This is a genomic window from Bacillus sp. LBG-1-113 (genome assembly GCF_020708615.1).
GTDB lineage: Bacteria > Bacillota > Bacilli > Bacillales > Bacillaceae > Bacillus > Bacillus mojavensis.
Map to the genome: position 1 here is coordinate 115,344 of NZ_JAJFDG010000006.1, position 106,197 is coordinate 221,540.

The following is a 106,197-nucleotide window of genomic DNA, read 5'->3' on the forward strand; positions in this document are numbered from 1 at the left end:
AGATGCGGCCGCTTTCAGGCAGCGAATCATAAAGTTTTCATTTTGCAGATTCTTCATCGAACTACCCCTTTGTTCCGCCGGCTGTCAGCCCGGACACAAAGTTCTTTTGGAGAAAAAAGAACAAGACGCATATCGGCAGTGCGGCAAGTATCGCTCCGGCCGCAAACAGGGCGACTTTTTGCTGTTGCGGGTTTGAAATGAATGATTGCAGCCCCACAGCGATGGTCAGCCTTTCCGGTGCGCGAAGCAAAAACTTCGCCAGCAAATAGTCGCCAAACGGGGCCATAAAAGCCCAAAGCGCTTGTACCGCAAGCATCGGCTTAACAAGCGGCAAAACAATTGATGCGAAAATCCTCAGATGTCCCGCACCATCAATTCGCGCTGCTTCATCAATTTCTCTCGGCACAGTATCAAAATAACCTTTCATCAGCCATGTGTTCATCGGAATTCCGCCGCCGATATAAATCGCTGTCAAAAACCAGTATTGATCGAGGGCGCCTATCAGCATGGCCAGGACGTAAAAAGCAGTCAGCGCTGCCATCGTCGGCACCATTTGAATGATTAAAAAGAATACCAGGCTCTTTTTTCTGCCTGAGAACCGATAGCGGCTGTACGTATACCCGGCGAGTGTCACAATCGTAACCTGCAATACCATGACCGATAGCGCAATGACAATTGTATTGCTGTACCAATGAAGATAAAGCGTCTCGTCAAATAGCCGCTTAAAATGGTCCAAAGTCCAAGAACCCGAAAAATCAAGCTGAAAAGCCGCCACATTCCCCACACGGAAAGCGGATGTTGCCGTAATCAGCAGCGGATATAGAATGACGATACTTAAAAGCGTCAAAAATAAATAGGTACAGATTATATTGAGCATTCTGGCAGTTCTCGCCTTCACCTACATAACCTCCTCATTGCCAAAGGCATTCGATTTTTTAAAAGCAATCAGAGAAATTCCTATGACAATGAAAGAAATTAACAATGTAACAGCCGCCGCAACAGAATATTGCGGTGATGTGCCTGTTGTCAGTTTATAAATCCAAGAGATTAAAATATCGGTCGACCCGGCGCCTGCTCCCGCGCTGCCCGGTCCTCCCTCATTAAATAAGTAGATGATCGAGAAATTATTAAAATTAAATGTATACTGGGTAATCATCACAGGCGCTGTCGCAAATAAAATCATCGGGAATGTAATATGTTGAAAACGTTGAAAAAAAGTGGCCCCGTCAATCTTTGCCGCTTCATACAGTTCACCTGGAATCGCTTGAAGCACGCCCGTTACCATAACATAAATATAAGGAAAACCGAGCCAGGTCTGAATCATAATGAGAGCCGTCTTCGTCCAGAAAGGATCGGTCTTCCACGCGATCGCCGGCAGCTCTACAAACGGCAGGTGATTTAATAATGGAATCACCTGTGCATTCATCGCCCCTACGCTGTCGTTAAACATGTTGGAAAAACTCATGATTGTAATAAAAGCCGGAACAGCCCACGGAAATAAGAAGATCATTCGATATATCCGCTTGCCTTTTATAAAATCCTGATTGACGAAAAGAGCCGTCACAATACCCAAAATGATTTGCAGCGTTGTCGCACAGATTGTCCAGATGATTGTCCAGCCCAGTACATTCACAAATGTTTCACGATAGGAGCCAAGGAGAAAAATATTCAAGAAATTCTTAAAACCGACCCAGTCAATCAGACTATTAGGCGGAATATGATAAAAATCATAGTTTGTTAATGCAACAAACAGAGTCACCAAAACCGGAAAAATAATCACAAACACCATCATGATATATGCCGGCAGTGTAAATAAATATGGAAACCCTTTATCTCCTGCATGACAGATCATGTCCCTGGCTGTTGTATTGACCTTCAAACCCGCCGCTTTCATAGCGGCGGTCTTACGCGAATCATAAATATTAAAGATATAGAACATGAGGAACATCAGCGTCACGATCAATTGCAGTGTGCCTTCAATCAGCATAAACAGTGAGTGGTCTTTACCGGGAACACTCCCCAATGTAATCAATCCGGTTAGCGCCTGAATACCGAAAACGCATAATTCAAAAACAAACAAACCTGTGATGACCAGAAACAAGATCCCCTTTGAAAACTGATGATTCGCAAATTGCCCAAGCCCTGGAATGATCGATAAAAGCCCTGCCTTTCGTTTTTGCTTTGCATGTGTGTGGTGTTGATTCATTTTTTTCGCCCTCTATTCTTCCGGACGCTACCCCGCCGTTTTATTTCACATACTTTTCTTTTATATTTTCCTTCATGACGTTTACAGCATCATCCGCTGATTGTTGTGCTGCTTTTTTTCCTGTAGCTGCATCAAAAATCAAACTTTCCGCTCCTGTCCATACCTCAGCCATTTCCGGAATATTTGGAGTTGGTGTCGCTGTTTCATATTGTGTAATCACAGCTGACGTCAGCTCATTTTTTTGCTCATCCGCTTTCTTCCTTGCAGCTGTGTTGGCCGGAACTTCGTTTGTATCGTCATAAAAAACGTAGGCATTGGCATCATTTGTAGCATACTCAAGCCACTTTTCAGCCAGTTCGGGTTCTTTTGTATATTTTGAAGCAACCCAGCCCTTGCCGCCGGCAAAAGGGGCGTATTCTTCTCCGTTTGGCAATGTCGGAATAGGAGCCGCTCCGTAGTTCAATTTAGCCTCTTTATAGTTGGCAGCTGACCAAGGTCCGCCGATGATAGCAGCCGCTTTGCCATCTAAAAACATCTGCTGAATAAAATCATCTGCGCTTGAATTGTCTTGCATGCCTTTTGGCCAATAGGTTTTAAACCATCTCTCCGCATATTTCACAGCTTCTACTGCCCCTTTATTGTTCAGGCCGATATCCCCGGAATCTGTGCCGTTTTTCCCAAACACGTATCCGCCGTAACCCGCCAATAAACCGTATGACATATAAAAGTCAGTCCATTTCGCTAAAAATCCGGTTGATTTTCCTTTTTCTGAAGCAAACGCAAAGCGGGAATCCTTTGCTAATTTTTCAAGGTCTTTAAATGTTTTTGGTGCTGTTTTTAAAAGATCCTTGTTGTAGTATAAAACAAGTGTTTCAATGACCAGCGGCATTCCATACACCTTACCGTCAACCGTCACCTGCTGCATTTCTTTATCGCCGAAACTTTTTGTATGAGATGGCTTAATGTCTAGCAAATGTCCCTGCTGGCCCAAACCGCCGATCCGGTCGTACGCTGCAAGCATCACATCAGGTGCATTCCCCGCCGGACCATCGAGAGGAAGCGCTTCCAATTGATCGAACATTTGCTTTTCAACAATTTTTATTGTGACATCATTCTCTTTTTCAAACTTTGCTTTGATGCTTTCAATGTATTTTTTATAGGTTTCTTCAACAGACACAGTCAGTACCTTTTTGCCGTCAGAGCTTGCCGGATCTTTTGAACTTGAGCAGGCGGCAAGGCCGAATGTCAGGACTGATGCTGCCAATAAGGCGAAGGCCTTTTTAAAAACTACCATCTCTTTTCCCCCTTCTATTTATGAATCTATAACAATTGTATGGCTCTTCAGAAAGCGGTTACAACATCTTTCGATTTGTTACCGATAACAGAATTTAAACAGGGGCGGCAGCACCCAAAATAAAAAATTCTCCCGGCTGAATGGCAATCACATCGCTATGATGAAGCGGCTGCTCTGTCCATGCATCGTAGATTTTCTTATTTCTTTCAATATTCAAGTCTTGCAAACTGACATGTCGAGCCGCGTCCCCTTGATTAAAGAAATAAATCAGTTTTTTTTCATCAAGAGTCCGTGAAAAACGAATAAAATTGTTTTGGTCATCCAGCAGATTCCACTCAAGAGTTCCTTCAGTTAATACAGTGTTTTCCTGTTTGCGTAAAGCAATTAACCGTTTCATAAATGTGTGCATCTCTTGGTTTTGCTTCTCTTTGTCCCAAACCATACATTTCCGGCATAACGGATCATTTTCGCCGTCCAGCCCGATTTCCGTTCCGTAATAGATGCATGGTGAACCTGTCTGGGCAAACATAAAGGCCAGCAAAGCGCGTGCTTTTTTCTCGTCATTTCGGCATCTGGTCAAAAGGCGTTTTGTGTCATGGCTGTCCAGTAAATTAAACATCACCTCATTGACCTGCTTCATCCCATTCATCAAATGTGCATTTAACCGGTGGGCCATACGCGAGGCGGGAATCGCCCGGTCAGCAAAATATTCAATCATAGGCTCTGTAAAAGGATAGTTCATCACCGCATGAAATTCATCTCCTCTTAGCCAAGGTTCGGAAGAATGCCAGATTTCTCCCAGAATATAAATATCAGGCTTTTCTGCTGATACGGCTTGCTTGAATGTCTTCCAAAAGGCGTGATCCACTTCATTTGCCACGTCCAAACGCCAGCCGTCAATGTCAAATTCGCGAATCCAATACAAAGCAATATCAAGCAAATATCTTTGTACCTCGGGATTAGCCGTATGTAACTTCGGCATATCGGGAGTAAACGCAAATGTATCATAATTGCCTTCTGTGACAGGAAAAGAGTGAATATGGAACCAGTCTTTATAGCGGGATTGAGCTCCGTTTTTCACGACATCCTGCCACTGCGGAGAAGCACTGCCTATATGATTAAAAACAGCATCAAGCATAATTCTCATCCCCCGCTGATGAATCTGGCTGACCAATGTGCGAAAAAGCTCCGGATCTCCAAAATGCGGATCAATGGAATAGTAATCCAGCGTGTCGTATTTATGATTAGAAGGCGCGGAAAAAATCGGAGTTAAATAAATTCCGTTCACCCCTAAATCCTCTACATAATCAAGCTTGTCAACAATTCCTTGCAAATCTCCTCCAAAAAAATCATTGACGTCCGGATCTTTGCTCCCCCACGGCAATACATTCTCCGGCGATAAGTCTTCTCTTCCATTAGCAAAACGCTCCGGAAAAATTTGATACCAAACCGTTGATTTGGCCCACTCAGGCGCTTGGAATGTATCGGTCTCATGAACAAATGGAAGTTTAAAATAATAATGGATCGTCTCCAGCGTTTTTTCGTTATAAGGGCATACACCTGAGCTTCCGAAAAAGATGTCTTCATGATGGTCTGTTACAACAAACGCATATTGCAAACGCCTGAATGGCGGCACCACTTCAGCAAACCAATAATCATGCATGTCCGTTGCGGCGATTTTCCTCATCGGATGCTCGTTTGCCGCCCACCTGCCATCGTTGTACTCATAAGGATCGCCCCAAATTAATCGAATGTGATCGGCATCACCTTTTTTCGTCCGAATCTTGATATGCACTGTCCGCCCGTCATAAGAATAAGCATCAGAACTGAATGGCTGATGATGAATCGCTGCATATTCCATCATGTCTCCCCCTTTGATTTCCGTTTTAATCCGGTTCAATTTTGAAAGTATCATGATGAAATCGCAGGAACAATCCTTTTTGCCTTGTTATCGATAACAGAATAAGGCTCTTACAGAGTCGATTCACGCACGATTAACTCCGGCTCAAAAAATAGATGTCCTTGGGGAGCACCGCCTTCATTCATTTTTTTCAGCAGCATTCTCGCACAGGCCTCACCCATTTCAACTACTGGCTGTCTGACTGTAGTCAACCGGGGCGAGGAGATGCGATCAAGAAAAACACCGTCATTCCCGGTAACCGCAACGTCTTCCGGAATTCGTTTTCCAAGCGATTGCGCCGCACGAATGACGCCGAGCGCGATTCGATCGGATGCGCAGACAAACGCTGCCTGTTTGTCCATGGATTTCAGTACTTCTCTTGCAAGGCATTCACTTTTCTTAGAACTGTTATCGATCCGAAACATATTCGTTTTGTTAAAGCTTTCATTCATCGCACGAATATACCCCTGTTCTCTTGAACGTTCGAAAGGCTCATCTAAATCAATGCCAAAAAAGACCACTTCCCGCTCGCCCAGTCCCATGACATGGCGTGTTGCCATAAAAGTGCCTTTTTCGTTATTCACATCGATAAAGTCAAAGCCCATTTCATTTTGCCCAAATACGACTAGCGGTTTTTCAAAAGCTTTGATCACACCTTCAAAATCGGACTTTCTCAAGCCAGTGGCAATAATACCGTCGCATTGCCCAATATTAAGAGAATTTCTTGTCACAAGCTGCAAAGCATAATGGCGGCGATCCAGCTCCCGGCTGATTCCGGTCAACAAGTTCATGTAATACGGCTCTGTCGTATCCATTTCCTCGAGAATCAACAGTTTGACAACCTGTGTTCTGTTTTGCACGAGCGCTCTTGCCGCATAATTAGGGATGTAATTCAGTTCTTTCATCGCGGAATGAACAAGCTTTTTTAATTCGTCTGTCACCGTCTCAGGGTGATTGATCACTCGTGATACCGTCATTTTCGAAACATTTGCTTTTTTCGCTACATCTGACAATGTTGCCATTTTCATCCCCTCCTCACCTGTGCTTATTACGCCTATCCAAACTAGTGAAAAAGTCCTTTATTATAGTAAATTATACTATGTAACCATAAAGAAACTAAAAAAGAGATTTCCTACAGGAAACCTCACATTGTCGAAATCAGCTTTGATTGCTCACTAAATTTCTGTCCACTTTTTCTCTAAAATTGGATATGAGTAGTTCTTCATTTGCTCAATTAACTCATCGGACCGTGAAGAGCTATGGATCAGTTTAAGATGAGAGTCGTTAGAAAATCCTTCTTGAATGCTGTATTTGATCATTTTCATCATCGGTTCAAAATATCCGTTGACATTATACAGTCCGATCGGTTTTTGATGAATGCCGATCTGCGCCCAGCAAAGCACTTCAAATAATTCTTCATATGTACCGAAACCGCCAGGCATGGCGATATAGCCGTCAGCCAGTTCGCTCATTTTTGCCTTTCGTTCATGCATGCCGTTGACTTCAATCAGCTCTGTCAGATTTTGATGGACAACCTCTCCGCTGAACAGGCCGCTCGGCATCACTCCAATTGCAGTGCCGCCGTTTTCCATTAATGCATCGGCAATCGCGCCCATCAAACCTACACGAGAGCCCCCGTATACCAGGCCGATTCCCTGCTCTGCCATATACACGCCAAGCTCCGTCGCTTTTCTTTTATACGCTTCATTTCCCCCCGGGTTTGAGCCCGCAAATACACAAATTGTTTTCATCTTGTCATCTCCGCATCTATATATCGTGTTAACATTCAAAAAAACACACTATATATTGTCCCACCTTCATGTGATAATATCAATATGAAATACATAAAGAATGCAGGAGTGATGATGTTGCAGCTGGCTGATGCTGAAAAATGGATGAAAGAGTTTTACGAAAAAAGGGGCTGGACGGAATACGGACCGTTTATTCGAGTCGGGTTTTTAATGGAGGAAGCCGGAGAGCTGGCACGGGCTGTCCGGGCGTATGAAATCGGCAGAGACCGGCCGGATGAGAAAGAATCGACACGAGCTGAGCAAAAACAAGAATTGATTGAAGAAATGGGAGACGTCATCGGGAATATCGCCATCCTTGCTGATATGTACGGCGTTTCATTAGGTGACGTGATGAAAGCCCACCAAGAAAAACTGACAAAACGATTTGAGCATGCATAAAAAAAACGGCCGCAGTCGGCCGTTTTTTTTTCACCCTGTGATTTCATCATGATGATCAAAGAAATGCTGCTTCCCTATTTTGTGAAATAGGCCTGTTTTATGCAGCAGCTCCCTAGGCTGAGACTGCAGTCCTACAATCATCAGCTTTCCGTTGTGGCGTTTAATTCGGTTCATAACGTTCCCAAGCACTGCTTCTGCGGATGTATCCATGTAATGCACTTTATTCATGAGCAAAATGAGGGTCTTCGGCTTTTTCTGTACATGCTCTAACAGTGACGATTCAAGTGAATCAATCGATCCGAAAAACAGCGGTCCTTCTATGGAGTACATGCTGACTGAAGGATCTGTCCCCTGCTCCCTCTTAGCCGCTTTCGCAAGAGCTGGATGAGACTCCTGATTGTGAATACGGGTCGCTTCGCTCATTCTTCTGATGAAGAACACAAATGCGAGCAACAATCCGGTCGCCACACCGACGATTAAATCGAACAGAACCGTCAGGACAAAGGTAGCGGCTAAAATGAAGGAATCGGCGTTTTTCAGTCTCAGCATGTTTGCGACTTCCTTCCGCTCACTCATATTCCATGCGACAACCATCAAAATCGGCGCCATACTTGCAAGCGGAACGTGGGAAGCATAAGGCGCGAATACAAGCAGTACGAGAAGAACCACGACGCCGTGAACGACACCTGAGACAGGTGAAACCGCTCCATTTTTAATATTGGTTGCCGTCCGCGCAATCGCTCCGGTAGCCGGGATTCCGCCAAACAGCGGCGCGGCCATATTCGCAATCCCCTGGCCGACAAGCTCTTTGTTGCTGTCGTGCTTTGACCCTTTCATATTATCGGCAACCATCGCGGATAATATGGACTCGAGGCCGCCAAGAAGCGCGATGACAAGCGCTGCCGGAAACAGCATGACCATTTTATCTATTGTCAGCTCCGGAAACTGAAATTCCGGCAAATGGCGAGGAATTTCTCCATAGGTTGAGCCAATCGTTGCCATGCGGTCAGGGAAAAACACAACCGCAACAAGCGTGGAAATGAGAAGAGCCAATAAAGCTCCGGGTATCTTTGGCATCACTTTGGCGGATACAAGCAAAATGACAAGTCCGATGACCGCTGTCAAAATGGCATATCCGTTAAAGGTGCCGAGCTTCTGTGCAATTTCAAACATGTTGTGATGAAAGTTCTCATGTTTTTCTACATTTTTCAAACCGAGAAAATTAGCGATTTGTTCAGTGAAGATTAACACGGCGATTCCAGCCGTAAATCCGACGATAACTGGCTTCGGCACGTACTTCATAATTTTGCCGAGCTTAAACAATCCGAACAGCACCAGCATGACGCCTGCCATAAACCCCGCTATCAGCAGATTTTCCAGCCCATACTGCATCACGATACCGAATAAAATCGGGACAAACGCGCCTGTCGGACCGCCTATTTGATATTTAGATCCCCCGAACAAAGAAATACAGATCCCCGCCACAACAACAGTATACAGCCCATATTCAGGCTCGACTCCCGAGGCAATGGCAAACGCCATACCTAAAGGAATTGCCACGACTCCTACTACGATACCTGCAATCAGGTCTTTCTGAAATTTCTGTAAATTGTATCCCTTGAATCTCCCAGAGAATCGCATATTTTGTTAAAACCTCCCTTATGAATTAGTCTTTATGAACTCAGTTTCATAACCGTTAATCACGACGTCAAGTTTGCCTGTCTCCGGGTGTATCACAAGCCCGTGAACCGGCAGCTTTTTTGGCAGCAGCGGATGATTCTTGATCAGATTGACACTGTGGGAAACGCTTTCTTCCACACTGTGAAAGCCGGTCAGCCAGGTTTTCAAATCTAATCCGGCGCTATCAAGTAAACTCAGGCAGCTTGCTTCTACCCCGCGTTCCTTTGCTTTTTCTAGAATTGAGGTAGCATTCAGGCCTGACATCCCGCATTCATGGTGGCCGATGATGCAAACCTCTTCCGCCTGCAATTCATAAACGGCGACCAATATGCTGCGCATGACACTTCCAAATGGGTGAGAAACGATGGCTCCCGCGTTTTTTACAATCTTAGCATCGCCGTTTTTAAGCCCCATTGCTTGCGGAAGAAGTTCTGTGAGTCTTGTATCCATACAGGTAACAATAACGAGCTTTTTTGAAGGGAATTTTGTCGTTTTGTAGGGTTCGTACTTCTTCTCTCTGACAAACTGCTGATTGTGTTCCAAAATTGATGTTAAAGAAACCATTCTAAATTCATCTCCCATCCATATGATTTTGCAAGCCTTCTTGCCTAGCTTACAGTAAGGAATTATAGCATAGGAACAGGCCGCGAAAAGGCTTTCATTAAAAGACGATCTAATTGGACTGTAAAATAAAAACATAAACATTTATATCTTTCAAAGATAATAAAATTTATATTTATTGAATCCTATAATCCAGGTTTTGCTGATATTTTGGTGATTTGTCTGACAAAAAATATAGGCGAATTCAGATAATTAAAAAACTTATTTAAGCAGAGGCTGCTTTTTTTTCATTCATCGCAATCATTTTAAGTTCAAAAGAACCAGAAATTTAACAAACGCAGCAATATTTCTAACTTTTATCTCTTTCCGATATAATAAAATAGACAACAGCCATAAAGGGGGAGCCTTGTTGAAACCATTTGTATTTATCACCAAACCCATTCCTAAAGAGATTGAACACATGATCAGTGAGCATTGCCGTTTTGAGATATGGCAGGAGGATTCACTTCCACAAGAAGTGCTATTCGAGAAAATGAAAGATGCTGAAGGGCTTTTAACGACTGGAACATCAGGGCCGTCCATCAACAGCGAGCTGCTTGAACATGCTCCTAAGCTGAAGGTCGTCAGCAATCAATCCGTCGGATACGATAATTTTGATATAGAAGCGATGAAAGAAAGAAGCGTCGTCGGCACTCATACGCCTTATACACTGGATGATACAGTGGCCGATCTGGCCTTTTCTTTAATTCTTTCATCGGCCAGACGTGTTGCTGAGCTTGACCGTTTCGTCCGGGCCGGTAAATGGGGTACGGTTGAAGAAGAAGACCTTTTCGGCATTGACGTCCATCATCAAACATTAGGCATTATCGGTATGGGCAGAATCGGCGAGCAAGCGGCCAGACGCGCCAAATTCGGTTTCGATATGGACGTGCTTTATCATAACCGCCACCGCAAACAAGAAACTGAAGAAAGCATCGGCGTCAAATACGCTGAGCTTGACACACTCCTGGAACAATCAGATTTTGTTCTGCTGATTACTCCGCTGACTGACGAAACGTATCACATGATCGGGGAACGCGAATTTAAACTGATGAAGGATTCCGCAATTTTCGTCAATATTTCCCGGGGAAAGACAGTTGATGAAAAAGCCCTCATCCGCGCTCTTCAAGAAGGCTGGATTCGTGGTGCCGGTTTAGACGTGTACGAAGAAGAACCTGTCGCAAAAGACAATCCGCTCTTGCAGCTTGACAACGTCACCTTACTGCCGCATATCGGCTCAGCAACAGCGAAAGTGCGCTTCAATATGTGTAAACAGGCCGCTGAAAACATGATCGCTGCTATCAAAGGGGAAACACCGAAAAATCTGACAAGAGAATTTCAGTAAATAAAAAAATCCGGTCTGATGAAGACCGGATTTCATATTACATATGCTGGAGAACAGCACGCTTATAAATATGACGTGTGACGATATAATAAACAGCCTGGAATACAAAATAAATAAAGATGACGATCACGGCCTCAAGAAATAAGTTAGCATTCAGCATGTTGCTTAACGCCACATACGCAAAACCGGCGTGAATCGTACCCGCGATAAACGGGATGAAGAACAAAAATCCAATTTGTCTTCCAAGGATAGAGTGAATCTCTTTGTCCGTAACTCCCATTCTCTTTAATGCTAACACTTGCACTCTCGTATCTTCTATTTCAGTAAACATCCGCAAATACAGCATGCTGCCTTGAACAATAAAAAACAGTACGCTGACAAACAGACCGATAAACAGCATGAGTGCGACTCCCTGCTTCACAACTTGAAAACTCGGAGCACGCGTTTGAAAATCAGATGTATGTTCTTTCGGCACCATGTTTTCAAGCTTCTCAGAGACCTCCACCGTCTCCTGCCAATGCTCAAGCTCATAGCCTACCACTCTTGTCTGATCCTTTAGCCGCACCTCCTGTGTCAGGCTGTCAAAGCTTTTTTCGCTGACAACCAATAAACGGCTGACTCCTCCGACTGACATCAATATCCCTTTGTTTTGCTGCTTTTTCATGACATAGGAAAGTGATTTTCCTGACTTCATATGAAACGCTGCTTTTTCCCCTTCCCCGAACGTATCTTTCACCATCATTTGAAACGGAACATTGATAAACGCTTCATTTTCTTGTACATGAATAACAGGAAAACCTTTTTCCTTTGCGACTTGATTATAGATTTTCTCTGAAATCAGCAAGGCCTCTGCTTCCGCTTTCCTGTTCCCATAAGGCAAGTCTGATTGAAATGTAACAGGAATACCTGTGGCATTCACCTTATATTTAATCTCAGTATCTGCTCTTTTCAATGTATTCTCAGCCGTCTCAGGCTTCATAACCTGAAAGCGGGAAGCGTCTTTTTCCACCCAGGCAACAGATTGAGGAATGCTTTGCTCCTCCTGCCTTTCTAAATCAGCATAAAACATATAGATCACACCTGTAGCGGTTAAAATGACTGCTGTAATCACAGAGGTTAAAAACAGCATGCGTGCGTGATCTTTCAGCCTGAATATCATGTTGGAACGCACAATGATATTGGTTCCTTTGTAAAAGCTGTGTTTCTTTCTGTACAGCATGCGAAAAAACGCGACACTGCTTTGTGTAAAAAAGAAATACGTGCCGATTAACACTAAAATCAAAATCGGAAAGACACGAAACATCATGTCGATCGCATTGGCTGTGGCAGACAGATAATAACCGCCAGCCAGACAAAGCAAAGACAGCACAGTGAGCCATTTTGAATAGACCGGTAGATTTTTAGGTTTTTGAGCGGATTTAATCAAATCTATGATTTCGAGCTTGCGAATCTGCCCCAGCGATAATATAAGCAGGACTTGAAACAATATGAGAAAACCGACCGCCGTCAGCACAAATGCTTTCGGTACAATCGCAAACGAGATCGGCACCTTCACACTGAGCATCCATGTCATGACCATAAAAAACAGTTTTGAAAATAACAGCCCCGTGCCGATACCGGCTGCAATCGCCGCAAGAGAAATCAGCGACTGCTCATAATAAATCATCTTTCGGAGCTGCTGCTTTGATGTCCCGAACAGGGTAAACAAGCCAAACTCTTTCTTTCTCGCTTGTAAAAATGCTGAATTTGAATAGGAAATAAAGAATATACAAAACACGATAATGACGATAAGAGCCGCGCTCAAACACGTTTTCACAAGGCTTCCGCCATACACATTGTCTTCCGTCACATCCGGGTGAAAAATAAAAGATGTGAAGACGAAAAAGACCGAGACGGCAAACACACAGCTTAAAAAGTAAGCGACATATCTTTGCAGATTCCCAATGATGTTCTTACGGGCGATGGTTCTCAAATTCATGAAAATCGCCTCCCAACACACTCAGGGTATCCAGGATACTTTGATAAAACACCTGCTGATTCGTCCCCCTGCGGATCTCTGAAAAAAATCTTCCGTCTTTAATAAAGACGATTCGTTTACAGAAGCTTGCCGCTGTGGCATCATGCGTAACCAATAGTATCGTTGCTTCCTTTTCTTCATTCAGCTGAGCCAGCGTGTTCATCACCTGTTTTGCAGATTTTGAATCAAGGTTGCCTGTCGGTTCATCCGCCAGTATCAGAGCCGGATTATGAATAATGGCTCTTGCACAGGCCGCACGCTGCTGCTGGCCTCCCGACACTTCGTACGTACGGTGGTCGAGAATATGTTTGATTTGCAATGTATCTGCCAGTTCATCTAAGCGGTTTTCCATTTCACTCAGCTTTACCTTGTCCAACGCGAGCGGAAGCAGGATGTTTTCCCGAATCGTCAGCGTATCAAGCAGATTAAAGTCCTGAAAGACGAAGCCCAGCTCTCTTCTGCGAAACAGAGCCAGGTCTTGATCCTTTAACGTTTTCGGCTGAATGCCGTTGATCATCATCTCGCCCTGGGTCGGCTTATCAATGGTGGCCAGCAAATTCAGGAGCGTCGTTTTTCCGCTTCCTGACGGCCCCATGATGCCGACAAATTCTCCTTTATTTACACTGAGATCAAAATCGCTAAGCGCCTGATATGACATCGTTCCTTTATTTGAATAATATGTTTTTGACAGCTTCGTTGTTTGCAGCACGTTCATGCCTCTGATCCTCCTTTTTCTTTATTATAAAAAGGAAGTCAGCAGCCTCCCATCGAACTTTCTTTCAATCTCGCTTTCGAACCTTACAATGCTGTCATATTCGCCAGAGTGTCACTTGAAAAGACAATTGTCATCACAGTGCCCGCTCCCTCTTTTGATTGCATGTCCAGTTTATGGCCCAGCTGGCTGCACACCTCTTTCGCCAAATAGAGGCCCATTCCTGTCGCCTGTGTCATGCTTCTCCCGTTTTCACCAGTAAAAAACGGATCAAAAATCCGGGGAAGATCCTGCGCCGGGATGCCGATACCGTCATCTGCAACTGATAAACGCGTCTCATGTCCTTGCGTTTCAATCCGGATGGTAATATGGTCACCAACGCCTTGCTTTGAATATTTCAGGGCATTGAAAAGGATTTGCTCCACAACAAAGGAAAGCCACTTTTGATCACTGGAAACCTGGACGGCGTTTGGCGGCACATGTAATTTCGGGAAAAGCCGCCGTTTAATAAACTGCCGTTTTTCCTGATTGATCAATGAGCGGACAAGCTCTGTCAAATCAAAGGTTTCAGGTTTTACATCAAAAGCGAATTCCTCCAGCCGGGCTGTTTGCAGCATCATATCCAGCCCGTGGCGAAACCGTTCATTTTCATCCTCCAGTTCCTCTAAAAATGTCTGAAAGGAAGAAGCGGTCCCGTTCTTTCCTTCTTGAATCATTAAGGAGATGACGGATACGGGTGTTTTCATATGGTGAATCCATTGATTCGTAAAAGTATAATGCTGTTTTTGTTTATTAATATATTGTGAGAGCTTTCCCGCGTATTGATCACCAAGCGCGTTAATCATTTTTGTCCAGAGGGCTTGTTCTCTAGTTCTTGGCTTGCGGGCTTCAAGTGACCGCCCTATGTCATTCGAAGCGGGTGCCTGATCGGCCAGTTTTTTCAAAAATGCCAGAAAAGAAACTTGCCGGATGTAGTCGGCAGTAAAACCAGCGGCCAAAAGGACACCAGGCAGGACCCATATGTATATCATATTTTCTGAAGCAGGCTCGGCACCGCTCTCTATAATGCTTAAATATGCGATAAACATGGCGGCACCTATGCTTAATAAGGAAAAAAGAATAATAGCTAATCGGTCGATGATATAAGTCTTTAACACTCCCGCTCATCCTTCCGATTGACTTCAAATACATAGCCCTGTCCCCTGATCGTTGCAATGGCATCTTTCAATCCGGCATTCTCCAGCTTTCTCCGCAGCCGATTGACATTGACCGTTAATGTATTATCATCAACAAAATCAACGTCGTCCCATAATGCCTCCAGCAATTCATCACGCGAGACAATTTTTTTGTGCTCTCTTATGAAAATCGAAAGCAGCTGAAATTCTTTTTGTGAAAACGAGATGCGGCTGTTCTTCCACTCCGCTTCATATTGATCTGGATATATCGTTAGACCGCCAAGCTCCACCAGTCTTGATTCATGGGACAAAGAAGGAGAATACTCACCATAGGTCCTGCGCAGCACGCTTTTGATTTTAGCCATGACGACTTCTAAGTGAAACGGCTTTGTGATATAGTCATCGCCCCCGTTCTCAATCGCCATCACCTGATTCAGCTCATCAGTCCGCGCCGAGATAAAAATAATCGGGGCATTGGAAACCGTTCGAATTTGCCTGCACCAATAAAACCCGTCAAAAAAAGGAAGATTAATATCTAGCAGCACAAGATCCGGTTTCATTTCCGCAAATTCTTCCTTTATGTCATTCAGCTTTTCAGCTATTTTTATATGATATCCGTATTTCTGAAGATGGCCGCCCAGCAATGAAGCAATCCGTTCATCATCTTCCACGAGTAAGATCCGATACACGTTTATCCCCCTTATATGTCTAGTACGGTGATTTTTCTAGAAGATTCCAAAATTCATTATAGCATGTGGGGGATAGTAAATCGGTCTTTTTCTATTCGTTATGGTAGAATGAAAAAAGGGAAAAATTTCTTAATAAGTAGGTGTCATTATGAAGATAATCATGCTACTTGTAACCATTACGTCAACTCTTTCAGCATGCCAGCCGAACTATACCGGGGAATACATAGAAATTGGAGATTCACTGACTGAATACGAAAAAGAGTGCTTTAAAGAGAATCACATTCCTTATCAATATGAAAAAGGGAAACTGTATATCCCGGAAGATGCATTTGATATAGTAATCAATACTTGTTCATAAGAAAAAGCTTGCAGTATGTCTGCAAGCTTTTCACATTACAAAAAATAAGTGTTTAATTTCTCTTCAAACTCTGAAGGGGCGATGTCACTTTTTTGGCCTTCTCCGCCGTTTTCATGAATCGTAAAATGGCGGTCTGACATGACCATCCGCCCGTTCGGTGTCAACTTTGAGGCGAGCAGTGATTTGTTAAAAGGAGATTTTTCATGAGAATGAATCAGGTCCTTCATGTCATCTAAATCACCGGGATCCCTCTCTTCAAGGGTAAAGGCATAACCGATTTGCCAGCCTTCTCCTTTGTCCATCAACAGAAGATGGGTGCCCATTTCCGTCGCTTTTTCCTTGATTCGGAATGCTCCCACAGGAGATTGTACCGTTTCTCCAGAAAGCGGTATCGGCTCCAGCGCCAGGTTGATGCCAAAACCAATATCAACAATGTAATCTCCCTTTTCTGCCGACAGCCATACAGCAGCATGGGTTCCTTCTAATGCCCACTCTTCTTGTTTTCCTGCATAAACTGTTCCGCGAATGAGCTTCACATGAAAACCGGCATCACGTAAGACATAGTAAAGAAAACCATTCAAGTCGTAGCATAGCCCCCCATGCTGTTCTTTGATCAGACGGCGCCAAAGCTCTTCTTTGGTTACCTTATAATTCTCTTTTGCAAGAACTGCCCGGTTTTCAAAAGGGTATCGGTACGCCATTGCTTTTAGAAAAAGGGGAAAATCCTCGAAGCTGACATGATCCTTCTCCCAGCCGATTTTCTTAAAACAGTCTTTCAGAAAATCACTCATTTTGTATCACCTAAACTTCCTCTTGAACATACGCCGAAAGCTTTTCCAGCGCCTCTTGTTCATCTTCTCCCTCGGCAATCAATGTGACTTCTGTGCCTGTGCTTACCGCAAGGCTCATCAGCCCCATGATGCTTTTCGCATTTACTTTTTTCCCATCCTTCTCAAGAAACACATCTGACGTAAACCGGTTTGCTTCTTGTACAAACAAAGCAGCAGGACGCGCCTGCAGTCCTGTCTTTAATCGAACTTCCACTTTCTGCTGAACCATAAGATCTCCCCTTTTCTTTACGGTTATTTTAAAGTGACGGTTTGCCCTGTCCGCAGCTGTTCTGCGATTTCGTCAAGTTTTCTCAGCCTGTGATTGATCCCTGATTTGCTGATTTTCCCGCTCGCTACCATTTCCCCCAGCTCTTTCAGCGTCACTTCCTGGTAATCAATCCGCAGCTGCGCGATTTCCCGAAGTTTTTCAGGAAGCGCCTCCAAGCCGATTCTTTCATCGATGTATTTAATATTTTCCACCTGTCTGAGCGAAGCCCCGATGGTTTTGTTTAAGTTGGCTGTTTCACAATTGACAAGGCGATTAACCGAATTTCTCATGTCTCTGACGATTCTGACATCCTCAAAACGCAGCAATGAATTATGTGCGCCGATCACGTTCAGAAATTCAGTAATCTTTTCAGCCTCTTTTAAGTAAGTGATATAGCCTTTTTTCCGCTCGAGCGTTTTGCTGTTTAATTGGAACTCATTTAACAGTTCGCATAATGAATCGTTATGCTCTTTATAGAGAGAAAAAATTTCTAAATGGTACGAGGAGGTTTCCGGGTTATTGACTGAACCTCCCGCCAAAAATGCCCCTCTCATATAAGAACGCTTGCAGCATCTCTTTTTGACAAGCTCTTTTGAAATATTTCGTTCAAACACAAAATTCTCGCCGAGTATTTTTAAATCCTCTAAGATGAACTTTGCATTCTCTGAAAAACGCACAATGTAGACGTTATTCTTTTTCAGCCGCATTTTCTTTCTGACCAGCAGATCAACCGACACATCATATTGTCTTTTCAGCAATGTATAGATGCGGCGGGCAATCGCTGCATTTTCAGTTTGAACATCAAGTACGAGATGGCGGTTAGCAAATGATAAAGATCCATTCATTCGGATAAGTGCTGACAACTCTGCCTTAATGCAGCAATCCTTCACTTCCAGGTTCGTTAATTCTTTTTTTGTTTCCGATGCAAATGACATATAGCCACCTCATTTCAAGGCTTCATTCTTTCAATAAATCGACAAGAAGAGAGGCCACTTTATGTGTATCGTGACGAATTACGCCATTTTTATGTGTTACGATTTGATCTCTGATAACTTCAAGCCCCATTGCTTTCAGCTCTTCGATATCAAAATCAACAGGACGCGCCGATTCTACTGCGTACTTACGTTTTATTTCGTCAGGAATGTCTTCACTGTTAACCAGTATGGTATCGATAAAACCGCAGCCCATATGCTGATTGAGCGCTTTCACATGATCAGCAGCGGTATAATGCAGCGTTTCTCCGGGCTGTGTCATCACGTTGCAGATATATACTTTTCTCGCCGGCGCCTTGATCACTTCTTCTCCAATTTTTGGAACGAGCAAATTGGGAAGAATACTGGTATATAGGCTTCCCGGTCCGATAATAATCAGATCCGCTTCCCTGATCACATCTATTGTTTCCGGCAGCGGATCAATGTTTTCAGGCGTCAGAAAAACGCGCTTAATACGCTGGCCGTACTCCGGAATAGTGGACTCGCCTGTGACCACGCGGCCGTCTTCCATTTCGGCATGCAGAACAACACTGGCATTGGCTGCCGGCAACACCTTTCCTCTTACATTCAGCACCTTGCTCATTTCTGTGACAGCGTGAAAAAAATCACCGGTTATATTCGTCATCGCTGCCAAAATTAAATTTCCGAGTGAATGGCCCGTTAAATCGTTCCCCTTATTAAAGCGGTGCTGAAAGAGATCCTCAACTAGCGGCTCCACATCGGATAAAGCGGCAAGCACATTTCTGATGTCTCCGGGTGGCGGGATTTTCAGTTCGTTCCGCAGCCGCCCCGAGCTTCCTCCGTCATCAGCAACTGTGACAATCGCCGTAATATCAACGGGTTTATGCTTTAAGCCCCGAAGCAATACAGAAAGGCCCGTGCCACCGCCAAAGATGGCAATTTTCGATTTTTGTTCCATCTTATTTCCGGCTTCTCTTTTCGATGTCCCGGTGAGTAACATGAGTATAGTAATCCTTTTTGAAATAGTCAGCTAAATACTCGGCAAGCGTCACAGAGCGGTGCTGGCCCCCTGTGCAGCCGATCGCAATGACGAGCTGGCTCTTTCCTTCTCTTTTGTAGGACGGCAGCATAAAGCTGAGTAAATCGATTAATTTTTCATTGAACTTTTGTGTTTCGTTCCACTTCATGACGTAAGACGATACCTCTTCATCTTTTCCGGTCAGCGGCCTCATGCTTTCGATATAATATGGGTTCGGCAGAAATCTGACATCAAACACGAGATCGGCATCAATGGGGATACCGTATTTAAAACCAAATGACATGACATTTACCGTAAATGTCTCGCCTTGGTTTGTCGCAAAATGCTTTACGATTTTCTCGCGCAGATCGCGCGGCTTCATGTCTGATGTATCATAAATCATTTGAGAGCGGCCTTTTAATTCCTCAAGCAGCTCACGTTCCAGCGCGATGCCTTCGAGCGGAAGACCAGTCGCTGCCATCGGATGCGAACGTCTCGTTTCTTTATATCTTGTCACGAGGATCGAATCCTTCGCGTCCAGGAATAAAATTCGCGGTGTAATCCACGGATTTTCCGCCATTTCATCCAGCGCCTCAATCAGCCGGTCAAAAAATTCACGGCCGCGCAAATCCATAACAAGCGCGACCTTGCTCATTTTCGAATTTGATTCCTTCATCAGCTCTAAAAATTTCGGAAGCAATGAAGGCGGCAGATTATCGACGCAGAAGTACCCGAGATCCTCAAAGCTTTGAATCGCAACGGTTTTCCCCGCGCCCGACATACCGGTTATAATGACAAGCTGAATATCATGTGATTCACTAACACTCATCTTTCTCCCCCCTGACTTGTCTTTCTATTTGATATGCTGCGGATCTAAACGATAACTGAGCAGCTCAAACTCCGGTGTATACGTAAATGTGCCGTGCAGCAGCCCTTGTCCCTTCATCATAAAGTCCAGGATATGGCCGTCTCCCGGGGCCATAGGCAGGTTTTGAATATCCTTCACATTGTGCCACTGCAAAATGCCTTCCTCTGATTCAGACACGTTCTCTCCCGTATAGGAATCAGCGACAAACGTAAACATCATCCACTCGGACACAATATGGTCACCGTCTTTAATGATAAAGGTAAAAACGCCTTTTAGCTGAGGATTTATAATATAGATACCTGTCTCTTCTCTAAATTCTCTGATGACGGAATCCCTGACTGATTCTCCGCTCTCCATCTTGCCTCCCGGCGCGACCCACCAGCCGCGTCTTGGCTTTTGGAGAAGAAGAACTTTGTCATCCGCCTTGAGAACACAATTTGTCACTCTTTGCAAGTACGTCACCTAACCTTCTCGTCCTGTCATCGTCTCTTTATTATACCGTTTCAAGATGCCTCTCACAATGAAGAGACATTGACAATCTTTCCTTCTATTTTACAGCATATTCTTCCCAGCGTTCAGATGATTTTATTGTGAAAGGAAATTGTCTTTTATTTTTGGACAAAAAAAGGACACGGATAACTGGAGAATCCGTGCCAAAAGTGTATTCATTATAAAAAGGGGGTCAATTACTTTATTAATCATAACCGATAAGTTTTACACAACTGTTACAGCGTAATTAAAACCCAGTAACGTTATGTGAAACTCGTATGACAGCCCTTTTTTATTTTAAGGTTTTCAGCGTTTCCTGGAGCTCTTCGACATAATGCTGTACGCTTTGTGCCGCAATACTTCCATCTCCTGTAGCCGTTACGATTTGGCGCAATGATTTTTCACGAATGTCTCCGGCTGCGAAAATCCCTTCAACCTTTGTTTCCATTCGGTCGTTGGTTTCGATGTAGCCTTCTTCATTCGTGATGCCAAGGTTTTCAAACGGTTTAGACAGAGGAAGCATACCGATATAAATGAATACGCCGTCTGTTGTGAATTCACTTTCTTCACCGGTTACCGTATCCACAAGCATCACTTTGCCGACTTTGCCGTTTTCCTCATGAATTTCCTTCACGGTTTTATTCCATAAGAAATCTACTTTTTCATTATCAAACGCTCTCGCTTGGAGAATGCTTTGCGCACGGAGTTTGTCACGTCTGTGAACGATCGTTACTTTTGAAGCGAAACGTGTTAAGTACACGCCTTCTTCAACCGCTGAGTCCCCTCCGCCGACAACAACCAGCTCTTTGCCTTTAAAGAAAGCGCCGTCACATACTGCACAATACGAAACACCGCGGCCGCCCAATTCTTTTTCGCCAGGCACGCCGATTTTTTTATACTCTGCACCTGCGGCAATGATAACAGCACGTGCTTTATATTCTTTTGAACCGGCTTTCACAACTTTGTACTCTTTGCCGTCCACAATTTCTTTAATATCGCCATAAGCGTATTCCGCGCCGAATTTCTTCGCGTGTTCAAACATTTTGTTGGAAAGCTCAGGTCCGAGGATGCTTTCGAAACCAGGATAGTTCTCCACATCTTCCGTGTTTGCCATTTGGCCGCCCGGAATTCCTCTTTCAATCATTAATGTCGATAAGTTTGCTCTAGATGTGTATACAGCGGCCGTCATCCCAGCAGGACCCGCGCCGATAATAATCACGTCATATATTTTTTCTTCTGACACACTCACTCACTCCTTAAAACGTCTTTTCGAGTTGGGCTCTTCCTTATAAGATAAGAATCCCCATCAAACGTATTCCTTACCCATATCCTATAAAATCTCATGGTGATACGCCATTTTTTTGCTCATTTTTTTCGAAACGCGATTAAATGTATTTCAAAAGGGTATGTATATTAATAAAGAAAGAGCCTTCTGTCCATAGAAGGCCCTTGTCTTATTTATTATTGAACAACACGTCTTACAACGCCTTTGAATGCTTTTTTCCAGTACACGTTGTTCATAGAGTCGACAGAGACACCATGAGATGTATTGTCGTTCAGGAACGTACCGTTTCCTAAGTAGATTCCAACGTGACCATTTGTTTTGTATGTGTCAAAGAAAACTAAGTCTCCACGTTTCATGTCTGACGCGCTAACAGCTTGTCCTCTTCCAACTAAAGTATCAGTCGTTGTTCCGCCGACAGGTCCAAGGTTGACACCTGCAGAAGCGTAAGCCCAGCGAACGAATGATGAGCAGTCAAAAATACGGTTGTTGATATCAGACTGAGTGCGTCCGCCGCCAAACTTGTACGGAGATTGTCCGACAATGCTTGAACCAACGCTGATCGCACCTTCAATGCCGCCTGAGTTGCTGATGACAGTGCCGCCTGAATTGCTGTTTGAGCTGCTGTGCTTCTTAGAAGACGACCCGTTAGACGAACTGTTTGATGAACCGCTAGAAGAGTTGTCTGAAGAATCATCATCAGATGAGCTAGCTTTTGCTGTTTCAGTTGTAGCTGTTTGGCCATCTGTTTGTGTTTCATCAGATGCTTTTTGAGCTTCTTCCTGCTTTTTGATCAAAGCAGCCGCAGCTTCTTGTTGTTTTTTGATGCGTGCTTGTTCTGCTTCAGTATCTGCTTTTTGATTTGCAAGTTCAGACGCTTCTGATTTTAATTCAGAAATCGCCGCAGCCGTTTTCTTCTGGCTGTCTTTTGCTTCGTCGAAAAGCTTGTCTTTTTCATCTAGCTGTTTATCAAGGTCCTTTTGCATTGTTTCTAACTTAGCCAATGCAGCTTGTACTTCTTTCAGCTTATCATTCAGATCTGCTTCAGAGTCTTCAAGCTTCGCTTTATCCTGCTCTTGCTGCTTGATTAAATCTTTGTCTGCATCAACAATAGATGAAACCGCAGTAGCGCGTGAGATAAAATCACCAAAGCTTGTTGATCCTAAAAGTACATCTATGTATCCTTGAGATCCGCCGCTTTCCTGTAAAGAACGAACGCGTTTTTTCAGGATTTCGTTACGCTTTTCGATGCGTGCTTCTGTTTCTTTAATCTCTTTTTTCAGTTCTTTGATTTCTTTCTTCGTTTTATCGTTTTCTTCTTTTTTATCTTCGATTTTATTGCTTGTATCGAGCGCCTTAGCGTTAATGTCTTTCAGTTCTTTTTCAATCTTTGATTGGTTTTCCTGAAGCTCAGTTAATTCTTTTTCCTTCGCTTCAATGCTGGAAGCAACCTCAGATTGCTTGCTTTCGATTTTCTGTTTCTTTTCATCTAATGTTTCCGCCGATGCAGTTTTACTTGTAAATGGGATCAAAAAACTGCTTGTCCCGATGACGGAAGCCAAACCAAGTGTCAATAAACTCTTTCTCACTTTTTATATCCTCCCTTTTACTGTGAACCTGATCTCATTTGGAATTGTATTTTGAACATCAAGTTTCGTTCCTCATATTCTACGAGGAATGATGATTGTTTATGGTTAATTATTCTGTGCATCTCTTATTCTGGGTGTATAGCGTTTATTTCACATCATATGTAAAAAACACTAATTCCTTATGTACGAGAATCATTATACCATCAAGTTTCGACAAATTAGCGATAAATTTTATTACATTTGTGTTTCAAACAGATGTCAGGTTGCACATCATTTGTCATCTTTCTTAAATTGATAAAAAACCTGTCGATATTATTTTTAAAATATAATTTATAGAATAAAAAAAGAGTTGATTCTGCGAATCAACTCTCCATAAATATACTATTCTAAAATATCATCAATATATTTCATATATTTCGTCAAAGTGGCCGGAGAGATGCCAAATTGGGCTGCCGTTTCTTTTTTGGTGTCATGTTTGCCATGAGCTTCTTTCCAAATATAGTAGATAGCAGCAGCCCATCCGCTTACATTTTTCAGCGGCCCCGCTGCGCGGATTTGCTGTATCACATGGAATACCCAGCAGCTCATGACTTCTGTTTTCATCTCATTCTGTTCTGCTTCTTCCAGCAATTTAACCGTCTGATAAGCAAAAAGCGCATCCTCTGACACATCTGCTGCTGCGGAATCTCCGTGCAAGAGCAGCTTAACGAAATGGTTTTCAAACGGAGCGGTGATGCGCTTCGAGCGTATCACCGCTTCAAGATGCTCCGTTTCACCCTTGGTGCTGCTGATGTAATAGGCAGCCAATCGCTGTTCCACTGACGAAGGAAGTACTTCCCGCCGCTCAACCCATGGAGCCGGACGGTCCGCTCCGGGATATTGCGATTCGACTTTTCTCCATACCGTTTCGGCAAATTCTGTATGGCCCGTAAAGTAAGCAGAGCACGAGAGCCAGTAATAGAATGTATCGTCTCCTTCAAAACCGCTTTTATATAGTGATCTGAGCCATTTGTACCCGATATCATAGCGGCCGACAAGCGACAGGGTGGCACCCAGTTTATAGCGCTGTTCAAATAACATCGGATATACATTTGAAAGCTGATCACTCAGCTCTGCCACCTTTTCATCTTCTCTTTCATAATAGTAGAAAACGAGAAGATTACATAAAGCGTGAAGATTTCCTTCATTATTATTCAGCACTTGATAAGCCGTTTGTTTCGCTTTCACAACATTGCCGGAATAAAAGTGGGCAAGGGCGAGATTATTATAAGCGGACCAAAGCTCAGGATATTCATTTGTGATTTCCTCAAGAGCCGCAACAGCTTCAGCAAGCTGACCGCTTTCAAGCAATGACTTCGCCCGGTCTTGTTTGATAAGCAATTCATCCTGATCATATAGAGAATCCTCAGGCCCGCCGTCTCCTAAATCAAGCAGATCAAGCAGACTATCATTCTCTTCGGAAAATTCACCGTCCGGATCAGCATCTGAATAAGCTGCAGCTTCTTTATAAGCTTCCTGAAAGAGTCCCAGATGGGCAAAGTTATTTGCTTTAAAATAATGACATTCCGGCATTTCCGTCTCCAGATTCGCCAAAATATAATCAAGCAGATCGTTTGATTCCTGGTATTGCCCCATTTCTGAATAAATGACCGCAAGCTGCGAAAGCATCTCTGAATCCTTCGGCTCCAAATGAACCGCGCGCTGGATCAGTTTGCTTGCCCGCTTCAAATTGCGTTCTTTATACGCCTTCAAACCTTTATGAAAAAAATAATGTCCATCTTGAAGCAGCTGGACAATTTGTGCGTGATTTTTATGTTCAGAAGTGTGTTTTCCCACAACTACCCTCCGTTTTATACAATATTACCGTCAGTAGTATACCATAAATCGTAAGCTCCTCAATAGTTCAAAAGGAAGGATTGGGAAAATCCCTCCTCTTTTTTTTACTGGCTGAATCAACCAGAATTTACCCGGCTTTGTTTTCTAAATCCGCATTCATTTTCAGCTGCTGTTCAGCAAAATCTCTGTAAAGGTCATGGGAAGCCATTAATTCATGGTGCGTGCCCCGTCCCGTAATTTCCCCTTTTTCAACAAATAATAGCTGATCTGCATCTACAACAGTCGATAAGCGGTGAGCGATGACAATTGTTGTCCGGCCTTCCATCAGCACCTCAAGTGCCTGCTGCACTGATTTTTCAGATTGACTGTCGAGGCTGGAAGTCGCTTCATCAAGCATCAGGATGCTCGGGTCCCGGAGAAGCGCCCTGGCAATCGCAATTCTTTGTCTCTGTCCGCCCGACAGCATGATGCCGCGTTCACCCACTTCAGTATCAAGCTGATTCGGCAGCTCCTTAATAAAATTAAGAGCGTATGCCATCTCCGCTGCTTTTTCGATGTCGGCATCCGTTACCTCGCGTTCTAGCCCATAACAAATATTGTCTCTGATCGTTCCCGACATTAACGGACTTTCCTGTGACACATAGCCGATATGCTGACGCCACGATTCGAGCGAATACGTATCCACCGGCTTATCTCCCAGCCGAATGGTCCCTTCAGTCGGAGAATAGAAACGCTCAAGCAGCTTAAACAGCGTGGTTTTTCCGCCGCCGCTCGGTCCAACAATTGCTGTTACTTTTCCCGCTTCAATAACAGCGCTGATATCCTTCAAGATCAGCTGCTCAGCATTATAGCCAAAGGACACATGATCGAGCCGGATAGGCAGATGCGCGTTGTCAATTTGGTTTCCTGTGACGGTATCTTCCTCTTCCTCTGCCAAAATCTCAATCATCCGTTCTGTTGCACCGATTGATTTTTGCAGCTGTGTGAAGAACGTTGTAATCTGGCCCATCGGCATAATGATTTGAAACAAATATAAAATAAAAGCCACGAGTGCCCCGGCAGTCAATTCGCCTGATGACACCTGCATACCGCCGTACCCAATAACAGCCACGAGCGCAGCCATTAATACGAGAGAAATAAGCGGTCCGACAAGCGATTGCACCTTCGCCTCACGAACCCCAAGCTGGAATAATGAAGAAATCCCCAGTTTCCCGCGTCTGTATTCGACTTCCTCTGCATTTGAAGCCTTCACAAGCCTGATTTCCGGAAGGATTTGATTCAGCAATCCCGTAAAACGTGCGGTTTCATCTTGGGTTTCCCGAGAAATGGAAAACATCTTCTGCCCGATCGGCACTAGGATCAAAGCTGCTAATGGAACAACAACTAAAACAAGCAGCGTCAGCTTCCAGTTCATAATGAATAAGATGGTGAGTGATCCAATGACCGAAATGATGCCTGTTATAAATCCGCTGATATGGCTGGTAATCAGCTCTTTTACCACCATCGTATCATTCGTGACCCGGCTGACAGTTTCACCGGAAGCGTTAGTATCGAAATAAGATACAGGAAGCTTAATTAATTTCTTCCATAATAAATCCCTTAGCCCAGAGATGATTTTTTGCCCGCTATAGTTTAGTGCGTATGTAGCGTAGGCGCTTAAAGCGGCTTGGATAAGAAAAACGAGCGCAATCAGCCCGATTTGCGTGCCGGACAGCGCTGACATGGAAAAACCGTCGACAAGCTGTTTCGTTAATAGAGGAATCAGCAGGCTGACCAGTGTTGTGACAATACTGAGAATCAGCGCAAAGGCGAGCTTTCCATAGGATGGGTTTGTCTGTTTCACTAATGCAAAAAAAGCTTTGAATTTTCTTTTAGGTTGCTGTGTTGGCATAGTATTTTTCCTCCTGTTTCAATCCCTTTACGCGGTCAGCAAGGTTGAACGGAATATAATAGGATTATTTTTACTCTTTCTAAATCATATCAATGGAGAGAGACTTTTTCAGTATATTTTTCTTGTTCAATGAAAATAAAAATCCCCTATTCATGACTTGAATAGGAGACGTTTCATATTATAGATCCTTTTCAGGCTTCTTTTTTCGGTACGTTAAGGTAACATCTTGCTGTCTCAGGTCCTCAATGATCATTTTGAACCGGTCAACCTTTGCAGTATGCTCTTCTTTTATCGTTTGAAGTGCAGTCTTCTGCTTTTCGCTTTTCGATTCAAGCTCTTCTTTTATTTTTTTGACAATCATTCCTTTTTGCCCTTTGATTTCTTCTTTTAATGCAGACTCAAATTTTTTAGTCAGGCTGAGAATGTCGTTGATGGGTTTATTGAGACTGCCTGCTTTCCCCTTCATTTCGTCATGGGTTAGAAACATATAGGTGGTTGATACAACTTCTGTTTCACTTTCTGAAAATAAGGAAGTCACTCTGTCTATTCCTCCTAAGGCTGAAAATCGAATAACTGTGAGATCATTTCTTCTTTTTCAAATAGCTTTTCGATGCTCTCGCGGATATTTTTGATAAAATTCTTTTTTTCCGTTGTCTGTTTTTTGAGTTCTGCAACAATTCCGTCATTAGCAGGGAGTGCACCTGTATGGAACGATTCATGAACTGATATTTTCTCTAATTTATCGAATGTGTGACTGAAACCGGCCGCAAGCCGGAATTGAAGATCGAATGCATATTGCGAAGGGTTTTCTTCCATATGTTGAATCGCCGTGATGATTGCCTGTTTTTTGTCTATAAACTCTTCATCGATTTCCTGCCGGAATACCTTTTGGTACGCAGAAATCGCATCTTCCATATCTTCAACGATCTTCATGCCGTTTTGATAGATTCTGACAGCTGACGAGATATTGACTTTAATTGTTTCTCCCGAGCCGCTCTTCCCTGTAAAGTAAATATCGGAGCCTTTATAGCTGAAGCCTTTTTCCTTTGATAATGCGTTCAACATTTGAACGATGCTGTGGCCGTCGACGATGAGTTTTAATGCGTCTTTTGTTTCTGCGTCGAGTGTTTCAAAAGAAGAAATCATTGATTTTACATACTCCACAATTTTACCAACATCATTTAGAGCTTGCGTGAATTGGCCATGCTTTAGATGATCAATGAAATCATCGTATTGTAATTCTATACCTTTCATACTCGCATTAAGATTAGATAACTCTTTTTTTATGACTTTTTTCTGTGTATCATCAATATAATCATTTTCAGCAAGCTGATCTACAATAGGCCCGCTGTTCCCCAACAGGGTGTGAAGAAAACCTAAAAAGGCTGGCAGCTGCTCTTTAATTCGGCCATACATTTGCTTAACATCATCAAAATTTTCATAAATAACACTTGCTTTCGCTAAAACGCCGTCTGTATGCTTTACTTTTTCTATCAATTCTATGTCTATCCCGCTGGCTGCTTTTATAAAACCGTTTAAGCCGTCTTTTTCATAGTCACCCTTATATTTTTGAAGGTATTCCTGCATCGACCTTACGTCTTCATCAGGAATCCCATCCATAATGTTTCGGATGCCTTTCACACTTGTGTTCGTATCCGCCATCTTCACATCGCCGAATGTAATGAAATCCGCCTTGCCGCTGACTCCGTACAGCGGGTCATCTTTTGATATGCGTTGGGTGATGTTTGCTGTGACGCCTTTGTCTTCATAATATTTTTGGATTTCTTTTTTTAACTTCTCTGGTGGTATAGAATCAATATCTTCATATTTATAACTAAATTTTCTAATAACATATCTATATAAACTTTCATCAGTTTCAAGTAATTGATCGATATTGACTTGAGCCCCATTTACACCATAAACTTCATCATATTCTCCATTAATCAATTGCACCATTACTTGGTTATTATTAGCAAGTGAATGTCCTAAGGCGAATGTTTTTAAATCCTCAGAGTCACCTGCTGCTTTCTTTGCTTTTTTAGCAAACTCCTTTGTAGCCTCATACTGACTATGATCGATTCCTAAAAAAAGACCAAAAAAGTTATACGACCAATCCTTATTATCAGCACTGCCTTCTGAAATAATATGAAGCTGATCGATATGTTTTTTCGTATCTATTATATGGATTGCCGTCCCATCGTAACCTGATTCTCTGGTCGAACTTTCTATACTTGTATTCTGGTTTACAAGTTCACTGGAGGTGTATATTTCAATTTTTGTATTCTCTGGAAGATCACGGTGTGTTTCTTCTTTATAAATTCTGCGTACATCTGCTTCGAAATCCGATTTGGCTTCCTTAACTTCACTTGCATTGATTGAGGCAAACTTTTGTTTATAGTCATATTCTAAATCAATTAGTCGTAACTTTACGTTCTCATTCTCAAATACATTTTTATTTTCCATCTTATTTCTCCTTTTTATCTATTAAAAAGGTGATAGAATTAATTAATTTCTCTACTTTATTTTTAGCCTTTTCTTCATTTAAGGAGCATGGTTGATTTTCATTTTTGCATCCGAAAGTAAAGGCGTATTCTACTCCTAAGTTATCTTCTTCTGTAGATTTCACATATCCGAAGTAACTGTATGAATAATTATATTTTCTATCAATATCGTCAAAGATGTCTTTTTTCTTAGCAAAGTAGATGTCCGTTTTCTTTTTGCTACTTTTTTTGTATTCACCTTTATAATCATTTTTTCCACTAACAATATCTAACATTGTCTCAGGTTCATTCACAAAACTTTCTTCTTTGTAATATGTTACATGGCCATCAAACATTACATTGGTGTCTTTATCATAACTATTAAATCCAATACTTTCTTTGTTTCTCCCAGTTAAAGATGATCTTCTTGATAGATACTCCGCGTCCTCCGGAAATAACATCCTAAATCCTTTCAACTTAGATTCAAGCAAATAGTACCCAGGCTCTTCTTCCTTCGTTGACACCATGTACTCTCTCGTTCTCTCGTCCTGAAACGCGGGAACTTGCGGCAAGTCTTTTGGGTCCATGTCTTTTGGTTTTACGGCTTCTGTTTTATTTTCATTGTTTTTGCTGTTTTTTTCGTTGTCGTTCATACTGCATCCTCCTGTCAGGGCAAGTAATAAGCTGAAGCAAATAAAGATAATCTTTTTCATTACGAACCTCCAAGGGTTTTGTGAGATGATTCTATTTTTCAAAAGTACTACTATTGACCCGGTTACGGGGTGATTATATTATCCTTTTCCATGTTACATCATGGCGGAATTTGGATAAATAGGAAATCAGACATGGTTTTGACCTTCTTTTATCCATTCGGAATGTGAAACACCTGTGTCATTACAAAATACCCATTACATTTTACTTATAACAAAAAAGAGCCTTTATCCATAGGCTCTTTCCATTTACTATTCAGAATGGCGTTTTCTCAGCACTTCAAGCACATCATCCAGCGGCAATGCTTGTTCTCTGAGCAGAACAAGGAGATGATACAGCAGGTCTGCCGCTTCCCATTTCAGTTCCTCGTGGTCACGGTTTTTGGCGGCGATGATGACTTCTGATGCTTCTTCGCCGACTTTTTTCAAAATCTTATCTACGCCTTCTTGGAAGAGGTAAGTGGTGTAAGCTCCTTCAGGCATTTCAGCTTGGCGTTCTGCAATGACGCGCTCCAGCTCACTTATGATGTCAAATCGGCCGGAGGTTTGTTCTTCTGTCTGTTCCTTTGTGAAACAGCTGTAGCTGCCGGTGTGGCATGCCGGACCGGACGGTTCTACAAGCACGACCAGTGCATCTTGGTCGCAGTCATATCGGATGCCTTTGACGGCTTGCGTATTCCCCGATGTTTCTCCCTTGTGCCATAGCTCCTGCCGCGAGCGGCTGTAAAACCATGTTTCTTTTGTTTCCATTGTTTTTTCGTATGATTCCCTGTTCATATATGCAAGTGTCAGCACTTCTTTGCTTGCCGCGTCCTGCACGATGGCGGGGATTAATCCGTCTTCGTTAAAACGCAGTTCATCTGCCTGTTTCATCTCACATTCACCCCGTACTCTTTCAAATATGATTTCACTTCTTTAATTGATGTTTCTTTATAGTGGAAAATGGAGGCAGCCAGCGCGGCGTCCGCTTCTCCTTTTGTAAAAGCCTCGAGCATATGCTGCGCGTTTCCTGCTCCCCCTGAGGCGATGACAGGAACCGGAACAGCTTCTGACACGAGCTTTGTCAGCCTGTGGTCAAAGCCTTTTTTCTCCCCATCTGAGTCCATGCTGGTCAGCAGGATTTCTCCGGCTCCGCGTTTGACGGCTTCCTTCGCCCACGCTGTAACTTCCCAATCCGTTTTCTTTCTGCCGCCGTGCGTGTAGACCTTGTATGAGTCAGATGTTTCGTCGTACTTGGCGTCTATGGCGAGTACGATACATTGAGATCCGAAAAACGCCGCGCCTTCGGTAATCAGCTCGGGACGGAGAAGAGCTGCCGTGTTTACAGAAACTTTGTCCGCGCCGGCACGCAGAATCGTTTTCATATCGCTAAGCTGATTGATGCCGCCTCCGACTGTAAACGGAATCGCAAGCTTTGCAGCAACCTGCCCTACGACGTCAACCATCGTTTTACGGCCTTCATGCGAAGCGGAAATATCAAGAAACACCAGTTCATCCGCGCCTTCCTGGTCGTATACTTCCGCCAGCTCGACAGGGTCGCCGGCATCCTTCAGCTCAAGAAATTGAATCCCTTTGACAACGCGCCCTTCTTTCACATCAAGACATGGGATAATCCGTTTTGTTATCATTTCCCCTTCATCCTTTCAAGCGCCTCGCCAAGTGTAAACTGGTTGGTATACAGCGCTTTTCCGATAATGGCTCCAGAAACCCCATTCGCATGATAACGGGCAAGAGCTTCAAGATCCGCCACAGAGCTGACTCCGCCAGAGGCGATGACAGATTTTCCGGTTTCCTTCGCGAGTTCCACTGTACTTTCGATATTGGGGCCTGACAGCATCCCGTCTGTGGCGATATCAGTAAAAATAAAAACTTCTGCGCCTTCGTTGGCGAGCTCTTTGCCGAGTTCAGCCGCCTTAAGACTTGAGGTTTCCAGCCACCCCTCTGTTGAAACAAATCCGTTTCTTGCGTCCAGCCCGATGGCTATCCTTTCACCATACTCTTTCAGCATTTTTTTCACAAACGGCGGATCAGAAACAGCGGAGCTTCCCAGGATCACGCGATCGACTCCTGCCGATAAGTAATCGTAGACGTCGCTTTCCGAACGAATGCCGCCGCCGATTTCGACTTTCAGATTGAGCTTTTGTACAATTTCGATGACATGGCGGTCATTTACTTTTTTTCCTTCCTTCGCGCCGTCAAGATCAACTAGATGAATCCATTCAGCCCCCTCACTTGCAAATAACGAGGCCATGTCGAACGGCGAATCGCCGTATACGGTTTCCTTGCTGTAATCACCTTGAACGAGACGCACGCATTTGCCGTTTCTCATATCAATGGCCGGATATAATGTAAAAGCACTCATTTTTTCACCTTCTGTTCTGCTGCCATTTTTGTGAATTGGATTAAGATAGACATTCCGACCGCACTGCTTTTTTCCGGGTGAAACTGAGCGCCGAAGATGTTCTCTTTTCCGACAACCGCAGGCACCTGCACACCGTACTCGGCACTTGCCAGTAGCGCGTCGTCATCCATTCCGTCAATATAATAGGAATGGACAAAATAAGCGTAGCCTTCTTCCACTCCGGCCAGCAGCGGAGATTCGTTATGAAAGGAGAGGCGGTTCCATCCCATGTGCGGAACCTTCAGCTTGTTTCCCTGCTGATCTTCCGGCTTCAGCCTGACTGCTTTTCCCTTTAACAAACCGAGACCTGCAGCGGTTCCATGCTCTTCGCTCTCATGAAACAAAAGCTGCATGCCGAGGCAGATCCCAAGAAGCAATCTTCCCTCTGACACCATCTTATGAATGAATTGATCGAGATTGGCGTTGCGCAAATTGTCCATCGCGTCCCCAAACGACCCGACTCCCGGCAAAATGAAAGCATCGGCTATACTCAGCTCCTCCGGAATGCCTGAAACAAAGTACGGTACGCCGACACGCTCCAGCGCCTTTGAGACGCTGTATAAATTGCCCATTCCGTAATCTATCACACCGATCATTTACAGCATCCCTTTCGTTGACGGAATCCCTTTGACACGCGGGTCTATCATTGTCGCTTCATTAAGCGCGCGTCCTAAGGCTTTAAAAACAGCTTCTATCATATGGTGTGTATTTGTGCCGTAATGAACGATCACGTGCAAGTTCATCCGTGCTTCAAGCGCCAGCTTCCATAAAAATTCATGTACAAGCTCAGTATCGAAAGTTCCGACTTTCGCTGCAGGAAAGTCAGCACGCATTTCCAAGTGCGGCCGATTGCTTAAATCAACCACTACCTGAGCAAGCGCCTCATCCATCGGCACAAACGCCGAGCCGTAGCGTTTGATGCCTTTTTTATCGCCTAGTGCTTCAAGCAAAGCCTGCCCTAAGCAAATGCCGATATCTTCAGTTGTGTGGTGATCATCAATATCGACATCACCTTTTGCATGAATGGAAAGATCAAATTGCCCGTGTTTTGTGAACAGGTCCAGCATATGCGTCATAAACGGCACATCTGTTTTGATTTCTGCTTGTCCTTCACCGTCTATTGCGAATGACAGTTCTATATCCGTTTCATTTGTTGTTCTGGCGCGTTCCGCTTTTCTCATTTCGAATTCCTCCGTTCTCTCGCTTCGATTGACCTGGCATGCGCTTCTAATCCTTCCAGTCTGGCAAAAGCTGCAATGCTTTCCGCATGTTCTTCAAAGGCTGATTGGCTGTAAGAAATAATGCTCGATTTCTTTTGAAAATCCGTGACGTTTAATGGGCTTGAGAATCTGGCCGTTCCATTCGTCGGAAGCACATGGTTCGGTCCGGCAAAATAATCTCCGACTGGTTCAGGGCTGTATCGGCCTAAGAAAATTGCACCCGCGTGCTTAATATTGCCAAGCAAAGCTTCGGGAGACTGTGTGATGATTTCTAAATGCTCCGGGGCGAGCGTATTGACTGTATTGACCGCTTCATCTATCGTTTCAGCCACATAAATAGATCCATAATCTCTCACTGAAGCTTCCGCAATATCTCTGCGCGGCAAGGTTTTAAGCTGCTCGTTCACCTCGGCTGAAACGGCCTCAGCCAGCGGCATGGAATCTGTGACAAGCACACATGAGCTGAGCATGTCGTGTTCCGCCTGTGACAGCAGGTCAGCGGCAATTTCCCGCGGGATAGCTGTTTCATCAGCCAACACGACGATTTCACTCGGTCCGGCAATCATATCAATATCGACATCACCGAACACCTCTCGTTTGGCAAGTGCTACAAATATATTTCCCGGGCCTGTAATTTTATCGACCGGCTCAATGGTTTCTGTCCCATATGCCAGCGACGCAATTGCTTGAGCCCCTCCCATTTTGTATATATCTTTGATGCCCAGCTCAGCAGCTGCGGCTAAGACTCCCGGAGACAGCCGTCCGTCTTTTCCCGGTGGTGTGACAAGAACGATTCTTTCCACGCCCGCTGTAAGCGCCGGAATGACATTCATCAAAACAGATGACGGATATGCGGCAGTTCCGCCCGGCACATAAACGCCGGCAGAATCAAGTGCCGTCACTTTCTGTCCCAGCATTGTGCCATCCTTTCTGTGATAAAACCAGGAAGATTGGAGCTGTCTTTCGTGATATTCAGTAATGTTTTTGATCGCTCGCCTGATCACCTGCAGCAGCTGGGGATCCAGCAAGCTGTATGCTTCTTCAATTTCTTCTGTTGTGACCAATGCGCTGTCGAGCTTGATGCCGTCAAACTTGGCCGTGTAGTCACGAACGGCCTGATCACCATTTGCTTTTACATGTTCAATAATGGATCGGACCGCTTTTCTTTGTTCTTCCGTTCCGGCATCAATTGACCGCTTGAGAGAAAGCCGATCCGCGCCGCTAATGGTTTTGATTTTCATTTTGCCGTTTCTCCTTCCACAACAAGAGATAAACGGGACGCCATTTCGTCGATGACATCGTCCTTCATGCGATAGCTTACAGGGTTGACGATAAAGCGGGAGGTAATATCACAAATATGCTCTGTTTCAACGAGTCCGTTTTCTTTAAGCGTCTGTCCCGTAGATACGATGTCGACTATTCTGTCCGCAAGCCCGATAAGAGGAGCAAGCTCGATTGAGCCGTTCAGCTTAATAATCTCGACTTGCTCTCCCTGCTCTCTAAAATAACCGGAAGCTACATTCGGATACTTTGTCGCAATCCTCGGCGCGACGCCGCTCCAGTTGGTATCGGGGAGTCCGGCAACCGCGAGATGGCATTTGCTGATTTTCAAATCCAGCACCTCATATACATCGCGCTCCTCCTCCAGCATGACATCCTTCCCCGCAATTCCGACATCTGCCACGCCGTGCTCCACATATGTGGTCACATCCATCGGCTTTGCCAAAATGAAGCGGAGATTTTCCTCCGGCACATCGATGATCAGTTTTCTGGAATCCTCAAACTCTTCCGGCAGCTTGTATCCCGCCTGCCGCAGCAGCCCTGCTGCTTCTTCAAATATTCGCCCCTTCGGCATGGCCATTGTGAGTAACTTACCCATTTTGCTCTTCCTTTCTGGCACCGATAAAATAAGTGACATTTGCAAATGATTTTGTCATCTGATCAATATTTTCAATCCCCAGTAAATCCTGAAGAACAACTTTTTTTCCTTTCAAACGCTCTTCATTCGCAAAAGCGATGGCCTGCACCCTCTGCTCTTTGCTGAAAATGACAGCATCGATTTCACTGGGTTCGTCTTTCATATGAAGCGCTTCAATCATTCGGTCAATCCGGAGCCCAAAACCCGTCGCCGGCGCTGGTGAATTAAAATGTCCCAGAAGCTTGTTATAACGCCCGCCGCTGCCAATCACAAAGCCGACACTTTCCGCGTACACTTCAAATAAAATCCCAGTGTAGTAGCTCATATGGCTGACCATATTCAGATCAAGACGGACATTTTCCGTACATCCGTAGTCTTCAAGAATCTCCCACAGTGCCTTCAGTTCATCAACCACACTTTTTCCTTGCACTGAATCGACGATTTCTTCTGCACGCTCGCATACTTCTATACTGCCCCGCAATTCGAGAAGCTCCAGTAACCTGTTTTTATCAATGGAGGAAAGCGGAAGAGATTTGACGTGCTCTCTGTAGCCGACATAATTCTTTTCATATAAAAACCTCCGGAGCACGTCTGCGCGTTCAATATTCCCGAGCACCTCGACAAACAGGGCATCTGCAATGCCTGCGTGGCCGATTGCAATTTTAAATGAAGTCAGGCCGGCATTTTTTAACGCACCGACTACTAAGGCAATAACCTCTGCATCCGCACTTGTCGTGCCATCACCAATCAATTCCACTCCAACCTGCTCAAACTCGGCAGGACGTCCGCCCTCGCGTTCCTGGGCTCTGAACACATTTGCCGCATAGCCGACTCTGAGGGGATGATCATGTTTCAGCAGCTTTGAAGCCGCCACCCTTGCGATCGGCCCTGTCATATCCGGCCGAAGCACCAGTGTCTTGCCATCCTGATCCAGAAGCTTAAACAGCTGCTGCTCTTCAATTGCTGACTGCACACCAACCGTATCGTAAAACTCCAGCGTAGGTGTTTCCATAAATTGATAGCCCCATTTATCTATCATATCGGTTAACGATTGCCTCACCTTATTTTTCGTTTCATATAAACCGGGCAGTGTATCTCTCATGCCGTGCGGTTTTTCAAACATAAACATCAACCCGAGCACCTCCGTCATTGTTTGAAGGAAAATTCCGAATCCTTTAGTTCGCTAATATGATAATATGTTAGCAGATGAAAGAATGGAAATCAATCCTTAACTTTTTCACAAATATGTATCATTCAGAAATCCTCCTCCTAAATATGAAAAAATCATGAATAAAGAATGAAAGGTCAGTCATATCTCAAATTCTTTATGTTTGGCATGCTATAATACAAATCAAATAGAGAACAAGGAGTTAAAAATGAAAACACTGCGAACGTTATGTGTACTGATCATACTTTCTGCTGTCATTTTCTTCGGCATCAAAATATATGCAAAAGATATAGATATTTCGTTTTTCAAAATTGATATAGGTGCAACGAAGAATGAATCTGAAACAGCTGCAAACAAAGAGAAGAAACTGAGAGGAAGCGCCGAGCCGCTGGACGTCACGCTTTTCAATCAGATGGATGCCCCAAGACTCTATAATGGCTGTGAGGTGACGAGCCTTGCTATGGTGCTGAACTATGCGGGATACAACGTGACAAAGAATACACTGGCAAACCAGATCGCAACAGTGCCTTTGACATACAGCAGCGGATTAAAAGGTGATCCGAATGACGGATTTGTCGGTGATATGGCGAACGGCCCGGGGCTAGGTGTCTATCACGGCCCGATCTATCAGCTCGCTAAAACCTATGCGGGGGACAACGTTTCTGATCTGACAGGAAAAAGCATCTCTGCTGTTTATGAGCAGCTTGAGAAAGGCAACCCGGTTTGGGTTATCACGACAGCCAACTTTACACCTGTTGACAACATGCAGACATGGAAAACGCCAAACGGAACGATCGATATCACGTACAGCGAACACAGTGTCGCCGTCACGGGTTATGATGAAAATTACGTCTATGTGAATGACCCTTATGGCTATAAAAACAGAAAAACAGACCGGACCAGCTTTGAAAAAGCATGGGTGCAAATGGGCAGCCAAGCCGTAGCCGTTCAAAAGTAAAGCTGCCCGTTTTCACAAGCTTTCCATATGCTCTCTCCTGAGCAAATACGACAATATTCATGCTTGATGTTTAAATTAGGTAACAATGACGCATTTTCCATTTATCATCCAAATTTATCTTTACTTTCAGGCGGGCTATTTTTATGATTAATACAGATTCAGCCTTGCCCCGATCTATGTGAGAGAAGCCGGTGCAAGATGCTGACGCTTCTCTTACAAAACTAAAGATATCCGGGGAGGATTTTAGCATTGAAAAAAATCGTGTCTATCCTATTTATGTTCAGTTTGGTTATGGGCTTCAGCCAGTTTCAGACATTAACTGCTTATGCAGCTGACAAAGTGGTTCATGAAACCATTATCGTGCCAAAAAATACAACATATGACGGGAAGGGACAGCGGTTTATAGCAGGAAAAGAATTGGGTGACGGAAGCCAGTCTGAAAACCAAAAGCCTGTTTTTCGTGTGGAAGACGGAGCAACTCTGAAAAATGTAGTGCTCGGCGCTCCTGCTGCTGATGGCGTGCACACTTATGGAAACGTTAACATTCAGAATGTGACGTGGGAAGATGTTGGAGAGGACGCGTTAACTGTGAAGAAGGAAGGAAAAGTAACCATTGACGGCGGTTCTGCTCAAAAAGCTTCTGATAAAATCTTTCAAATCAATAAAGCCAGCACGTTTACAGTGAAAAACTTCACTGCGGATAACGGCGGAAAGTTTATAAGACAGCTGGGCGGGTCGACTTTCCATACCGATGTTATTATCGACAGATGCACCATCACAAACATGAAGGAAGCGATTTTCCGTACGGACAGTAAAACGAGCACTGTCACCATGACGAACACAAGATACTCCAACGTCGGCAAGAAATGGATCGGCGTCCAGCATGTAACGGAAAAAAACAATACCCAATTTTAATATACAGAAAAAGCCCGCGGTTATTTGATCCGCGGGCTTTTTATTCTATCCTGCATTTCTTCCTTCGTGTATATGATTTTCATCGGATTTCCGCCGACAAATGCCCCGGCTGGCACATCCTTATGGACAAGCGTTCCAGCGGATACGATCGCGCCATTCCCTATTTCCACGCCTGGCAGAATGGTCGTGTTGGCGCCGATCATCACTTCGTCTCCGATCAGGACTTTACCGGTTCGATACTCCTGAATTAAATACTCATGAGCCAAAATGGTCGTATTGTATCCGATGATTGAATTCGTTCCGACTGAGATCTTTTCCGGAAACATAATATCGGGCATCACCATGAGGGCAAAGGATGTCTGCTTTCCGACCTTCATCCGCAAAAACGTACGGTACAGCCAGTTTTTCATTCCTATAAACGGTGTATATCTCGCAATTTGAATGACAATGAAATTCTTCACTACCTTCAAAAAAGGCACCGTTTGATAGACATGCCACAGTGAGTTAGCTCCTGATACCGGATGCCGGTCTGTTTTTCTCACAGATTACTTCACTCCAACGATTTGTAATAGATCACTCATTTTCTCTAGCATATAGTCTGGCTCATGCTTCGCCAGCGCATCCGGCCCTTTAATCGTCCATGCGACACCGGCTGTTTTTGTACCGGCGTTTTTACCCGCCAGAATATCGTGATAGTTGTCACCGACCATGATGGCTTCAGCAGGCTCGCTTCCCAGCTGCTTCAGCGCCAGCAGGACAGGCTCGGGATCAGGCTTTGCCATCGTGACATCATCAAGTGTAACAACAGTTTCGAAAAAACCGCCGATTCCCGTTAGCTTAAGGCCCATATTGACAGTATCCCTTAACTTTGTTGTCACAATTCCTAATGTAAAGCCCGCTTTTTTTAGCTCATCAAGCGTTTCATAAACCGTTTCATATTCGGTGACAAGTGTGTCATGCATCTGGTGATTGTATGTTCTGTACATGCTGATCATATCTTCAGTTTTCTCAGCATTCATGGAAGAAAACGTTTCAAAAAGAGACGGGCCGATAAACGCAAGCACATCCTCACGTTTATAGCGGCTCGGGTAATAATGCTCCAGCGTATGCAAGAATGACGCGATAATTAACTCATTTGTATTAATAAGGGTCCCGTCTAAATCAAACAGAATCGTCGTTACTTGATGATCAGTCATACTGCTTCCTTTCCAACCGCTGAGGGTTTCCATTTTTTCCACGTATACGATATCGCCATCGTCAGCAGCACGGCCGTGGTGACTCGAATCAGCAGAAGCGGCCAAACCGGAATGCCAAGCGGAATAAAGACAAGTGTATCTTCAACGACAGCATGGCAGGCAACGAGAAATATAAAGGCCAGTGTTATGTCGCGCCTGCCAACGCCGTCATCTTCGACTGCTTTGATCATGACACCCGCTCCGTAGGCAAGGCCGATTGTCAAGCCGGCTACCATTGTCATGGAGGTATTTTTATTCATGCCCAGCATCTGTGTAAACGGAGACAGCCATTTAGAAAACGTATGCAGCCAGCCTAAGTCTCGCATAAATTGAATGATGATCATCAGCGGGATTACAATCGCCGCCAGCTGCAACACACCAAGACCGGCTTTCATTAAAGCCTCGGCCAGCATCGCCAGCCAGCCGTCAGGCGCATCACCCTTTGAAGCAATAAAACCGTACTGCGCCATTTCCTGCCCGCCATGCCAGATGAGATTAATGACGATTGCAGAAACAGCTGCCAAACCAATGCGCACTGCCAATATGACGCCAATCCTGATTCCGACCTTTGCTGCGACTGTCGATTCGATAATCAAGTTATGACAGAATGAAAGCATGACCGCTAAGATAAAAACTTCCTTCACGGATAAATCCAGTGTCAATATCCCGGCAATCCCCGCGTACAGATTCAGCATATTTCCAAGCACAAGCGGAATCGCCGCTTCGCCTGAGAGACCGAACAGGCCCATCACCGGTGTGATTAGCCTTACCAGCCAATCCATGACAGGCGTATGCTGAAGCAAAGTGACTACCAGTGTCACCGGAAAAATGACTTTACCGAGTGTCCATGTTGTCTGAAGACCTGCCGCAAGACCGGCCAGAAAAATCTTCTTCATCCCTCATCCCCCTTTGCTACCGTCTACTCTGCGTACCGCTTCGCCGAGTACCCCTTGACGCGTCTGAAGATGATGGCCGCCACAGCCAAAACAATTAATACAATTGAGATCACCTGAGCGATGCGAAGCGAACTCGTCAGCATTAAGCTGTCAGTCCGCATTCCTTCAATAAAGAGCCTTCCGATTGAATACCAAATGATATAGGTTAAAAACATCTCGCCTCTCCGCAAATTCGCTCTGCGCAAAAGAAGCAGTATAATAACGCCGACAAAGCTCCATAGTGATTCATATAAAAAAGTAGGATGATAATATTGTCCGTTGATGTACATTTGATTAATGATAAACTCAGGCAGGTGCAGGTTTTCTAAAAAGGCTCTGCTGACCGCCTCCCCGTGTGCCTCTTGATTGACAAAGTTTCCCCAGCGGCCGATCGCCTGACCAAGCAAAATGCTCGGCGCCGCGATATCCGCAAGCTTCCAGAAAGAAATGTTTTTCACTCTTGAAAAGACATAGCCTGTCAAAATGGCACCGATTAAGCCGCCGTGAATCGCGATGCCGCCCTTCCAGATTTTTATGATTTCTCCCGGATGTTCGGCATAATAATCCCATTCAAATGCAACGTAATAAATCCGCGCGCAAATAATCGCAATTGGGATCGCAAAAAGGACGAGATCGATAAAAATATCTTTCTGCAGCCCTCGTTTTTCACTTTCTCTCATGGCAATCCAAAGCCCCAGCAAAGCACCGAGACCGATAATGATTCCGTACCAATGGACGGCTAACGGCCCTAGCTGAAACGCTATCGGATTGAGTGGTTCTATCGCTTCATTCATTTATTGCCAACTCCTATTCGTCTTGTTCACCGTCTTCAATGACATCCGCCAGCTTGTTGGTAAATTGCTCAGCGGCGTTTAAGCCCATCCGCTTCAATCTGAAGTTCATAGCAGCCACTTCAATAATGACCGCGAGATTTCGTCCCGGACGGACAGGGATCGTGAGTTTTGTAATTTCTGTATCAATGATTTTCATTGTTTCTTCCTCGAGTCCGAGACGGTCGTATTGCTTGCCCTGCTCCCAGAGTTCAAGATTCATCACAATTGTAATTCGTTTGTTGCTTCTGACCGCACCGGCACCAAACAGCGTCATGACGTTAATAATGCCGAGCCCTCTAATTTCAAGCAGATGTTCAATGAGCTCAGGGGCGTTTCCGACAAGGGTATCCTGATCCTCCTGCCGAATTTCAACGCAATCATCAGCAACAAGGCGATGGCCTCTTTTCACAAGCTCCAACGCGGTTTCACTTTTTCCGACGCCGCTTTTCCCTGTGATCAGCACTCCGACGCCATATATATCGACAAGCACACCGTGAATGGCTGTGGTTGGCGCAAGTCTGCTTTCTAGGAAGTTGGTCAATCGGCTTGACAGCCTTGTCGTTTTCAGCGGCGATCTGAGGACAGGCACGCCATTTTTCTCAGAAGCGTCAATCAGCTCCTGCGGGATAGGCATATCTCTAGACAGAATAATAGCTGGTGTTACATCCGTGCATAGAGAGTCCATGCGCTGCTTTTTATCCTCTTCCGGCAGCTGTTCAAAGAAAGAAAGCTCTGTTTTCCCCAGAAGCTGTACGCGCTCCCTAGGGTAATATGTAAAATATCCGGCAATTTCAATGCCTGGTCTTGATAAATCACTCATCGTAATCGGGCGGTTAATTCCTTCTTCTCCGCTGATCAATTCCAAATGAAACTGTTCCATTACATCTTTTGTCCGAACCTTTGCCACGATATGTTCCTCCTGTTCCGGGATAACCCGAGCTTGCTCAACAATAATTTCATTTTATCACTTTCGGGCTTGAACCTAAAACAGATTTTATAAAAGACTGGCAAACGTGTCTGCTGGTCTAGATCACTAGTCTGAAAAGGGGTAAAATAAACGTATTCATATATTCCAGAAAGGCGGATCAATTATGGCAGATAGTCTTCTTCTCAGCGGCATCAGTATCGTGACAGAAAATGAAGTGATTAAAAACGGCTATGTTGGGGTCAAGGATGGAAAGATAAGCGCTGTCTCAGCAGAACGGCCAATAGAGCAATACGCAAAGGAAATTCAAGGCCCAAGGGATGCCGTGTTGCTTCCGGGGATGATTGATATTCATATCCACGGCGGCTATGGCGCGGATACAATGGATGCGAGCTTTTCCGCGCTCGATACCATGTCCTCAAGGCTGCCCGAGGAAGGCACAACGAGTTTTTTAGCGACAACCATCACACAGGAACACGGCCAAATTTCTCAAGCACTGGTAAACGCGAGGGATTGGAAATCTGCGGAGGATTCCTCTTCATTAGGTGCGGAATTGATCGGAATTCATTTAGAGGGTCCCTTTGTTTCACCTAAAAGGGCCGGAGCGCAGCCAAAGGAATGGATTAGGCCCTCAGATCTTGCACTTTTCAAGAAATGGCAGCAGGAGGCAGGGGGGCTGATCAAAATCGTCACGCTTGCACCGGAGGAGGATCAACATTTTGAGCTGATCCGTTATTTAAAAGATGAGTCGATTATCGCGTCAATGGGACACACGGATGCAGACTCCGCATTACTTTTGGAAGCCTTTGAAGCAGGCGCCAGCCATATGACTCATTTATACAATGCGATGAGCCCGTTTCATCATCGTGAACCCGGAGTGATCGGCACAGCCCTCGCCCATGAGGGTTATGTCACAGAGCTTATTGCCGACGGTATCCACTCCCATCCGTTAGCGGCAAAGCTTGCTTTTTTAGCAAAAGGCAGCAGCAAGCTTATATTGATCACCGATTCAATGCGGGCGAAAGGACTGAAAGACGGAGTCTACGAGTTCGGCGGACAAAGTGTGACAGTAAAGGGGAAAACAGCTCTTCTTCCGGATGGGACGCTTGCCGGTTCGATTTTAAAAATGAATGAAGGCGCACAGCATATGCGCGCGTTTACGAATTGCTCTTGGACGGATATAGCTAATATAACTTCAGCAAACGCGGCCAAACAGCTTGGCATCTTTGACCGAAAAGGCAGTATAACAGAGGGAAAAGATGCGGATCTTGTAATTGTCAGCAGTGAATGTGAGGTGCTTCTCACCATCTGCCGCGGAAACATTGCATTTATATCCAAGGAGGCTGATCATATATGAAAGTAATCGAATGTCAATCGTATGAGGCATTAAGCCAAAAAGCTGCCGGAATTGTGGCTGAAACAGTCAGGGGAAAGCCTGATGCCGTTCTCGGTTTAGCGACAGGCGGGACACCGGAAGGCACGTACCGCGAGCTGATCCGCCTGCACCAAACAGAGAATCTTTCTTTTCAAGACATCACCACGATTAACTTAGATGAATACGCCGGCCTTTCCGGTGATGACCCAAACAGCTATCACTGCTATATGAATGAGCGTTTCTTCCAGCATATCGATAGTCAACCGAGCCGGCATTTTATCCCTGATGGAAACGCAACTGACTTGGAAGCCGAGTGCAAACGCTACGAACAATTGATTGAATCACTTGGCGGAGCGGACATTCAGCTTCTCGGCATCGGCCGAAACGGACATATCGGCTTTAATGAACCGGGGACATCATTCCAGTCCCGCACACATGTCGTGGCATTAAATGAACAAACCCGTCAGGCCAATGCCAGATATTTTACCTCCATTGACAAGGTGCCAAAAAAAGCCGTTACAATGGGAATTCAAACGATTCTCTCAAGCAAGCGGATTCTTCTGCTCATCTCCGGCACAAGCAAAGCCGAAGCTGCAAAAAGGCTGCTGGACGGACAAGTCAGCGAGGAATTCCCTGCGTCCGCTTTGCACCTGCATCCTAACGTTTCGGTTTTGATTGATCAAGAAGCCGCGGGATTCAGGCATTGAAAGGATTTTCGCTATGAATATCGATAAACAATCTCCTATCCCTATTTACTATCAGATTATGGAGCAAGTAAAAGCCCAAATAAAGAGCGGAGAGCTGCAGCCGGATATGCCGCTTCCTTCCGAGCGGGAATATGCCGAGCAATTCGGGATCAGCCGGATGACGGTGCGCCAAGCGCTTTCTAATTTGGTCAATGAAGGTTTTCTCTATCGTCAGAAAGGCCGGGGCACCTTTGTCAGCAAGCTAAAAATGGAACAAGCGCTCCAAGGGCTTACAAGCTTTACAGAAGATATGAAAAGCCGCGGCATGAGGCCGAGCAGCAGGCTCATCGATTATCAGCTTATCGATTCGACTGAGGAGCTGGCCGCCTTACTAGGATGCGGGCACCCGTCCCGCATCCACAAAATCACACGGGTTCGGCTGGCGAATGATATTCCTATGGCGATTGAAGCCTCACACATCCCATTTGAACTGGCAGGTGAATTAAATCCGTCTCATTTCAAGTCGTCAATTTACGAGCATATTGAAAGGTACAACAGCACGCCGATTTCCCGCGCCAAACAAGAGCTTGAACCGAGTGCCGCAACACAGGATGAAGCAAACTTGCTCGGCATCCAAGAGGGGGCGCCAGTCCTGTTGATTAAACGAACAACGTATTTGCAGAACGGTACTGCTTTTGAGCATGTAAAATCTGTATACAGGGGTGACCGTTATACTTTTGTCCATTACATGGATCGGCTGTCATAAAAAAGTCTCCAACCCCTTTTTTAAGGATTGGAGACACGGCGAAAATCAAATTGGTCTGGCGCTGGACGATAGGTTTCTTTTTTCGTCTTGAACTTCCAGATCGGTGATTTCGTTTTTCCGTTATAGCTGTCTTCCACAATGGTGTACCAATAATAAACAGAATTCGGCTCTAGATTCTCCCAAAGGAATTCGGCGTTTTCCCCGCTTTTCACTTTCTCGCGTTTTCCGAGCTGTTCGTTTGTATAGACATTACATTCAAAATAATCGGTTTCTACTCTTTTCATTCTTGGCTTCAGATCAAGTTCCAGCGTAAACTCATCCTTGTTGCCGTAACTATCTGTATCATAAAAGTTTTTATCATCCAAATACGGAGAGTATGTGGATACATGCACCACATTGTTTGCCTGGTCAAACTGCATCAAACGCAAATATCCTTGGCCGCCCTCTGGCCCGCCCTGATAATCAGCAAGCATTTGATGGACGAGACGATCCGGTTTTCCATCTCCGTCATCATCCAGCTCATCTGTTTTTCTCATCGCGCTGTGATAATGTCCGCTTAACACCATCACGACATTCGGGTTCGGCTTGACAACTTTTTTGAAAATTTTCTCGCCGATCGGGCTTCTGTTTCCGCTAACGAGTAAATATTCATGAAAAGCTAAAACAGCTATCCTGTCAGGGTGCTTCTTCAGCACTTGATTCATCCATGCGATGTCTTCGTCTGTGATGCCCCAACCCATGTACAGCATGATATAATCATTGCCGCTGCTTGATATGAGGTCATAATGCCCGCGGTTATTTTTGTAGGATTCTCCATAGTGCAGTCTCTTATCGAAACGGCGGCTGCCAAAGTATTTGCCAAACGCCCTGTAGGAGCCGTCCTTATGACCGACATCGTGGTTTCCGGCCAGCACGCCGTAAGGAATTCCGCTGTTGTCCAGGACTCGCATTGATTGATCAGCGTTTCTCCACTGTCTGATATCCGCGGAATCATCTACAATGTCCCCTGTGTGAAACACGTATTTCATATTCAGCTTCCTTTGGTTATTTTTGATCCATATAGTCTGCTTATCAAAAATATGCGGATAGCTTTTTGCATAATACTGCGTGTCTGACATCCAGACAAAGGAATACATATCCTTCGCAGGAGGAATTTCGTCCTGAACAATGATATTCATCTTAGATTTCCGTACATAATCGGAAGCGATGACAGACGCCTTCAGCGTGAACTGTTTGTCATCTTTGGCAACGAAGCTGTCAATCGGCTGCCACTGGCTTGTCCGGTAATTCCAAGCATACATTGTCACTTTTCTCCCTGGCAGAGAGCTTCCTCGCCAAACGGCTTCAGCTAAATCATTCTCATCAACGGACGGGTCAACCGTCACTTCAAAATGGTGATAAGGAAAAAGCTCCTTCTCTTCCGTTATTACTGTTTTACCGTCAGCTCCTGACACCCGATTCATTTCTTCATTGGTAAACGGCGTCTCGCTTTCCGGCATAAAGCTTTTTGGAGGTTCAGTCAGTGATGCATGCTTGAAAATTTTCACACTATTTCTGTTTTGCGCCGTATATTGAAAGCCTTTGTAAAAGGACACATCCATCGCATCATTCGTCGGATCCTTCACCCGCACCGAAAGCTTGGCTTTATGCGTATCGGCATCGCTATTTACAATTTCCGGCTGGTCCGGATGCTCCCGCTCTGTCTTAAACGTCCGCTCAATAACCGTTTTATTGCCAGCCAAATCTGTTGCTGAGACTTTCAGCGTGTGTTTGCCCGGAGACAGCTCAGAAGTTGACGTATGATATGGGAGCGTAATGCTACCACCATCTAAAAATGCCTCTGTTTCCTCTATTTTGCTCCATTTATCAAACATATCTGCCTGCAGCACCAGGTTTCCTTTATACGTCTGTCCGTCCGTCACATTCGATTCGATGTGCGGCCCTGAATTATCAACCCGCACAACAAAGCTCAGGTTTTCATTCCCGTCGCTTACTGCAATATGATGGGCGCCTTCAGTCAGCTTCTCTGTATCCCACTTCAGCAGCTGCGATGTAAACAGTCCGTCAGGCAGATGAAATTGAAACGGCCAGCTTTTATTCGAGCGCTGATTATCCCCAATAAAAAGCTCCTTCTCGGGAGAAATACGCTCGTCCCTGATCACCGTTCCATCCGATAATACCAATCGGGCATTTTTGACTAAAAAATCATCACGGTTTTCAGCCGTATCAAACGGAGATACCTTTGAACCCGATCGTATCGTGATACGCTGAAGCTGCTTCCCTTTTTGAAGCAGCGTCTCCGGCAGAGGGACAGAGTAAGTGCGGTATTTATTTGTCGTATCATCGAAGACTTTTAAAACCTTGCCGTCCATCGTTACAGCATTTTTAAAGTAAAGGTTCGTTTTTCGGGTGTCGAACGCAAAATATACTTCTTTTTCCATGGCGGGCTCTGTCTGTTGTTTTTTTCCGTCAATCCAGAGCTTAATGCTGTCAGTCCGCCCGTCCGTGGTCGCTTTGAGAAACTGTGTCCCTGACAGTGTATCTCTGTTTTCTATATTCATCCGCAAACCGTGCGACTTGCTTGTTTGCTTAATATCAATCATTTTGACAGGCGTCTTTGCTTCATTGATCCCGTCACCGGCTACAACGTAATACTCAAGCTGATCCTTCCCGATCAGTTCAGGCGAGTAGACAATATAATGGTACAAATGATCGTTGCGGTCTTTTTCAGCGAAAATGCGTTTGAACGGTTTGTTTTCATCTGTCCGATAATAAAAGGCGGCCGTTCTCACTAAACTGCGGTCACGTATGTCAGCCCGCAGTTCAATGCTTTCAGCCGGGCGGACAGGCTTGCGGTCTGTTAAATCCTCTATAACCGGCTTTTCTTTATCAAGCTTCACTTTACGTTTTTGCTCTGGCACCTGCGCCTGTAAAACCGAACCTGGCGACGGATTTTTTTCTGCTATTGAAATGTTGAGCAGTTCCGCTGTTCCATCGAGAGGGTATTTATAAAGCACAGACGACAGGCGGCGCAGCGCATGTTTCCGGTAGTGCGCAACTGAAATATCCTTTCCTGTATTCGTCGATATCGCGACCGCACGCGGCCGGGTATTCGCCATGCCCTCTGTTCCATCCAGCACCAGCAGATTTTCCCCTTCTCTCAAATGTGTCTGATAGTGCCGGTTAAAATCATCCGCTGTCAACTCAGGATGTCCGGCAGGCTTGAGCCAAAATACACAGGTTTCTCCAGACGGAATGACGACCCGCTGATCAGGTCTCCAAATCAGGTCGGAGTCCGGCCCTTCCTTCGGATAGCGGTAGCGAATGTGATAATCTTTAAAATCAATTGTTCTGTCGGTTGTATTATATACCTCAATAAATTCATAACCGTCTGTACGTCCGGTATTTTTCGTATCAACCGCAAGCTCGGTGATCAGCAGCTCCGGGATATGGGCGAGGTCAGCCTGATATCCATCCAGCTTCAGTGTCTTCGTTTCTGACTCCACCCGCTGCTTTCCATTCGAGAACACAATGTAATACTCGAGCTCGCTATTCCAGATTGACCTCTTCGGTATTTGCGCCAAAAACTGGCGGACAGCTCCGGGGGTTGGGTCCATCGGCACCATTTTATAGCCCAGTTCATTGCTTTGTTTATAAAACAAAAAGGCAGAAAACGATTGATACTCACTGTCACGCACATGCGCCTGAATGATCAGGTTGCCCTTCATTTCAGCCTTCACTTCAATTTGAGGAGGGTTTTCAAGCAAGGGTATGTAATGAGGCGTTTGGAACGGTTCCTGCTTTATGACAGGCAAGGCCTTCGCTTCATGATGGCCGCCAGACTGAACAAACAGAAAAGATAATAATAAAGAAGCAATGACTGTGTATTTTCTCATCACGACACCTCCCTTTTCACGTATTTTGCGTCTGAACAGGGAAGCTTATGAGTTAATTTTTGTGTAAAAAGAACAAAAAGACACCGGTCTCTTGAAAGTTCCACTATTATCCAGTAAACTAAAAGTAGTTAACCGGTTAACGATAAAATCAGTGAGGCAGATTGATGGATAACAGCATTCATAATGAATTATTTCAAACCATACAGGAGTTCGCATTAAAAAGAGACAAGCACGTCTATCAAAAGGTACAGCTTCCCTCCCATGACATGCCGTCAGAAGACCATAAACATCCCAGAAAAAACTGGACACTGACCCAGCTTCATATTGTGTCCTACATACATACTAGACATAATGTAAACAACAGCTTCTTATCATCACAGTTACACATTTCAAAAGCAGCTGTTTCGAAAGCGATTCAAGCTTTGCTGAAACACAATATCATCAATGTATCCAAAAAACCCGGCAACAAAAAAGAAATTTATTATACGTTAACCGAGAGCGGCCAAGAGCTCGCGGCGTTCCATGAGCAGCTTCATGAAAAAGCAAAGATGCAATACACGCAGCTCTTCAATGAATTTACTATTGACGATTTAAAAACGGTGACTGCGTTTTTCAAACTTTGGGTCAAACATATGTAAAAAGGCCCCGCCCGCATTCGGGAGAGACCTGTCACTCTTATTGGGTACTGTCGAACGTAACATGAAGCGAAACAGGGCCGCGGGTATACAGACCGGACTCAGCATAGTGAAAACCTTCCTCTAATCTGATATTCCGCATCTTATCCAAAACAATATTGGCCACTATTTCAATTTCGGTTTTGGCAAAAGCTGCTCCTACACAGTTATGAATGCCAGACCCGAAAGCGAGATGCCGCGCGGCGCCGCTAAATGCGCTCTTGAAGCCGAGATCTTCCCGGTGAATATTAAACATATCAGGATGTTCAAACGCTTCTGGATCACGGTTAGCTGCTCCGATCATACAAAAAACAATCGTATCCTTTTTGATCTCCATACCGCCGACAACAGTATCTTGGGAAAGCTGCCGCGGAATCAGCTGGACCGGCGGTTTATAACGAAGAGTCTCCGCAATAGCCCTGGGCACTAGAGAACGATCAGCCAATACATCATTCATTTGTTCAGGATTGTTGAGCAAATGATACACCATAAGGGCCAGCGTCTTATCAGCTGGTTCAGTGGCCGCCAACAGCACATTGAGAATCAGCGCCAGTATATCCCTGTCGGACATGGCCACGCCTTCATATTCAGATGTACATAGGATGGAAATTAAGTCTGATCCCGGGTTGACACGGCGTTCTTCGATAACCGGCATTAAATAGCGTGAGAGCTGTTCACTGCACCACAAGGAATAGGCCTGTGCTTCTGGGGTCTGTGATATGCTCGTAATAAAATCGGCAACACCGCTATGCCATTCGGCGATTTTTTCGTGGTCCTTTTTATCCAGACCAAGCATGTCCATTGTGACACATACAGCAAACGTCTTTCCAAAATCGTTCACCAGATCGATTTTTCCCTTTTCGAGATAAGGGGTTAACAAGTTTTCTGCATTTTGTTTAATTAATGGTGTAAGATGTTCCAATGCATCTCCGACAAAGCTCCTCACCACGATTCTTCGTTTAGCCGAGTGTTCTTTCCCGTGCATTTGGGCCAGTACAGGACCCCGCATGACCGGCTCAGCACGTTTCACAAGTGATTTTGTCGTAAAAATATCAGGATGCTGCAGGACATAACGAACATCGTGATAACGGCTTATGAAATAACTGTCTATTGATTCTTCATAATGAACAGGATCTTCCTCCCGCAGCTGAGAAAAATAAGGATATGGATCTTCCTGAAATTGATCAGACAGCACGCTAAACATTTTAATCGATTGATTCATGTTAACTCCCCCCATCATCCTTCAGATGTTATCGATGTTTCAGAAAACATCGGCATCAATTCCTGCACAACAAGATAGCCTTGATTCGAACGCATACGAATAGAGAATTCATGATTACTGATCTTTTCGCCCAGCTTCCACGGACGATGATAAGCAAGGAGCGTCTCTTCTACTTCAAGAATATCCGGAGCCCCAATAAAAAACGGAAGCTCAGCAATGACATATTCCACAGCCATATTCAGCATGTCCTCACTGATTTCTTCCATCATTAAACTGATGCCGCGCGCGCGTCCGATAATCGCTTCCCGAGACATTTCCAAACACGCATGACGAAAATGAGGCTGTTCGAAAAACGCGTTTTCAACTTCATGTCTCATCAGCTGATACGCTGTGTTTTCCGTAAAATCAGAAAATGTATGAATCGCACTTGGGTGCCCGCCGTGAGCCAAAAGTGCCCGTTCTGCAAATCTTCTGTTCCTCGATACCTCTTTTCTGACTTTTCGCTCAGCCTTGCCTCTGGGGGTGCCTAGCGCTTCAAGCAAATTAGCCGCCTCATGTCCCGCAAGCAAAACAGAAACGTTATCAAACTCAGCAGCCGCCCATTCGATCAGTCTGTAAATGTAATCTTCTGAAAACCTGCTGTTAAACGGGCTGATCCCGATCAGAACATGCCGGCGCCGTTCAAATATTTCTCTGCAATTTTGTGTCAAAGACTCAGCAGTAAAGCCCAAAGACATTCTATCCGTAACCATCTCTGTCATCTCATTCACCTCTCGACTTATCTGGCTTTAAGTCATCACCCTTTACTATAAGATGAATTATTGACGCAACTAAACAAGATGAATGGCAGGCAGCACTTAAAGCTTTTCAAGGACCTTTTCAGCATCAAACTTCTTTTGATTTCATTTAATAGATGATTGTCATAATTAATGTTTACTAGTAAACAATAGTCATTTTATCCCTTATTCTACCATGTGTCAATATCAACGGCCCTAAAAAATTGAAAATAAATGTAAATGTCACAGCTTTCACACACTATTATCACTGGTCACTTTTCAGCTTCCTTAAGCACCAGCAATTGACAACAAAAACAAGAACAGATAAAATTAAATTGTTCACCGGTAAACGATTTTTATTGTTTCCTGGTTAACCATTAATTCATAGAAAGAAGGTAGCCTATGTCCGTTTTGACAAAACAGCTGATATACGACATATACGTTCGGCTCCTGCATCTTAATGAACAAAAAGCGAATACTTCACTTCAGCAGTTCTTTAAGGAGGCCGCAGAAGAAGATGTGATTGATGTTCCCAAAAACATGACTAGCATCCATGTCATTGACTGTATTGGCCAACATGAACCGATTAATAATACGGGAATTGTTAAAAAAATGGACTTATCAAAAGCGAACGTAACGAAAATCAGCACAAAACTGATCAAAGAAGGATTTATCAATAGCTATCAGCTGACTGATAACAAAAAAGAAGTCTATTTTAAATTAACCCGTAAAGGCAGACAGATTTTTGATTTGCATGAAAAACTGCACAAAAAAAAGGAGCTGGCATTTTACCAATTCCTTGATTCATTCTCACAAGATGAACAGAATGCTGTATTGAAATTTTTAGAACAGCTTACCTCTAGACTTGAAGCTGAGCAAACAGATGATACTTCTGAGAAACCTGTAAAGTAAAAAAGGCGGTGTGTTCTTTATGGCTCAAACGAAATCAAAAGCAATGCTGATCATGTATATTGTTTGTTTCAGCGCATTTTTTGCTTCTTTAAGCCAAAATATTTATTCACCAATCATTCCGATTATTAAAGAATCATTCCATGTCTCTGTAACCCTCGTGAACCTGTCAGTTTCAGTTTTTATGATTGTGACAGCCATTATGCAAATTATTTTGGGCGCCATCATCGATTTTAAAGGCGCGCGTTATGTCTTGCTTGCCGGAATACTGGCAACAGCGGCAGCCAGTATCGGATGTGCCGTCACCACTGATTTTACCTTGTTTCTTATTTTTAGAATCGTACAGGCAGCCGGTTCCGCAGCACTCCCTCTCATTGCAGCCACCACAATCGGCCAGCTATTTACAGGCAGTGATCGCGGAAATGCCATGGGTACGTATCAAATGCTTCTTTCGGCCGCACCGGCTATTGCTCCGGTCCTCGGGGGATTGGTCGGCGGTGCTTTTGGACACGAAGGGATCTTTTGGATGCTGACGGTGATCTCTGTTCTTTTATTAGCAACAAACAGCATTTTCTTCCCTAAGGATCATAGTGAATCAAAGCGAGATGCAAATTCAGGCAGTTTGCTTGCGCATTATAAATCCATTTTCACAAACAGAGCTGGAAATGTCATTCTGACCTTAAGCTTTTTTCTCTTTTTCATTTATTTCGCGGTTATTGTCTATCTCCCCATATTGCTGACGGAACATTATCATATGGATGTGCGGATAGCGGGACTGTTATATTTGCCTCTGGCGTTAAGCACAATCGCTGGTACTTTTCTGTTTAAAAACATACAGGCAAAGGTTCCTCTCAGCACACTGTTTGTCTACAGCAATGCAATGGCAGCGGGCACCATCATTTTATTTGCTTTTACCCATTCCGTCTCGATCATTCTCATGGCTCTCACATTGGCGCTATTCGGTGTCTCAATGGGGGTTATTCCTCCCCTGTATTCCACGATGATCACCAGTGAGTTTGAAGAAAACAGGGGAAGTGCAATCGGAATCTTTAACTTTATCAGATATACAGGCATGGCGGCCGGCCCGATGATATCAGCTTATCTGTTAACATGGATGCCGTCTGCCATGTCATTTGGCCTTTTGGGTATCGCGTTTGCTGTATTAAGCTTTTGCCTTCTGCCGTACATGCATCGGCCGAAACATGACATCAAACAAGAAAAACATCCTATGTAAAAAAGCTGCCATTTGGATGGCAGCTTTTATTTTTTACGAAGCGGTTCTAAAATGCCTTTTTGAATCAGCAAATGGAACACCGACAGCACAACAGATGCCAGGATGGCTGATCCGAAGCCGTCAATTTGAAAACTGTCACCCATAATAGACGCTGTCATCATCAAGGTGATGGCGTTAATCACAAACAAAAAGAGACCCAGCGTCACAACTGTGACAGGCAGTGTAAAGATAATCAAGAGCGGTTTAATCAGCACGTTTAAAATTGATAAAATGAGGCTGGCAATAATCGCTGCCCCGATGCTGCTGATATGGATGGAATCAATGTAACCGTCAATGACGATTAATAATAATGCATTTACTAAAATGCTGACTGCCCATTTGACCATGTTACTTCATATCCCTTTCTGATGGAACAATAAAAATCCAAATGATATATATGAGCAGAACAGGAATAACGCTTGTCATAACGGCCAAAATGACGGTTATCACTCTGAGGAGTGACGCATCCCAGTTGAAATACTCCGCCAGGCCGCCGATGACGCCTGCCATTTTCCTGTTATTTTCTGAACGATATAATCTATTCATTCGATCACCTCTGTGTATACTTTAATTTGATGGCGCCAGTTAATGATTCGGAGAAAACGGCGATGTTTTGATCATGTGCTTGATTAGAAGTGAACATCATTTCTTTTTGAATGGTATCATTTTTTTCTTTCAGCATGTCAACATCTATTAATTCGTGGGACAGCGAGCCAAGATTGCTTTTCAGCTCAGCCTTCACCGCAAGATCATCCGGAATCGCCAGCTCCACATTTCCAGTCGTCGTTTTTGTGTAAATTGAGCGGCAGTCTGATTCTGTGACAGTAATCGCGATATTTCCGTTAAAGCTTTGAACATCAATGGATTCACTTTTTCCGCGCAGATCAATCAGCCCGTTAATGGTTTCCGCTTCTATTGTGCCGCAATTGTGATTGGCTAGCTTAATTTGGCCGTTTGCCGTTTCTGCTGAAGCTTTTTCAGCCGTCAAATTCGAGAACGACAGCACGCCATTTGTCGTTTTCGCCGAGAACTCTTTTACATGTAAATGTTCCCCTCTGATCGGTCCGTTAAACAGCTTCACCCGAATCTTATCATACTCCTTCTGAGGAATATACAATGTGACATTGGTTTTCATTGTTTTCTTTTCAGTACGGATAAAAAACTTATTTCCTTTAATTTCACATTCAATATGCTGAAGAAAAGCGTCTCTCGCTGCTTCCTGGGTGTCAACGCGATATACCTTTGCCTGGCATTCCGCTCTGATATCCTCGTCTTCCCACGGAACAATATTTACGCTGCCGTTTGCGATCTGAAGCTCTACACTGGAAAAATCATTATCCTTAAATTGAAAAATATGCTGTACGTCAAACGAGTGACCGAAGTTCAAATCAAGATCAACTTCTTTGACCTTTTTCACAGCAGAATCAATCCAATCGAACAGCTTCGCCCCTAAAGACGGCTTGCTGCCCTCTTTTTTGGCCGCTGTAAATGGCTCATCCTCTTCATGAACGTTAACTGACAGAGCCGTGATTTTTTCTTCTTTTTCCTTATAGTCGCTGTCGAGCTTTTCAATCAGCGTTAATGCTTCCTGTGCCGTCAGCTTCCCTTCCTCCACAAGCTTGAGGATTCTTTCCTTTTCCTGCTTCATTCGATCTCCTCCCTATGATCTACTTATGCTGCACGCAGCACCTTAATGCCCTGAATGACGTTCCAAATGATAATACCGAGTACAACTAAGAAATAGACGATGACTCCGCCAATCATCACAAAGACAGGCAAAACGCTTTCCCCATCAATGGCAATGGCCCCGCCAAGAAAAGCGATAAATAAGATCAGCCAGCCGACAAAGGGAACAATGTGGGAAATAAGAGAACGTACCGCGTGACGTTTCGTCTCTTTCTCATCAACAACAAAGTAAGCGACAATCGGCACAATGACCGGCGCAATAAATACACTGAAATAACAAAGTGATGCAATTATGGCTTGATTACGGTTCAATTTATCCAACTCCTATCGTTAACATCCGTGACTATGAATCAGGACGTTTTACTTAGATAGATATACGTATAGAACCTCCAAAGGTTTCAAAATCATCCTAAAGACATGCTTCCATTTACGGAAATTGGATTTTGAAAAGTTTTAGAAGTAGAATCTTTCAGCTGTACCCATTACAATATGTAAAAAGCTTACGGCAATTAAGGAGGCTGGACAAGCAATGGAGAAAGATCCCAGTGACTATACAGTAACACAAGAATCCGTTTTAAAACTGATTCATGAACAAAAAAGGATGAATCGTGAAATGTTAGCCGAGCTTGAACAGATTCACGGACCTTTTCCCATCTCTCATGATATTCAATATATTAAAGTTCTTCTGGACAGCAGCAGCACTCATATTGTTCAAGATTTAATGAATGTGAGCCGGAGGCTGCATAAGAAGACGTTTTAATAAATACTGCAAAGAACAGCGAAAACCCTCTGAAAAGAGGGTTTTAAGATGTTGCTGTTTCTTTCGCTTCCAAGAGTGATTTCATACGTTTTTTGTCGCGCTCCATAACAGGCTTCAAATAACGCCCTGTATACGATTCTTCCACTTCAGTGATTTCCTCCGGCGTTCCTGACGCGACAATGGTGCCGCCTCCGGCTCCGCCTTCAGGCCCCAGATCAACAATATAATCAGACGTCTTGATGATATCAAGATTATGCTCAATGACAAGCACTGTATCCCCATTATCAACCAAACGCTGAAGTACGACAAGAAGTCTGGCGATATCGTCGACATGCAAACCTGTTGTCGGTTCATCTAAAATGTACAGCGTGCGGCCGGTAGAGCGTTTATGCAGTTCAGATGCAAGTTTCACCCGCTGCGCTTCACCGCCTGACAAGGTAGTAGCCGGCTGGCCGAGCGTAATATAACCAAGACCAACATCGTACAGGGTTTGGAGCTTGCGCTTAATTTTCGGGATATTTTCAAAGAAAGAAAGAGCATCTTCGACCGTCATATCAAGCACATCAGAAATGCTTTTTCCTTTGTATGTCACTTCAAGTGTTTCCCGGTTATAGCGTTTGCCGTGGCACACTTCACATGGCACGTATACGTCAGGAAGGAAGTGCATTTCAATTTTTATAATCCCGTCTCCACGGCAGGCTTCACATCGTCCGCCCTTCACATTAAAACTGAAACGGCCTTTCTTATAGCCGCGGACTTTCGCTTCATTAGTCTGTGCGAATACATCGCGAATATCATCAAAAACACCGGTATATGTCGCAGGATTTGACCTCGGCGTTCTTCCAATCGGCGCCTGATCGATATCAATGACTTTGTCTAAATGTTCGAGGCCTTTGATTTCTTTATGGCTGCCGGGCTTCGCTTTTGCTTTATGAAGCTTTTGCGCCAGTGCCTTGTGAAGAATTTCATTGACGAGGGTGCTTTTCCCTGATCCTGATACACCTGTAACCGCTGTAAACGTTCCTAGCGGAAACTTGGCATTTGCCTTTTTCAAATTGTTTTCTGAAGCGCCTTTAATCTCAATATAGCGGCCGTCCGGTTTTCTTCTCTCGGGAGGCAGCGGGATAAACTTTTTCCCTGATAAATAGCTGCCTGTTAACGAATTTTGATCTGCCATGACCTCTTCCGGAGTACCCGCAGAAATAACTTGTCCTCCGTGGATACCGGCACCCGGGCCGATATCAATTAAATAATCGGCTGCCATCATCGTATCCTCATCATGTTCTACGACGATCAGCGTGTTCCCCAGGTCTCTCATATTTTTCAGCGCGCTGATTAAACGGTCGTTATCACGCTGGTGCAGACCAATTGACGGCTCATCTAAAATATAAAGCACACCGGATAACCGCGAACCGATTTGAGTTGCCAGCCTGATGCGCTGCGCCTCTCCCCCGGACAATGTTCCCGCTGCCCGGCTCAGTGTCAGATAATCAAGGCCGACTTTATCCAGAAAGCTTAACCGCTCCACAATTTCCCGGAAAATCAGATCGGCAATCTTCATATCCTTCTCAGATAGCGTAAGGCCTTTGAAGAAATCAAGGGCATTTCCGACAGACAGCTCGGTAATTTTTCCAATGTGATGTCCGTCGACCAGTACGGCAAGCGCCTCTTTCTTTAACCGATAACCTTTACAAGTCGGACAAGCCTTTTGGGACATATATTGCTCCATCTGCTCACGGATGAAATCCGAGCCTGTCTCCTTGTAGCGTCTTTCAATGTTGCGCAATACGCCTTCAAATTGGATTTCACCTTCTCGTAATTGCCCGAAATCATTTTCGTAACGGAAATAAATCAGGTCATCTCCGCTTCCATAAAGCACTTTATCCAGCTGATGCTTTGGAAGGTCCTTTACCGGCACATCCATATCAATGCCGTAATGGGTGCAGACCGCTTCAAGAAGCTGCGGATAATATTGTGAGCTGATCGGCGTCCAAGGGGCAATTGCATTCTCCTTCAATGACAGATCTTGATTGGGAATGACAAGATCTGCATCAACTTCGAGCTTCATGCCGAGACCGTCACACGTTGGACACGCTCCGAACGGGCTGTTGAATGAAAAAAGCCGCGGCTCAAGTTCACCGATTGAAAATCCGCAATGCGGACAGGCATGATGCTCACTGAACATCAGCTCCTCCTCACCGATCACATCAATCATGACACGCCCTTCACCTAATCGAAGCGCTGTCTCCAATGAATCCGACAGACGGGCTGCTACGCCATCTTTTACTACAATCCGGTCAATGACAACCTCGATTGAATGCTTCTTATTCTTTTCTAACTCGATCTCATCAGAAAGCTCGGCCATCTCGCCGTCAATTCTGACTCTGACATAGCCTTGTTTTCTGATCTGCTCAAGCACTTTTACATGAGCGCCTTTTCTGCCGGACACAATCGGCGCCAGCACCTGAAGCTTCGTCCGCTCCGGATATTCCAAAATCCTGTCCACCATCTGCTCAATGGTCTGTGACGTGATTTCGATCCCGTGCTCCGGGCAATGGGGCTTCCCTACTCTCGCATATAAAAGACGCAGATAATCATAAATTTCTGTTACCGTACCGACAGTAGATCTCGGGTTTCGACTCGTTGTTTTTTGATCAATGCTGATGGCAGGAGAAAGCCCTTCAATCGCATCCACATCAGGCTTATCCATTTGCCCTAGAAACTGGCGGGCATAGGCGGATAACGACTCAACATATCGTCTCTGCCCTTCTGCATATATGGTGTCAAAGGCAAGGGAGGATTTCCCTGACCCAGACAGTCCCGTGACGACGACAAGCTGATCTCTCGGGATAGTCACATCAATATTTTTCAGGTTGTGCGCCCTTGCTCCCTTCACCTCAATCCGGTCCATAGCCATTCTTTCATCATCCTTCCGCTTTTAACTCTAAAAGTAAATCGCGAAGCTCCGCGGCTCTTTCAAAATCAAGCGCTTTGGCGGCTTCCTTCATTTCATGCTCCATTTGTTCGACGACTTTCTGACGCTCTTTCTTCGTCATTTTCGACAGCTTCGGCGCAGCTTTTGTTTTATACTCCGCTTTGTCCTCAGCAGCCACTGTCGCACGAATCACGTCACGAATTTCTTTATTAATCGTTTGCGGCGTAATGCCGTGCTCTTCGTTAAACCGCTCCTGCTGCTCGCGCCGGCGTTTCGTTTCATTAATCGCAATTTCCATAGACTTCGTCATTTTATCGGCGTACATGATGACACGGCCTTCCGCGTTTCTCGCCGCACGTCCGATCGTCTGAATAAGCGAACGCTCCGAACGCAGGAAGCCTTCCTTATCCGCATCCAAAATCGCAACCAAGGATACTTCCGGAATATCAAGCCCCTCTCTCAGGAGGTTGATGCCAATGAGCACATCATGCTTGCCGAGACGCAAATCACGGATAATTTCAATCCGTTCAAGCGTCTTAATTTCTGAATGCAGATAATTAACCTTGATGCCGATTTCTTTTAAATAATCGGTTAGGTCCTCTGACATCTTCTTCGTCAAAGTCGTCACAAGCACCCGTTCATTCCGTTCAACTCTCGCGTGAATTTCACCGATTAAATCATCAATCTGGCCTTCAATCGGCCGCACGTCAATAAGCGGGTCAAGAAGCCCTGTCGGTCGGATGATCTGCTCTATCATTTCATCTGTATGTTCAATTTCATATGGCCCTGGTGTGGCTGACACATAGACGATATTGTGCATATGCTTTTCAAATTCTTCAAACCGGAGCGGGCGGTTATCGAGCGCTGACGGAAGACGGAATCCGTGATCCACCAGCACCTGCTTTCTCGCCTGGTCTCCGTTAAACATGCCGCGCACCTGAGGAATCGTCACGTGCGACTCATCCACCACAATCATAAAATCGTCAGGAAAATAATCGAGAAGCGTATACGGCGTTGAACCCGGCGGGCGAAGCGTCAAATGTCTTGAATAGTTCTCAATGCCGGAACAGAATCCCATCTCCCGCATCATTTCAAGATCATATCTCGTCCGCTGCTCTAAGCGCTGCGCTTCCAGAAGCTTGCCGTTTTCATGCATGACTTTCAGCTGCTCCTCAAGCTCCTTCTCGATATTTTGAATCGCTTTTTCCATTTTTTCGGCCCGCGTCACGAAGTGGGATGCCGGGAAAATCGCGATATGTTCACGGTCGCCTAAAATTTCTCCGGTCAGGGCGTCCACTTCCCTAATTCGTTCAATTTCATCTCCGAAAAACTCGACTCTTACACAGTGTTCATCACGGGATGCAGGGAAAATTTCCACTACATCTCCGCGCACACGAAATGTACCGCGCTGAAAATCAATGTCGTTGCGGGCATATTGAATGTCAACAAGCTTTCTAAGCAGCTCGTTGCGCTCAATTTCCATTTCAGGACGCAATGACACAACCATTTCACGGTATTCTTCAGGCGAACCGAGACCGTAAATACAAGACACACTCGCAATGATAATCACATCTCTGCGTTCAAACAGAGACGATGTAGCGGAGTGTCTAAGTTTATCAATTTCATCATTAATGCTTGCATCTTTCTCTATAAATGTATCCGTTTGAGGCACATAAGCCTCCGGCTGATAATAATCATAGTAGCTGACAAAATACTCGACAGCGTTGTTCGGAAAAAATTCCTTAAATTCGCTGTAAAGCTGTCCGGCAAGGGTTTTGTTATGGGCAATGACGAGTGTCGGCTTATTGACCTCTTTAATCAAGTTGGACACCGTAAATGTTTTGCCCGTTCCTGTTGCACCCAGCAGAGTCTGATGCTTCTTGCCCTCCTGAATGCCTTTGACAAGCTTTTCAATGGCTTTCGGCTGATCTCCCTGGGGCTGGTATTTTGAGACTAACTCAAAGCGATCTTTCACAAATAAGCCTCCGTTTCTTTAACGAAATCTTCCTATAGATATAGTAACACAATGGAAAGCAAAATCACCAAAAATACGAACTAAAGTTCGATGGTTATTTATTTCCAGCTAATTTCATGTATAAAAAACCTGCTTTTAAAACGTAAAAGCAGGAATTCATCTTCTTATTCATTATGTCCGGTTTATTCTTCTTTTTTCTCAGCAGCTTTTTTGGCCATATAAAGTCCGCCGGCCACAAGAGAGACAACATCTAATCCCACAATAAGATACGTTTCTGTATAGCCTTTCAAATAAGAGGCAAACAGCAATGCAGCTGTAAGAGCGATCGCCACATAATGGTTAAAGGTCACTCTCGTAAAAAGAACGACAAGCATAAAAGGGAAAAATAATGCAAAAACGGCTTTTGTAATCACAAAAACCCTCCTCAGGGATTCTTCATCTGATTTGATTATAGTAAAAAATGAAGAATCGGACAATCGTGCAATGGTTCCCTCTTTCTACACCATACCCTTTTTCAGCTCAATTCAATCATGGTTTCTGCCGCAAAACTCTTCTCTTAAACAAGCAAAGATGATTTTACGTATTCGGTTCAAAAATTAACAAATTATCTTCAGGCAAAATGGATGGTATCAAATATATAGAGAAATTGATTTTAGTGCTGCTGAATGAGAGCTGAAGCCGTACTGATTGTCAAATCAACAGGAGGGCAGGTATTAAGTCTCATTTAATGAAGGAAGCTTGACCAACAGTGATCTGAAAGCTCAATGAAACGATTTTTGAATATGAAAAAATAGGCATACAGACCCGTTTCGATATTAGGTTTTATGATCATCTAACCAACTTAAATATTCATTTTATTTAGGGCTTTTTGCGTTTGACAGCATTTTCCTTTAAACCTACAATTGATTGATAGTGTTCACTATCATTTTGAACATTGGCTCCCAAAAAGAAAAATAGAGAGAAAAATAATGAAAAGGAAAGAGGGGTTTTAAACATGTACTCTGTGTTATTTCGCCAAGCGGAAGAATCCAGTCAGCTGGCTGGAGCAAAAGGCATGAATCTCATTAAACTGACCAAACACGGACTTCCTGTTCCGGATGGGTTTATTATTCAAACGAATGCTCTCGCCCGATTTATGGAGGATAATCAGCTTCATGATTCAAGCGAAAATATCGAAAATGCCATTATTGTCGGAAGATTTTCAGATGAGCTAAAGAACGAGCTGACAAGCTCCTTTTACGAGCTGAGAGAATCATATCATTCCGTGGCCGTCCGCTCTTCATCAGCCTCAGAAGATTTAGAGGGCGCTTCATTCGCCGGCCAATACGAAACCTATTTAAATATAAAAACAGAAGAAGAATTTCTGAATAAGGTGAAAGAATGCTGGGCCTCCTTTTTCTCAGGCAGAGTCAGCCGCTATAAGAAAAAAATGAACAATCAAATCGCAGAGCCGTTAATGGGTGTTGTGGTGCAGGGGCTGATCAATTCAGACATATCGGGTGTGATTTTCAGCCAAAATCCCGTTACCCATGATGATAGAGAGTTATTAATCAGCGCCAGCTACGGCCTGGGGGAAGCTGTTGTATCAGGAAGCGTCACCCCTGACACGTATATCGTTCATAAAGGTTCATTTGAGATTCAAAAAGAAATGGGTTTAAAAGAGATCTACATGGAGTCCGCTGCAGAAGGCATTGCCGAAAAGGAAACGAGCGAAGACATGCGCAGCCGTTTTTGCCTCACAGATGAACAGGTGATTGAGCTGACTGAACTCACCAAAAAAACCGAAGCCCTTTACGGATATCCTGTCGATTTAGAATTCGGAATCGCCGATCATAAACTATACCTTCTGCAGGCGCGGCCAATTACCACCATTGAACAGGATAAAAAAGCGGCTGAGGAAGAACGGAACTTCATGATCACCGACAAGGATATGGATGATTTTTGGCTCAATATGGAGTCCAACATCGAAGGACCGGTCAGTCCGTTATTTTCATCTTTTATTGTGCCCGCACTTGAATACGGCTTAAAGAAAAGTATGCGGCAGTTCCCAATCGGAGTCATCGTCGATGAAGTAAAAGTGTATCGCGGACATATTTATTCAAAAAATCAAGGCGAACAACAATTGCCTGCTGAGGACAGTGCCGAAGAGCTTTTTCCGGTATTGTCCGAGCGCATGAACGATATCATTCATAACACGTACCTTCCGTTTTACCGGACATTGGACCAACTCGCACAAACGGAACACACTCCGGAAAGTGCGCTGGATGCCTTTAAAAAACTGAAGGCCTTTTATCTCACAGCTTATGAGGAACACTTCAATATCGTTTTCCCGCAAATTCTTCTGACGAACAAACTGCAAGCTATGTATCAAAACATTCAGGGTGAAACTGAAAACTCACATTTCTATGAGATGCTGACAGGAGTCATGAACAAATCTCTGGAAACAGACCGCCGTCTATGGCAATTCTCCGTTGAAGTTCGAGAAAACCCGAATTTGACAGCCCTTTTTGAGCATGCCCAGCCAGAACATTTGCAGGAGAAATTGGAACAAACTGATGAGGGAAGACAATTCCTGCAAAAAGTCAATGAATTTTTACAGGAATACGGGTGGAGATCTGTAAAAAGCCACGACCTGATCGAACAAACATGGGCAGAGAATCCATTTTACGCATTGACTCATATTCAAAACTACGTCCGCAATGGCTATCATTTTGACAACGAATTTAAGAAAACCATTAAAAAACGTGAGAAGTTGTACAATGAATTCTTCCAAAGCATTGAGGATCCCGCTTTGCAGAAAAAATTTGAACGTTATTATCAATGGACGCTGAATTCGTCCAATATTAAGGATGATCATCATTTTTACATTGACGCTATGCTGGATGCCAAGGCGAGAGTCTTTTTGCTGAAGGTAGGAGAATTGCTGGCAGAAAGCAGTGTGATTCAAGATCGAGAAGACCTTTGGTTCTTATATGATGACGAGGTGGAAAATGCGCTTCTTCATCCCGTATCCCTTCAAGAGAAGGCTGAAAAACGGAGACAAATGCTTCACGAGTATGAGCTGGCACAGGCGCCTGCTTATCTCGGTACACCGACAGAAGCGCAGCTGAAAGCGGCTGAAGAAATTGTCGGTGCAGTCATAGAAGATGAAAAAAACACAGAGAATGATATTTTCGGAGTTGCAGCATCAAGCGGTATTGCAACAGGGCCGGTGAAAGTGATTCGGGATGCCAGTGAGTTTTCTCAATTCACGCCTGGAGACATCCTGGTTTGCAAAATGACGACACCGCTATGGACCAGCCTGTTTCAAGATGCCAAAGCCATTATTACAGACACAGGAGGAATTTTGTCTCACGCAGCGATTATCGCACGTGAATACGGCGTTCCCGCTGTTCTCGGCACACGTGCAGCGACAGAAAGGCTTCGAGATGGAGACATCGTCACTGTAGACGGAAACAGCGGCAAAATCACAGTTGTCAGCCGATCCTGATGCACCCTCCCTCTTTATTATACGAGCGGGGCAGGTGTATACTTGTCCTGCCAGTATATTCGTGAGGTGAAACGTATTGAGACCGACAAATCGCAGAATCCTTGATGCTGCCATGCAGCTGCTCGTCAAAAAAGGATATCATGCAACGACGACAAAAGAAATTGCAGAAAAAGCAAACGTAAGTGAAGCGACGATTTTCAGGAATTTTAAAAACAAACAGGGGCTTGTCGAGGCTCTGCTTTCTCAGCATTCAGCAAATAGAAATCGCATCTTTGAGCAAACAGAAGGTGATTTATACAAAGACCTGCTGCATATCGGAACCTGTCTGCTGGAGGAGCTTGAACAGAGAAAAGATTTAATTAAAATCAGCTTTCGTGAACCCGCCATGTTTCAGGATGTCATCAACCATGTGACTGAATATCCCCAATCTATGAAACAGCTTTTGGTTGATTATCTCACAAGCATGGGTGAGAAAGGGGCTATCCAGACAGGAGATGAAGCTGAACATGCCGATGTATTTATTTCGATGATTTTCGGTTACTTTGTACACCGTCTTCATTTAGGCGACAGAGTAATTAGAACGCCCCAGGAAAAAATGCTGGAGCATAGTACAGCTATATTCGTCAAAGGAATTACTGCCCGTTAGCTCCTTGGCAAAACAAAAGGAGGATCCCAATGAGCTCAAAAAAAGAATGGGCGCTGATCGTCTCACTTTTATTGGGGGCCATCCTGGTTCCCATTAACTCAACGATGATCGCAGTTGCGCTTTCATCTATATCACATACGTATAACGAATCCATCGCAAGCATCACTTGGGTGGTTACCGTTTATTTAATCGTCATGGCCGTCACACAGCCGATAGCTGGAAAACTCGGTGACATGTATGGCAACAAAACCATGTATTTATGGGGCGTCGGCCTATTTCTGATTGCCTCATTAGGCTGCGCTCTATCGCCGAGCCTGTTTTTATTAATTGTATTTCGGGCTTTGCAGGCTGTTGGCGGGGCACTGCTCACGCCAAACAGCATTGCCATTATCCGGCACGTTGTATCAGAGAAACGCCTTCCGAAAGTGTTTGGCTATTTCGGACTCGGCGCAGGGCTCGGCGCCGCTCTCGGGCCGTTTATCGGCTCTCTTTTGATTGACAGCTTCAGCTGGCATTCGATTTTTTGGGTCAACATCCCGTTTCTCGCTATTGCTTTATTTACAGCATTGACCATGTTTCCTCAATATAAAGAAAACAAATCAGAGGCGCCGCTGGATATCATCGGTTCTCTCTTGCTGGCAGGCAGCATCGTTTCGATTATCCTGCTGACGAAAAATGAGTCTTCATGGGGCTATGCATTATACAGCATATTGATACTGCTTTTTGTCCCGCTTTTTTTCAGACGGGAAAAACGCACACATCACCCAATCATTGATTTTGCGCTGTTTAAAAGCTCAACCTTTACAAATGCCAATCTATCCGTCTTGTTAAGCAACCTAATGATGTATGCCGTCTTATTGATTATGCCCTTATTCATGACAAACCAGTTTGGGCTAAATACGTCTAACAGCGGCATGGCGCTTTCCGTCTTTTCGATATTTATGTCGGCGAGCAATTGGGCAGGCGCTCAGCTCCATCAGAAATGGGGTGCGAAAAAAATCATATTTCTCTCATTTGCGATGATGGCCGGAGCCAATTTGTTATTTTTGCTCTTGAGCAGCTCCCATTCCGTTTCCTTCCTGATGATCTCACTTATTCTTGGAGGGCTTGCATCCGGAGTCGGACTGACCAGCATGCAGGTATCATCCCTTGCCACAGTGGAGCCCGCGATGTCCGGAGTGGCTTCCGGCATTTTCTCGACCTTCCGTTACTTCGGAAGCATTATTTCGTCAGCCTTAATTGGCCTGATTTCTGGGTATCACACATTATTTATTATTCTTTTCGCGGTATCCGTCATTGGTGTTTTTGTCTCGTTAGGCATCAAATCTGACGAAACGGCACGCATGGAGCAAAATTCAGCGTAAAACAAAACAGCCCGGCGCCACACAAAAATGTGATGCCGGGCTGTTTTTTATGATCCAGGCAAAGCGGCTGCCTCACCTTCACGGTCATCCTTTACGAACAGAATGCCCAATTCATGATGTTCTCCCTCGTAAGACGCACGCTGATCAAAGCGAATCTCCCCGTTCAGTCCGATAATTTCAAGCTTCACATACGCACGGTTGCGCTGGAGCGCTTCATAAAAATCAGATACGTGCTTCACGGGCACACCGTTGACTTTCGTAATAATTTCTCCGATCTTTAATTCCAAGTCTTCAGCTGGTGTATTTGGTATAATACCAAGCACCATTAAGCCTTGATCACGCTTGGAGAAATAAAACGGGGCTGCATTGTCGTTTATCCTTTGCTTCACGGACAGAAAAATACGTCCTAATACAGCCGCACAGACAGCTGCACCCGCAAGCGGCGTCCACAGCAAACTCGCAGCACCGAGAGCGGAGACGATAAGCCCGAGAATACAGACTCGCTTCGCTGTAATTCTTATACTGGTTTCAGGAAGGGAACCCTGCACCCTTTGGCCGAATCCGACAAAGTAAGGTATCCATAGAAAATGGAATGACCCTCCGGGAACGGAAAACACAGGCCACCAGCTAAGGTGTGATTCTAATCCATTGCCAGGTACAAGAATAAACAGCGGCAAGAGCCATATACGGTTTGCAAGCTGCTGACCGATCGGCAAACCTCGGCTGCTGACGACCAATCCCGGTGATGTTTTCACATGGGCGGAACGATATGCAACCGCTCCTTCAGCGATAACCAGTAAGCCCAAAAACACCGCCAGAGCTGGCCACACGACTGCAAAGCCTTGCGGAAACCGATCCAAAAAAGGTTCAGCCTGATTCACTTGCAGTCCAAAACCTATCAGCATACTCACACTGACGATATATGCAGCAGACATCCAGTTTGCGCGAAGAGTGAGCGCTGCCGCTGCAGTCATAACAGCAATAATTGCAAGTATACCGAGAGGAATTGAAATTCCGAGTACCCCTAAAACAATAGACAAAAGGATACCAGGGATTAACCCTTTTGTATATGTAAATTTCAGTTCATCATAAATATCTGCTATTCTGGTATGAAAGGTTTTTCGTTCACGTTTGATCCTCACATATCCGAAAGCCAGACTTACAATGACAAAAAACCAGAATAGCGGGTGCAAAAAGAACAGGCCCGCACTTTTTAACAGTTCAAATCCCCATTGAACAGACACTATCTTTCACCGCCTCAAGCCAAACATGTTACTCATATTCTATCAAATATTACATGGCTTGGATATCCTCAGGAGGGTTTATCTCTCTTGCGTCATCCACAGCGTGACATTCGATAGTGAAAAATCCTTTAAATAATGGTTTACATCCACGTCCAATAACCCGCTGATCAGGTGCATCGACCTCTTTATATCTGTCAGATTAATTCCTAATCGTTTATGATTTTTCATTAAGTAATTAAAATAATGCTTGGCACATTCTTCATTAATGTCATTGACCGATTCAACATTTGTGTAATTCACTAGATACCTGCTAAACAGCATAAGAAGACTTAGTGCTTTTGTAGCTGAAAATGTTACGTCTTGTGTTCTGTCTTTTAATTGTTCCACTAATTCATAATATTTTTTTTCACGCACAATACTTGCCCTCTTCAATTGTGAACCCCCATTTTCTTTGTACAGATAAGCACGGGCCAGTATAAGCAGCAGTACTGGAGTGCTAACAAGCATTCTCGCTAACGTTCTATAAATACCTGTAGTTCAGCTGCCATAAACCTGATTACTGTTCTTTTTAGAACCTTCTTATATTGTATGAAGTAAACAAAGACTAGGCAACTTGCAAAAGTTTCATTTTAAATGCATATTTTCTCGTTAGAAAGTCTCTCTCATATATTGATATCGGGTAATCCCAGTCCTTTATAAATGTTTATTTGTGAAAAATTTTTTAATATCTTGTCAAAAACTCAATTTTTATGTGACTTTTAGATTATTTATTCATTAAGCATAAAGAAACAGGAGATGGAACACCATCTCCTTTAATTAACAAATAATGATTTAAGCGCTGTTTGAAGCTGCAAATCATTTTCTTCATCTGATTTTTTCATTTCAATTAAATGATTTATTTTCTTCGCCGTGCGCTTGTCAATCACACCTGTTTTAGCGAGCTTGTTTTGATCCTGAAAGGCCAAAACCGCTTTTTTCATTTCTTTGCTGAAATAGCCGTCTTCCCGACTTGGATCAAAACCGAGTCCTTTCAGTAAAACCTGTGCATGTTTCACATCTTCATTGTTCATATCTGCTTTAAGAGGCTCCTTGAGCTGCAATGGACCTGCGGAGAAATAATCAGGCTGCTTAATCGCAATGGTCGGCTTAACGCCCTTTTTATGAATCCAGTTCCCATTCGGCGTCAGCCACTTGTAAAGCGTCAACTTAATATTGCTGCCGTCTCCCATCGGTACAGCTTGTTGAACAGTTCCCTTTCCGAAAGACGTGTCACCTACAACATCATAATGCCCTGCTTCTTTTAATGCGCCTGCAAGAATTTCAGATGCAGAGGCGCTCCCCTTATCTGTGATGACATTGACAGGGTATGTTTTTTTATGGGTCAATGTTGAAAAATAACGTTTTCTATCTCCATTGCGCTCAGCAATCTGAATGTAAGGCTGATCCTTTGTAATGAAATGCTTAAGAATCTCTTCAACACTTTGAAGATATCCGCCCGGGTTTCCTCGAACATCCAGCACGAGGCCTTCAATTCCTTTTTTCTCGAGCTTGCCCAACGCTTTTGCAAAATCCTCCGCAGTATGCTCAGAAAAAGTAGAAATGGCGATATACCCGACAGAATGCCCCTGCACTTTTTTCTCTGAAGCAAACACTGTTTCAAGGGGAATTTCAGCTCTCTTAATGCGGAATGACAATTGCTTCTTCGTCCCGGGCCGCTGAATCTTTATTGACACGCTGGAACCTTTCTTTCCTCTTATTTTTAAGACAGCGTCATTTAAATCCTTGCCCGCCATCGATTCTCCATCAATACTGATGATTTCATCATTCGGCTTCAGCCCGGCTTTTTCCGCAGGAGATTGTTTAAATGGCGACACAATAATGATTTTGCCTTCTTCCACTCCAACCTCAGCCCCGATGCCTTCGAAAGAGGAATCAAGAGAATCAGAAAATTGCTTTGCTGTCTGCTTGTCCATATAGACGGAATAAGGATCGTTTAATGTAGATAGCATCCCTTGAATGGCTCCTTCAAGCAGCTTTTCTCTATCAACCTTTTCGACATATTCATTCGAAATCAAATCATATGCTTTTTCAATTTTATCCATAGCTGCAGCCCGATCAGAGTCAGCTTGAGCCGTTGCTGCAACAGCTGCGGCTTCGGGCTTTTCGGCTTCAAGCAGGTTCATTCCCGCATAAACGCCGGCGCCTCCGAACAGCATGCTCCCAGCCGCTATCACAGCGATTATTTTTTGATTCATCCTTTACTCCTCCTGTATGCCAGACTGTCTTTGCAAAACCTAGAGATAGTATATGTAAAGGATGGAGATTTCATGTAATCATAGAAGAAAAAGAAGGCAAAAGAAAAAGCCGTCCCGCAACCGGGATGGCTTTTTTGTGTTTATACTCGCAAAAACTTGCGGATGGAAGTCAGGCTTCCCCATACTCCAATCACTGCGCCGATTGCAATCAATACAAGCGAGACTTGGAATACAAACGGATTATATGGAAGAAGAGAGACAAATGAGCCTTGAACCTTCGGAACGACCCATCCGATAACATATTGATACGTGCTCAATACAAGCGCGATCGGAATGACTGAACCGAATACACCCAGCAGCAATCCTTCAAGGAAAAACGGCCAGCGGATAAACCAGTTCGTCGCACCAACAAGCTTCATGATTTCAATTTCTTTTCTTCTTGCAAAAATCGTAATTTTGATGGTGTTGGAAATTAAGAACATCGCCGTAAACAATAGGCCGATAATTAACGCGATTCCGATGTTGCGGGAAACGCCGACTACTTTAAACAAACGGCTGACCTCTTCTTTTCCGTAAGTAACTTTATAAACATGATCCATTTTTTCAATCTTTTTCGCGACACTTGGCGTATCATGCGGATCGGTCGTTTTCACGACAAACGCGTCATTCAGCGGGTTTTCCTGATCCTGCATCGTCAGGGATTTACCGCTGTCCCCAAAACTGTCAACTAACTGGTCAAGCTCTTTTTCTTTAGATGAAAAAGTAACACTTTGAATGCCGTTCAGGCCTTTTATCTCATCCTGCAGCTTGTCCTGTGCCTTCTTATCTGCAGTCAGATCAACCAATACCTTGATTTCGACTTCTTTTTCAGCATTCGTAGCCATGTTATTTAAATTCAGCATAATTACTAAAAACACGCCGACTAAAATCAGCGTAACGGTTACTGCACTAATGGATGCGAACGTCATCCATGTGTTTCTCCCGAGAGATTTAAAACTCTCACGCAAATGGCGCCCGAGAATTTTAATCATAAGAACCATACTCCCCTCTTGACTCATCACGCACAATGATACCATCTTCGATTGCAATGACACGTTTCTTAATGGTGTTTACGATTTCTTTATTATGTGTCGCCATTACGACTGTTGTTCCGCGGTTATTAATCTCCTCCAGCGTCTTCATGACTTCCCAAGACGTATCAGGATCAAGGTTTCCCGTAGGTTCATCAGCAATGACAACATCAGGGCTGTTCACAATTGATCTGGCTATAGAGACACGCTGCTGCTCCCCGCCTGAAAGCTGGTCAGGGAATTGTCTCGCTTTATGCTTCAGCTGCACCAAATCAAGCACTTCAAGCACCCGTTTTTTTATGACAGACGGCTGTTCTCCAATCACTTCAAGGGCAAAAGCCACATTCTCAAACACAGTCAGTTTCGGGAGAAGCTTGAAGTCCTGGAAGACAACACCTATTTTACGCCGCACGAAAGGAATCTCTTTTTCTTTAACCGAAGCGAGATCTTTATGATTGAGTAAAATTTGCCCTTTTGTCGGCTTTTCTTCTCTGTATATCATTTTAATAAAAGTAGATTTACCCGCTCCGCTCGGTCCGACAACATAAACAAACTCTCCGGGATGAATAGTAACTGAAATCCCGTTTAGCGCCTTTACACCGTTCGGATAGGCTTTGTATACTTCTTTCATTTCTATCATGAAATCACCTAATCTTTTATATCATTTTATGTCGCACGGTCATACTCTTCGAAAGCATTCGACAGTTTATGACCCATTCATTTGTAAAAAGATGAAAAATCTGAAAGTTTGATTTTCAACACACTTCATTATACGTCAAATTTAGACATAATACTATTACAGTTTCTTTTCATTCATCTTAATTCGGCATAAAAAAATCCTTGCCCAAGTCGCGGCAAAGATTTTCTGATATTACTTTTTCTCTGAGAGCCATTTTGCAATAGAAGCGGCTTCCTTATCATCTACAAGCCCCTTCGGCATATTGCCCCGTCCGTTTTTAATAATGCTTTCAATTTTTTCTTCGTCGTATTTGCCCCCAACCTCCTGGAGATTAGGTCCTGACACACCTTCTAAATCCTTGCCGTGGCAGCCTACACAGCTCTGTTGATATAATTCTTCCCCTTCAGAAGCAGAGGCTTCTGTTTTGCTGCTGTTGTCTGTCTTCTCTTCTTTTGCATCGTTAGAACCGCAGGCAGCCAGCAGGGCTGAAATTGCAAATACAAGCATTAGCATCGATAGTTTTGATTTCATGTTGAGAAGCACAACTCCTTTACGATCTCTTCCATATTATAACCTCGTTTAAGCGCGTTTGAAACCCTCGCCCAGCACCTCGCTTGCATCTGCTACAATCACAAAAGCAGTCTCATCAATCTGTTTGACGATTTGTTTCAATTTCGTGAATTCAGTTTGGCCAACCACGCACATTAAAATTGGTCGTTCGTCGTCAGTATATCCGCCGACTGCAGAAATTTTTGTAACACCTCTGTCAATTTTTTTAAAAACAGCTTCCTTTACGGCCTGTTCCTGTTTTGTAATGATAAGCGCCATTTTAGAGCGGTTGAAGCCGACTTGGACGACATCAATGGTTTTACTTGATACATACACCCCAAGCATGGCATACAGTCCCTGCTCTATATTAAATACGATCATCGCCGTAACAACAATCAAACCGTCAATGATCGCGAGACACGTCCCTAATGAGAGACCCGTGTATTTATGAATGATTTGAGCGGCTAATGCCGTTCCTCCCGTCGATCCTTTGCCTAAGTACACAATGCCGATTCCAATCCCGATGCCGACGCCGCCAAAAATCGCCGCCAGAAGCTCATGATGTGTAGCCGGCTGAATATCTCTCGTCAAAAACACGACAAGCGGCAAGAAGACAGAACCCGCAAGTGTCTTGAGCCCAAATTTACCGCCAAGCAAAATGATACCGGCAATAAATAAGGGAATATTAATGATCCACTGCACATAGGCCGCTTCAAAACCATATGACTGTAAAATGGTACTAATCCCGCTGACACCGCCTGCGGCTATTTTGTTTGGAAGCAGAAATACATTAAAGGACACTGCTGTAATTGCTGCCCCTATCAGTATGTATACATAATCCCGTATAATCCGAAGACTTTTATTCCGTACATCCATCATTACAACCTTCCTCCGTTTCTTCCTATGCTCTCCGATAGCATTTTAATCCTTCCCCGATCAGATGTAAATAACACCCAAATACAGTGGTAATATGCTAAAGCAGCAGCGAAAGCAAGGATATGCAGGCAATAAAAAAACACACCTGCAGACACCAGGTGTGTTTCCCGCTTATGAAAGTTTAGAACGCAGGTATGCGTCAATAAATACGTCAATATCTCCGTCCATTACGGCTTGAACGTTACCCATTTCTGTATTGGTCCGATGGTCTTTTACCATGGAATACGGATGGAAAACGTAAGAGCGGATTTGGCTGCCCCAGCCGATCTCTTTTTGCTCACCGCGAATTTCATCCAGCTCTGCCTGCTGTTCTTCAATCCTGCGCTGATACAGCTTTGCCTTCAGCATTTTCATTGCTCTTTCACGGTTTTTAATTTGGGAACGTTCTGTTTGGCATGTCACAACCACGTTTGTCGGCAAGTGAGTAATCCGAACTGCTGAGTCTGTCGTGTTGACGTGCTGTCCGCCTGCTCCGCTTGCACGGTACGTATCAACTTTAATATCCTCCGTACGGATATCAATATCGATCTCATCGTTGAATTCAGGCATAACTTCACAAGATACAAATGAAGTGTGACGGCGGCCTGATGAGTCAAACGGAGAAATCCGCACGAGACGATGCACGCCTTTTTCCGCCTTGATATATCCATAAGCGTTGTGCCCTTTAATCAGTAATGTGACTGACTTAATACCGGCTTCATCACCAGGAAGGTAATCGAGCGTTTCCACTTTAAAGCCGCGGCGCTCAGCCCATCTGGTGTACATTCTGAGAAGCATAGAGCCCCAATCCTGTGACTCAGTACCGCCCGCACCCGGATGCAGCTCCAAAATTGCGTTGTTTTTATCATACGGCTCACTGAGAAGAAGCTGAAGCTCAAACTCATTGAACTCCTTCGTTAATGCCTTTAGCTCTTTTTCAAGCTCAAGCTGAAGATCTTGATCCGGCTCTTCTTTCAGAAGGTCATGAGTCATTTGCAGTTCTTCATGGGATTCATTCAATTTTTTATAGGAATTGACATAATCCTTTAAACCATTTGCTTCATTGATGACCGTTTGGGCCTTTTGCTGATCATTCCAAAATTCCGGATCAGCCATTTGCTCATCTAGTTCAGCAATGCGGGTCTCCTTTGATTCGAGGTCAAAGAGACCCCCTAAAGTCCGCTAAACGAGAAGCCATATTTTCGAGCTCAACTCTAATTTCTGATAATTCCATTCCATTCACCTCATTAAAAGATCCGCGGGCGCTCAAGGCGCCGCGGTCAGCAAGCTTGCCCGAACGAACTATTCAGTCCGGCCGCAGCAATTTTTATATTTTTTTCCGCTTCCGCAGTGGCATGGCGCATTTCGGCCGATATCAACCACTTTACGAACCGGCGCTTTCTTTGCTTTTTTGTTTTCATCGCCTTCTTGCGGCTGATGAGCCGTGGTTTGGCCTTGTACAACCTCTTCACGCTCCAGATTATTTTCAATCTCAGCCTTCATCACAAATTTGGCAACCTCGTCTTCGATGGATTCAATCATATGCTCAAACATCGCAAAGCCTTCCATTTGATACTCACGCAGCGGATTTGTTTGCGCGTAAGCACGAAGGTGAATCCCTTGGCGTAGCTGATCCATTGCGTCAATATGATCCATCCATTTTGAATCGACGGCGCGAAGCACGATCACTTTCTCGAATTCTCGCATTTGTTCTTCGCCGAATTTTTCTTCTTTGTCATTATATTTGGTCTTGATGCGATCCATAATGAGCTCAAGCATTTCATCCGGCTCTTTGCCGAAGATGTCGCTCTTTTCAAGCGCGCCTTCGTCAAGGTAAGCCGTGTTAACAAGCTCAACAAGACCGTCAAGCTTCCATTCCTCAGGAAGCTCTTCTCTAGGCGTGTAGGCCGCAATTGCCCGCTCGAGAGAAGACTTGATCATATTTTCTACGATTTCACGCAGGTTTTCAGAGTCGATGACTTCGAAACGCTGCTTATAGATAACCTCACGCTGCTGGCGGAGAACATCATCATATTGGAGAAGCTGTTTACGTGAATCGAAGTTATTTCCTTCCACGCGTTTTTGGGATGATTCAACCGCGCGGGATACCATTTTGCTTTGAATCGGAGTGGAGTCATCCATACCAAAGCGGTCAAGCATTGCCATTGTCCGCTCAGCACCAAATCTGCGCATCAATTCATCTTCCATAGAAAGATAAAATTGCGTGATCCCCGGATCTCCCTGACGTCCTGAACGTCCTCGCAGCTGATTATCAATCCGGCGTGATTCATGGCGTTCCGTTCCGACAACAGCAAGTCCGCCAAGCTCTTTTACTCCTTCGCCAAGCTTAATGTCTGTTCCGCGGCCCGCCATGTTTGTCGCAATCGTCACAGCGCCTTTTTGGCCGGCCTCTTCAATGATTTGCGCTTCTCGTTCATGGTTTTTGGCGTTTAATACCTGATGCGGGATACCTTTGTTTTTGAGCAGCTTTGAAATCAATTCAGACGTTTCGACCGCAACTGTACCGACAAGAACAGGCTGTCCTGTCATATAACGCTGGGCAACATCTTCTGCGACTGCTTTAAACTTCCCTTCCATTGAACGGTAAATTAAATCAGGACGGTCATCACGAACAACCGGCTGGTTTGTCGGAATCGTCACAACCTGCATGTTGTAGATGTTACGGAATTCCTCTTCCTCTGTTTTAGCAGTACCCGTCATACCGGCAAGCTTTTCATACATCCGGAAGTAGTTTTGGAACGTAATCGTCGCCAAGGTCATGCTCTCATTTTGAATTTCAAGCCCTTCCTTCGCTTCGATCGCCTGGTGAAGCCCTTCGCTGTAACGGCGGCCTTTCATTAAACGTCCCGTAAAGGAGTCAACGATGACAACCTGACCGTCTTCTACTACGTAATCAACGTCCTTCTGCATGGCAACGTGCGCTTTTAAGGACTGGTTGATATGGTGGTTGAGCGCCACATTTTTCACATCAAACAGGTTGTCGATGCCGAACGCTTTTTCAGCCTTTGTCATTCCTTCTTCAGTGAGCTGTACACCCTTTGTTTTCACATCATACGTATAGTCTTTCTCTGCTTTTAACGTGCGTACAAAAGCATTTGCCTGCACGTACAGTTTTGTCGATTTTGCAGCTTGTCCTGAAATGATAAGCGGTGTTCTCGCTTCATCAATCAAAATAGAATCGACTTCATCAATTACCGCAAAATGAAGCGGACGCTGCACCATTTGCTCTTTATAAAGAACCATGTTGTCACGCAAATAGTCGAAGCCGAGCTCGTTGTTTGTAGAATAAGTGATGTCAGCCGCATAAGCTTCCCGTTTTTCATCTTTTGACATAGAGTTCAAATTCAGTCCGACAGTTAAACCGAGAAACTCGAAAATTTTCCCCATTTGCTCTGCGTCACGGCTCGCCAAGTATTCATTGACTGTCACGACGTGCACGCCTTTTCCAGATAAGGCATTTAAATAAACAGGCAGAGTAGACGTTAATGTTTTACCTTCCCCTGTTTTCATTTCCGCGATATTTCCGTCATGAAGAGCAACGCCCCCCATAAGCTGGACTTTAAACGGGAACATGCCGGTTACGCGGCGAGAAGCTTCCCGAACAACTGCGAATGCTTCAACAAGAAGATCATCAGTTGTCGCCCCTTTTTCAAGACGCTCTTTAAATTCAATTGTTTTATTTTTTAGCGCATCATCAGAGAGATTTTCATAGTCTCCCCGAATCGCATCAATATCGTTAGCTATTTTTTCGTATCTATTCAGCGTACGTTTTGTTGGATCAAACATTTTATTTAAAATTCCAAGCATTTATAACGCTCCTCTATCATCACATGCGTGTTTAACAAGCATGTATAAATAATTTACTAGTCCATGTATACCTCTCATTATCATATCATACCTTCTCTAATTTCCAAAGAATTTGCAAATAAGAAAAAACAAAAACCTTCCGCGAAAATCACGGAAGGCTGCTCTTCATTATTCAGTCGGTTCAATCAGGCCATATTTCCCGTCATTTCTGCGATACACGACGTTTGTAAGGTTTGTTTCCGCATTTGTGAAAACAAAGAAATTATGGCCGAGCATATTCATTTGTAGGATTGCTTCTTCATTATCCATCGGCTTTAAATTAAAGCGCTTCTGACGGACGATTTCTAAGCTTTCATCTTCTTCTATTTCGTCCTGAACCGCTATATCTGTATCAGAGCCGAGGCCGTTTGCCAATGCAGATTTCGGAAGACCCTGCTCACGGAATTTGCGGTTTACTTTTGTTTTATGCTTACGGATTTGACGTTCCAGCTTGTTTGTAGCGAGATCAATTGCATTGTACATATCCTCGTTATGCACTTCAGACCGAAGCGCCAGATCTGTCATTGGAATCGTAACCTCAACCTTAGACTCCTTGTCATTGTAAAACTTCAAGTTGACGTTCACATCGGCATTTACACTTTGCTCAAAATAACGCTCCAGCTTGCCGATCTTCTTCTCGACATGATCCTTTAACGCGGATGTCACCTCAATATTTTCTCCTCTGATGTTATAGTTCATCAAAGAACGCCTCCCTTTTATTAAGGATATGTATCTATTTCTCCTTTACCCTTTACAATTCCTGCTGAAACGTAAACCTTTTGTGAAAATTCAGTGAACTCTGTCGAATTGTGCCGATTTATGCTGATGCTCCTATGGTGACGGGAGGTATATGTATATGCTGGTAATAAGAAAAAATGCCTTACACAAAGTCAATTGATCACAAAGGGCTCCATACATCGATGAATGGACAGCATCCATTTCCTATAATGATTCAGAAAATGTCCTTTTAAATACTCGCAAAATTCATGAGAAGGGAATGAGAAAGAAACCAATTGATCAAATTCTGCAAAAATCTCGTCAAAAGCCTTAACGCATACTTCTGCGCACCGCGTGTTCATCACGAAAAGAAGAGTTGAATGGGTGGAATCCAAATAAAAAAAGGCTTGGATCAGATCTTGGTAGATCCGATCCCCTTCTGTTTTTGATAAATTCTGTTCCGCCTCTATCAAATAGCACAGCCCTTCCTCAATTGTAAAAAGAAGATGATAATAAGCTGATAAAAGCGTATAATCTTCAATGCTCTTCAAGGCACTCACCTATTTACGCTTGTCATAATATCTGCCGTCAATTGTGATGTTGTTATAAGGATTTAAATACGTCGTATGCATCGCGCGTTTTCTTTTCACCTGCTGAAGTTCTGCTGCGATTGACTGCTTCAGTCTTTCCATTTCCTTCACAATAAGCTGATCCCATGTCAGCACAAGTTTCATTTGCTTCTTTTCTTCTTCCGAGAGCGGCAAAGAGATGTCCTCAATGAGTTCATTCCGTTTTGCCACAAAGTCCTCAATTTGCTTTAAAAGTTCATCGCTCTCTGGTGTGTTCTGTATATGTGACAGCATACTTTTCGTTTCAATTGATAATTGATCTATTTGTTTCATGCAATTCCGCCTGACCCATGCCGGTCCTTTCGTTCGATTTGAATGGCCTGCTTCCATGCATCTCGAAAATCTGTCACATACCCCTCAACTTCTTCCAGTATGCTCTTGTCACTTTTTATATTTGCCTCTACCAGTCTTCGGTAAATATAATCGTACATCGCACCCATTGAACCGGAAAGCTCTATGTTACGGTTAAGCGTGCCATTTAATTCCTGAATGATATTTTGCGCTTTAATCAGATTTTCATTTTTACGTTCTATATCATTATTCTCAATGGCCTGGCATGCAAGTTTTATAAATTTCAAACAGCCATTATACAGCATAAGCGTCAGTTCACCGGGCGTAGCGGTATTCACTGAACTTTGCTGATAAGCTGCATAAGGATTTTGGATCGCCATGTGTCATCCTCCAAATTACATTTATTGTACAAGAAGCTGTGATAAATAGGACGCTTGTTCGTTCATTTTTTGAATTGCTGAATCCATTGCACTGAATTTTTTATAATAACGGTTTTCTACTGTGTTCAATCGGTCCTGCATATCGCTGATTTCAGTACTGATGGAACGCAAATTCTTCCCAATTGAATAATCACTTGCCCCCATTGTTGAATTGCCGGCTTTTGCTTCAATGCTTTTCACTGTGCTTTTCAGTGTGTCTCCGATACGTTTCATAATCCCTTTATCACTATAGGCACTGCTGTTCGTTCCGTTTGTAAATAAGGCGGCAACACTTTGCGGATCTTCTTGTATTTTTGCTTTCAGTTTGTCTTCATTAATCTCTAAATGGCCCCGCAATTGATAAGCACTTGAGGTTGTGATGCCAAATTCAGTTAATTGATAGGTTTTCCCATCTGCATTAACTTGAGTATAAAAGTCAGTCCGCATTTGGTTCGTGCCGGTGCTGATGCTGGAATCATTTCTCAACAAACCGCTTTTTGCCTTCTTCTCCCAGAGTTCTACCTCTTTATCAGACATTGCTTCTTTTTGTTCACTCGTCAGCGGAGTATAGTCTCTGAATTTTTCTTCCTTGAGCTTTTCATTCAGGCTGTCAACCAATTCATTGTATTTATCTACAAACTCTTTAATTTGGTTATAAATCCCGTCAACGTCAGTAGAAACAGATGTGGTAACAGGGCCTGTGGCTGCAGTTGTATTTTTGATCGAGTAGGTAACGCCATTAACCGTAAAGTTGTTTGTCAGCTTCTCCATTTCAAAGCCATTAATTGTGACCTTTGCATTTGTTCCTTCTTTGTAAGCAGTGAGCTTATTATCAGCGTCTAACGAAAAACCAAGCTGACCGGACATAAAGTCGGATGTAGCAGAGTCTGCTGCCTGTATGCTTCCTCCTGCACCTGTTGCTTTAGAAGAAAACGCAATCGTTTCTACATACTCTGTACCATTCCATATTTTATCTTTAAATGCTGATACTCCTAGATCTGAGCTGTTAAGTTTAGAAATCACATTATCAATCGTATCGGCGCTCGTCACACTGATGTTCACTGTTTTTGCCGTTGTCTCGCCAGGCGCCACAACGTTAAATGCCAAATTATAATCGCCTTGTGTGTATCCCGTATAATTATTTGCCTTATACGTTGCTGCAGTTGCCAAACTCGCTACTTCAACAGTAGAAGAAGAGTTTGGCGCACTTGCGCTTCCTGTAGCAGTTAACACAGACTCATTGGAGCTGGTCACAGTTTTGCTCTGATACGTGCTCGGATATGTCAACGTATTTTTAGACATATAATCTTGTAGTTCTTTTATTTTTGAGTTGACTTCACGATAGCTATCACGCTGCCATTCAAGCGTCTGCTTTTTTTGTGTCAGCTTATCAAGCGGCGCTCTTTCTGTCTGCATCAGCTTTGATACGATATCATCTATATCCATTCCTGACGCCAAACCTGTTATTCTCGTGACCATTCCAAACCACTCCTAATCTACTTTTTTTCATCTACAAATAACCCAAGAAATTCAGTCATAGCCGCATAAAAATCAAGCCACCGTTTCGGCGGAATTTCGCGGATGACTTCATTTGTAGAGTCCTCTATTACTTTTACATAGTATTCATTTAACTTCTCATGGAGCTCAAACTTCAGGTGAACTTGCGACGGTTCCAAAAGGTTGTTCATCTCCCCTACCATTTCAGCAAGATTGGTATATGAAACTTGATGAACAGGAACCTCACTCTCATGATCTTTCTGGTTATGTATTTGAGTATCATAACGATCCCAAACGGGTTGTAACGTAGTGAGCCTTTCAATATTCAATTGATCATCCCCTATGTCCCAATCTATCGTTTATATCGACTAAGTCGAGATAAGATTACACATATTTATGGAAAAAAACTCATCTGTTTTAAAATTCTTGTTTGGAAATACATTTATAAGATAGTGGAGAATCCGATTATTATATCACGGGTTATAGACAGTAAGGGGAAAGATATGGAGTTAGGAATATAAAAAAAGACCCCGGCAAACGCCAAGGTCTTTTTCAAAATTAACGTAACAATTGAAGTACGTTTTGAGGCTGTTGGTTCGCTTGAGCAAGCATCGCTTGAGAAGCTTGAGAAAGAATGTTGTTCTTTGTGAACTCGCTCATCTCTTTAGCCATGTCAACGTCACGGATACGAGACTCAGCAGCTGTCAGGTTTTCACCAGAAGCGCCTAAGTTGTTGATTGTATGCTCAAGACGGTTTTGTACCGCACCAAGTTTTGAACGTTGAGTTGAAACATTGTTAATAGCAGTATCAATTAAACCAAGTTGTGTATCAAATGCAGTTGCATCAGTTTCGAATGCAGTAACATCGATACCGTCAATTCCTAGTCCAGTTGCACTCATATCTCCGATATTAACTGAAAGCTGTTGCCCTGCGTTTGCACCAATTTGGAATGTTAATTTGTTAGTTGCAAAGTCGCCATTAAGAAGCTTCTTACCGTTAAATTCAGTTCTGTCAGAGATACCTTTACTTCCACCTGTCATACCACCAACTTCTTCAAGTAGAGATTTGATCTCTTCTTGGATAGCACCTAAGTCTGTACCATCTTGAGTACCAGTATTGTTTGCTTGTACTGCAAGCTCACGAACACGTTGAAGGATAGAGTGAGTTTCAGTCAATGCACCCTCAGCTGTTTGGATAAGAGAGATTCCGTCTTGAGAGTTTTTAGAAGCCATTTCAAGACCTCTGATTTGTCCTCTCATTTTTTCAGAGATCGCAAGACCTGCTGCGTCATCTCCTGCACGGTTGATACGAAGACCAGAAGAAAGCTTCTCCATGTTCTTTTGGCTAGCACCGTTGTTTGAAGACAAACGGTTTAGTGTGTTAAGTGCTGCGATATTGTGGTTAATTCTCATTGTTTTGTTCCTCCCTGAATGTGTATTTAGGCACGTCCTTGTGCCTCATTTTTTATAGCTGGCGGAGTCTCTTGCGCCTCCTCCTGGCTACATCATTAATATCGGATTGTCTCTGATTTTGTTAATACCAAAATAAAAAAATCCTCACTTTTTTCGTGAGGATAATGCGGAGATCACATCGCTGGATAACGCTGCCGCTCGATTATTTTCTTCCTGAATGGTCAAATATATTTCTTTCCTGTGAATATCAATATGCTTTGGGGCGTCAATTCCCAGCTTCACTTGGTCACCCTCAACCGCAATGACTTTCACTTCAATATCAGCACCTATTTGAATCGCTTCGTTTAATTTCCGCGATAAAACTAGCATGATTCTCCTCCAATCGGATGCTTTGTCGTATATGGGGAGTCGTGTAAAACGACTTGCTTAGCCAGCATGTTCTTGCGATTCACAATAATAGGAGCCAATAAATTAGCAGTAGTTTTTTCGAATGGCTCTTCCATGGTCAATAATGTCATGACTTCTACGTCTTCAATTTTATCGATATCCAAAAGTTCAGCAGTTGATTCATCAAGGTCAAATTCATAATTCTTAAAAAAGATAAACGGACTTACAACGATGAACGCAAGATTCTCTGAAGTGACGGACTGCAGCGCCACGAATGGAGAGTCTTCTGAAAGCGGAAGAATAACGAACTGTTTTTCTTCAACAAAACCTGGAATCCCGTTTTCAAAAAGAATGATTTGTTCTTCTTTCACGTTCATTTGGCCATGGTACTTAGTATGAATGATCATTGTTCACGATCCTTTTCTTTTTACTTTTCTAGTGATTTTTTCGGGTATTCTACATCTATATTTAAATCAGGGTATTGGAGCATGTCAACCTTAACGTTTCCCGGCATATATTCAACAATCGGCTTATGCGGTTCAGCCTGAATAACAGGCTTTCGCGGCGTAATCTGAACATTAAGCTGTGACGGAGTATATTGTATTTTCACCCTTGAAAGAGAAGGAGCATAATGTTCGCCTAATTGAATTTGGTGCATCTCAGAGTTCCTCTTTGCTTGTGAAGCGATGGGGTTCCCCTTATTTTCAATTCTCATAAGCTCGTCTCCTTCTTCTGCGGTACGGGCTATACCTTCCATTACATCTTCATGCCCTTGTTGGGCAGCTTCTTCGATTCTTTTGGATATATGCTTTCTGTCTAATTCTTCCCATGCTTGCGTCTGGTCAATCGTGAGTTTTCCCGGGGTCACCGATATTTCCATTTCCGCGCTTGGCTGTTCAATTTCCAAGTCGGCTTGCGGCTGCTCCATTTTTAAGCTGGCAGGCGTCGTTGTTAAACCAATTTTCCCTTGAACACTATGCATAATCAATCTGGGAATTTGCATCACTCTACCTCCTAAACTATAAAAAAAGCGAACTCCTGAGAGCCGCTTACTTTAAAAAGTCGATCAATGTAGGCTGAACAATTTGCGCATTTACAGCCAGAGTAGCCCTGTGCACGCTTTGCTGCGCAATAAATTCAGTTATTATTTCTTCCAGTTCTACATCTTCATTGTCTGACAACACTTTTGTAGCTGTTTCTTCTTGAGCTGAAAGTCTTGTATTAATCAGTTCAAGACGATTATATCTCGCTCCAATATCAGATCGTTCTGCACTCATACCGTCAGAAAATTGATCAATATCATCTAAAACGCTGTCCACATCGTCCAAAGAGCCTGAATTAAGTGCTGTTTCAAATGAATTAAGCATTTCAAACACATTTTGTCCGCTTCCAGAAGTACCGCCAAAGGCTGCCTTCGGATCTGAGTTCACCTTTAATGACATATTATCCGATATATTGACAATAACGTCAGCGGTATCAGAAATCGTATAAGTTCCGTCGCCGTTGTCTTTAACTGGGGGTGTATCTGAATTAGTGCCATTGAAGATATATCTGCCGTTCACTTGTGTATTAGCAATATTTAAAAGCTGCTCTTTTAATTGTTTTACTTCTACACCAATTGCTTGCAATTCTGCTTCACCATTTGTGTCATTCTGAGCTTGAACAGCTAACTCTCTGACCTTTGACATAATGTCAATTCCTTCAGTAATGTTTGTTTCTGTGTTTTCAAGCCAAGTAAAGGCTTGAGAAGCATTACTTTGGTATTGCTGAACTTGAGATAATTGCGTATTGTACTTTAAACTTTTCATAGCTACTACTGGATCATCGGAAGCTTTTGAGATTTTTTTTCCGGAAGAAATCTGTGATTGAAGTTTATCCAGCTTTGAGTAGCTTGAACCGATATATCTCAATGAGTTTTGCTGAATCATCCCTTGTGTTACTCTCATTTGATCTACCTACCTTCCTCCGACACCCATGCCATTGATCACTTTGTCGAGTATTTCGTCTTGTAACGTTACCATTCTTGCGGCAGCATTGTATGCGTGTTGGAATTGAATCATATTGGTCATTTCTTCATCTAAAGAAACAGCGCTCATTTGCTGACGGTTTATGTCTGCATCACTCAGCTGTGTTTCTGTATTAGATGCCAGCCGATTCGCCTCTTGAGCTTTGATCCCCAGCTCGCCAATGAGACCAGCATAATAATCTAGCACACTCGTTTCTTTTCCGTTAATGGTGATGTCCCCAGTTAACACATTTGCTAAATTCGTTGCGTTTGAATTATCGTTTGCTGCTCCAGTAAGTGAGAAAGCGATATTCGCGCCTTTTGAATCTTTTATGCTGTCAGTAACTTTAATCTTACCTGCTGCGCCTTTTGCCGGCTCAGTTTCACCCCCGGTAAAATCAAAAAAGTCCCCGCCTTGTTCACCGCTCTCTGTCAGACCATTTCGGTGTACTTCATTGAAAGCTTTTGCAAATTCGAGCGCCATATGATCAAGATCTGAAAGCATCTCCGGATATATGCCCTTTTCTTTGCCGTCTGCCGTGACATATCCATAAGACTGTATAAATCCTAACAGTGATCCATTGCTGCTGAACGACTCAGCTTGAACCGCAGTGTCTCCAATTGAAATACTTGTCACTAAGCCCGTTTCATTATCATAGTTAGCTTTCAGCTCTGAAACCTCATAATTTTTTCCGTCCAGAACAGTTCCCAGCGACTGTTTATTTTTATCCAGGATTTCGATCGATACAGTTCCTTCCGAAGAAGCAAGCGCATTCCCGCCTGATTTGTTGTAGCTCACTTTGACATCAACAATTGAAGATAATTTATCAATCAGCAAATCACGTTGATCGTATAAACCATTCGGAAGCAGACCGACTGGTTCTACCTGTGCAATTTGCTTATTGAGACTGTTTAATTGAGATAGCAGTGAATTAACATCTAGTACACTAGTATCTAGTTCTGCTTTTAAATTTGATTGAACTTTTGTAAGGGACTCAGAAATATGATTAAACGTATCAGCAACAGCCTGTCCTTTTTGAGAGACAACAGAACGCGCACTGTCCTCATTTGCATTATTGGATAGTTCTTGCAGAGAATTCCAAAATGAATTTAGCACACTGTTTAATCCGCTGCCACCAGTCTCATTCATAATCCCTTCCATTTGGGACAGGGCTTTAGCCTTCGTGTCATAATATCCGGAACTGCTGTTTTGGAGACGGTATTGGTAGTCAAGAAAAATATCTCTTATTCTCTCAACTGACTTCCCTTGAACGCCTGTTCCCATTTGTCCCGCAGTTTTTTCTGCATTTTTTGATACAGCAGGGAAATAGTCCGTTGCCTCTAATGAGACTCGCTGTCTTGTATAACCATCAGTATTGGCATTTGCCACATTATTTGCAGTAGTGCTTAACGCTGCTTGCTGAGCGCTTAACGCCCGCCTTGCAGTTTCAAGACCCATAAAGGTAGATGTCATATTCTGAATTCCTTTCTGCTAAGCTTTTGAATCAAAAAGTTTCATCCGGCTGCTCTTTGGAAGCTCAGCTTTAATCTGTTTGCTGTAATTAAAGTTATTATCCTTAGGAACCAGCATATCGTACGAAATAGAGATGAATTGCAGCGCATCTCTTGTCAGCTGCCTATTCAGCTTATTCACTTCTTTTAGACGCCCGAGAACTTTAGTAAGAGATTCGAACAAAAGTTCAAGCTCTTCCTTTTCACTGCCTGACGTTTTGGCGATACAAGCAGAAATAGTGTTATTTTCGCTGTATCCAAGAAAAGCGGAAGCCGCTTTAATCCGGTCATCTTCTGTCTGTTCGATTGCTTGAATGTATTTTTGTTCTTTTGTCAAAATGTTAGAAAGCTCTTTTGTTTTGCCGGCTTTGAGCGCTTCCGTTTTTTCCTCAGACAGCGTGAGCAAATGCTCATGCAGAACGCAAAGTCGCTTCAATTGTTCAATAATTGGCTTTGCTGACATGGCTTTCTCCTTTTTTACTGCTTTTTATAAAAATTAATCATGTTTTTTGCTATATGATTTGCGTCTATTTTGTATGACCCGTTTTCAATTTGCGCTTTTAGCTGCACGATTTTTTCCTGGCGTGAACCAGTGACTGCGTCGGATGCATTTTGCAGCTCTTTAGCCTGCGATGAAATTTCAATTTTATCTTTAGGCTGTGCAGCATTTTTTTGCACTGCTTGCTTTTCGTAATTTTTTTGGTATGGATTAACGGATTGTGTTCCAAATTGATTGATTTTCATAGGATTCCTCTCGCTTTCCGTTGCAGTCTTTAAACAATCTTAACCCTTTTATCGACTGCGGTTTCAGTTAGTTTAGGGAATCAGCTGTTTTTGGTATTATAGGCATAGTATGTGTCTTTTTTACTATTTTCTCGCTCTGTTTTCAATGCGGATTCTTGGTTCAGATGATCTATTTGTCCCTTTATATCGGACTGGCAAGCCTTGCAGAACTTACCTTCCCTAATCGATGTCCCGCACCTTTCGCAAGGGTATGCCAAATTCGGCAGATGAGTGATTTGAATTCGTTTTTGCCTGATGAATTTTAAAATCAGCTCTTCCTCCACACCAGTTTCCTCAGTTATACGGCTAAGCGTTGATTGCCTGTTTTCCTGTTTCCTTAAAAATTTATATACAGTCTCAAATGATTTTTCTTCTTCCTTAATACACGCCTGACACACGGTTTGCAGCTTTGTTTTTAAAAATAGAGCATTGCATTTCGGACAATTCGCCAGTTCACCCATTATTTTTACTCCTTATTCATTAATATGCCTGCAGTAATTTCTAGACATTATATCGGCACAAAAATTGAATCATTTAGCTTCTCACTAAGGTAAAAGATGACACTGAACCAGCTTTGCCTTGCTCCAATAAACAGCGGGCAGCATAGTGTAAAGTGGCGCCTGTGGTATAAAGATCGTCGATTAAAACGATATCCATACCCTCAACCGAGCTGTTTTTTGTTTCAAAAACATGCTCTGAAAGCAGGCGTTCCGTTTTCTTTTTCTTAGACTGCTTTTCATTGTTCAGGCGGATGAGAGGATTGAGGATGGGCCGGTTTAAGCATTCAGCAAGCATTTGTGACTGGTTAAAGCCGCGTTCTGCTTTCCGTTCTTCACTTAACGGAATGGGAACGAGCACAAGGCGTTTATCTGGATAGACAGCAGAGAATTCAGAGGAAAAGTCATTTTTAAAAGCGCTTATTATCTCTGCATCTCCCCTAAATTTCATACGGGCAAGCGTTTCTTTCATCATGTCATTATATAAGTAAACAGAACGGTTCTGGCTGAGCCTTAAGCCGTCATCTATTCTTGATTTCCATGCCTCACAATCCGCACACACTTCATGAACGGTTTGAGGTCTTCCGCAAAGCGGACAGATGGCCCCTTTGATGATCTGTAATTTATTTCTGCAGGACTGGCAGACCCTATCGTCAGGTTGTAATAAAAATAGTGAGCACCATGAAACAGCTTGAGAAAATTGTGAATCGCACAATAGACAGATCAGTTTTTTATAGCCTCCTCCTGTCTCATTTCGCATTGATCACTCGGATTCTCCGATACCACAGCAGCTGCTTCAGCCAATATCACAAGCATCGCCGTGTTTTTTTGTTTATCTACCAGCTCAGCTTTCGTATATGCAATCTTTTTTACATCAGTGACGTAAGCTGGTCTTACTTGGTTTAAAGAAAGTGCCAGTACATCATTTTTGCATACTTGGCAAGTGCAGGTCATATGAAGCTGGTCCATATATCGGTCAAAAAGTTCTTGCATCATAATCTCTTTTGAATTGACAAGCATTTTTACAGCTCCTCATTAGTTATATGAGTATACTGTATCATGTTTTTAAATATTAACTAGTCTATCAACTTATTTTTCAAAGCCAATTCATTCATTATTTTGATATGTTTTCTTGCCTCTATCATACTCTTTGTTTTTCCGAAGTGAAAATAAATGACATCACCGTCTGCATGTTCTTTATGCCGGCCTGTCCTTCCCGCGATTTGCACAAGCGCGCTTTCCGTAAAGATGGGCGATTCTGCCCCTAAGATGCCTGTTTGGACCATAGGAACTGTGACACCCCTTTCTAATATTGTTGTTGTGATTAAGAGATCAAACTGACCATCTCGAAATTGCTGCACTTTTTCTTTTCTGAGCTTGTCTTCCGCATGTACAGACGCTGTTCGATAATTCATATTTTTAAAACAAGAAGCAGCCTTTTCCAGAATAGAAATGGAAGGAACAAATAAAAAAACGGGCCTTCCTTCTTTTACATGCTGCTCTATCCACCTTTTTACCGCATCTGGGATTTTATTTCGGATTAATTTCTTTTTCCAGTTTCCGCACCATTGAAAGCGCGGTTCAGGCAACGGCTTCCGGTGGTATCTGGCCGGTATACGAACGGACTTCAACTCACCTTTATACGTTTTTCTTTTTAATTCTTTAGGAGGTGTGGCGCTTAGATAAACAAGAGTGCTGTTTTTCTTTCTCGCTTTTTGAACAGCGAATTGAAGGGTTTGATCAGCGGAATATGGAAAAGCATCCACTTCATCAACGATCATGACGTCGAATGCGTCTTTATAACGCAAAAGCTGATGGGTTGTGGAAATTGTAAGCGGAGATAAACGCCCTTTGTCCTCACTTCCTCCGTATAAAGCTGAAATATCAGCACCTCGAAATGCAGCCTTCAGCCTCGGAGCAAGCTCTAATACAACATCGGTGCGCGGGGTCGCAATACAAACACGCTGTTTTAAATTTAATGCCAATTCTATACCCGGGAATAATAATTCAGTTTTACCTGCGCCGCAAACAGCCCAAATAAGGAGCTCTTCTTGCTTCGAAATTGCTTCAATTAAGATGTCAGCGGCCTTTTGCTGTCCGCTTGAAAGCTTTCCATCCCAAGTCAGTTTTATAGGCTTCCAGTTTGCCTCCGCCTCCTTACTCCAAGAATATAAAGAAACATCCTCACTCACCCTGCCCATCATGACACAAGAGCGGCAGTAAACTTTATCTTTTCCAAATGAATGATACGATGAAAAATACTGTTGATCATTTTGACCGCATCTATTGCATCTATATCCCCGTTTATTTTTTGATAATGACTCCTCGGCAGATATATAACCATGCTCGGTATGCCAATCAATGATCTCGTCAGAAAATGAGATTTCTGTTCTAAGCAGATGACGGCTCTGGAGCTGCTGCTGCAGTTCTTTAGAGAATAGACTGTTCGATTCTGATGTCTTAGTCTGCATAGTACGGCCTCCTTGCAAGACATTATGCCGGAATGAAAATATGCTGTCTAACAGCTAAAAAAAGAATTTAAAAAAATCCCCGCTACTAAAACGGAGATTTCATCATTTATTTAAAACACCAGCAGATTCCTATTGCACCTTCACCGAGATGAGTGCCTATAACAGCACCAAAGTAGCTTTTGTGAAATTCAACATGCGGATATTTTGCAGAGAGCTCTTCAATAATTTTCGATGCTTCTTCTTCTCGATTAGCATGAATAACGGCAGCTTGCATCGGCATACCCTTACTCGCGTCTTCATTTAAAAGCTCGTAAATCCGTGAAATTGCTTTTTTGCGTGTACGGATCTTCTCAAAAGGCACAATTACCTTATTGTCAAAATGCAGAATAGGCTTTACCTTTAGAAGACTCCCAATAAAGGCTTGAGCACTGCTTAATCGTCCGCCTCGCTGAAGATGAGTTAAATCATCCACCATAAAATATGCACGAACGGTTTTTTTCATTTCTTCCAGTTCTTTTATAATATCTTCCGGAGATGAAGCTCCATTTCTAATCAAGTCGGCTGCTTTCAGAGCATAAAAACCTTGAGCCAGACAGCTGATCTCTGAGTCAAACGGGTATACTTCAATATTATCGACCATTGTATTCGCTGCAGCTGCACTGCTGAACGTTCCGCTAATTCCGCTAGAAAGATGAATACTGATCACCGCATCATATGACTTGCCGAGCTCTTCATACAAAGCAACCATCTCGCCGATCGCAGGCTGAGAAGTGGACGGAAGCTCTGTATGTTTTTTCACTTCTTGATAAAAGCTTTCCCAGTCCATTTCTGTTTCTTCATGATACGTTTCATCTCCAAAAACAACCTGGAGAGGAATCATGTGTATATGATTTTGTTCACGCATTTCTTTTGGAATATATGCCGTACTGTCTGTTACTACTGCAATATTCATAGCTTCGTTTACCTGCCTTATCACTTTATGACTCTATTGTAAGGGAAACAGAAGCCTAAAAAAAGACCTGCCTCAAAAAGGCAAGTCCAGTTTCATGCTATCTCATTTCTACCCAACCATTTTTAATGGCGACCACCACGGCCTGCGTCCGGTCGTTTACATTCATTTTTTGTAAGATATTGCTGACATGGTTTTTAACAGTTTTTTCACTGATAAACAATGATTCACCGATTCCGCGGTTGCTTTTTCCGTCTGCAAGCATTTGCAGCACTTCACATTCCCGTCTTGTTAAAATATGTAATGGTCTGCGAATCTCTGGATAGACCTCATGCTGAGGATGAGCAGAAACTCCGCTTGTTGCAAGACGGCGGAATTCGTTTACGAGGTTGTGAGTAACCTTCGGGTGAAGGTAAGAACCGCCCTCGGCAACTACTTTAACCGCTTCAATCAGTGTATCAGCATCCATCTCTTTCAGCAGATAACCTCTTGCACCTGTTTTCAGGGCATGTGTTACATAATTCTCGTCATCGTGAATCGATAGAATAATTACTTTAGATTCAGGATACAGCTCTACAAGCTGCTTTGTAGCTTCCACGCCATTTACGTTCGGCATATTGATATCCATGATCACGACATCAGGATGATAGTGCTCAACGATACGAGCCGCTTCATCTCCGTCGTCTCCTTCCGCTACCACTTCAAAGGTAGGTTCGAAATCCAATATCCGCTTCACACCTTCACGAAATAACTGATGGTCGTCGATAATAACAATGTTTACTTTAGTCACAAGCCACGCCTCCTTGTATTATTGTTCTATATACTCTGGTATTCGGTCAATATGCCTTTTGGCTCTATTTTACAAATCATAGTCAAAGAGATAACGGAACCTTAATCATGATAAATGTCCCAAGACCTATTTTTGAATCTATCGTTATGGTTCCTTCCAATAAATCTACTCTTTCTTTCATCCCAAGCAAGCCGAATGATTTGTTTTTCTTCTCTTTCGCTTCCTTCAGGTCAAATCCTTTGCCGTTATCTTTTATCATTAAAATCACAAAATCCTTTGTAATCTCAACTTTGACTGTAATTTCTTCAGATCCAGAATGCTTTAACGCATTGGACACAGCTTCCTGTGCGAGTCTGAAGAGCGCAACTTCAAACTGAGGCGCGAGTCGTTTTTCCTCCGTATCGCCGATGCACTGAAAGTGTATTTTCACCTTACCGTTATATTCTTCGGTTGTATATAGATATTTCCGCAAAGTTGGAATCAGGCCTAGGTCATCAAGGGCCATCGGTCTTAAATCATATATAATCCGTCTCACTTCGTAAAGGGCATTCCGCACATTTTGGCGGAGATTTTTGATTTCCTGGAATCCGTCCTCAGCGCCTCGGTCTCGGAATATCCGTTCAATTAATTCCGATCTCATCATAACATTTGCCAGCATTTGTGCAGGACCGTCATGAATTTCTCTCGAGACTCTTTTTCTCTCTTCTTCCTGCGCTTCAATAATTCTCAGGCCAAAATCCTGTTTTGCCTGCGCATCGGCAAGAAGCAGCCCAACCTCACGAAGATCCTGATTCAGATAGTTCAGCACGACCGTAATCTGGCTCACTAGTGATTCTGAGCGTTCAATGATTTCCTGAAGGCCTAACAGTCTGCGTTCCAAATCATCCCGGCGTTCGCGCAATTGCTTTTCACGCTGCTGGATCATCGTCAGTTCTACTTGCAGCTTATGGGCTTTTTCATAAGCATTGCGGATTTCTTCTTCACTGAATCTATGAAAATTGCGGCTGACCTCGGATAAACGGTTTCGTGCATGGCGGGTTTGCACTTCAAGTTTATCACCAAGCTCGATGACTTCATAAACCTGCTGTTTAATTTGTTTCAGTTCTTCGACCAGCTGTTCATATTGCTGGCGCGACTGCTCCCCGATTTGAAAAACCTCATCCTTGCTCCCGTCAACGGTTTTCAGCATCTTCATCAAAATAGAATCCAGAACTTTGGAATCCATCTTTATTTTATTCATAATTTCCCTCCGTCACGGTGTTGTCATATATTTTTATTATAAATGTAATTGATCTGCAAATTGTGTCGAATTATAATGAAAGAATGCGTATATTCTAGAAAAAAACAATTTTATGTACCTTCTTACTCTTTATGATAACAAAATACGCACAAAAATTCTAAAGACTGTACGAATTTGTATAGGCAGTCTTTTATGCTTAGCGGGGGGTCAGCTAGCATGCTGCACAGCTATTTCACTGTGAAAGAAGCAGGAGAACACGAGATTGTTATAGAAAAATCGCGTTTTATCTGTCATTTAAGCCGTGTTTCTTCCGAACAAGAAGCACAGGAATTTATACAGAAAATAAAGAAACAGCACTGGAATGCAACTCATAATTGCTCAGCTTACGTTATTGGCGAAAACGATCATATCCAAAAAGCCAATGATGACGGAGAACCGAGTGGCACAGCAGGAGTCCCTATGCTCGAGGTGTTAAAAAAACGCAGACTTAAGGATACTTGTGCAGTCGTCACGCGTTACTTCGGCGGCATAAAGCTGGGAGCAGGCGGATTAATCCGTGCTTATGGGAAGTCAGTGTCTGAAGGATTAAACCATATAGGTGTCGTAGAACGGAAGCTTATGAGGGTTATGCATACTTCCGCAGATTATACTTGGCTTGGCAAGATTGAAAATGAATTAAGGGAATCGCCTTTTCTATTAAAAGAAATCCATTATGCAGAAAACGTAGAATTCGAAGCATATGTAGAAGAAAAAGAAACACAATCGTTTTCTGAGTGGATGACAGAGTTAACAAATGGAAAAAGTGATATTACAGAGGGAGAGTTGACGTACCTTGAAAAAGCCGTCAATCACATAAAGGAGACTGAATAATGACTGAACGCGTTAGAGTGCGTGTGCGCAAAAAGAAAAAGAGCAAACGCAGAAAAATTTTAAAAAGGATTATGTTGTTGTTCGTCCTTGCATTATTGGTAGTTGTAGGGCTCGGAGGATATAAACTATATAAAACCATTAACGCTGCGGATGATTCATACGATGCGCTTTCCCGCGGAGATAAATCAAATCTACGCAATGAAGTTGTAGATATGAAGAAAAAACCATTTTCTATTTTATTTATGGGAATTGAAGATTACGCGACAAAAGGGCAAAAAGGGAGATCGGACTCTCTTATTGTAGTTACCCTTGACCCGAAAAATAAAACCATGAAAATGCTGAGCATTCCGCGCGATACACGAGTGCAATTAGCTAATGACACAACCGGCACCAAAACAAAGATCAATTCCGCTTACAGCAAAGGCGGAAAAGATGAGACTGTTGAAACTGTTGAACAATTCTTGCAAATACCAATCGATAAATATGTAACAGTCGATTTTGACGGATTTAAAGATGTTATTAATGAGGTTGGCGGTATTGATGTAGATGTACCTTTCGACTTTGATGAGAAAAGTGATGTGGACGAAAGCAAACGGATTTATTTCAAAAAAGGCGAGATGCATTTAAATGGTGAAGAAGCCTTGGCGTATGCCCGCATGAGAAAACAGGATAAACGCGGCGACTTCGGCCGTAACGACAGACAGAAACAAATTTTAAACGCGTTAATCGATCGGATGTCCAGCGCAAGCAATATTGCAAAAATTGATAAAATCGCAGAGACAGCCAGTGAAAACGTTGAAACCAATATTCGCATTACTGAAGGTCTAGCCCTACAGCAGATTTACAGCGGCTTTACCAGCAAGAAAATCGATACACTGTCAATTACTGGTTCTGACTTGTATTTAGGACCTAACAAAACATATTATTTTGAACCGGATGCTGTGAATCTGGAAAACGTCAGAAAAACCCTTCAAGAGCATTTAGATTATGATCCTGATACGAGCAGTTCAAGCATTGGCAGCTCCAGTACCGATAGCTCAACATCTGACAGCTCTGACAGTTCTAGCACGGCAACAGACGGCAATACGAGCGGAAGCGGCTACACAAATGACAGCAGCACAAGCTCAAATGGCACAACAAATTCAACAACTGATTCATCATATTAAATTTAAAAAAGCCCGTCCTTTAACGGATCGGGCTTTTTTGCGCAGAAAAAACTCCGGCTCATCGAACCGGAGTTTTTAATTTCTTTTCACAAGACGTTTATAGAATTTTGTAAATGGCTTAAAACGTTCATTCACGAGTCCCGTAACTTCTGCTATTATTTGCATAAATATAATTAAGATAAAGATAATAAACAGGGAAAGCCAAATTGTAGCGCTTTTCAGCACAATTGCACTGATGCTGAAAATAAATCCAATCAGGTAAATGACAATGACCGACATCCGATGTGAAAGGCCAAAGGCCATCAGCCTGTGGTGGATATGTGATTTATCGGGCGCCGAAATCGGCTGTTTGTTTAGTATCCGTCTTATGATTGCAAATGTTGTGTCAAAAATCGGCACGCCTAATATAATAATTGGAATGACAATACTGAACAATGTTACGCTTTTATACAGCCCTAACAATGAGAGAATAGAAATCACATACCCTAGAAACAATGATCCCGTATCCCCCATAAAGATTTTTGCCGGATGAAAATTGTAGAACAAAAATCCGAGCGTACTTGCGATAACCACCAATGAAAGTGACAGAATGAGTACTTTGCCGCCGGATAGCGCCATAACTGCGATCGTGGACAGGCCAATAACAGAAAGACCTGCTGCAAGGCCGTCTAATCCGTCAATCAGGTTCATCGCGTTTGTGATGCCGACAATCCATAATACAGTCAGCGGATATGCCATCCAGCCCAATTCAAACCGTTCAGCTAAAAAAGGTACTGAGAAAAAGTCCATTTTTAAACCCGTGCTAACAATCATAATAGCCACGGCTAATTGAATAATAAATTTAACTTTTGCGCTTAATTGATATTTATCGTCTAAGATTCCCAACACAATAATGATAAATGCCCCAACTGTGATAGCCGTCATTCTTGTTTCTGTGTATATACCGGATACAAGCACGCCTGTAACCACCCCGATAAATATGGCCAGCCCGCCCATTCGGGGCATGATTTTATCATGTACTTTTCGATTGCCGGGCTGATCAACTGCACCTATTTTAATCGCAATCCTTTTTACGATTGGGGTTATGATTAAAACCGTTAGCAGCGAGACAATAAACGCAACAACAATGCGAATCATGCGTTCGTCAAGCATAAAGAAGTCTCCTTTGGAATTATATGAAGTCTTTATTTTAGAGAACCGTTCCTTCCATTATACCTTCTCCTTAGTTATTATAACAAGCTTCATCAAAAAGAAACACGTATAATCAAAAAACGCGCATCCCAATTAAAGGACTACGCATGTTTTTGAATCCCTGTATATTTCATGATTTGTTTAAATAAAACATTCCAATCTTGGGTGCGGGCAATGTTTCGCCGCATCTCTTTGTATGCCTCATCTCCGCTTTTTTCAAGCACTTTCTCGCACGCAGCTATAAAATCATTATGGTCATTGCCTTCCATATATTCGTAAATATACGGCTTTTGCATTTTAGAAGTTGACGGAAGGTTAGAGCCGACGACCGGCTTTCCCGCTGCCAAAAATTCAAATAACTTAAGAGGGAAAACCGCCTGGTTATAGGATGACTTTTTATACGGCATAATCCCGATATCAATCAATTCCATAAAATGCGGAACTTCTTTCGGGTCTGCCGGCCCTGTCCATATCACATTGGAAAGCTTCAGAAGCTCTTGAAACGCTGTATCACCATTGGTGGCGTCCGGGCCGACCCATAAAAAGGTCCAGTCAGGTTTTCTCAGAGCCGCTTCTTCAATCAATTTAAAATCCAGCTTTGGTTTAATTCCGCCGATAAATCCCAGTACGGCCCCTTCTCTTCCCTGCAAGATGCTTCGGTCAGGTGCCGCTTTATGTTCTGAAAACAGGTCATATTCAACACCGTTTTCAACGGTATGAACCTTTTCTCGTCCCGCTGTCAGTTTTTTATCAACTTCATGGCGCAGAAATTCAGATGAACAAGTAATGGAATCAGCACGCTCAATAATTCGCAGCTCCGCTGTTTTGATGACTTTCCGCCTGAACTCGGACAGCATATTTGAACGTCCGCTGATCGGCGCCGCCCACAAGTCACTGCAATCATAAATCACCTGATCCCAAGGATATAGTGAAGACAGCAGCGGAAATCCGGGAAACGTGTACCATAAGCAGCAGCGTTCACCTCTGGCTGAAGCGGATTTCAGCTCTTCTAATAAAGGTGAGAGCTTATGCTTATAAAACACATCGGTATATCGTCCGAAGCGGAACATTTTCTTTTGCAGCAAGTCCTTTACGGCGTATTGACGGATGCCGGATTGCACTTGCTGAAATTCGATCCTTTGGGTGCGCGGAGCCGGGCAGACCCAGATGACTTCCTTTGTTTCTTCCTGAGCAGCTAAAAATTCAGCCAATCGGTGCCGTCTGTACCTCAATTGATCTTTTCCCCATTCAGCAGTAGCCACGATGACGTGAATCATTGCTTTTGTTTCCACCTTCATCACCTTTTCTCTCTGTTTGCGGTTACAGCCTTTTTTTCACCGCATTTTTTGCATATTGAACAAAACACCATGTCGCTTTCATTAAATGGAGCCGTTCGATCTCCCTGTAGACAAACCATGTTTTTTTGGCAGCCTTCCATTTGTTGCTTGATATCGAATTATTGACAAGCCGGTATTCAGCTAAACACTCATTCATTCCGTAAGCTGTAAAACCCTTTTTTAAAAGAGCCAGCCATGTTGCCAAGTCTTGCCTCGTTCTAATATTCGGCATTTGGATCTGTCCCGTCTGTTCCCTGTCAATCATCACCGTTAGACAGCCGATAATGGTATTTTTAAGAGCGTCATCATATGTCAGGCTTTCGGGTGCATGAATGAATTTATCCATCGGCATCCCGTCCTGTGACATTAAGCTGTAGCCTGTGAAGGTAAACGCACAGGACCGCTCCATCATAAAATCAAGCTGCTTTTTCAGTTTGTCTTTTTTCCATTTGTCATCACTGTCCAAAAATGCCACGTAGCGCCCTTGGGCATGTTCCAGCGCTTTATTTCTTGCTATCGCGGCTCCGCTGTTTTCTTCCAGATATATCACATGAATTCTTTCATCTATCTTCTCATACTGCATTAAAATGTCGCGTGTGCCGTCCGTTGAGCAATCATCCACGATAATCATTTCCCAATGAGGGTGGCTCTGATCTAACACTGATTGAATCGTGTCTTCAATATAGTCACGCGCATTATAAGAAGGTGTAATGACAGATACGAGAGGTTTCCAGTTGGTCATGATCACATCTCCATCGTATGATTTTAAAAGGACTCTCTGAAAAATTCAGGAATGACAACGAACATAAAGGCAATCGTTATGCCGATCAGAACACCCAGAACCGCTTTCTTTTTCGGGGACATTCCTCCGCCTGATGCCTCACTTACGGTTTCAGAATCAACGGCACTTGCCGCTTTCAGATTAAGCTGTGTGTTTTTCAGCTCATATAAAAATCTTTCTTTATCCACTTTGGAATCCTCACTCACCGTTTCACCTTCCAGCGCGTCAATGCTGCGGTGAATGACGGCTTCTCTTTCTTCAAACAGCCTTTGGTCGTTTTTGAGAAAGGTGGAGGAAATAGCGTTCAAAACTGATTCGGTTCTTTCCTGATCCTGATCGGCATAGCTCAAAGACAGTAAAGACTTAGATTCCGATTTTACGGTAAGCTTCTCTTTGATCTCTGCAAGATCTTCATCTTTTTCGTCAGGAAGCGCCTCCTTTAAAAAAGCATCACTCCTCAGCAGGAGCGGAATCTCTTCTGTACTGTTATAAATCGGATGATCATAGCTCCCCACAGCTAAAGTAACCTCAGCTGTGTAACTCTTTTTATCCGCAATTTGAGACGGCAGTATATACCCCGCCGCACCTAAAATAAGCGGCACTAATATAATCCAGATGATATTTTTCTTTATGCGCCGGGCTAATCTTATCACTATATCCTTCATATAAGTCTCCCTGCTTTTTTGTAGTCTGTTTACCGGTATATGGGCTCAAGCTGTTGTCTGGATTGCCTTAAGACATTCACAGCGGCGATGACGAGCGCCAGAAATACCCAATGGAAAAATAAATTTGAGACAGAGCTTGGGCTGATGCTGGATACCAGGAAACTGACCATAGCCGTGATGAGCCCTTCTGTGATCAGTTTTGACTGATTTTCCATTTTTCTTTCATAAAACTTGTAAAGCACCCACATGAGGTATAAATAAATGGCCAGATAGCCGAGCATGATAAGCAAGCCGAAGTTTGCCAGAATCTCTACCAGCCAATTGTGCACCTCTGTCACATTGTCAGTATCATATAAAGCATGATGCTCTAGATAATAAGACACATTTCCTGCGCCCACTCCGAATCCGTATGAGTCAAGGAAGAAGTGCCATGCGTTTTTTAATAGATTGGCCCTGGCCACGTTGGACGGAAGTGTTTCTTGGAATGAATGAGACGTCTGAGGAGCCAGAAACAGCTTCCAAAACACTGCGAATATCCGGCTGGCAAAAAGAACTGCAAAGACCGCAATTCCAGCTGCCGACAGCCAAAGGGCGATTTTTTTCAGAACAGGCGGCAAGACAATAAAAATGTAGACGGCTATTCCCGCAAAAACGCCCAGCAGACTGGCTCTAGAACCCGTCGCAAAAATTAAATACAATGCACCGAACGAGAGCAAAAGGCCAATTCCCTTTAAGTATCCATTCGTTATGTTTTTCACCATGGCAATGTAAAAAAAGAAACTGATAGACAAAAATGTCGCAAAATCATTTTGATTAAAAAAGACTGAGGTCGGATAATGCTGCTTATATTCCGGTCCGCTGTACAAAGTCGAACTCGGGAGATGATGATGCGTGATATGATTGTAAAAACCGATGATCATCAGAAATACCGTCATCACCAGCCAGATGGAATAAATAATCATCAGGCGTTCCATTTTTTGCACATACATCACAATGAGATAAATAAAAAATATCCCCATCGCCAGCAGTGCTAAATATTTCAGACCGTCTGTAACTGATTTGGCCCATAGCAAGGAAACAAGGCCATATAAAAACCAAAAGGTGAAAAAGAGCAAAATCCCTTTTACTTGCAGCCCATTCCACCTTTCAATATGTGTTCGGCTCCGCAGTACCCCGACAAGATGGAGGCAGCCTGCTGTAATGAGTAAGAGCCGATAAAGAAACAAACTAAAGAATCCAAGATGAATCGCGAAAAAAGCATTATTTAAAAAAGTGCAGGCAATCAAAATATAGATGACGGCCATAAAAAGCTGTTCTTGTGTTGTAAATGATGCTGCAAGCGTCAGTGCAAACAGGCCGATTGCCAATACAGCGAGAACGGCAGCCATCTGCATAAGACCTGTATCTGTGCGGATGGCTCCCAGCAATAGGACGATCCCCAATATGACAGCGGCCAGTAACGCAAGCGTATGAACCGCTGAACGTTTGATACTCACATGCTTAACCCCTTTCCTGATGTTTCAGGAGCCGGCGGCCGAGCCTAAGCAGCCGGCACTTCAAACAAGTAACCCTTTTTCTTTTTATAAATTGACGCTTCCCAAATCCTTAGCCAATTCTTCCATTGGCAAAGCCGGAAAGTAACGGTCGGAAGGTTCTGTTCCCCGAACCGCAGGCCGGCCGATGGAGTGATAAATGTATCCCGCAGCCTGCATTTCTTCGAGTGAAAATATATTTCTGCCATCGATGATGATTGGCTGTTTTAAAAGCATTTTCGCTTTTACAAGCTCCATTTCTTTTACTTCCGGCCAATCGGTCAAAATAAGGCACGCGTCGGTTCCCTCCATCGCAGCATACACATCTGTGTAATACTCGGTCTGATCGCCAAGGACTGCTGATGCCTCCGGAATGGCAATCGGATCATATGCTTTCACCTGTGCGCCCAGCTGCTGCAGCATTGGAATGATATCGAGAGCTGGAGCGGACCTCACATCGTTTGTATTCGGTTTGAAGGCCAATCCGAGCACGGAAATGGTTCTCCCTTTTATGCTTCCCATCACAGTTAAGAGCTTATCTACAATGTGAACACGCTGCTTTTCATTCGTCTCAATGACGGCTTCTATGAGCTTGAATGGATATCCGGCCGTTTTGGCAATTTGAAGCAGTGCGGTTGTATCCTTAGGAAAGCAGGAGCCGCCAAACCCAATACCCGCTTTCAAGAACTTTCTGCCTATCCGTCTGTCGAGCCCGACGCCGTCAGCAACTTTTGAAACGTCCGCGCCGACTCGCTCGCAAATGTTCGCGATATCGTTGATAAACGAAATCTTTGTTGCCAAAAATGCATTTGCAGCATATTTAATCATCTCTGCACTTTCTAAATTCGTTTTAATAACAGGGGCATGAAAAGGCTGATGCAGTTCCTCTATGATGGAAGCGGCTTTATGACTGGTTGACCCGATGACGGCACGCTCCATATTCATCGTGTCATGAATCGCTGAGCCCTCCCGAAGAAATTCAGGGTTGGATACAACATCAAAGGAGCATCTTCCCTTCGAAGCTTTTTGTACGATAGATTGAACCAGTTTTCCGGTACCGACTGGGACTGTGCTTTTATTGACAATGATTTTGTAGCCGTTGAGATGTTCACCGATCGTTTTCGCAGCCGCTTTGACGTATGTTAAATCAGCTTCGCCTGTTTTAGACATCGGGGTTCCGACTGCAATATAAATAATGTCTGAAGTCCGAATGGCAGACGGAATATCGTTAGTAAAAGACAGACGCTGTTCTAACACATTTTTATCAACTAGATCTGCAAGCCCTGGTTCATAGATTGGGATTACTCCGTTTTTCAGACTTCTGATTTTTGATTCGTTGATATCACAGCAAATCACTTTATTTCCGATTTCCGCAAAGCAGGTGCCAGATACGAGTCCTACATATCCTGTTCCAATGACAGCAATTTTTTTCACAGCCCTCATCCCTCTCCTGTAAATTCATGTTCCTATTTATATTGGTCGCAGTTACTTACGATTAAACAGGTGTTTTCAAAACCATCTGATACTGATCGTGCAGCGCCCTAGCATTTTTTCCGGCGTCATATTGAGTGTGAATGATTTGATATAATTCATCCGCCACTTCCGGCTTCCATATTTGATCCTGTGCGTATAAAGAGATCGTGTTTGCTAAGGCTTGAGCTGATTTCGGTTCAATCAGCAAATGGCGGTGTTTGCCGAATAATGATGCCACTCCTCCGACATCTGTACAGATGACAGGAATCCGCAGTGCCAGTGCCTCGATTACAACTGTCGGCATTCCTTCGCTATAAGAAGGGAGCACGAACATATCTGAGGCGAGCAAATAATCTCTCACCCTGTGATTCGGCACTTGGCCTGTCACAATATGCCCCTTTTGCCTCAGCAAAGATTTTGCGGGGCCGTCTCCGACATAAACGGCTCGAGGCGCTTCCTCCATCATCTCAATGGCTTCTGACAATTCAAAAATGCCTTTTTCCTTAACGAGCCTGCCCACATAGACAGCAAGGCGCTCGTCAAGCGGGAGTCCAAGGTTTTTTCTGATTTCTTCTTTTGTCTGCTCATTCTCCTGAAAACGGCTGAGCTGTATACCGATCGGTAAAACCGTACTGTCAAAACCGGAAAGTTTTTTGGTTTCTTCCTGAAGCTTTTCGCTGACTGCAAGAACTGCGGATGCGGAACCAACCGCAGTTTTGAAGGCTTTAAACGCACCTTTGCTGTAGTGCGGATAGACATTCACATCACTGCCATGCAAAGTCAAAATATACGGTATCCCGATTGTCTTTGCCACGACTGCCGCAGCCCCGCCCGACGGCATAGCAAAGTGCGCGTGGATCAAATCAGGATTCAAGTCATGCTGTTTAATGGTTTTTAACACAGCTACCCCGATGCGCCGGTGTGGCTGGGCCCATTTCAGCTGGCCGGGAACAGCGGGATAGAAAGGCCGGTAAACCGGTATTCCTTTCCGTATCTCATATTCTGGTCTGGCATCCTTTTTTCGATATGCCTTTTTCAGCATACGGAGAGGCGCAGGGTGAAAAGGTCTTGGGCATATCACGGTGATATCCAGCCCGAGCTTCAGCAGCTCTTGCACCTGTGTTTCATGAAACACACCCTCACCGGGTTTCAGACTGCTTGGATATACGCTTGTGATCCACAAAATCTTCATGACAAACGTCCTTTTCTTAGTAGTTTGCTTTTCATCTGAGGGTACGCTTTTCCTAAAAGAAAGAGATAGCAGAGCGCCCCAGCCGCCACTGAAATTGCCAGCCTCATCTCCGCCTGCATGCTGAAGCGTTCTGTTCCTAAACTCGCGCCGAACGCGATAACGGCCATACCCGCTGTGATCAGAAACGGCTTCATAACGGCTTTAAAATAAGCTGAAAGATTGAGATTAATGACATATGCCAGCAGCCAGCGACCGATTAGAAAATTGAAAACGCTGATGACGGCATATACCCAAGCGACAGTCAGAAGATTACCCGTCTGAACAGCTGCAAACAGCGACAAACCATACAGCAGCATAACGCCGGAGTCCCAATAAAAAGCCAAATCTGCTCTTCCTTTGGCAAGGAGCACAGAACCATTCGGATTCATCAGCACCCTGAGTATCCCGACGACGGCAAGAACATTCAGAACAGGGACAGCAGCAAGCCATTTTTCTCCGAAAACAGCTGCGATAAAGGCGTCTGACACGGATACGAGCCCGATTAACAGCGGGAACGATACAAGCGCAAGCATTTTTGTCATATTCAGAAAGCCTTCTCTGATCACGCTGTTTTCGTATTTGTTTTTGGCGAAAATAGGAAACGCGACCCGTGTCACAATCGGATTAATCTTCAAAACCGGAATGGTGACAATCTGATAGGCAAGATTATAAATGCCCAGCGCTTCAGCACTGATAAACCTGCCGATTAAGATCATATCGATGTTCGCTCCCAGCCTGTTCACAAGACGGGATGAAAGCTGAAAGGCTCCAAAGGAGAAGAACTCTTTCATTCCCCTTAGATCAAAAACAAAGGATGGGCGCCATTTTTTTTGGTATACAGCCCAGAATAAAATCCCTTTGCTGGACTGCAGCAGCACCTGAGAGATCACGTATGCCAAAATCGCATCCATCATAAAAACCGCTATCGCTAAATATCCAAAGGACAATGCATTTGAAAAAATCTCTATTTTGCTTAACGTATTAAATTGCAGCTCCTTCTGCAGCATATACTGGTACTGCTGTCCAATCGGAGCAACCAAAAACATAATCCCCAAAATCCTGATGAGAAACACAAGCTCTTCTCTTTGATAAAATCCCGCAATGACGGGACTGCTCACATATAAAAGCACAAACAGCAAAATGCCGGTCATAATGTTCAGCCAATACAATGTTGACAGCTGGCGCTCCGTAGCGTCATCTCTTTGAATTAACGCAGCGCCAAACCCCATATCAAGCACGATCTGGGCAAATATTGTAACCGTTGTGATCATGCCGACGAGTCCAAATTCCGTTAAGGTCATCATATTTCCAAGCAAGGCAAACTGAACGATTTGAATGATTGTAATACAGATTGTTGAAACACTTGTCCACTTTGCGCCGCTCATGATTTGTTTTGTAATACTTGGCATCATATTCCCTACTTCTTTTTAAGCTCAGTTTGATGGTAAATGAGACGTTTATCTTGCACCATCACCTGTCAAGACTACTTTACATGTTTTTAACATAATCTTTAATTCCAACATGAAAGTCAGATTGCGAATGTAATATAAATCAAATATAAGCTTTTCCTTCGGCGTCATGTCATAACCGCCGTTCACCTGCGCCCAGCCGCTCAATCCCGGTTTGACAGCCAGACGCTGTGTAAACCCCGGAATCTCATTCTGGAACTTTTCCGTAAACACTGGACGTTCCGGGCGAGGGCCAATCATACTCATATCGCCTTTCAGCACATTAAACAGCTGAGGGAGTTCGTCAATTCGCGTTCTTCTGATAAATGCTCCAATTCGTGTCACCCGCGGATCCTGCTTCTGCGCCCAAACCGCCCCAGACTTCTCGGCATCTATTTTCATGGAACGAAGCTTATAAAGCTTAAAAGGTTTCCCGCCTTTTCCTACACGCTCCTGCGTATAGATGGCAGGCCCCGGTGTCTCCAAACAAATCAATATTGAAAATACAACAATTATTGGCAGCGCAACCACCAATCCAATCAGCGCAAACCAAATATCCATCACGCGCTTTACTGCCAAATAACGAGCCGTTTTTTCAGATAATGCAAATGATGCTTGCTGCACTGATAATTCGCGACTCACATTCATGCTTTTTTCTGCACCCACTGACACACACCTCACGATTTGTTTGGGATGTTATGATGACCTATGCCAGTCAGTTTAGCAGACGGATGTTAATTGGTTGTAAATGGATTGTTAATGTTTATTTGAATGTTTTGACTTTTGTTTCTTTATTGTAAATCTATTTATTTCCACGTTTAGAGAAGTCTATAATAAATAAATGCACAAAAAAAAAAGATTAGTCTGTTGACTAATCTCAGGCTGTCGAGAAAATCTCGACAGCCTTTATTTTTTCTTAAAATACCCACTCTCCTGTAATAAAATAAAAGAAAGACTTCAAAAGGACGGTGTCTTTCTCATGTTCCACACAAGAAATTCTTCTC

105 protein-coding genes (1 of these 105 cut by a window edge) are annotated in these 106,197 nt (G+C 43.6%); 17 read left to right on the forward strand and 88 right to left on the reverse strand.

Annotation, left to right across the window (positions count from 1 at the left end; genetic code table 11):
- The 7 genes from LJF29_RS15165 to LJF29_RS15195 all read right to left on the reverse strand — a co-directional run.
- A protein-coding gene (locus LJF29_RS15165) for a DUF1189 domain-containing protein (protein WP_229149368.1) crosses the window boundary here: on the reverse strand, nt 1-57 show its 5' portion. It extends 834 nt beyond the left edge of the window; the window shows 57 of its 891 coding nt (coding positions 1-57); its start codon is at nt 55-57; the stop codon falls past the left edge of the window.
- A gap of 4 nt (nt 58-61) precedes the next feature.
- A complete protein-coding gene (gene mdxG, locus LJF29_RS15170; protein ID WP_229149369.1) occupies nt 62-898 on the reverse strand; it encodes a maltodextrin ABC transporter permease MdxG in 837 nt (278 codons plus the stop codon).
- On the reverse strand, nt 899-2,206 hold the full coding sequence (gene mdxF / locus LJF29_RS15175; protein WP_229149372.1) for a maltodextrin ABC transporter permease MdxF: 1,308 nt from the start codon (nt 2,204-2,206) through the stop codon (nt 899-901).
- 40 nt (nt 2,207-2,246) lie between these two features.
- Complete coding sequence (locus LJF29_RS15180; protein WP_229149373.1) at nt 2,247-3,500, reverse strand: maltodextrin ABC transporter substrate-binding protein; 1,254 nt, start codon at nt 3,498-3,500, stop codon at nt 2,247-2,249.
- Nucleotides 3,501-3,594: 94 nt separating this feature from the next.
- Nucleotides 3,595-5,364, reverse strand: a complete 1,770-nt coding sequence (locus tag LJF29_RS15185; RefSeq protein ID WP_229149375.1) for a glycoside hydrolase family 13 protein — start codon at nt 5,362-5,364, stop codon at nt 3,595-3,597.
- 107 nt (nt 5,365-5,471) lie between these two features.
- On the reverse strand, nt 5,472-6,422 hold the full coding sequence (locus LJF29_RS15190; protein ID WP_010331985.1) for a LacI family DNA-binding transcriptional regulator: 951 nt from the start codon (nt 6,420-6,422) through the stop codon (nt 5,472-5,474).
- Between the two features lie 153 nt (nt 6,423-6,575).
- The gene (locus tag LJF29_RS15195) at nt 6,576-7,151 is read right to left on the reverse strand and encodes a TIGR00730 family Rossman fold protein (protein ID WP_229149376.1); all 576 of its coding nucleotides are present in this window, start codon (nt 7,149-7,151) and stop codon (nt 6,576-6,578) included.
- A gap of 117 nt (nt 7,152-7,268) precedes the next feature.
- Between LJF29_RS15195 and LJF29_RS15200 the strand changes: the two genes are divergently transcribed.
- Complete coding sequence (locus LJF29_RS15200; protein WP_010331987.1) at nt 7,269-7,589, forward strand: MazG nucleotide pyrophosphohydrolase domain-containing protein; 321 nt, start codon at nt 7,269-7,271, stop codon at nt 7,587-7,589.
- Nucleotides 7,590-7,619: 30 nt separating this feature from the next.
- Here the strand turns inward: LJF29_RS15200 and LJF29_RS15205 are convergent, their stop codons facing one another.
- Both LJF29_RS15205 and LJF29_RS15210 read right to left on the reverse strand, forming a co-directional pair.
- Entirely contained in the window at nt 7,620-9,230 is a 1,611-nt protein-coding gene (locus LJF29_RS15205; RefSeq protein ID WP_168748821.1) for a SulP family inorganic anion transporter, read from the reverse strand.
- 18 nt (nt 9,231-9,248) lie between these two features.
- Nucleotides 9,249-9,833: a beta-class carbonic anhydrase gene (locus LJF29_RS15210; protein ID WP_010331989.1), complete on the reverse strand. Its 585-nt coding sequence runs from the start codon at nt 9,831-9,833 to the stop codon at nt 9,249-9,251.
- A 403-nt stretch (nt 9,834-10,236) separates the two neighbouring features.
- Between LJF29_RS15210 and LJF29_RS15215 the strand changes: the two genes are divergently transcribed.
- Nucleotides 10,237-11,214, forward strand: coding sequence for a 2-hydroxyacid dehydrogenase (locus tag LJF29_RS15215; protein WP_229149378.1), 978 nt, complete (start codon nt 10,237-10,239; stop codon nt 11,212-11,214).
- Between the two features lie 37 nt (nt 11,215-11,251).
- Here the strand turns inward: LJF29_RS15215 and LJF29_RS15220 are convergent, their stop codons facing one another.
- The 4 genes from LJF29_RS15220 to LJF29_RS15235 form a co-directional block, all read right to left on the reverse strand.
- A complete protein-coding gene (locus tag LJF29_RS15220; RefSeq protein WP_229149380.1) occupies nt 11,252-13,192 on the reverse strand; it encodes an FtsX-like permease family protein in 1,941 nt (646 codons plus the stop codon).
- Nucleotides 13,167-13,946, reverse strand: coding sequence for a lantibiotic ABC transporter ATP-binding protein PsdA (gene psdA, locus LJF29_RS15225; protein WP_010331992.1), 780 nt, complete (start codon nt 13,944-13,946; stop codon nt 13,167-13,169). The genes LJF29_RS15220 and psdA overlap by 26 nt, the downstream gene beginning before the upstream one ends.
- A gap of 83 nt (nt 13,947-14,029) precedes the next feature.
- The gene (locus tag LJF29_RS15230; RefSeq protein ID WP_229149385.1) at nt 14,030-15,100 is read right to left on the reverse strand and encodes a HAMP domain-containing histidine kinase; all 1,071 of its coding nucleotides are present in this window, start codon (nt 15,098-15,100) and stop codon (nt 14,030-14,032) included.
- Nucleotides 15,094-15,807 carry a winged helix-turn-helix domain-containing protein gene (locus LJF29_RS15235; RefSeq protein ID WP_229149387.1) on the reverse strand — a complete coding sequence of 238 codons (714 nt, stop codon included), beginning with the start codon at nt 15,805-15,807 and terminating at the stop codon, nt 15,094-15,096. Before LJF29_RS15235 ends, LJF29_RS15230 begins: the two co-directional genes overlap by 7 nt.
- A gap of 148 nt (nt 15,808-15,955) precedes the next feature.
- Between LJF29_RS15235 and LJF29_RS15240 the strand changes: the two genes are divergently transcribed.
- Nucleotides 15,956-16,165, forward strand: coding sequence for a hypothetical protein (locus tag LJF29_RS15240; protein ID WP_229149389.1), 210 nt, complete (start codon nt 15,956-15,958; stop codon nt 16,163-16,165).
- A 35-nt stretch (nt 16,166-16,200) separates the two neighbouring features.
- On the opposite strand, the gene LJF29_RS15245 is transcribed toward LJF29_RS15240, so the two are convergent.
- From LJF29_RS15245 to LJF29_RS15345, 21 genes are all read right to left on the reverse strand, one after another.
- Nucleotides 16,201-16,956 (reverse strand): arylamine N-acetyltransferase family protein, encoded by a 756-nt coding sequence (locus LJF29_RS15245; protein WP_229149391.1) that lies wholly within the window; start codon nt 16,954-16,956, stop codon nt 16,201-16,203.
- 10 nt (nt 16,957-16,966) lie between these two features.
- Nucleotides 16,967-17,224, reverse strand: coding sequence for an HPr family phosphocarrier protein (locus tag LJF29_RS15250; protein WP_024122965.1), 258 nt, complete (start codon nt 17,222-17,224; stop codon nt 16,967-16,969).
- Nucleotides 17,225-17,247: 23 nt separating this feature from the next.
- Entirely contained in the window at nt 17,248-18,198 is a 951-nt protein-coding gene (gene whiA, locus LJF29_RS15255; protein WP_010331998.1) for a DNA-binding protein WhiA, read from the reverse strand.
- Nucleotides 18,199-18,220: 22 nt separating this feature from the next.
- Nucleotides 18,221-19,174, reverse strand: coding sequence for a gluconeogenesis morphogenetic factor (mgfK, locus tag LJF29_RS15260; RefSeq protein WP_229149499.1), 954 nt, complete (start codon nt 19,172-19,174; stop codon nt 18,221-18,223).
- A 1-nt stretch (nt 19,175) separates the two neighbouring features.
- Nucleotides 19,176-20,063 carry an RNase adapter RapZ gene (gene rapZ, locus LJF29_RS15265; protein WP_010332000.1) on the reverse strand — a complete coding sequence of 296 codons (888 nt, stop codon included), beginning with the start codon at nt 20,061-20,063 and terminating at the stop codon, nt 19,176-19,178.
- Nucleotides 20,064-20,087: 24 nt separating this feature from the next.
- Nucleotides 20,088-20,564, reverse strand: coding sequence for an 8-oxo-dGTP diphosphatase (locus LJF29_RS15270; protein WP_081638370.1), 477 nt, complete (start codon nt 20,562-20,564; stop codon nt 20,088-20,090).
- A 319-nt stretch (nt 20,565-20,883) separates the two neighbouring features.
- The gene (gene trxB / locus LJF29_RS15275; protein WP_229149393.1) at nt 20,884-21,834 is read right to left on the reverse strand and encodes a thioredoxin-disulfide reductase; all 951 of its coding nucleotides are present in this window, start codon (nt 21,832-21,834) and stop codon (nt 20,884-20,886) included.
- 218 nt (nt 21,835-22,052) lie between these two features.
- Entirely contained in the window at nt 22,053-23,462 is a 1,410-nt protein-coding gene (cwlO, locus tag LJF29_RS15280) for a peptidoglycan DL-endopeptidase CwlO (protein WP_010332003.1), read from the reverse strand.
- Nucleotides 23,463-23,843: 381 nt separating this feature from the next.
- Nucleotides 23,844-25,298, reverse strand: coding sequence for a tetratricopeptide repeat protein (locus LJF29_RS15285; RefSeq protein ID WP_229149394.1), 1,455 nt, complete (start codon nt 25,296-25,298; stop codon nt 23,844-23,846).
- A 127-nt stretch (nt 25,299-25,425) separates the two neighbouring features.
- On the reverse strand, nt 25,426-27,189 hold the full coding sequence (locus LJF29_RS15290) for an ABC transporter ATP-binding protein (RefSeq protein WP_229149396.1): 1,764 nt from the start codon (nt 27,187-27,189) through the stop codon (nt 25,426-25,428).
- Between the two features lie 178 nt (nt 27,190-27,367).
- Nucleotides 27,368-27,727, reverse strand: a complete 360-nt coding sequence (locus LJF29_RS15295) for a hypothetical protein (RefSeq protein ID WP_010332006.1) — start codon at nt 27,725-27,727, stop codon at nt 27,368-27,370.
- A 14-nt stretch (nt 27,728-27,741) separates the two neighbouring features.
- A complete protein-coding gene (locus LJF29_RS15300) occupies nt 27,742-29,652 on the reverse strand; it encodes a DUF6792 domain-containing protein (RefSeq protein WP_229149397.1) in 1,911 nt (636 codons plus the stop codon).
- Between the two features lies 1 nt (nt 29,653).
- Nucleotides 29,654-30,382, reverse strand: coding sequence for a lipoprotein YvcA (locus LJF29_RS15305; RefSeq protein ID WP_229149398.1), 729 nt, complete (start codon nt 30,380-30,382; stop codon nt 29,654-29,656).
- Between the two features lie 249 nt (nt 30,383-30,631).
- Nucleotides 30,632-31,252 (reverse strand): bifunctional phosphoribosyl-AMP cyclohydrolase/phosphoribosyl-ATP diphosphatase HisIE, encoded by a 621-nt coding sequence (gene hisIE / locus LJF29_RS15310; protein WP_229149400.1) that lies wholly within the window; start codon nt 31,250-31,252, stop codon nt 30,632-30,634.
- On the reverse strand, nt 31,249-32,007 hold the full coding sequence (hisF, locus tag LJF29_RS15315; protein WP_229149402.1) for an imidazole glycerol phosphate synthase subunit HisF: 759 nt from the start codon (nt 32,005-32,007) through the stop codon (nt 31,249-31,251). Before hisF ends, hisIE begins: the two co-directional genes overlap by 4 nt.
- Nucleotides 32,004-32,741 carry a 1-(5-phosphoribosyl)-5-[(5-phosphoribosylamino)methylideneamino]imidazole-4-carboxamide isomerase gene (gene hisA, locus LJF29_RS15320; RefSeq protein ID WP_229149404.1) on the reverse strand — a complete coding sequence of 246 codons (738 nt, stop codon included), beginning with the start codon at nt 32,739-32,741 and terminating at the stop codon, nt 32,004-32,006. Before hisA ends, hisF begins: the two co-directional genes overlap by 4 nt.
- A complete protein-coding gene (hisH, locus tag LJF29_RS15325) occupies nt 32,738-33,376 on the reverse strand; it encodes an imidazole glycerol phosphate synthase subunit HisH (protein ID WP_010332012.1) in 639 nt (212 codons plus the stop codon). Before hisH ends, hisA begins: the two co-directional genes overlap by 4 nt.
- Nucleotides 33,377-33,961 (reverse strand): imidazoleglycerol-phosphate dehydratase HisB, encoded by a 585-nt coding sequence (hisB, locus tag LJF29_RS15330; protein ID WP_229149406.1) that lies wholly within the window; start codon nt 33,959-33,961, stop codon nt 33,377-33,379. It lies immediately after the preceding gene.
- Complete coding sequence (hisD, locus tag LJF29_RS15335; protein WP_229149407.1) at nt 33,958-35,241, reverse strand: histidinol dehydrogenase; 1,284 nt, start codon at nt 35,239-35,241, stop codon at nt 33,958-33,960. The genes hisB and hisD overlap by 4 nt, the downstream gene beginning before the upstream one ends.
- Nucleotides 35,238-35,879 carry an ATP phosphoribosyltransferase gene (gene hisG / locus LJF29_RS15340; RefSeq protein WP_229149409.1) on the reverse strand — a complete coding sequence of 214 codons (642 nt, stop codon included), beginning with the start codon at nt 35,877-35,879 and terminating at the stop codon, nt 35,238-35,240. Before hisG ends, hisD begins: the two co-directional genes overlap by 4 nt.
- Complete coding sequence (locus LJF29_RS15345) at nt 35,872-37,047, reverse strand: ATP phosphoribosyltransferase regulatory subunit (RefSeq protein ID WP_229149413.1); 1,176 nt, start codon at nt 37,045-37,047, stop codon at nt 35,872-35,874. Before LJF29_RS15345 ends, hisG begins: the two co-directional genes overlap by 8 nt.
- Before the next feature lie 247 nt (nt 37,048-37,294).
- On the opposite strand from LJF29_RS15345, the gene LJF29_RS15350 reads away from it, so the two are divergent.
- Both LJF29_RS15350 and LJF29_RS15355 read left to right on the forward strand, forming a co-directional pair.
- Nucleotides 37,295-38,044 carry a C39 family peptidase gene (locus LJF29_RS15350; protein ID WP_229149414.1) on the forward strand — a complete coding sequence of 250 codons (750 nt, stop codon included), beginning with the start codon at nt 37,295-37,297 and terminating at the stop codon, nt 38,042-38,044.
- A gap of 249 nt (nt 38,045-38,293) precedes the next feature.
- Nucleotides 38,294-38,959 carry a pectate lyase gene (locus LJF29_RS15355; RefSeq protein WP_229149415.1) on the forward strand — a complete coding sequence of 222 codons (666 nt, stop codon included), beginning with the start codon at nt 38,294-38,296 and terminating at the stop codon, nt 38,957-38,959.
- A 20-nt stretch (nt 38,960-38,979) separates the two neighbouring features.
- On the opposite strand, the gene hprF is transcribed toward LJF29_RS15355, so the two are convergent.
- From hprF to hprK, 5 genes are read right to left on the reverse strand one after another with little or no spacing between them, the layout of a single operon-like run.
- Nucleotides 38,980-39,501, reverse strand: coding sequence for an acyltransferase (gene hprF / locus LJF29_RS15360; protein WP_229149418.1), 522 nt, complete (start codon nt 39,499-39,501; stop codon nt 38,980-38,982).
- Nucleotides 39,502-39,504: 3 nt separating this feature from the next.
- Nucleotides 39,505-40,155 (reverse strand): pyrophosphatase PpaX, encoded by a 651-nt coding sequence (ppaX, locus tag LJF29_RS15365; RefSeq protein ID WP_229149420.1) that lies wholly within the window; start codon nt 40,153-40,155, stop codon nt 39,505-39,507.
- The gene (locus tag LJF29_RS15370; protein WP_229149422.1) at nt 40,152-41,090 is read right to left on the reverse strand and encodes a nucleoside recognition domain-containing protein; all 939 of its coding nucleotides are present in this window, start codon (nt 41,088-41,090) and stop codon (nt 40,152-40,154) included. The genes ppaX and LJF29_RS15370 overlap by 4 nt, the downstream gene beginning before the upstream one ends.
- A gap of 23 nt (nt 41,091-41,113) precedes the next feature.
- Nucleotides 41,114-41,923, reverse strand: coding sequence for a prolipoprotein diacylglyceryl transferase (gene lgt / locus LJF29_RS15375; RefSeq protein WP_229149424.1), 810 nt, complete (start codon nt 41,921-41,923; stop codon nt 41,114-41,116).
- Nucleotides 41,924-41,936: 13 nt separating this feature from the next.
- Nucleotides 41,937-42,869 carry an HPr(Ser) kinase/phosphatase gene (hprK, locus tag LJF29_RS15380; RefSeq protein WP_010332023.1) on the reverse strand — a complete coding sequence of 311 codons (933 nt, stop codon included), beginning with the start codon at nt 42,867-42,869 and terminating at the stop codon, nt 41,937-41,939.
- Nucleotides 42,870-43,053: 184 nt separating this feature from the next.
- Here hprK and nagA point away from each other — a divergent pair, with 184 nt between their 5' ends.
- From nagA to LJF29_RS15395, 3 genes are read left to right on the forward strand one after another with little or no spacing between them, the layout of a single operon-like run.
- A complete protein-coding gene (gene nagA, locus LJF29_RS15385; protein WP_229149429.1) occupies nt 43,054-44,244 on the forward strand; it encodes an N-acetylglucosamine-6-phosphate deacetylase in 1,191 nt (396 codons plus the stop codon).
- Nucleotides 44,241-44,969: a glucosamine-6-phosphate deaminase gene (nagB, locus tag LJF29_RS15390; RefSeq protein ID WP_229149430.1), complete on the forward strand. Its 729-nt coding sequence runs from the start codon at nt 44,241-44,243 to the stop codon at nt 44,967-44,969. The genes nagA and nagB overlap by 4 nt, the downstream gene beginning before the upstream one ends.
- A gap of 13 nt (nt 44,970-44,982) precedes the next feature.
- Nucleotides 44,983-45,714: a GntR family transcriptional regulator gene (locus LJF29_RS15395; protein WP_229149432.1), complete on the forward strand. Its 732-nt coding sequence runs from the start codon at nt 44,983-44,985 to the stop codon at nt 45,712-45,714.
- Nucleotides 45,715-45,734: 20 nt separating this feature from the next.
- Here LJF29_RS15395 and LJF29_RS15400 read toward each other — a convergent pair whose 3' ends face one another.
- Complete coding sequence (locus LJF29_RS15400) at nt 45,735-49,610, reverse strand: metallophosphoesterase (protein ID WP_229149433.1); 3,876 nt, start codon at nt 49,608-49,610, stop codon at nt 45,735-45,737.
- Between the two features lie 164 nt (nt 49,611-49,774).
- Here LJF29_RS15400 and LJF29_RS15405 point away from each other — a divergent pair, with 164 nt between their 5' ends.
- Nucleotides 49,775-50,248 carry a MarR family transcriptional regulator gene (locus LJF29_RS15405; protein ID WP_010332028.1) on the forward strand — a complete coding sequence of 158 codons (474 nt, stop codon included), beginning with the start codon at nt 49,775-49,777 and terminating at the stop codon, nt 50,246-50,248.
- A gap of 37 nt (nt 50,249-50,285) precedes the next feature.
- Here the strand turns inward: LJF29_RS15405 and LJF29_RS15410 are convergent, their stop codons facing one another.
- Both LJF29_RS15410 and pchC read right to left on the reverse strand, forming a co-directional pair.
- Nucleotides 50,286-51,506 carry a cytochrome P450, cyclodipeptide synthase-associated gene (locus LJF29_RS15410; protein ID WP_229149435.1) on the reverse strand — a complete coding sequence of 407 codons (1,221 nt, stop codon included), beginning with the start codon at nt 51,504-51,506 and terminating at the stop codon, nt 50,286-50,288.
- 14 nt (nt 51,507-51,520) lie between these two features.
- A complete protein-coding gene (gene pchC / locus LJF29_RS15415; protein ID WP_229149442.1) occupies nt 51,521-52,267 on the reverse strand; it encodes a cyclo(L-leucyl-L-leucyl) synthase in 747 nt (248 codons plus the stop codon).
- A 417-nt stretch (nt 52,268-52,684) separates the two neighbouring features.
- Between pchC and LJF29_RS15420 the strand changes: the two genes are divergently transcribed.
- Both LJF29_RS15420 and LJF29_RS15425 read left to right on the forward strand, forming a co-directional pair.
- Nucleotides 52,685-53,194, forward strand: coding sequence for a MarR family transcriptional regulator (locus LJF29_RS15420; RefSeq protein ID WP_229149444.1), 510 nt, complete (start codon nt 52,685-52,687; stop codon nt 53,192-53,194).
- A gap of 19 nt (nt 53,195-53,213) precedes the next feature.
- A complete protein-coding gene (locus LJF29_RS15425; RefSeq protein WP_229149446.1) occupies nt 53,214-54,425 on the forward strand; it encodes an MFS transporter in 1,212 nt (403 codons plus the stop codon).
- A 26-nt stretch (nt 54,426-54,451) separates the two neighbouring features.
- Here the strand turns inward: LJF29_RS15425 and LJF29_RS15430 are convergent, their stop codons facing one another.
- The 4 genes from LJF29_RS15430 to LJF29_RS15445 are packed head-to-tail and all read right to left on the reverse strand — an operon-like array spanning nt 54,452 to nt 56,462.
- The gene (locus LJF29_RS15430; RefSeq protein WP_010332033.1) at nt 54,452-54,811 is read right to left on the reverse strand and encodes a phage holin family protein; all 360 of its coding nucleotides are present in this window, start codon (nt 54,809-54,811) and stop codon (nt 54,452-54,454) included.
- Between the two features lies 1 nt (nt 54,812).
- Nucleotides 54,813-55,010 (reverse strand): PspC domain-containing protein, encoded by a 198-nt coding sequence (locus tag LJF29_RS15435; RefSeq protein WP_010332034.1) that lies wholly within the window; start codon nt 55,008-55,010, stop codon nt 54,813-54,815.
- A 4-nt stretch (nt 55,011-55,014) separates the two neighbouring features.
- The gene (locus tag LJF29_RS15440) at nt 55,015-56,112 is read right to left on the reverse strand and encodes a DUF4097 family beta strand repeat-containing protein (protein ID WP_168748853.1); all 1,098 of its coding nucleotides are present in this window, start codon (nt 56,110-56,112) and stop codon (nt 55,015-55,017) included.
- Nucleotides 56,113-56,135: 23 nt separating this feature from the next.
- Nucleotides 56,136-56,462, reverse strand: a complete 327-nt coding sequence (locus tag LJF29_RS15445) for a hypothetical protein (protein ID WP_095712926.1) — start codon at nt 56,460-56,462, stop codon at nt 56,136-56,138.
- A 217-nt stretch (nt 56,463-56,679) separates the two neighbouring features.
- Here LJF29_RS15445 and LJF29_RS15450 point away from each other — a divergent pair, with 217 nt between their 5' ends.
- On the forward strand, nt 56,680-56,910 hold the full coding sequence (locus LJF29_RS15450) for a hypothetical protein (protein WP_010332037.1): 231 nt from the start codon (nt 56,680-56,682) through the stop codon (nt 56,908-56,910).
- A 43-nt stretch (nt 56,911-56,953) separates the two neighbouring features.
- On the opposite strand, the gene uvrA is transcribed toward LJF29_RS15450, so the two are convergent.
- The 3 genes from uvrA to LJF29_RS15465 form a co-directional block, all read right to left on the reverse strand.
- Nucleotides 56,954-59,827: an excinuclease ABC subunit UvrA gene (gene uvrA / locus LJF29_RS15455; RefSeq protein WP_229149449.1), complete on the reverse strand. Its 2,874-nt coding sequence runs from the start codon at nt 59,825-59,827 to the stop codon at nt 56,954-56,956.
- A 7-nt stretch (nt 59,828-59,834) separates the two neighbouring features.
- Nucleotides 59,835-61,820: an excinuclease ABC subunit UvrB gene (gene uvrB, locus LJF29_RS15460; RefSeq protein WP_010332039.1), complete on the reverse strand. Its 1,986-nt coding sequence runs from the start codon at nt 61,818-61,820 to the stop codon at nt 59,835-59,837.
- A 182-nt stretch (nt 61,821-62,002) separates the two neighbouring features.
- The gene (locus LJF29_RS15465; protein WP_010332040.1) at nt 62,003-62,233 is read right to left on the reverse strand and encodes a DUF2198 family protein; all 231 of its coding nucleotides are present in this window, start codon (nt 62,231-62,233) and stop codon (nt 62,003-62,005) included.
- Between the two features lie 581 nt (nt 62,234-62,814).
- Here LJF29_RS15465 and LJF29_RS15470 point away from each other — a divergent pair.
- From LJF29_RS15470 to LJF29_RS15480, 3 genes are all read left to right on the forward strand, one after another.
- Nucleotides 62,815-65,310: a PEP/pyruvate-binding domain-containing protein gene (locus LJF29_RS15470; RefSeq protein WP_229149450.1), complete on the forward strand. Its 2,496-nt coding sequence runs from the start codon at nt 62,815-62,817 to the stop codon at nt 65,308-65,310.
- Between the two features lie 76 nt (nt 65,311-65,386).
- On the forward strand, nt 65,387-65,956 hold the full coding sequence (locus LJF29_RS15475) for a TetR/AcrR family transcriptional regulator (RefSeq protein WP_010332042.1): 570 nt from the start codon (nt 65,387-65,389) through the stop codon (nt 65,954-65,956).
- A 29-nt stretch (nt 65,957-65,985) separates the two neighbouring features.
- On the forward strand, nt 65,986-67,320 hold the full coding sequence (locus LJF29_RS15480; protein WP_229149451.1) for an MFS transporter: 1,335 nt from the start codon (nt 65,986-65,988) through the stop codon (nt 67,318-67,320).
- A gap of 47 nt (nt 67,321-67,367) precedes the next feature.
- Here the strand turns inward: LJF29_RS15480 and LJF29_RS15485 are convergent, their stop codons facing one another.
- The 30 genes from LJF29_RS15485 to degS form a co-directional block, all read right to left on the reverse strand.
- Entirely contained in the window at nt 67,368-68,564 is a 1,197-nt protein-coding gene (locus LJF29_RS15485) for a PDZ domain-containing protein (protein ID WP_229149452.1), read from the reverse strand.
- A gap of 78 nt (nt 68,565-68,642) precedes the next feature.
- Nucleotides 68,643-68,996 carry a swarming motility protein SwrAA gene (swrA, locus tag LJF29_RS15490; protein ID WP_015251121.1) on the reverse strand — a complete coding sequence of 118 codons (354 nt, stop codon included), beginning with the start codon at nt 68,994-68,996 and terminating at the stop codon, nt 68,643-68,645.
- A gap of 380 nt (nt 68,997-69,376) precedes the next feature.
- Nucleotides 69,377-70,819 carry a S41 family peptidase gene (locus tag LJF29_RS15495; protein WP_229149453.1) on the reverse strand — a complete coding sequence of 481 codons (1,443 nt, stop codon included), beginning with the start codon at nt 70,817-70,819 and terminating at the stop codon, nt 69,377-69,379.
- Nucleotides 70,820-70,959: 140 nt separating this feature from the next.
- On the reverse strand, nt 70,960-71,850 hold the full coding sequence (gene ftsX / locus LJF29_RS15500) for a permease-like cell division protein FtsX (RefSeq protein WP_168748860.1): 891 nt from the start codon (nt 71,848-71,850) through the stop codon (nt 70,960-70,962).
- Nucleotides 71,843-72,529 carry a cell division ATP-binding protein FtsE gene (ftsE, locus tag LJF29_RS15505; RefSeq protein ID WP_010332047.1) on the reverse strand — a complete coding sequence of 229 codons (687 nt, stop codon included), beginning with the start codon at nt 72,527-72,529 and terminating at the stop codon, nt 71,843-71,845. Before ftsE ends, ftsX begins: the two co-directional genes overlap by 8 nt.
- A gap of 231 nt (nt 72,530-72,760) precedes the next feature.
- Nucleotides 72,761-73,099 carry a cytochrome c551 gene (gene cccB, locus LJF29_RS15510; RefSeq protein WP_229149455.1) on the reverse strand — a complete coding sequence of 113 codons (339 nt, stop codon included), beginning with the start codon at nt 73,097-73,099 and terminating at the stop codon, nt 72,761-72,763.
- Between the two features lie 48 nt (nt 73,100-73,147).
- Nucleotides 73,148-73,993 carry a YitT family protein gene (locus tag LJF29_RS15515; RefSeq protein WP_010332049.1) on the reverse strand — a complete coding sequence of 282 codons (846 nt, stop codon included), beginning with the start codon at nt 73,991-73,993 and terminating at the stop codon, nt 73,148-73,150.
- Nucleotides 73,994-74,164: 171 nt separating this feature from the next.
- Nucleotides 74,165-75,266, reverse strand: a protein-coding gene (gene prfB / locus LJF29_RS15520; protein WP_099043490.1) for a peptide chain release factor 2 whose coding sequence is annotated in 2 segments (ribosomal slippage) — nt 74,165-75,193 and nt 75,195-75,266 — 1,101 coding nt in all. Because the reading frame shifts where the segments join, the coding sequence is not laid out codon by codon here.
- 68 nt (nt 75,267-75,334) lie between these two features.
- Nucleotides 75,335-77,860 (reverse strand): preprotein translocase subunit SecA, encoded by a 2,526-nt coding sequence (gene secA / locus LJF29_RS15525; protein WP_010332051.1) that lies wholly within the window; start codon nt 77,858-77,860, stop codon nt 75,335-75,337.
- Nucleotides 77,861-78,028: 168 nt separating this feature from the next.
- Nucleotides 78,029-78,598 carry a ribosome hibernation-promoting factor, HPF/YfiA family gene (gene hpf, locus LJF29_RS15530; RefSeq protein WP_010332052.1) on the reverse strand — a complete coding sequence of 190 codons (570 nt, stop codon included), beginning with the start codon at nt 78,596-78,598 and terminating at the stop codon, nt 78,029-78,031.
- A 191-nt stretch (nt 78,599-78,789) separates the two neighbouring features.
- Nucleotides 78,790-79,167: a hypothetical protein gene (locus tag LJF29_RS15535; RefSeq protein ID WP_010332053.1), complete on the reverse strand. Its 378-nt coding sequence runs from the start codon at nt 79,165-79,167 to the stop codon at nt 78,790-78,792.
- A 9-nt stretch (nt 79,168-79,176) separates the two neighbouring features.
- Nucleotides 79,177-79,518, reverse strand: a complete 342-nt coding sequence (locus LJF29_RS15540) for a flagellar protein FliT (RefSeq protein WP_106021960.1) — start codon at nt 79,516-79,518, stop codon at nt 79,177-79,179.
- The gene (gene fliS / locus LJF29_RS15545) at nt 79,515-79,916 is read right to left on the reverse strand and encodes a flagellar export chaperone FliS (protein WP_010332055.1); all 402 of its coding nucleotides are present in this window, start codon (nt 79,914-79,916) and stop codon (nt 79,515-79,517) included. The genes LJF29_RS15540 and fliS overlap by 4 nt, the downstream gene beginning before the upstream one ends.
- A 21-nt stretch (nt 79,917-79,937) precedes the next feature.
- A complete protein-coding gene (locus LJF29_RS15550; RefSeq protein ID WP_229149456.1) occupies nt 79,938-81,434 on the reverse strand; it encodes a flagellar hook-associated protein 2 in 1,497 nt (498 codons plus the stop codon).
- A 17-nt stretch (nt 81,435-81,451) separates the two neighbouring features.
- Nucleotides 81,452-81,781, reverse strand: a complete 330-nt coding sequence (gene flaG / locus LJF29_RS15555; RefSeq protein WP_010332057.1) for a flagellar protein FlaG — start codon at nt 81,779-81,781, stop codon at nt 81,452-81,454.
- 229 nt (nt 81,782-82,010) lie between these two features.
- Nucleotides 82,011-82,865, reverse strand: a complete 855-nt coding sequence (gene hag / locus LJF29_RS15560) for a flagellin Hag (RefSeq protein WP_010332058.1) — start codon at nt 82,863-82,865, stop codon at nt 82,011-82,013.
- A gap of 144 nt (nt 82,866-83,009) precedes the next feature.
- Nucleotides 83,010-83,234, reverse strand: coding sequence for a carbon storage regulator CsrA (gene csrA, locus LJF29_RS15565; protein WP_106021958.1), 225 nt, complete (start codon nt 83,232-83,234; stop codon nt 83,010-83,012).
- A complete protein-coding gene (fliW, locus tag LJF29_RS15570; protein WP_106021957.1) occupies nt 83,228-83,659 on the reverse strand; it encodes a flagellar assembly protein FliW in 432 nt (143 codons plus the stop codon). Before fliW ends, csrA begins: the two co-directional genes overlap by 7 nt.
- Before the next feature lie 20 nt (nt 83,660-83,679).
- Nucleotides 83,680-84,255 (reverse strand): DUF6470 family protein, encoded by a 576-nt coding sequence (locus LJF29_RS15575; protein WP_229149457.1) that lies wholly within the window; start codon nt 84,253-84,255, stop codon nt 83,680-83,682.
- A 46-nt stretch (nt 84,256-84,301) separates the two neighbouring features.
- Nucleotides 84,302-85,198 carry a flagellar hook-associated protein FlgL gene (gene flgL / locus LJF29_RS15580; RefSeq protein WP_010332062.1) on the reverse strand — a complete coding sequence of 299 codons (897 nt, stop codon included), beginning with the start codon at nt 85,196-85,198 and terminating at the stop codon, nt 84,302-84,304.
- 9 nt (nt 85,199-85,207) lie between these two features.
- Nucleotides 85,208-86,731, reverse strand: a complete 1,524-nt coding sequence (flgK, locus tag LJF29_RS15585) for a flagellar hook-associated protein FlgK (protein ID WP_229149458.1) — start codon at nt 86,729-86,731, stop codon at nt 85,208-85,210.
- An 18-nt stretch (nt 86,732-86,749) separates the two neighbouring features.
- Complete coding sequence (gene flgN, locus LJF29_RS15590) at nt 86,750-87,232, reverse strand: flagellar protein FlgN (RefSeq protein ID WP_229149460.1); 483 nt, start codon at nt 87,230-87,232, stop codon at nt 86,750-86,752.
- A gap of 14 nt (nt 87,233-87,246) precedes the next feature.
- On the reverse strand, nt 87,247-87,513 hold the full coding sequence (gene flgM / locus LJF29_RS15595; protein WP_229149467.1) for a flagellar biosynthesis anti-sigma factor FlgM: 267 nt from the start codon (nt 87,511-87,513) through the stop codon (nt 87,247-87,249).
- An 80-nt stretch (nt 87,514-87,593) separates the two neighbouring features.
- The gene (locus LJF29_RS15600) at nt 87,594-88,013 is read right to left on the reverse strand and encodes a TIGR03826 family flagellar region protein (RefSeq protein WP_198098075.1); all 420 of its coding nucleotides are present in this window, start codon (nt 88,011-88,013) and stop codon (nt 87,594-87,596) included.
- A 73-nt stretch (nt 88,014-88,086) separates the two neighbouring features.
- Nucleotides 88,087-88,809 carry a phosphoribosyltransferase family protein gene (locus LJF29_RS15605; RefSeq protein ID WP_229149469.1) on the reverse strand — a complete coding sequence of 241 codons (723 nt, stop codon included), beginning with the start codon at nt 88,807-88,809 and terminating at the stop codon, nt 88,087-88,089.
- Nucleotides 88,773-89,069: a late competence development ComFB family protein gene (locus LJF29_RS15610; protein WP_229149470.1), complete on the reverse strand. Its 297-nt coding sequence runs from the start codon at nt 89,067-89,069 to the stop codon at nt 88,773-88,775. The genes LJF29_RS15605 and LJF29_RS15610 overlap by 37 nt, the downstream gene beginning before the upstream one ends.
- A gap of 56 nt (nt 89,070-89,125) precedes the next feature.
- Nucleotides 89,126-90,520: an ATP-dependent helicase ComFA gene (gene comFA, locus LJF29_RS15615; protein ID WP_229149471.1), complete on the reverse strand. Its 1,395-nt coding sequence runs from the start codon at nt 90,518-90,520 to the stop codon at nt 89,126-89,128.
- Nucleotides 90,521-90,626: 106 nt separating this feature from the next.
- Nucleotides 90,627-91,472, reverse strand: a complete 846-nt coding sequence (locus LJF29_RS15620; RefSeq protein WP_229149472.1) for a DegV family protein — start codon at nt 91,470-91,472, stop codon at nt 90,627-90,629.
- A gap of 97 nt (nt 91,473-91,569) precedes the next feature.
- Nucleotides 91,570-92,259, reverse strand: a complete 690-nt coding sequence (gene degU / locus LJF29_RS15625) for a two-component system response regulator DegU (RefSeq protein WP_003219701.1) — start codon at nt 92,257-92,259, stop codon at nt 91,570-91,572.
- Between the two features lie 82 nt (nt 92,260-92,341).
- Nucleotides 92,342-93,499, reverse strand: coding sequence for a two-component sensor histidine kinase DegS (degS, locus tag LJF29_RS15630; protein ID WP_010332072.1), 1,158 nt, complete (start codon nt 93,497-93,499; stop codon nt 92,342-92,344).
- A gap of 216 nt (nt 93,500-93,715) precedes the next feature.
- On the opposite strand from degS, the gene LJF29_RS15635 reads away from it, so the two are divergent.
- The gene (locus LJF29_RS15635) at nt 93,716-94,369 is read left to right on the forward strand and encodes a YigZ family protein (RefSeq protein WP_010332073.1); all 654 of its coding nucleotides are present in this window, start codon (nt 93,716-93,718) and stop codon (nt 94,367-94,369) included.
- Nucleotides 94,369-95,535: an LCP family protein gene (locus LJF29_RS15640; protein WP_229149473.1), complete on the forward strand. Its 1,167-nt coding sequence runs from the start codon at nt 94,369-94,371 to the stop codon at nt 95,533-95,535. The genes LJF29_RS15635 and LJF29_RS15640 overlap by 1 nt, the downstream gene beginning before the upstream one ends.
- A gap of 75 nt (nt 95,536-95,610) precedes the next feature.
- Here the strand turns inward: LJF29_RS15640 and LJF29_RS15645 are convergent, their stop codons facing one another.
- From LJF29_RS15645 to LJF29_RS15685, 9 genes are all read right to left on the reverse strand, one after another.
- Nucleotides 95,611-96,687, reverse strand: a complete 1,077-nt coding sequence (locus LJF29_RS15645) for a glycosyltransferase family 4 protein (protein WP_010332075.1) — start codon at nt 96,685-96,687, stop codon at nt 95,611-95,613.
- Nucleotides 96,688-96,827: 140 nt separating this feature from the next.
- The gene (tuaH, locus tag LJF29_RS15650) at nt 96,828-98,018 is read right to left on the reverse strand and encodes a teichuronic acid biosynthesis protein TuaH (protein ID WP_229149501.1); all 1,191 of its coding nucleotides are present in this window, start codon (nt 98,016-98,018) and stop codon (nt 96,828-96,830) included.
- Between the two features lie 28 nt (nt 98,019-98,046).
- A complete protein-coding gene (gene tuaG, locus LJF29_RS15655) occupies nt 98,047-98,805 on the reverse strand; it encodes a teichuronic acid biosynthesis protein TuaG (RefSeq protein WP_229149474.1) in 759 nt (252 codons plus the stop codon).
- Nucleotides 98,806-98,828: 23 nt separating this feature from the next.
- Nucleotides 98,829-99,509, reverse strand: coding sequence for a teichuronic acid biosynthesis protein TuaF (gene tuaF / locus LJF29_RS15660; protein WP_229149476.1), 681 nt, complete (start codon nt 99,507-99,509; stop codon nt 98,829-98,831).
- A gap of 29 nt (nt 99,510-99,538) precedes the next feature.
- On the reverse strand, nt 99,539-101,005 hold the full coding sequence (tuaE, locus tag LJF29_RS15665) for a teichuronic acid biosynthesis protein TuaE (protein WP_229149478.1): 1,467 nt from the start codon (nt 101,003-101,005) through the stop codon (nt 99,539-99,541).
- Between the two features lie 84 nt (nt 101,006-101,089).
- Complete coding sequence (tuaD, locus tag LJF29_RS15670) at nt 101,090-102,475, reverse strand: UDP-glucose 6-dehydrogenase TuaD (protein WP_229149480.1); 1,386 nt, start codon at nt 102,473-102,475, stop codon at nt 101,090-101,092.
- A gap of 61 nt (nt 102,476-102,536) precedes the next feature.
- Nucleotides 102,537-103,706, reverse strand: a complete 1,170-nt coding sequence (gene tuaC / locus LJF29_RS15675) for a teichuronic acid biosynthesis protein TuaC (RefSeq protein ID WP_229149482.1) — start codon at nt 103,704-103,706, stop codon at nt 102,537-102,539.
- Nucleotides 103,703-105,154 (reverse strand): teichuronic acid biosynthesis protein TuaB, encoded by a 1,452-nt coding sequence (gene tuaB, locus LJF29_RS15680; protein ID WP_229149503.1) that lies wholly within the window; start codon nt 105,152-105,154, stop codon nt 103,703-103,705. The genes tuaC and tuaB overlap by 4 nt, the downstream gene beginning before the upstream one ends.
- Nucleotides 105,155-105,202: 48 nt before the next feature.
- On the reverse strand, nt 105,203-105,859 hold the full coding sequence (locus tag LJF29_RS15685; protein ID WP_229149485.1) for a sugar transferase: 657 nt from the start codon (nt 105,857-105,859) through the stop codon (nt 105,203-105,205).
- Nucleotides 105,860-106,197 lie beyond the last annotated feature (338 nt).

Coding starts and splice junctions, on each gene's coding strand:
- LJF29_RS15495 (WP_229149453.1), bottom strand. CDS start 70,819: ATGAATCAAAAAATAATCGCTGTGATAGCGGCTGGGAGCATGCTGTTC.
- LJF29_RS15540 (WP_106021960.1), bottom strand. CDS start 79,518: ATGAAACAAATAGATCAATTATCAATTGAAACGAAAAGTATGCTGTCA.
- LJF29_RS15645 (WP_010332075.1), bottom strand. CDS start 96,687: ATGCTTGACGAACGCATGATTCGCATTGTTGTTGCGTTTATTGTCTCG.
- LJF29_RS15440 (WP_168748853.1), bottom strand. CDS start 56,112: ATGAAGCAGGAAAAGGAAAGAATCCTCAAGCTTGTGGAGGAAGGGAAG.
- LJF29_RS15430 (WP_010332033.1), bottom strand. CDS start 54,811: ATGGTCAAATGGGCAGTCAGCATTTTAGTAAATGCATTATTATTAATC.
- hag (WP_010332058.1), bottom strand. CDS start 82,865: ATGAGAATTAACCACAATATCGCAGCACTTAACACACTAAACCGTTTG.
- degS (WP_010332072.1), bottom strand. CDS start 93,499: ATGAATAAAATAAAGATGGATTCCAAAGTTCTGGATTCTATTTTGATG.
- LJF29_RS15635 (WP_010332073.1), top strand. CDS start 93,716: ATGCTGCACAGCTATTTCACTGTGAAAGAAGCAGGAGAACACGAGATT.
- hisH (WP_010332012.1), bottom strand. CDS start 33,376: ATGATCGGTGTGATAGATTACGGAATGGGCAATTTATACAGCGTCTCA.
- tuaF (WP_229149476.1), bottom strand. CDS start 99,509: ATGAAGGATATAGTGATAAGATTAGCCCGGCGCATAAAGAAAAATATC.
- LJF29_RS15180 (WP_229149373.1), bottom strand. CDS start 3,500: ATGGTAGTTTTTAAAAAGGCCTTCGCCTTATTGGCAGCATCAGTCCTG.
- hisB (WP_229149406.1), bottom strand. CDS start 33,961: ATGAGAAAAGCGGAACGCGCCAGAACAACAAATGAAACGGATATAGAA.
- ftsE (WP_010332047.1), bottom strand. CDS start 72,529: ATGATAGAAATGAAAGAAGTATACAAAGCCTATCCGAACGGTGTAAAG.
- LJF29_RS15550 (WP_229149456.1), bottom strand. CDS start 81,434: ATGGTCACGAGAATAACAGGTTTGGCGTCAGGAATGGATATAGATGAT.
- whiA (WP_010331998.1), bottom strand. CDS start 18,198: ATGTCATTTGCATCGGAAACAAAAAAAGAATTAACGAACCTGGAAGTG.
- lgt (WP_229149424.1), bottom strand. CDS start 41,923: ATGAATGAAGCGATAGAACCACTCAATCCGATAGCGTTTCAGCTAGGG.
- LJF29_RS15290 (WP_229149396.1), bottom strand. CDS start 27,189: ATGCCAACACAGCAACCTAAAAGAAAATTCAAAGCTTTTTTTGCATTA.
- hisA (WP_229149404.1), bottom strand. CDS start 32,741: ATGAGTGCTTTTACATTATATCCGGCCATTGATATGAGAAACGGCAAA.
- nagA (WP_229149429.1), top strand. CDS start 43,054: ATGGCAGATAGTCTTCTTCTCAGCGGCATCAGTATCGTGACAGAAAAT.
- flgL (WP_010332062.1), bottom strand. CDS start 85,198: ATGAGAGTAACACAAGGGATGATTCAGCAAAACTCATTGAGATATATC.
- ppaX (WP_229149420.1), bottom strand. CDS start 40,155: ATGACTGATCATCAAGTAACGACGATTCTGTTTGATTTAGACGGGACC.
- LJF29_RS15610 (WP_229149470.1), bottom strand. CDS start 89,069: ATGCTTGTCAATTCAAAAGAGATTATGATGCAAGAACTTTTTGACCGA.
- LJF29_RS15350 (WP_229149414.1), top strand. CDS start 37,295: ATGAAAACACTGCGAACGTTATGTGTACTGATCATACTTTCTGCTGTC.
- psdA (WP_010331992.1), bottom strand. CDS start 13,946: ATGAACGTGCTGCAAACAACGAAGCTGTCAAAAACATATTATTCAAAT.
- LJF29_RS15195 (WP_229149376.1), bottom strand. CDS start 7,151: ATGAAAACAATTTGTGTATTTGCGGGCTCAAACCCGGGGGGAAATGAA.
- LJF29_RS15410 (WP_229149435.1), bottom strand. CDS start 51,506: ATGAATCAATCGATTAAAATGTTTAGCGTGCTGTCTGATCAATTTCAG.
- LJF29_RS15425 (WP_229149446.1), top strand. CDS start 53,214: ATGGCTCAAACGAAATCAAAAGCAATGCTGATCATGTATATTGTTTGT.
- LJF29_RS15515 (WP_010332049.1), bottom strand. CDS start 73,993: ATGGATGTACGGAATAAAAGTCTTCGGATTATACGGGATTATGTATAC.
- comFA (WP_229149471.1), bottom strand. CDS start 90,520: ATGCAGACTAAGACATCAGAATCGAACAGTCTATTCTCTAAAGAACTG.
- LJF29_RS15345 (WP_229149413.1), bottom strand. CDS start 37,047: ATGTTTATGTTTGAAAAACCGCACGGCATGAGAGATACACTGCCCGGT.
- pchC (WP_229149442.1), bottom strand. CDS start 52,267: ATGACAGAGATGGTTACGGATAGAATGTCTTTGGGCTTTACTGCTGAG.
- LJF29_RS15210 (WP_010331989.1), bottom strand. CDS start 9,833: ATGGTTTCTTTAACATCAATTTTGGAACACAATCAGCAGTTTGTCAGA.
- flgK (WP_229149458.1), bottom strand. CDS start 86,731: ATGACATCTACCTTTATGGGTCTTGAAACTGCAAGGCGGGCGTTAAGC.
- tuaB (WP_229149503.1), bottom strand. CDS start 105,154: ATGCCAAGTATTACAAAACAAATCATGAGCGGCGCAAAGTGGACAAGT.
- secA (WP_010332051.1), bottom strand. CDS start 77,860: ATGCTTGGAATTTTAAATAAAATGTTTGATCCAACAAAACGTACGCTG.
- cccB (WP_229149455.1), bottom strand. CDS start 73,099: ATGAAATCAAAACTATCGATGCTAATGCTTGTATTTGCAATTTCAGCC.
- LJF29_RS15450 (WP_010332037.1), top strand. CDS start 56,680: ATGGAGAAAGATCCCAGTGACTATACAGTAACACAAGAATCCGTTTTA.
- hisF (WP_229149402.1), bottom strand. CDS start 32,007: ATGATAACAAAACGGATTATCCCATGTCTTGATGTGAAAGAAGGGCGC.
- LJF29_RS15190 (WP_010331985.1), bottom strand. CDS start 6,422: ATGGCAACATTGTCAGATGTAGCGAAAAAAGCAAATGTTTCGAAAATG.
- LJF29_RS15620 (WP_229149472.1), bottom strand. CDS start 91,472: ATGAATATTGCAGTAGTAACAGACAGTACGGCATATATTCCAAAAGAA.
- LJF29_RS15605 (WP_229149469.1), bottom strand. CDS start 88,809: ATGCGAAATGAGACAGGAGGAGGCTATAAAAAACTGATCTGTCTATTG.
- LJF29_RS15205 (WP_168748821.1), bottom strand. CDS start 9,230: ATGCGATTCTCTGGGAGATTCAAGGGATACAATTTACAGAAATTTCAG.
- LJF29_RS15300 (WP_229149397.1), bottom strand. CDS start 29,652: ATGGAAAATAAAAATGTATTTGAGAATGAGAACGTAAAGTTACGACTA.
- LJF29_RS15405 (WP_010332028.1), top strand. CDS start 49,775: ATGGATAACAGCATTCATAATGAATTATTTCAAACCATACAGGAGTTC.
- hisG (WP_229149409.1), bottom strand. CDS start 35,879: ATGGGTAAGTTACTCACAATGGCCATGCCGAAGGGGCGAATATTTGAA.
- LJF29_RS15250 (WP_024122965.1), bottom strand. CDS start 17,224: ATGGTTCAGCAGAAAGTGGAAGTTCGATTAAAGACAGGACTGCAGGCG.
- nagB (WP_229149430.1), top strand. CDS start 44,241: ATGAAAGTAATCGAATGTCAATCGTATGAGGCATTAAGCCAAAAAGCT.
- flgN (WP_229149460.1), bottom strand. CDS start 87,232: ATGTCAGCAAAGCCAATTATTGAACAATTGAAGCGACTTTGCGTTCTG.
- LJF29_RS15400 (WP_229149433.1), bottom strand. CDS start 49,610: ATGAGAAAATACACAGTCATTGCTTCTTTATTATTATCTTTTCTGTTT.
- LJF29_RS15370 (WP_229149422.1), bottom strand. CDS start 41,090: ATGAAGAAGATTTTTCTGGCCGGTCTTGCGGCAGGTCTTCAGACAACA.
- LJF29_RS15470 (WP_229149450.1), top strand. CDS start 62,815: ATGTACTCTGTGTTATTTCGCCAAGCGGAAGAATCCAGTCAGCTGGCT.
- flgM (WP_229149467.1), bottom strand. CDS start 87,513: ATGAAAATCAATCAATTTGGAACACAATCCGTTAATCCATACCAAAAA.
- csrA (WP_106021958.1), bottom strand. CDS start 83,234: ATGCTAGTTTTATCGCGGAAATTAAACGAAGCGATTCAAATAGGTGCT.
- LJF29_RS15185 (WP_229149375.1), bottom strand. CDS start 5,364: ATGATGGAATATGCAGCGATTCATCATCAGCCATTCAGTTCTGATGCT.
- LJF29_RS15240 (WP_229149389.1), top strand. CDS start 15,956: ATGAAGATAATCATGCTACTTGTAACCATTACGTCAACTCTTTCAGCA.
- mgfK (WP_229149499.1), bottom strand. CDS start 19,174: ATGGAACAAAAATCGAAAATTGCCATCTTTGGCGGTGGCACGGGCCTT.
- LJF29_RS15480 (WP_229149451.1), top strand. CDS start 65,986: ATGAGCTCAAAAAAAGAATGGGCGCTGATCGTCTCACTTTTATTGGGG.
- fliW (WP_106021957.1), bottom strand. CDS start 83,659: ATGATCATTCATACTAAGTACCATGGCCAAATGAACGTGAAAGAAGAA.
- hisIE (WP_229149400.1), bottom strand. CDS start 31,252: ATGAAACAGGCAGATGAACTGCGTTTTAACGAAGACGGATTAATCCCC.
- hisD (WP_229149407.1), bottom strand. CDS start 35,241: ATGAAAATCAAAACCATTAGCGGCGCGGATCGGCTTTCTCTCAAGCGG.
- fliS (WP_010332055.1), bottom strand. CDS start 79,916: ATGGCGATCCAAAATCCTTATGCAGCTTATCAGCAAAGTTCAGTGAAT.
- LJF29_RS15600 (WP_198098075.1), bottom strand. CDS start 88,013: ATGGGTGAACTGGCGAATTGTCCGAAATGCAATGCTCTATTTTTAAAA.
- LJF29_RS15395 (WP_229149432.1), top strand. CDS start 44,983: ATGAATATCGATAAACAATCTCCTATCCCTATTTACTATCAGATTATG.
- tuaC (WP_229149482.1), bottom strand. CDS start 103,706: ATGAAGATTTTGTGGATCACAAGCGTATATCCAAGCAGTCTGAAACCC.
- mdxF (WP_229149372.1), bottom strand. CDS start 2,206: ATGAATCAACACCACACACATGCAAAGCAAAAACGAAAGGCAGGGCTT.
- ftsX (WP_168748860.1), bottom strand. CDS start 71,850: ATGATTAAAATTCTCGGGCGCCATTTGCGTGAGAGTTTTAAATCTCTC.
- LJF29_RS15640 (WP_229149473.1), top strand. CDS start 94,369: ATGACTGAACGCGTTAGAGTGCGTGTGCGCAAAAAGAAAAAGAGCAAA.
- LJF29_RS15575 (WP_229149457.1), bottom strand. CDS start 84,255: ATGCAAATTCCCAGATTGATTATGCATAGTGTTCAAGGGAAAATTGGT.
- LJF29_RS15220 (WP_229149380.1), bottom strand. CDS start 13,192: ATGAATTTGAGAACCATCGCCCGTAAGAACATCATTGGGAATCTGCAA.
- hpf (WP_010332052.1), bottom strand. CDS start 78,598: ATGAACTATAACATCAGAGGAGAAAATATTGAGGTGACATCCGCGTTA.
- uvrA (WP_229149449.1), bottom strand. CDS start 59,827: ATGGCTATGGACCGGATTGAGGTGAAGGGAGCAAGGGCGCACAACCTG.
- LJF29_RS15245 (WP_229149391.1), bottom strand. CDS start 16,956: ATGAGTGATTTTCTGAAAGACTGTTTTAAGAAAATCGGCTGGGAGAAG.
- LJF29_RS15435 (WP_010332034.1), bottom strand. CDS start 55,010: ATGAATAGATTATATCGTTCAGAAAATAACAGGAAAATGGCAGGCGTC.
- LJF29_RS15305 (WP_229149398.1), bottom strand. CDS start 30,382: ATGAAAAAGATTATCTTTATTTGCTTCAGCTTATTACTTGCCCTGACA.
- tuaG (WP_229149474.1), bottom strand. CDS start 98,805: ATGACCAACTGGAAACCTCTCGTATCTGTCATTACACCTTCTTATAAT.
- LJF29_RS15420 (WP_229149444.1), top strand. CDS start 52,685: ATGTCCGTTTTGACAAAACAGCTGATATACGACATATACGTTCGGCTC.
- rapZ (WP_010332000.1), bottom strand. CDS start 20,063: ATGAGTGTTAGTGAATCACATGATATTCAGCTTGTCATTATAACCGGT.